Below are 115,343 nucleotides of genomic sequence, written 5' to 3'. Positions count from 1 at the left end.
AATAGTTCAAAACCTTTTCTTGTAATCGTGCTAGTCCCTCATCTGATTTTAATAGCTCTGTTTCCTTCGACTGTAGTTTTAAATATTGAACATCGAGTTGCTGCAATATTGATTCACTATAAGTAGAAGAGTTGAAATCCCGAATCGAAATTTCTGCGCCGTGTTGACGCAAACGAGCTATGTGTTGTTGGACAGTTGCAAGATGAGGCTGAACAGCTTGTTCTGAAAATTGTAAAACCAATGGGCTTTCAAGCTTACTACCAATAATGGTAAGTAGTTTTGAAATCAATTCAGGAAGTGATTTATCTTTAAGCAAGATATCAATATTCAGGTTAATAATCAGTTTAGCTTTAGGGTACTGAGTAATAAAGTTATGTAGTTGCTTACAAGCCTCAACCAAAATCCAGCGATCTAATTGAATAGAAAGTTCACTGTCTTCTCTTAATTCAGCTAAGTCATTTATGTCATACCATTGATCATCGCTAATAAAACCGCTAGTCACCTCATAGTTATGAGTTTCTTGATCGTGTTTATCGTAGATTTGCTGATATTTTAAATGAATTTCACTTCGAGCTAGCCGCTGCTTTAATTGCTGTAATAAAGAGGACGGCAAAGGAGCATCAACTTGTTCAAGGCTTAAATCAAGTGATATAGGAGATTTGACAGGCTCAGGAGCAATAATATCGATAGTTGGTGCTAACTCAATTTCTGACTTCGCTTTAGGTAGCTCTTGCTGACTTGTTTGATTGAGTAGCTTTGCAAAGCTATCTTCATTTAAAGATTCAGTTATTGGTGCATAACTTAGCTTAAATTGGATCGAGTAGTTAAGCTCATTAATCTTCAATAAATGCTCTTTTTGCAAACTTTGCAGACTAGCCAATTGGGCGTTAAGAACAGTGCTGTTTTCAGCTTGTAAAATTCCAACATATGCACCAAGTTCAATATTAAAAATCGGCATTTGCGCATGTTCTTTTAAGAAACTTATTAGCTGATTGAAATATTGTGCAGGTGTTTGCCAATCTTGTTGGAATACTCGTTCTGGGCATTGATTTAATCGAAATAAAATTAATGCGTTGGCTTGAGCAGGGTAGGACGATAGTTGTCGATTAATTTGTTGCCACGGTGTATTTACACCATAACTTTTTTCGGAAAAAAGTGTATTTGCAGGCGTTTTCAAATCCAGTTGATAGTCAATCGTTAACTGCACGGCATCTTCTTCCTGACTAGGAATAAACTCCAGTTTTAAAGCATTGTTACCTGCAATTGCTGTATGCTGACTCAGAATTTCAAAACGTGCCTGATCAAATTGGCCTAATGAAATTTTCTTAAATCTTTGTTTAAAAACATTTAAATCATTGGGTTGTAAAACATCTAATATCGGTAGACCAATAATCTCTTCTTCTTGTTTAAAACCAAAAAGGTTGAGATATTCTGTGTTTGCCTTAACATGCATCCCTTCTTGAAAAAGGGCAACTGCTTTATGGCTATTGTTGACCAATGTTTGTGTATGGGAGTGAATTGTTTCTAACTCATTTGTCAGGCGTTGTTCAGTCTGTAGTAACTGGCTATACGACAAGGTCCGAATAAGAGTGATGTAAAAATAATCTAATGGTTCTAATGGAACTACATCATAAATACCTTTTTGAATATAAGTTTGATATTGCTGAGATTGATAATCTTCAGGTTGTAATAATAAAACAGGTAAATTTGGCTGCTCAGATGCTTGAATGAGGGAGAGAGTTTGTTCAATTTTTAGGTCATAAGCACGACCAAAAATAATAGCATCCCACGGCGTATTTAACTGTTTTTCAAAACTTTTTAAATCATCAAGTAATAACGCCTGAACTTGATAATCATTCCCCAATAATAAATTTAAAATCTGGTTATAACGTAGCTGGTTGTCATCAATAATGAGTAAACGTGTTTCAGTACGTTTTAACTTTTTAGATAATAAAGAGTTTCTCACTTTAGTGCTTCCCATAAATCTTGAGTGCTAGAGTTATTACCCTTTTTCATCATGAACTGATCAAGCAGACCTTGTTGCTGCTCATTCAAAAGTTCGAAATGAAATTGAATAAAACTTTGCGTAATGAGTTGTGCTTTGAGTAGATACACTTTGATTTCTTCTGTCCCCAATCGTAAATGAATTGTTTGTTGCTCTCTAAAAATTTGAGAGCCCGGTAAAATAAGCGTATTTTGTATTTCTTCTAGATTTTGTGTTTGTAGTAATAGTGCGGGATGATAATTGCGAGTATGACGTTCCGCTTGAATATGCACTGAACAAGGGAACATGGCTTGCGACAAAATCTCTAAACCTAACTCTAGAGATTTTTCTGTCGATTGCTTAATCCAGCGAATTACACCGCCGCGCCATTGTCCATGCAAAGTTTCTTTAACTAAAATGTATTCGCCGGTTCTTAAGTTTTTCGGTGCTTCGCCAGACCATTTAATACGATACCCATTGACACTAATATCGAGAACGGTGGTTTGATAAATGGTTTTACTTTCACGACTCAAGCGTTGATAAGAGCTTGTTTGTTGTTCTTTTTTCTCTAAGTTGGATAAAACTTTAGCTTCGCTTTGTAAATTATAGTTATGGTTAAGCTGTAGCGTTTCTTCGAAGTTTTTTGCTTTCGATAGATAGAAATGGGCAGTGCTTAAACCAAAACAAATTTGGAGCTCTGCATTGTACTCATAACGTTCATGACGACGTTGAGCAGTGGTTCCTAAAATCGTTTGAACATGAAACTTTAAAGCTGGGCTTAAATAAAACTTCTCATTCTTAGAAATATATTGAGCATTTTTATGCATCGTTGCAGTGACATGCTCAAGTAAAGCTTGTGTGCCTATGAAGATGCTAGGGTTAAAGTTTGAGCTACGCTTTGTATTATAAACAGGTGGATGGTCTTTATTTGGGTCGACCACATATTTCGTTAACGCGGTATCTTTCGGCAAAATATGAATCATTCTTGCCCAGTCAAAACTACATTGAAATAATGCCTGAATTTCTGACTGACGAATCTGGTTCGTATTTAAAATATCGAGCAAAATCAACTGAGCATAAGCTTGTGTAATATTTGCTAAAGGGTGCTGTATGCCCTGAATATGGTTAATATTGATGAGATTATATTTATGTTGAACTGCGGTTTCATACAGCTGATGCGCTATTAACCATTGCCCTTTAAGAGGCTCACTATAGAGCATATGCTGCTGATATAAGAGACTTGTTAATTGTTGTAGGGCATGAAAAGTCGCTAAAGTACGCGCCGTTTGCAAATTCTTTTTTTGCTTATAGGCAAAGAGTGAAAACTTTTGATGCTGTAGTTGCTCATGACTATTTTGCGCAATATTTAAATAAATACTGGCGAAATAGCAGCGGAGCAACATCGCTAATTCAATAATATGTTCGTTACGATCTGTACTAATAACACCCTGATTAAAAAAGTTTTTCTCAAGGCTGGCGAGTACATTATTAATGGTTGGGTGAAGCGTTTGTATAAGATCGAAACGTAAAGTCTCACTACACTTTAATTCATTGAGCTCTAAAATAGCTGTGAATAATGCTTTTGACGTATCGCCGAGTTGCATAATAGAAAGGGTAGTGACCCATTCATTAAGATCTTTAATATTGGCTTCACAAAAGCTTAACCGTTCACGAGTGAGTTCGGTTTGATTGTGAAAAATGTCCGATAGTGCATTATTCATCATCACTTATTATATAACTCAAAATGTTGTAGCCCCAAAAAGCGGTGTTTTATTCTTTTCGCCCGCAATTTCCCTGACGAGTTTAGGAACCAAATACCCCGGTAGGTTCGCTAACACATCGCGATAGATCTCATCTATCTCAGATGATTCTAAATCAAAATGTTGTGCACCTTTTACTTTATCTAAAACATGTAAGTAATAAGGCATAACGCGAGCTTCAAATAAACGATAACTTAAATCAACTAAGGTCTGTGCAGAATCATTGACGCCTTTAAGCAATACTGCCTGATTAAGTACAGTAATGTGGTGGTCAGATAACTGCAACAATTTTGAACAAGTAAAGTCATCGAGTTCAGAAGCATGATTTGAGTGTACCACCAGAACTATACGCAGCCTACTGTTTTTTAATAAAGAAATCAGCTCTTGGTCGATACGGTTAGGAATAACAATTGGGACTCGTGAATGAATTCTCAGAATCTGAATTTGTTTGAGAGATGATAGGCGTTCTAACCAAAGTGCTAATTTACGGTTAGAAAGCGTAAGCGGGTCACCACCACTCAAAATAACCTCGTTAATGTTTGGGTTTGCTTCGATATAATTTTTAATATTTAGCCAATCTTCATTTTTTGGCAAATTTTCTTGATAGGGGAAATGACGACGGAAGCAATAACGGCAATGAACGGCACAAGCACCCGTCAAGGTTAATAAAAAACGTGACTTATATTTATGTAATACACCCGGTAACTGATTGGCTGCTTCTTCGCCCAATGGGTCAGTAACAAACTCAGGATGTTCTTCGAGTTCTAAATGATGAGGTAATACTTGTAGCAAAAGCGGGTCAAGCGGGTTTTTAGCGTTCATTTTTCCGACGAACGCACGAGGAACACGCAATTTAAACTTTTCAGAAGCCAGAATCGCACCCGATAATAGCTGTTCTGAGGATAACTCGAGTAGGCTTAGCAATTCCGAAGGATCAGTAATAAGGTCACTCAGTTGTGATTGCCAGTTTTGCTCTTGGTATAAATAGTTTATCATTTGACACGATTAAGATAATGCAACAACGCATTATATCGCATAGTTGACTTGTTAAGTTTGGAGTGTGCCTTTCATGGCCTATTATTCTACAAATGATTTCAAAGCAGGCCTTAAGGTTATGCTTGATGGTAACCCATGTTCAATCATGGAAAACGAATATGTAAAACCAGGTAAAGGTCAAGCGTTCAACCGTGTAAAATTACGTAACCTTAAAACCGGTAAAGTATTAGAAAAAACTTTCAAATCAGGTGACTCTTTAGAAGCAGCTGACATCGTTGAAGTTGAAATGGAATACCTATACAACGATGGTGAAATGTGGAACTTCATGGATCCTGTATCTTTTGAGCAAATCGCGGCAGACAAAATCGCAATGGGCGATGCTGCTAAATGGTTAAAAGATGATTCAAATGAAAAATGTACAATTATGTTGTTCAACGGCGTACCTTTAACAGTAAGCCCACCGAACTTCGTTGTATTGAAAATTGTTGAAACTGATCCGGGCGTACGTGGTGATACATCTGGCGGTGGCGGTAAACCAGCTAAGCTTGAAACAGGTGCGGTTGTTCGTGTTCCGTTATTTGTTCAGCAAGAAGAAAGCGTTCGTGTAGATACTCGTACAGGCGATTATTTAGAGCGTGCATAATAGTTAAAAAATAAACTATTATCGAAGGGATGATGTAAATCATCCCTTTTTTTATGCGAAAGTATAAGAGGAAAAAAATTAAAGGAGGAGTACAGTCACAAGGATTTGGTAGAGAACAGTACATAACAATATAAAAATGCTGTAGTTATTTATTGAGAGGTTAAGAATGGACACAATGCAAGCGAAATCTACGCTTCCCTCCAAGCTGGTCTGGAGCCTAGTGGCAATAATAGGTGCAATTTCTTTTGGGATGCTGGCACTCAGTCGTGGTGAACATGTCAATGCGGTTTGGCTTGTACTTGCTGCAGCATGTGTATATAGCATCGCATATCGATTTTATAGTCTATTTATTGCAACTAAAGTATTTGAATTAAACCCAAGACGTTTAACACCAGCACATCGCTTGGCCGATGGTCTGGATTATGTTCCCACCAATAAATATGTGCTTTTCGGTCACCACTTTGCTGCAATTGCAGGAGCGGGGCCATTAGTCGGACCGATTTTGGCCGCGCAAATGGGCTTTTTACCAGGAACGATCTGGTTATTGGTCGGTGTGGTTTTGGCGGGTGCGGTACAAGACTTTTTAGTTTTATTTATTTCAACACGTCGAGACGGTCGCTCACTTGGTGAAATGGCAAAACAAGAACTCGGTTCTTTTGCCGGTATTGTGGTCATGCTTGGTGCGCTTGGGGTAATGATTATTATCCTTGCGGTACTGGCATTAGTTGTGGTGAAAGCACTTGCCCATAGTCCATGGGGTGTTTTCAGTATTGCAGCAACCATTCCAATTGCATTGTTCATGGGCGTTTACATGCGTTTTATTCGCCCGGGACGTATTGCCGAAGTTTCTATTATTGGCTTCGTTTTAATGATGCTTGCCATTGTTTATGGCGGACAGGTTGCAGCAGATCCTTACTGGGGTGAATTTTTCACTTTAACAGGAACACAGCTCACATGGTGCTTAATCATTTATGGATTTATCGCATCAGTTTTACCAGTCTGGTTGTTGTTAGCACCACGTGATTATCTATCAACATTCCTTAAAATTGGTGTCATTCTTGGCTTGGCCGTTGGTATTGTGATTGCATTACCTGAATTGAAAATGCCAGCAGTGACTCATTTTATTGACGGTACTGGTCCAGTATTCTCTGGTAGTTTATTTCCATTCCTATTTATTACTATTGCCTGTGGTGCCATTTCTGGTTTCCATGCGCTTGTATCAAGTGGTACAACACCAAAACTTGTTGATAACGAAGCTGACATTCGTGTGATTGGTTATGGCGGCATGCTCATGGAATCTTTCGTCGGTATTATGGCGATGATTTGTGCAACTGTCTTAGACCCGGGTGTGTACTTTGCAATTAATGCACCAGCGGCTGTACTGGGTACAACTGTAGAATCTGCGGCAGAAGCTGTGCGTAATTTAGGCTTTGTGGTTACGCCTGAAATGCTAACCGTGTTGGCTCAAGAAGTAGGTGAAAGCTCGATTCTTTCACGTACAGGTGGTGCGCCTACCTTTGCGATTGGTATGGCACATATCATTTCGGAAATTTTTAACAGCCGCCAAATGATGGCATTCTGGTACCACTTTGCGATTTTATTCGAAGCATTATTCATTTTAACTGCTGTCGATGCGGGTACTCGTGCTTGTCGTTTCATGGTGCAAGACACTGTGGGTATCGTTATTCCTGCGGTTAAATCTTCAAGCTCATTCTTTGGTAATTTGCTAGGTACTGCTGTGGCGGTAGGTGGATGGGGCTTCTTCGTCTATCAAGGTGTGATTGATCCGTTAGGTGGTGTCAATTCACTCTGGCCTTTATTTGGTGTGGGTAACCAGATGTTGGCTTCAATGGCACTCATTTTGGGTACAGTTATTCTGTTTAAAATGAAAAAAGAAAAATATGTATGGGTAACGATTTTCCCGACAATTTTCTTGTTCATTACCTGTATGACTGCGGGCTGGCAAAAGATTTTCCACGAAAATCCAAAGATTGGTTTCTTAGCACAAGCGAATAGATTTTCAGATGCGATTGCGCGTGGTGAAATTCTTAAACCAGCAAAAACATTTGAAGAAATGCAGACGATTGTGATGTCAAACCAAATCAATGCTGCACTTTGTGGCTTCTTCATGATTGTTGCGATTGTGATGGTAATTGCTGCGATTGGTATTGTGCGCCGTGCGTTAGCAAGCCCGACATCAACTGCGCATGAAGCACCGGCTGTATATGCTGATCCGAAAGTGGTCACCCCACGAGGAGAGTAATGATGAATTTTAAATTTGCAAAAAATGGAACTGTCATTATTGCGAAAATCATCAAAATGACAGTGCTCTCGCAAAAAGAGCTATTACTTTCTCCAAAGAACTGGTCGCGTATTGCAACTTTGTGGCAGCGTTTGCAGCAAAGCTTTCGACTGATGGTTGGGGTTCCAGACTATCAAACTTATCTGGAGCACATGAAAGCTCATCATCCTGATTTAACACCAATGGATGCGACGACTTTCTACCGTCATTGTGTTGATTCGAGATATCCATCGGCAGGTGGTAATTTAAAGAAATGCCCTTGTTAAGTTGAGATTAATAGTCAGCTAAAGAAACGGTATGTGGTTAAACCATGTACCGTTTTTCTTTTTGGAAAAGGAAAAAGAGTTTGCTTAAAGTCTGCTCATTTGTATTTTTTTCGATGGCAAATCACTTGTTTTGCTTTTGAAAAATGAATATTATGCTTTCCATTCTAGGTGTATAGCTCAGTTGGTTAGAGCGCTACGTTGACATCGTAGAGGTCTCCAGTTCGAGTCTGGATATACCTACCAAGATTTAAAGTCATATAAACTCGAATAGCTTTACATGACTTAAAAGGCCCTAAACTATAATGATTTAGGGCTTTTTTTTATTGGTTTTATAAATTCATATTTTATATTAATAGCCAAATTTAGGAATATAAATAACTGTAAATATATAATTTAAAAATTAATTTTTTAAATATTTAGTGATTATTTAATTAAAATTGCACCCATAAAGGGTGGAGGATAATAAGTGCGTTATTTTAGTGCAATGTTGATAAATATATAATGACTAAAAATAAATTAATGTGACATATAATTGAAACAATTTTCAAAAATAATATATATGTTTAAATATTATTTTATATTTAAATAAATTGAACTTATTAGCTTTTTTAAGAAAAATGAGGAAAATTTATGAATTATAATGACTTGCAAATAACAGCAAAAAAAGTTGCGCAAAATGAATGCCTTCTTAATTGGTCTAGTAATAGTAATGAATATAGTTATAAACAATACAATATTCTTGTTAATAATCTTAGACATTGGCTAGGGCCTACAGCTTATCGTCTTGATTTGGGCTGTAATATATTAAAAGCAAAAAATGAGCAAGATAATAATTTAGATGATAATATTCTAAAAATTATTGAAGCTTTCGAATTAAATATTGCAGAGGAAAAGGGATTGGATGATGGCCAATCCCATGCTTATCTTTTTACTAAATCTATAAATTCTTATAGTCAAGTTGTATATAAAAAAGAACTAAAATATGGTAAAGGTTTGCAGAAAACAATGATCTTAAAAGATGAGTCTGAAAAACTTTTTAATAGTGATCTTTATATTATGTTAGGTGCTGCTCTTGCTCAGGAAATTCATGCTTTACCTCAATTAGAACTACTTGTTAAAGGTGCAGAGCAAAATAAAAGTTTATTTTCAGACGAAAAATGGGTAGATGTTTCATATTTTTATGATATTCATTTAGATGGAACTGAAGCTCGGCATGCCGAAGATTTGAATAGAACAATATGGTCAATAATTGATACTGATTCCAAAAAAGAAAAATTCATGATTGGCTTTAATAAGTTTCTTGAACTTCTCGATGAATTTTGGAGTAGTTTATACTTAGAGGTTAAGAATGCAAAATATTAGTTATGTGTTTATTAGTATATTAGGTGGATTAATTGTCCCTCTACAACTGGCAATAGTAAATGCCTTTAGAAATACGAGTGGAGCAACCCAAATACAATCTACCTTTTATCTTTATATAGGTGGAGCTATTGCTTCTCTTATCATTGCATTATTAATAGATGGCGGTATTAAACCCCCATCTTATCAAAATGCCAGTTGGTGGATGTGGATGTCTGGTTTTTTAGGTTCGCTTTACATACTTTGTATGTTTATCGCAGCACCAAAAATAGGAGCAACGAGTACTCTTCTTTGGGTTTTTTTAGGACAAATGCTTTTTGCAACAATTATTGATAGCACTGGTTTACTTGGAGTGCAAATACGAAAGTTAGATGGTTTAAAGCTATTAGGGTTAGGTTTCATTTTAATTGGTGGACTTATTATGCTTTATAATGAATATCGAAAAATATCAAACTAAAAGCCGCTTTCGCGGTTTTTTATTAGTTTATATAAACCCATATAGCCATCTCATGGCTTTAGCTTTAATAATAAAGAGTAGGAGCTAATATCCACAGACACATTCGTCTAAAGCTTCACCTTTATAAACCCCACTTAAACAATAACTATCTCATTATTTATCCTTACTTTTTAATGATCTAATTTAAAACAAATGTCATTTTGTGTGCTTGACTGCTAAAGAGCAGGGCACTATTCTTTGCCTGCTGGCCACATTGCCAGCCGGCTTTGACAGGCTGAATATTATCTCCCGCATCAGAGTTATTTCTTCTGAGGAATAGTCTTGTGTGGTAGCTACTCGTCCCTTTCCCGTAGCGGTAGGGTGATCTGACCCCATAAAGTTGGACAGTTAATTAAGCAGTTTTTATAAACTGATTTCTATATTGTACAGGGGATAATCCTTGTAGCTTCACTTTGATTCTCTCATGATTATAATAATGAATGTACTCTCGTATAGTATTCTCTAATTCATCAATTGATTGAAATTTTTCACCATGAAAGCACTCGGATTTTAATATACCAAAGAAGCTTTCTATTACAGCATTATCCAAACAATCTCCCTTACGAGACATACTTTGAATTAAACCATGTTGCTTTAATTGCTGTTGGTAATGAGCCATTTGATATTGCCAACCTTGATCTGAGTGAAGTATTGGTTTTTCATGTCGCTTGAGTTTAGCCAAAGCATGAATGAGCATATCTTTCACTAACTCATAATTGAGTTTACGTTGGATTCGGAAGGTAATAATTTCCCCATTAAATAAATCTATAATTGGAGATAGATAAAGTTTTTCACCTTTTAAATTAAATTCCGTTACGTCAGTTGCCCATTTTTGATTTGGGCGATTTGCTTTAAATTGTCGTTGTAAAACGTTATCAGCTATTGTTCCTACACAGCCACTTTTATATGAACGATATTTCAATGCTCTGATACGTGATTTGAGCCCCATCGTTTTCATAAGGCGATATACACACTTGTGGTTAATCATTATTCCTATACGTTTCAGGGCAAGAGTAATTCTACGATAGCCGTAACATCCTTTATGTGTATGATATATAGACTTAATCTGCTGTTTGAGCTCAGTATATTTATCATCAGCACGTAAAGCTTTCATGTGATAGAAATAAGTACTACGAGCGATCTTGGCAATATTAAGTAGTAGCTTTAATGGATAAGTTTGCCTTAATTCCGAAATAACTTGAACACTATCCGCAGTAGAAATTGAATTTAAGTACGTTGCTTCAGTTTTAAGGCTTTTAGCTTTTTTAAAAAGGCAACCTCTGCACGTAAAGCAGTCACTTCATCAATGAGCTCCTGCTGAGATTTATCTTTATCATCTTTTACAGGCTTGGCTATTTTAGTTTTATCTTGTTTAACCATATTGTTATAAATCCTCGTGGTACTAAACCCAGCAATCCCTTCTTTATGATACTGAGCTAGCCACCTTCTTAAAATTGACGTCCCGCTCAGATTTAACCGTCTTCTAACTTCTCTTACAGGTACCTTATCAAGAAGCATTTGTACAGCCATGATTTTAAATTCGGAAGAGTAGTAGGTTTTTTTAGTTTTAATATTTAAGCCATCTTCACCTTGTGCCTTATAATTTTCAATCCATAGCCGGACTGTTTGAAGATCTACATTAAATTCTTGTGAAAGTATTTTATATCCTTTACTTCCATCTAAATAAGCTTGAATGACTTTTAATTTTAACTCTTTTGAATGCTTTGGAACTGGCATAGGGCACACCTCATAAGTTTAAAAAGTCTAACTTATGGGGTGCAGTTCAGGACGGGAGAGGGACACCTTCGGGTGTGCTAGTTTGAGATAATACTAGTCTGTCAACCTTCTTCCGTTCTGCCACCATAATTCTATAAATGTCTGGCAGAACTCCCAATAAAAAGGAGTTGGCTTTGCACATTCATAATTTCTTGGCAGCCTTTGCCAAAAGCTATAACGACACAACTTAAAAATTTAAAGCAGCTTGATGACCTTTAGGTTTTCAGGCTTTAAGTCATTACGGCTCAAAAAACTTGCATCAACAATAAAACTTGAGATGTGCCAAGCACAGTCTTTATGGCTTTGCTATGCCTTTTTTCTCCCAAAAAGTATCTCGTTTATATACAAAAAATTTATTTTAAAGCGGTAAAACTATGCCAAATTTAGTTCTCTCAACACGTGCGATCCAAATTATTAATACATCGATTCATTTGTTTCACCATCACGGATTTCACATAGTGGGCATCGACCGAATCGTGAAAAAGTCTCACACTCCAAAAGCAACTTTTTATAACTACTTTCATTCTAAAGAGCGATTTATTGAAATCTGTTTGATCGTGCAAAAAGAGAGGCTAAAAGAAAAAGTAGTTTCAATGGTTGAGTACGATCAAAGTACAAACGGGAAGGATACACTTAAGAAACTTTATTTCTTACATAGCGATGTAGAAGGGCCGTACTATTTATTATTTAAAGCAATTTTTGAAACGAAACTGACCTATCCAAAAGCCTATATCACCGCAGTGAGATATAGAACGTGGCTCATCAATGAAATTTATAGCCAACTTAGAACACTTAAAAACGATGCAACTTTTCAGGATGCCAAATTATTTTTATATATGATCGAAGGTGCAATTATTCAGCTTTTAAGCTCGGATGAGACAACCGAGCGAGAAAAGGTGTTGGATTGTTTTTTGCGGGGTTGGTTTAATGCAAGTGCTTAAATCAATGAATTCCAATGTATAAAACAATCCTATTTATAACTATTAATAATTGACCTAATGACTTCTTGTACATCCAAAATCGCTTTGTCTTTTAGCGATGTTTTTCGACATGAAAGTACCATTGGATAGGTTGGTATCGAAATTGGACATTTTGTATAAATTAGGGCAGGTATAATTTCGGAAATTTTTCTTGCAGCGTGGGTGGGAAGGGTACAAACCGTTCCTTTTCTTTTTAATAACCATGGAATAGCAGCAAAGTGAGAAGTAGAGGCAAAAATCCGTCTGGTCTTATTTAATTTCGTTAAATGTTCGTCAACAATCCCGATTTGACCCGTATTTGAAATCAGTAAATGTTCAAAACTTAAAAACTTATCTAAGGTTAGTTCAACCGCATCTTCAGGATGAGTCACCAAACAAGAATAATCACCTAAAACCATTAATTCTCGGTACAAAGAATGGTAATAGATTCCGCCAGAGGTTACTCCAATATCAACATTATGCTTTACCAGCATTTCAGCAATGATATGTGTATAGGTCTGTTTAATTACGATTCTGTAGTGGGGAAATTTTAATTTAACCTGTTCGATAATTTCTTGTGCAAATGCAATTTCAAAATCATCAGACATACCAATCGTGATAATTCTTTGCTGTAGGTTATTGTGATTATTGGGTAGTGACAACAATGTTTCCCTAAAAATACTTAAAGCATTGCTGACTAATGGTTTCAAAGCATGCGCTTTAGTAGTGGGTGCAAGACCTCGACCAGTCCGTTGAAAAAGTGGATCTTGATAAATATCCCTAAGACGTCGTAAAGATGCACTGACCGCAGACTGAGTAATTCCTAAACGTTCCGCTGCACGCGAAGCATTCTGCTCTTCATATAGGATTTCAAAGCACTTCAAAAGATTTAAGTCGATTTGTTCGATATTAATTTCATTCATATCTGATAGTGCCTAAATCCTATTCCTTAAAGATGGTGATTATATAACAATGAATTCAGACGTAATGAACGGAACTTGTATGGAAAGTAATAGATAAGGTTCTTATTTACGTGATGCTTTATCAAAATATATCAATTTTTTGATCAAAAGTTATTGATATCATTGTTGATTTTTAACCTGGTCTAGCAAGTAGGATTGATCAGGTTTATTTGGGAAAATATGATTAAGGACTGATTCTATGACAGATTATCTTTTAAATCTAGCTTTTCGATGAGTTAAACACGCTAGACAATTGAACCCCCCGTTAAATTTAAATCTAAACACATATGAATGTTGTTTATAGGGGATTCGTTTGCCAAAAAATGCAGGGATGTGTTCAAGCACAAGCATTTTAAAGTTTCGATATAGGAATTCGACATGTTAAAAAAACTACATGTGCAGGTAATTATTGCAATTATTGCTGCCATTATTTTGGGTTTGGTCTCCCCCGAATGGGCAAAGGCAATGAAGCCATTAGGTCAAGCATTTATTGCTTTACTCAAAATGCTTTTGGCTCCTTTGATCTTTCTCACTTTGGTTCATGGTTTAACTCATATTAAAGATATGAAAAAGCTGGGCCGTTTGGGTATTAAATCACTTATTTATTTTGAAGTACTAACAACTGTAGCAATGCTCATTGGCTTTGTATTTGTCAACGTGTTGCAGCCCGGTTTAGGTCTACATGCAACCGACCTAGCCGAACCTGATGCAGCAAAAGGTTCTGCAACTCTTTCAGCGGTTGATTTCTTCTTAAATATGATTCCACATACCATCGTAGATGCTTTTGCGACTGGCAATGTACTACAAGTATTGGTGGTTTCAATTTTAGCGGGTATGGCTATTAATTTATGTTGTGGCCCGGATTCTGTGATCGTTAAAGGAATTGATGAAGCACAAACCATCTTGTTCAAGATGCTGGGCTTTATTATGAAACTTGCTCCGCTCGGTGCATTTGGCGCAATGTCGGCTGCAATTGGTAGTTATGGCGGTGAAACACTCATTTATTTAATGAAATTAATTGGTGTTTTCTATGCAGCATGCTTCTTCTTTATGGTGTTTGTCCTTGGTGCAGTGACATGGATTATTGGCCTACCTTTTCTCACCATTTTAAAAGTGATTCGCGACGAAATACTTTTGGTGTTCGGTACAGCATCGGGTGAAGTTGCCTTCCCAAAACTGATTGAAAAGCTCAAAAAAACGGGTTGTGACGAGGCTGTTGTCGGGTTCGTATTGCCTACAGGTTACAGCTTTAATTTAGATGGCACAGCTTTATATATGGCAATTGCGGTGGGCTTTATTGCACAAGCAACTGACACACCTTTGAGCTTAATCGACCAGTTGGTTTTATTAGCAATCTTAAGCTTTACCTCGAAAGGTGGAACTACTGTCGCTGGCGGCGCCTTTATTAAGTTGGCGGCGACCTTACAGTCTGTAAAAACTTTACCACTCGGTGGTTTGGGGCTGTTGTTTGGTGTTGACCGGATTATGGCAACCATCATGGCAATTACCAACATTATTGGCAACACACTTGCGGTCTATGCAGTCGCTCGTTGGGAAAATGCTTTCGATGCTGATGCCTTTGAAAAACAAACAGGTAAGAGACCTAAGCGTAGTTTGCTACGGGCTAAAGATTCTTTGGTAGAGACGCCATTAGCTTCTGATTCAAATCACTCAAGTCAAGTTTTAGATAAATCTCATTAATTATCTCAACTTCTTTATATCGAGAATAGACATGCGTTTAAAAGCGATAGACCCAGAACATTTAACTGCTGAACAACAAGTTGTATTCGATGCAATTGCAAGCGGTCCACGTAAAGGGGTGCGAGGTCCTTTAGCGATCTGGTTGCACCATCCGAAGTTAGCCAATTTGGCACAAAGTCTTGGTCAATATTGTCGCTATGACAGTTGCTTGGAACCACGTTTGAGTGAGTTAGCCATCTTACTGATGGGTAGACACTGGCTCGCTGAATATGAATGGGCTGCTCATAAACCATATGCAATTGAGGCTGGCCTAAGTACAGACGTTATTGAAGCCATTCGTTTAGGTGAGCAACCCGTATTTATTCATAAGGACGAACAATTAATTTATCAGTTTATTTGTGAACTTCACGAGACCAAAAGGGTTGCTGATCAGACTTATCAAGAAATAGAGCAACTACTTGGGATAGATACATTAATCGATTTAGTCGCGATTGCAGGCTATTACACCCTTATTTCTATGACGATTAATGTTTTCGAAGTTCCACCCCCAGCAGGTGTAACTCCTGAATTACCCACCCCAGAAGCAGGAATTTAATATGTTTGATGAAATTAATCCTCAAGGACGTTTGAAAGATAAAGTTGCAATCATTACGGGTGCCGGTTGTGTTGGTCCAGGTTGGGGAAATGGTCGTGCAGCGGCAGTACTTTTTGCAAAAGCAGGGGCAAAAATTTTTGCTGTAGATCGTTCGATTGATGCAATGCAAGAGACTTTAAATCGTATTCAAAACTTCGGTGGTGAAGTGACACCTTTTGCATGTGATGTGACTGACAGTGAGTCAGTTCAAACCATGGTTGAAGCCTGTGTAGAGAAATATGGTCGTGTCGATATTTTAGTGAATAACGTAGGTGGTTCTGCTGCTGGTGGAGCTGTTGCGTTATCAGAAGAAGCTTGGAACAAACAACTCGACTTAAATTTAAAAAGCGTATTTTTAACTTGTAAGCACACCATTCCATATATGGAGCAACAAGGCGGTGGTTCGATTGTAAATACGGCTTCAACTTCTGGAATCCGTTTTACAGGCGCTCCGCAAGTTGCCTATGCCGCAAGTAAAGCCGCGATTATTCAATTATCAAAAGTGACTGCTGTCGAATATGCCCCTAAAGGAATACGCGTAAACACTGTCTTGCCTGGTCAATTACATACCCCGATGGTTGAGGTTCGTTTAGCAGGGCAACGTACTGGCGGTGATGTCGATCAATTGCTTGAAAGTCGTTTAAAACGAATTCCCGCAGGCTTTATGGGAGATGGGCGTGATACAGCTTTTGCTGCGCTGTTTCTTGCAAGTGATGAAGCGCGTTTTGTTACTGGAACAGAAATTGTGGTCGATGGCGGAATGACTGCACGTTGTGATTAAGGTGAATTCTGAGTAACTCCAAATATGTGAGGTACATGGAATATTTGTTGAACCTAATAAGATTTGTTTAGGAAGTACTATGTCATTTAATTTGCCAAAAGGTTCATGGGATTGCCATTTTCATATATACGGGCCTTTTGATCGCTTTCCGTTACCTGAAGATGCTGCATATCATCCTGAACCAGCAACATTTAAGCAGTTGCTTGAATTACACAAAAGTTTAGGAATTGAACACGGTGTTTTTGTTCAAGCTGTTGCCTATGGTTCAGATAACTTCATCATTTTAGATGCGATTGAACAAAGTAACTTTAATTATCGAGGAGTTGCTTTAGTAGATCACGATATTACAGATGAACAACTTGTTGAATTAAAGCACGGCGGAATTTGTGGCATTCGCTTTAACATGATGGGGCATTTGCCTGGAAGCCGTGATCCGCAAGCATTACGTGGTTTGGTTGAACGAGTTGCAAAGCTCGGATTTCATATTCAGATACATGGAAAAATTGAGGATATCTTCCCAGCGATTGAAGCTTGGCAAGACATAGATGTCGATATTGTGATTGATCATATGGCACGACCTAATTTGCTTGATTCACAAGATGCAGAAAATACTTTTATCAAGTTGCAACAAGTCATGATGAATCCGAAGCGTTGGCTAAAAATTTCCGGAATTGACCGTGCAATGAATGGACAGCCTGCCAGCACTTGGGAGGCTTCACTGAATTGGGTTCAGAAGTTAATCAAACTTGCACCAAACCGAGTGGTGTGGGGAACAGATTGGCCTCATCCAAATGTAAAAGGTGAGGTTCCTCATGATGATGAGCTTTTAAAGTTTGCATTAAAAGCACTCGATACGCCTGAATTAATACAAGCCGTATTTGTCGATAATCCACGAAATTTATATTTCAGAGAAAATTAATGTTTTAAAACCAATGAAGTATTCATTGACTGAATACTTCTTTACTTAAAAGGAAGTTAAAAATGAGTTTAAAAAAACTAGTCTCAGGAATGGGCTTATCAATTGCTATGGTCGTGCCAGCACATGCAGCGCAATTAAATGTTATTGCATCTGGTTCTTTTCATGGTGCGATGGATACTCTTATTCCAATGTATGAAAAATTAACTGGAAATACGGTTCATATCGAATGGGGGCCATCTGCCGGAAAGTCTCCTGAATCATTACCAATGCGAATTAAAAACAATGAAAAAATGGACTTGGCTATCATTTTGGATGATGCACTTAAATCTAATGAATTAAGTCAAAATTTTGACTTATCTAGTCGTACTGAATTAGCAAATTCAAAAATTGGTTTGGCTGTGAGTAAAGGTACTAAAGTACCACCATTAAAAAATGAAGCAGACTTAAAGGCAGCCTTATTATCAGCCCAAAAAGTTGCCTACTCTCAAGGTTCAAGTGGTGTCTATATCCGCTCAACATTATTCAAAAGATTGAATATTGAACAGGAAATGCAAACAAAAGGTCTTGAGGTTCCAGGTAAAAAACTGGTCGGAGAAGTGTTAGCAGAACATCAGGCTGATGTGGGAATGCAACAGATTAGTGAGCTTAAGCATACTAAAGGGATTACCTTTGTTGCACCTTTACCTGAAAGTTTGCAATACGTTAGTAAGTTTTCATCAGTGATTTCTAAAAAAGCTGAACATCCTGAAATCGCAGCTCAATTTGTACAATTTTTAAAATCTAAACAAGCAGCAAGTATTTTGACCAACAGTGGTTTGGAACCAATTGGCAAGTGAGGAATCACTATGAAGAAATACTTAACTGCAATTTTATCGACATCATTGAGCCTCATGGGATGCTCAAGTCTTGATAAGGTTGAATCTAATATGGATCAAGCAAATTTAATTTCAAATTTCTCTGTTCATAAAAAGCAGATCCAACAAGGTGATGTCTCAATTGAGTTCTATGTACAAGGGAAGGGCCCCGTAATTGTATTACTGCCTTCGTTAAGCCGTGGCGCTAGAGATTTTGATGTTGTTGCAGATTATCTTGCAAAATCAGGCTTTAAGGTAATACGTCCTGAACCTAGAGGCATCAATGGCAGTACAGGGCCTTTAGAGAATTTAACTCTGCACGATTTTGCTGCTGATGTTGCTTTAGTTTTGGATGCTGAAAAAACTGGTCCAGTGGTAGTCGTTGGACATGCCTGGGGAAGTCAGCCTGCACGTATGCTTGCTGCTGATCGACCAGATCTGGTTCGCGGTATTGTCATGGCCGCTGCTTCAGCAGGTAAGTTACCTAAAGATTCAACTGAAAAACCGTATGGGCGTTTACGTGATGCAATTGATAACGCAGGGAATTATAAGCTTCCTCAAGAACAACGTATCACATATCTAAAGCAAGCTTTCTTCGCACCTATGAATGATCCACATGTGTGGTTAAACGGTTGGTATGAAAAAAACCATGCTGCTGAAGCTCATGCACGAATTGTAACGCCAATTGATGAGTATTTTTCGGGTGGGAAAACGGTTCCAATCCTTGATTTACAAGGAGAGTACGATGCCGTTGTCGTCAAAAATGTAATGAAAGAGTATTTACCTGAACGAGTTGTTGAACAGGTCATCAAAAACGCAGGTCATGCGATGGTACCAGAACAACCAGAAGCGATGGCAAATGCGATAGCCAAATTTTCCAAACAAGTATATTCAGCCAATTAGTTGACTTAAATCTGCTTATTTAATTTTTAAACCACAATCATCTAAAACATGGAGTTGATTAAGATGAATAAAACCTTAGCTATTTTATCTACAGCAATATTATTAGCCACAGCAACGGTTACGGAAGCAAAACAAACAAACGTTTCACCAGCAACGCATACGGCAGCTGCCTCTAAGGTAAGCAATGTGCCTTATGAGATGGTAAAGTATGGTGATGTCTCTATTCAAGCTTATGTACAAGGTAAGGGGCCAACCATTGTGATTATGTCGTCACTAGGACGTTCTGTACGTGACTATGATGTAGTTGCACAAGATTTAGTTAAACAAGGCTTTAGAGTGATTCGACCTGAAGTTCGTGGAATTGGTTTAAGCCGTGGTCCAATGGAAAAACTGCATATTCAAGATTATGGAAATGATGTTGCAGCAGTGATCGAACATTTTAAAGCTGGTCCTGCAATTGTAGTTGGCCATGCATGGGGCAATTTCCCAACCCGCATGGTCGCAACACAGCGTCCAGATTTGGTTAAAGGTGTGGTGTTGGCAGGTGCTTCCGCAGGTAAAGTGCCAGAGGGATATAAAGGTAAACCAATTAGTCCTGAAATTCGTGAAGCGATTGATAATGCTGGAAATGAAGAGCTTCCAGAAGCTAAGCGTATTGAATATTTAAAACGTGCATTCTTTGCACCAATGAATGATCCGCGCGTATGGCTAACTGGTTGGCACCACGAAGCACACGATGCACAAGGTTATGCGCGTAATAACACTCCTGTAGATGACTATTTTGCTGCTGGCAAAGCACCAATTTTAGATATTCAACCAGAATATGACACAGTCGCGCCTAAACCTTTAAGAGGTGTTTTAAAAGGTGCCTTAGGTGATCGAGTGACGATAGTCGAAATTAAAAATGCAGGTCATGCATTAGTTCCAGAGCAACCGAAAGCTTTAGCGGATGCCATTGGTAAATTTGCTAAACAACAATTCGCGAAAAAATCATAGTTGTTCCTTAAAGAAACGGACGTTCAGGAACGTTCGTTTCTAATCGATTTTGTGCATTACGGTTTTAAGAGACTTTTCCATATGATTGACAAAAGTAAGTCCACACTTAGCGAGGTTCTATCGCAGATTAAAGATGGCGCGACCATTCTGATTGGTGGTTTCGGTACCGCAGGACAACCCGCTGAACTCATTGATGGTCTTATTGAACTCGGTGTTAAAGGCCTGACTATTGTCAGTAACAATGCCGGTAATGGCGATTACGGTCTGGCTAAGCTACTTAAGGCTGGTTCAGTTAAAAAAGTCATCTGTTCTTTCCCACGTCAGTCAGATTCTTATGTGTTTGATGAGCTGTACCGTGCCGGAAAGGTCGAGCTTGAAGTGGTACCACAAGGTAATCTGGCATGTCGTATTCAGGCAGCTGGTATGGGCCTAGGCGCTGTGTTTACCCCAACAGGCTTTGGAACACTTTTAGCTGAAGGTAAAGAGACCCGTGAGATTGCTGGTAAAGATTACGTACTTGAGTATCCAATCAAGGCTGACTTTGCTTTGATTAAAGCTTACAAGGGCGACCGCTGGGGCAATCTGGTTTACCGTAAATCTGCACGTAATTTTGGCCCGATTATGGCGATGGCTGCTGATGTCACCATTGCTCAGGTTTCTGAAGTGGTAGAGCTAGGTGGATTAGACCCTGAGCACATCATCACCCCGGGTATTTTTGTACAGCATGTTGTACAAGTACAGCCCGCACAGTAAGCAATAAGGAGAAATAACATGAGCTACCAGAAACTCAGCCGTGACCAGATTGCACAACGTGTGGCACAAGATATTCCAGATGGTGCCTATGTGAACTTGGGTATTGGCCTACCGACCAAGATCGCGAGCTACTTACCTAACGATAAAGATATTTTTCTTCATTCTGAAAATGGTTTATTGGCTTTTGGCCCACCGCCAGCTGCTGGTGAAGAAGATCCTGAACTGATTAATGCGGGTAAAGAGTTTGTGACCATGCTTGAAGGCGGCAGCTTTTTCCACCATGGCGACTCATTTGCAATGATGCGTGGTGGTCACCTTGATATTGCTGTACTTGGCGCATTTCAGGTTGCAGCGAATGGTGACTTGGCCAACTGGCACACGGGAGCACCGGATGCGATTCCTGCGGTTGGTGGTGCGATGGATTTGGCGGTTGGGGCCAAGAAAGTATTTATCACCACAGACCATGTGACCAAACAAGGTGAGCCGAAGATTGTGGCTGAGCTAACTTATCCAGTGACGGGTAAAAAATGTGTTGACCGTATTTACACCGACCTGTGTGTGATTGACGTGACTCAAGATGGTTTAAAGGTAATTGAGAAAGTGGAAGGTCTTAGCTTTGATGAGCTACAGGCTTTAACAGGTGCAACTTTGATTGATGCGACTCAAGGGTAAGTTTAAACAGCATAGCCAATGCTACTACCGTCATTGCCTGTAAATGATAGTGGTCTTCGAAAGCCCTTTGTATAGGCAACACCTTATTTTTTAAGGATAAAAATTAACAAAAATCCTTTGTTACTCAGACACAACATCCCTGTTGTGCTGAGCAACGAGGCGACATCCATGTCGCCACCGCGAAACACTGAATGGAACTCATTGAATACGGTTCTTGCTTATTAATTTGGATTTTACCGTAATTCGCTATTGTGACAGGCGACATGGATGTCGCCCGTTGGACAGGGAGGCATGGAAGCCTCCTCTGTTCAACAAAGGTTTTTGGTTACTTTTTTAAAAAAGTGACAAGAATTAGCTATTGGCATTTGCCTCAACACGATAAGACTCTGTCATGACTACTTTTAACTTAGTAACCATGATGATCGCCAGCAAAATCTGGAAAAGTCTAACAATGTGGCAATGACAGCAACAGATTTCAAAATGGAAATGTAAGAATGAAAAATGCTTATATCATCGATGCCATCCGTACTCCATTCGGCCGTTATGCCGGTGGCCTTGCACCTGTCCGTGCCGATGACCTTGGCGCTGTGCCGATTAAAGCACTCATGCAGCGTAACCCGAATGTAGATTGGGAACAGGTCGATGATGTGATCTATGGCTGTGCCAACCAAGCCGGTGAAGATAACCGTAATGTTGGTCGTATGTCAGCACTGCTTGCAGGTTTACCATATCAAGTACCAGCAACCACCATTAACCGTTTGTGCGGTTCTTCACTCGATGCCATTGCCATTGCTGCCCGTGCCATTAAAGCAGGTGAAGCGAATTTGGTGATTGCTGGGGGTGTAGAAAGCATGAGCCGCGCACCCTATGTGATGGGTAAGTCTGACAGTGCTTTTGGCCGTAGCCAGAAGATTGAAGACACCACCATGGGATGGCGTTTCATTAACCCTAAACTTAAAGAATTGTATGGTGTAGATACCATGCCCCAGACTGCCGAAAACGTGGCTGAACAGTTTAACGTCAATCGTGCAGATCAGGACCAGTTTGCCTTGGTGAGCCAACAACGCACCGCAAGCGCGCAAGCCAAAGGCTTTTTTTCTAAAGAAATCGTGGCAGTTGAAATCCCTCAGCGTAAGGGTGATGCTGTTGTGATTGATACCGATGAACATCCACGTACATCAACTACCCTTGAAGCTTTAAGCAAACTTAAACCTGTAGTTAAAGCAGAGGGTACGGTCACTGCGGGGAATGCTTCAGGCATTAATGATGGTGCAGCAGCTCTACTAATTGCTTCTGATGAGGCAGTTCAAGCTTACAACTTAAAACCACGTGCCAAGATCATTGCCTCAACAGCAGTGGGTGTAGAACCACGTATTATGGGTTTTGCTCCGGCACCAGCGATTAAGAAATTACTTAAACAAGCCAACCTGACTTTAGATCAGATGGATGTAATTGAGCTGAATGAAGCTTTTGCTGCACAAGCTTTGGCCGTGACCCGTGATTTAGGTTTGCCAGATGATAGCAACAAGGTAAATCCAAATGGTGGTGCCATCGCTTTAGGTCATCCACTGGGTGCATCAGGTGCACGCCTCGTGACGACAGCCCTAAACCAGCTTGAACAAACAGGTGGCCGTTATGCTTTGTGTTCAATGTGTATTGGTGTAGGCCAAGGCATTACTTTGATTATTGAACGTGTTATTTAAAAGGAAAGAACTAATGCTATTTTACGTACGAAAAGATGTGATTTTACCTAGCCATTTAACTGAGCAGGAAATTGAAGATATTAAAGCAAGAGAACGTGCTTATTCTCAAGAAATTCAAAGACAAGGTAAATGTCGTCATTTATGGAGAATAACAGGGCAATATGCAAACATTAGTATTTTTGATGTTGAAAGCAATGAAGAGCTACATAATTTATTACAAGGTTTACCACTTTATCCTTACATGAAGATTGAAGTGATCCCTTTAAATAGACATCCATCTTCAGTGAGAGAAGGTGATTTTTAATAATTGAATTAAATAGTTGTTTATATAGGATCCATGTGTAACTTCAAGAATCTGTAACCTTTTTACTTTTTTTAAAGGTTACATTCTTAAAGCCTTAGTACATAAGGCTGTAACCTCTTAAATTTAGTTATTTCTTAAATTAAAGTGAGAAAATAGATATTGATATAAAGCTAAAGTAAAGATAGTAGGAATATTTGTTGTCTCATGGCTTGTATTATTATTGTTCTTTTATTTATTAAACATGCACTTATATAGTTACAAATAGGATCCTATAAATTTACTAATGGATTTCTACTTCAAAAAAACTCTTATACTCCAAAAACTTCCTACCTTTATAAATTCCACTTTAAAAATAACTTAGTCACTATTTATCCATATTTTATTAAAGCCTTCTTTGAAATAAAACAGCTTTATCCGAGAGCCTATGGCATGGCAGTTGAATATCGCAAATGGCTGCTTCGAGAACTCTTTGATCTGGTATTGAGTTTGGAAACCAACGCACTAAAACCCAGTGCCAATATGGTTTTAAACCTGATAGATGGATTGATGCTACAGACTTTAAGCTCAAAAAGTCTGGCTGAAAGAGATATGGTGTTAGAGTTGTTTTGGGGAAGAAACTGCTAAAGCAGCAACATAAAAAAAGAGTAAGCGAAATGCGTACTCTTTTCTTATGCACATCATAAATTCTTTATATCGCAATGTATAAAAATAGACCGCAAATAGCCGCAGCTAAAATGACATACATCACTTTTACTTCAAAGTGAAATAAGGCAATGAATGCTGCAATTGCAATGAATGCTGCCTCATAGTTAAAAGGATGGTTAAAGCCCTGTGGCCATAAAACATGGTAACTAAAGAACAGTGCCAAATTTAAAATCACACCAACTACGGCAGCAGTAATTGCAGTTAATGGCGCAGTAAACTTAAGCTCGTTATGTGTTGATTCGATGACAGGTGCACCTGCCAAAATAAATACAAATGAGAATAGAAAGGTAAACCAAGTAACAATAGTCGCGCCGATTGCACCCGCTAAAAACAAGTGTTCTGAACCTAATAAGGCATGGTTAAAGCCACCAAGAAAACCGACAAAAGCAACCACCATAATTAACGGGCCTGGTGTACTTTCACCAAGTGCTAAACCATCAATCATTTGTGTTGGACTTAACCATCCATAATAGTTCACAGCACCTTGATAGACATAGGGCAGTACTGCATATGCACCCCCAAAGGTAAGTAAAGCTGCTTTCGTAAAGAACCATGCCATTTGGGTATATGAATGATCCCAACCGAAATAAAGGCCGAGCCCAAGCACGGGAATAAACCACAGCAGCGCTGCGATCATCAGAATTTTAGTGAGATGTGACCATCTGAATTTTGCATGTTCGGGCGTTGGAGTGTCGTCATCAATTAAAGCAGCACCATAATCATTTTGGCTTTTGTTGTGCCCAGCATTGTTAGAAAATAACTCAGGATACTTCTTACTTGTAAAATAACCCGTGAGTCCTGCTGCCAAAACAATAAGTGGAAAGGGTAGATTTAAAACAAAGATGGCAAGGAAAGCGATAGCAGCAATTAACCACAAAAATTTATTCTTGAGTGATCGACTGCCAATTCTATACGTTGCATGAAAAACAATAGCGACTACAGCAGGTTTAACTCCATAAAACAGGCCAGCAATAACCGGAATATCACCGAATTTCACGTAGACCCATGATAGTGCGATTAAGATAAACAGCGAGGGAAGAACAAATAAAACACCCGCAACTATACCTCCAGCAGTACGGTGCATAAGCCAGCCAATATAAGTTGCTAACTGCTGTGCTTCCGGTCCAGGCAAGAGCATGCAATAGTTAAGTGCATGTAAAAAACGTTTTTCTGAAATCCAGCGCTTTTGTTCAACCAGTTCTTGATGCATAACAGCGATTTGTCCTGCTGGGCCCCCAAAGCTGATAAATCCTAATTTGAGCCAAAATAGGAATGCACGCCAAAAACTTACAGCTTCAACTGGCGAGTCCAGTGAATTTTCTTTTTCTTGTATCATGAACATTCTCTTTTTAAGTCGGCATATACGCCATCAAAGATATAATTGGTCAATTCGAATAATGTGGCTTCTGCTTGAAAGAATAAGCTGAACCTTGCTTGGAGAATACATCCTGCACGATAGCTTCGAATTTTTCAGAATGGCTCATGGGTAGTAGATAGACGCCATCACGAGCAGTTGAGTATATAACAATAATTGTTTAACTGATGTTAATCATTACTATAGCTTTTTTATATACTTATAAGAAAAAAGCTATCTACGGTGAGATAGCTTTGTATGACTCAAAATGCTCTAAGTTTGAAAATGTTGCGTCAATGAGTCTAAGAAAAGCTGAACCTTTTTTGGAATTTTTGAGCCATAAGGGGTGGTTGCATAAAAATGAAGTTCTAGTGAAAAGATGTCTTGTGAGCAATTAATAATAACGCCATCATCTTCATATTTTTTTGCTAAGAAATCGGGAATAAATAAAATACCTTTGTTTTTCCTACATAGCTCCAAAAGGATTTCTATATTATTGCAGATTAACTGAGGAGCTGAGTTAATAATTTTATTCTGTAGGTCTGATCTTGAATATAAGTATATATTATGTTTTCTTAAATCTTCTATACTTTTAGGTTTTCCATATTTTTTTAAAAATGCAGGAGTCGCATAGAAGTTTCTTTTATAGCGGTTTAGAGTGAAAGTATTTACGTCTGTAATTTCTTCTTCAAATTTTAAAATAATATCAAATTTATGTTCATTGATATCTACTGAATTTTCTGAAAATAGTAGATCAATTTCTATGTGCGGATATTGAATTAAAAAATTAGAAATAATATCTGAAAAGCATGTTTGAATAAAAACATGAGGGGCGCTAATTTTTAATATGCCCTCAGGATATTTTTGATCATATATGAAGTCATTCGCAGCTAAGTCTAATTCTTTAACAATGACTTTACAACGCTGATAAAACTTTTCCCCTGAACGAGTCAGGTCCATCTTTCTGGTATTACGTATAAATAACGATGTACTAAATAGACTTTCTAAATAAAAAATTCTTTTAGACACTTGATCTCGAGTAATACCTAAATTTCTAGAGGCATTACTGAAATTTCCACTTTCAACGACGCTAATGAAAGTATGAATACAGTCTAGTTTATCCATTAATTTTTGAAAGGCTAAGTTGGCGAGTCGCTAAACTATATTATGATTTTTTACTTAATCAATCATTGTATCTTTTGGGGATACAGTTTGTATTTAAATAGGTGTCTAGTAGTTTACGTTTATTTTTGATTTTATATATATCATCTTTAGTTTTGATTTATCTGGTGATTAATAAAACTATATAAATGATTGCTTTAAGATTAAAAATATTTTATCTAATGTTCGAAAGATAATTTAAATATTGGTTTTTATATTAAATAGATAATTTTTATTAATACTAGATTGGATGTTTTTTAAATATCGGAAATATGGAATATCAATGAGGTACACAAATGAGTTACTTGATTAATAATAATCCAGTCTGGGTAAAAAAGATTTTATCAATTTATGGCTTACTTCCACTGTTACGAGTTGCCTTAGTTTCAGCTTACTTAGTCGGTGGAATTAATAAATTAATCGGATTTCACATGGCTGTTGAGGAACAGGCAAGTTTTGGTTTGCAACCTGCTTGGCTCTGGGCTGCTACAGCTATTTTTATTGAAATTGTTGGTTCACTGCTTGTTATTTTTAATCGTTTTGTCTGGCTAGGGGCTGGAGCTTTAGGTTGTTTAACAGCAATAGCGATGCTTGTAGCTAACGATTTTTGGAATCATACAGGCCCAGCATTTTTTAGTACGTTTAATAGTTTCTTCGAACATCTTGGCCTCATCGCTGGTCTGGTTATGGTCACCATCCTTTCTAATCAACAATCAAACTAACAATAAGTTCAAGCATCTAATTCTAATAGGAGTCTTTTATGCGTAAATCATTATCAGCCTTGCTTCTAGGCACAATGCTAGTAGGCACAAATGTTGCCATTGTTCCGCAAGTTTTCGCCAAAACAACAACAAGTGTCAAAAGTGAAGCACCTGGTGTAGCTCCTCAATACGATACAACGCATGTATATGTTAACCCTGAAGATTTTGATAAATTTACTGATAGCTTGGTGGCAACATTTGGGGGCACCAAATCTAAACAGGGTGTTTTTCAGGTGACCCCAACACCAAGCCAGACCATTTCCCAGCTTGTATTGACTCCAGTAGGAACACTGTCTGTATTTGGTTTTAAAACTCCAATTCCACATCCTTTTGGCTTGGAACGAACTGGCTATTTAGTTAAAGATATGGACGCGGCCGTACAGTCAGCTAAGGCAAACGGTGCAGATGTGATTGTTGATGCATTTCCTGACCCAATCGGGCGTGATGCGGTCATCCAGTGGCCGGGCGGTGTGAATATGCAGCTGTATTGGCACACGACTAAACCAAGCTATAACAAGTTAGAAACGGTTCCAGAAAATCGTATTTATATTTCAAAACAAAGTGCAGATTCTTTCGTTAAAAAGTTCGTCAATTTCTCGCATGGTAAAGTGGTTTCAGATAATCCAAAGGCAGCTGGTGTAGAGATTGGGCGCCCAAATGAAACGTATAGACGTATTCGCGTTGAATCTGATTTCGGCAAAATGACAGTGTTGGTCACCGATGGCCATCTTCCATATCCATATGGGCATGATATGACGGGTTATGAAGTTAAAAATCTAGCTGAAACTTTAGATAAAGCGACAAAAGCGGGTGCGACAGTCTTGGTGAATGCCTATAAGTCAGATGGCCGTGAAGCAGCGATGGTACAGTTCCCAGGTGGTTATATTGCCGAAATTCATGCGGCCCTAAAATAATTTATGCACTTAATGATTGATATAACAACGCTCATATTGCTTAGGGGCAATGTGAGTGTAAAAGACCAAGTCTCTGCAATGACCGATTATTACCGTGGATAACAATATGGCCCAGCATATTTCTAATGATAGAAAATCTCGAATTAAATGCTCAGAAACTTATCTTAAAATCATTAAAATGAGTGCATTGCTAACGGGTAGCCTATTTCTCTATGAGTTTGCTCATGCGGAACAAGAAGTTTCAAATACAAATGTCTGCCCAGCGCGTCCAAAAATCTCAAACAATCGTTGGCAAGAAAATTGGGATGTTTTAAAAAATCCGTGTGTCCCAAAGAAAATAGGAGACGACTTCAAATATATACCTTTTGGCAATAATAATTATTTGTCATTGGGGGCAAATATTCGTGAGCGTTTTGAAGTCAATAATAATGCGAGATTTGGCAGTGGAAATAATCAAGCCGATCGCTATTTAATTCAAAGATTACAAGTTCATGCCGATGCTCGTATTGGCGATCATTTACAATTATTTACTCAGCTTAGTGATGCACGTGCATTTGATAAAAAGAATATTAGTAGTACCGATCAGAATAGACTCGATGTAGAGCAAGCCTTCATTGCGTGGGTGAGTCCATTCAATAATGGAACTTTTAAGTTTAGAGTAGGCCGTCAAGAGATGGCTTTTGACTTACAGCGCTTTATTTCGAATCGAGAAGGACCGAATGTTAGGCAAGCCTTTGATGGTATTTGGTCGGGTTATGAATATGGCGATTGGAGAGTTTTAGGCTATCTCACCAGACCTGTTCAGATTGAAAAAGATTCAACTTTTAATGACCATTCGAAACGAAATTTAAGTTTTAGCGGTTTTCGTGTCGATAAACAAAATGTGTGGGGCGGTGAGTTATCTGGTTATTACTCGCGTTATGAACGAGATAATGCATCTTTTACAAGTGTTAAGGGTAATGAAATTCGAGACTTATATGATGTTCGTCATATGGGCAAAAAGAATAATATTGATTGGGATATTGAGGGGATGCTTCAACATGGAAGGATTGGAGCACAATCTATTCAGGCATGGGGACTTAGTAGCATTACTGGGTACACCTTTGCTGAGCAAGCTTGGTCGCCGCGTTTAGGTGTCCAGTTTGATATTGCCACAGGCGATAAAAGTGCCAACGATAATGAACTCAATACATTTAACCAGCTCTTTGCCAACGGCTCATACTTTACTTTGGCGGGTTATAGTGGTTACAGCAATATTATTCATATAAAACCATCTCTGACACTTAAACCTTCCGATAAACTCACCCTGTTAAGTGCCCTAGGTTTTCAATGGCGTGAAACTACCAATGATGCGGTTTATTTCCAAGGTAATAACAGCATGGCAAACACAGCAGGACAAGGCTCAAGCTGGACAGGAGCATATATTCAACTAAGAGCAGATCAAAAGATAAATTCTAATTTGTCTGTGGCTGCCGAAGCGGTTCACTTTGAAGTTGGTGATACGATTAAGCGAGCAGGAGGCAAAGACTCAAATTATCTAGGTCTTGAACTTAAGTATGGCTGGTAAATCGAGAAGAGAAAAATATGAGCACAGATTTGAAGCAAACTAAAATTGGACATTATCAAAATCTAGACATTGAGCTCGTGACTTGGGATTGCACCACGGCCAAGGTTGAACTTTCCTGTGCTTGTATCTTTGAACATGAAATAAATAACGGTTCTTTTTCGGGCGGTTTGGCACATTTAGATGACGCTCTAAATGGAAGACTAAATGAAATACGGAAAAATAACTGGTTCAGCGCAAAACTGAATGATGCTCTTTTAATAAATCAAACGCCATCCACCATACAAGCTTCTAAAGTTTTATTGATAGGAATGGGTGCACCAGAAGATTTTACGTTAGAGCGAATCGAGACTGCGATAAAAACTGCTGTAAAAACAGCCCATCAATTGGAACTCAAAAGTGTAGCGTTTGCTCCTAGTATTTTAGATACGGGCCTTAATCCTCCCTCTGGTTTAAATGAACTCATGCTAAGAAGTTTAAAAGAAGAATTAGACCGACATACACAACTTTATTTGCAAAATTTAGTCAAAAAGTCTGAAATTGAAAGGTGGATATTTGATTCAGGTTTTCAAAATTATGAGGTTAAGGCTGAACAATATATAGTGTCTTTTGCCAAAATTTTTCTTCAAGATTAATACACGTTTAAAAAATAAAGTTGTTTTAGCAGAAGATTCAGATTTAATGTCTATCTATGAGGCTTCAAACCAATCATAGATAGACTTAAGACTTTTATTAAGCTGATAAAAACTTTGCGTATTTAGAAATATCGACATTCCCACCACTAATAATGATGCCTATACGTTTGCCTTTTAACTCATGTTTTAAGTTACGGGCAGCAGCAAATCCTAGACATCCTGTTGGTTCGACAACCATTTTCATTCTCTCAGCAAAGAACTTCATAGAAGTCACGAGTTCTTCGTCTGTTACAGTCAAAATGTCATCTACATTCTTTTGAATAATAGGAAAAGTTAGTTTGCCTAAATATTGAGTTTGAGCACCGTCGGCAATCGTTTGGGGCGTATCAATATGAACAATTTCTCCTTTTCTAAAGGACATTTGCCCATCATTTCCTAGGGCAGGTTCAACACCATATATTTTACAGTTAGGAGAGAGTTGACGGGCAGATAAGGCAGAGCCAGCCAATAAGCCACCGCCACCTAAACATACAAAGAGGTAATCCAACTCACCAACTTCTTCAAATAGCTCTTTTGCAGCCGTTCCTTGACCTGCAATCACATGCGGATGGTCATAAGATGGAATTAATGTAAGACCATTTTTTTCGGCAATTTCTTTTCCAATTTGCTCCCGATCTTCTGTATAACGGTCAAATTCAACAATATTACCGCCGTATTCACGTGTCGCTGCCATTTTTGCTGCAGGAGCATCTTGGGGCATGATGATAGTTGCTGGAATGCCAAGAATTTTTGAAGAAAGCGCAATCGCTTGTGCATGATTTCCCGAAGAGAAAGCAACCACACCAGCTTTTTTTTGAGCCTCATTAAATTGTAAAAGTGCATTCATTGCACCACGAAATTTGAAAGCACCAACACGCTGAAAATTTTCACATTTAAAGAATACTTCTGCTTCAAATTCATCATTAACAGTACGTGAAGTTAAAACAGGAGTTTTATTTACTAAGCCTTTTATACGTTCAGCAGCGGCTGCGACATCTTCATAAGTTGGAAGGGTTAAATCTTTCATAATTAAACCTAATTCTATTCAATGTTTTCGGATGCAAGATTTCGTATTGCTTAATGAATACACAAAATATTTATCTTGTTTAGATAAAATATATACACTTAGATAAAATGTCTAATTTTATTTTCTAATTTGATAACAGTGGAATATAAGATTATGATTTAAATTAAGTTTAAAATTAGATAAAAAGTCTAAATTACTATTGGCATACTTTACGTTAGGGTTTGAAATAGTAAGTAAGTCATGAGGAGGAAATACATTGGGCAATCGTGATAAACATTTACTCACCCAACTAGATACTATTGCGAAGGGGCTAAGTGAAACACTATCTCCGTTTTGCGAAGTTGTGGTCCATGATTTAACAAATCCTGAGCATGCGATACTCTCAATACACAATAATTTATCTGGTCGAAAAATTGGAGATCCAGCAACTGAGTTAGGGCTTGCTAGAATCATGTCTCCAGAATTTCCAAACCTTATTTCAAACTATGCAAACCAGTTTGCGGATGGACGTCCTGCAAAAAGTACTTCTATTGGCATTAAAGATGAAGAGGGTCAGTATGTGGCCGCGTTATGCATGAATATTGATTTAACCCTATTTAGAGGAATGCAAAGCGCTTTAGAACATTTTACTAAAATTGAAACTGATAACATTATTGAGAATTTAGAGCCGAATGGTACTGAAGCAATTCGAAGATATATTGATCAATTTGCATCAAAACATGCAACTACACCGCGTATGTTAAAACTTAATGAGAGAAAACAATTAATCCACGAATTAAAGAATAATGGCTTATTAGACATTAAAAAGGCTGTGGAGACGGTTGCACAACATTTGGGTATATCCAGAGCGAGTGCCTATTTGTATGTAAAGGAAACTTAAAAGTTTAATCTTATCTACCAAAAAACAACTTGTTTATTAAGTATGACTGATTTAAATAAGTAAAGAGGAACGCAACAAGCATCTCTACTGCTTGATCTAGGAGGTCATTATTTGAAGTTATTTATTGTTATATTTATTGCAATTTTTTCGAGTATTGGACTGATCTGTTTAATTGCTCTGCTTAGAAATCTAAAAAATTATTCACCATCTAGCGAGCATGATCATTCATCTTCTTCAACACATCATTTTCATGATAATAGTCCGAGTCATCATCATAGCTCTAGTTACTCAAATGACTGTTCATCGTCGTCTTCAGATTCAGGAGGATGTGATGGCGGCGGTGGCGGGGGAGATTAAAAAAGCCCTTTTATGCAAAGGGCTTTTTTATGATTTAAGGTAAATCGAACCAGATAAATTGACTGTCTTCAGTTGCGTGAATTGTCGCTTTATCTTCAAACACTAAAGCGTCGCCTGCTTTAACTTCTTGATCGCCGATACGAACTACGCCTGAAATCACGTGCACATAGTTCACTTTTTTAACCGTATCAACAGTTAACTCGTGTCCTTTTTCCAACACGGCAGATTTTACTTCTGCATTTTGGCGAATATGCATTGGTGCATTTGCATCAGGGCCTGCAATTAAATGCCATTTGTTTGGATCTTTACGCGGATCAAGATTAATTTGCTGGTAATTTGGCGCTGCATCTCTTTCATCAGGAATAATCCAGATTTGTAGTAAATGTACAGGCGTATCAGTGTTGTTGATCTCACTGTGGGCAACACCTGTGCCAGCACTCATGAGTTGCCATTCACCCGCTTTAATCTGTCCTTCATTTCCTATAGTGTCGCGATGTGAAATTGCACCATCTAGCACACAAGTTAAGATTTCCATGTTGTCATGGGAGTGCGTACCAAAACCATTATGCGCATCAATCTGGTCGTCATTAATTACACGTAGCGCGCTTACACCCATATATTTAGGGTCGTACCAACTACCAAATGAAAAGCTGTGATAAGACTCTAACCAACCCGCTTTTACATGTCCTCGATCTTCACCACGATGTAGATAAGCATTCATGATCTAATCTCCCAAATTTTTATTTATCTCTTGAGAAATATAGTAATGTTCTATTTAGGGCGAAAAAATAGGTTAACTGCAACATGTCGTTGCATAATTGATATGATCGTATAGTTTTTTTATTTATAGATGTATTTTGAATTATAAAAAAAACCTGCCATGAAGGCAGGTTTTATTCAAATGATTGTTGATCTTAATTCGCTAGATCAAGGTCATCATATTCATTCAATGTCTTACCTTGCTGAATATGTTTCTGATAATGTTGAGCACGGAGTATGTCTAGTTCTGAACTTGATACGCCATCTCTCCAATAGCCAGCAATACGCACGTCATTTTTATTAAACTGTTTGTCTTCTAGAAAAAACTGGCGTAAAGCTCTGGCTTCTTTGCGTTCGCAAGCCGCCCAAATCGTAATGTTGTCATAAGTTTTTAGCGCAAATGCTGCTTTTAAAAGAAGACCTTTTTGTGGCGTGTGTTGTTCTTTATGGAACGAATGAATTTTGACATGGTCATGACGGGGTAATTGGCTAGCAATATCTTTTTCAAAACTTTCAATAAAAATATCAGCACTTACGCCATTTTCCCATTCATTCAGTATCGAATATAACGCGGGTACAGCCGTATCGTCGGCAAACATGACCACATGTTTTTTATGTATGAAATTGGGAATGAAATGAGGGCGGGGGCCAATAAGCCCGATTTTTGTACCCACTTGAGCTGAATTAAGCCATTCCATTGCTGGGCTTAAATCTTCATGTTTAACAAAATCAATTTCGATTTGAGCGTTTACAGGATTGAAGGAACGGACCGTATAGACGCGTGAGATGGGTTGTCCCTCTGGCGGATTGCTCACAATTAACCGAATTGCCAAATTGGGAGCTTGCCAAAGCTCTGGCTGTAATGTGTTGATTTTTCCTTGAATTCTTACAATGGACGTATACGGCGTATGGATCGAGACGATAGTCATCTCAAGCTGTTCCATATCTTGTAAATGGTCTTTTTCTTTTAGTAAGTCGCCATATTCTTGTTTCGATTTTTCTGCAATTTTTGTCATACATATAACCCAAGCTTCATGATTAATATAGAGCGTAATAATTGATATAGATGTAGTCTCTCTATTCATTACGATAACCAAGTTGGCTCTAAATGTAAATAATAATCATTATTAATTATGGTTTTTAGATCATAAATATAGACCTCTAAACGATTAGACCTAAGGTTAAAAATTATCTTATTTTTTGATATTTATCATTTTTTATAAATAACTCCTTAAAAAGGGAAAATTGATATTTCTCTTAATATTAATTGTAAATGATTATCATTTGTATTATTGTGCTGGGATATCTATTATTCAAACAAACAGCGATAAAGACGACATTTTTATAACTTTGTTTTGAATATTAGGTTGGGTGGTATTGCATAAAGAATAGGGTGAGGACCAAGATAAATGCTAAAAGATTTGAGTCAAAATTTAGGGCAAACGAATGATAAAAATAACAACGTAGAAAATTTCTTAAAGCGAATTTATGAAAATATTTTTGAACAAAATTCCCATCGAACAGCACTTATTTTTGAAGACCGTAGCATTAGTTATGCTGAGGTAGGGACTCAGGTCGCCAAAGTTATGTATGCGTTAAAAATGCAAGACTTGGCAACAGGGTCCGTTGTTGCAATTTGCCTGAGAAAAAGTCCTGAGCATATTTATACCGCTTTGGCATGTGCGCTTACTGGCATCATTTGGCTACCTGTAGATATAGATTCTCCGCCATCAAGACTGAACTATTTATTGAAGAATAGTCGGGCAGATGTTGTGGTGAGTGACTCATCCATTGCAGGTGTTCAAAACCTAAATATTAATGAAATTTTATCGGCTACAACTGAGTTTGAACCGAGCTTTAATGCCGAAATTAACCGACTTCCAGCTTATTATTTATATACTTCGGGAAGTACAGGAACTCCGAAATGTGTGGTCTTAAATAATCAAGCCACAGAAAACACGCTACAACAGACGATCTCGGAATGGAGAATCACTGCCGACGATGTAATTATGGCGGTAACACCGTTTCATCATGATATGTCGGTATTTGATGTATTTGCTTCAATGGCAGTGGGTGCAACTTTAGTGGTGCCATCCTTTGAGCAAAGTAAAAATGCTGTTATCTGGGCCAATTTTGTAGATCGTTACAATGTTACGCTTTGGAGCAGTGTGCCTGCCATTGTTGATATGCTGTTCAGTGTAGCTCAAAAAGAACAACTACAGTCTTTGCGTTTAATTGCCCAAGGCGGCGACTATATCAAACCTTCACTCATTTCGAAGTTAAGAGAACAATTGCCTAACGCTCGTTTATTTTCATTAGGTGGACCTACCGAAACCACAATTTGGAGTATATGGCATGAAATTGATGAGCAAGATCAGGAAATTATTCCGTATGGAAAAGCTTTAGAAAATAACCGTTATTTTATTTTGGATGAAAATCTGAAGCCTTGCCAAATGGGCGAGGTCGGTACGATGTATATGTCCGGCCTGAATTTATCAAATGGTTATTTACTTGATGGGGAAATTTATTATAAAGATTTCGTTGATATTCAAGTGAGCGAAAATGAAACTCAAACTGCTTTTCGCATGAGTGATCAAGGATATTTTAGGGAAGATGGAAATATTATTTTTGCTGGACGTGAGGAAGGTTATTTAAAAATAAAAGGTGTGAGAATCTCTGCGGCCGAGGTTGAAAATGCTTTAACCAAGCACCCGTATATTCATAACTGTGTGATAGTAAGTTGTGTACATCCAACGACTGAAACTCAAGAGTTAGTCGCCGTTTATACTCTAGAAAATAAATACAAAACTACTCGCTTAAATAGCCCCGAATTAAAGAACTTTTTAAAAGTGCATTTGCCAAGTTCACATATTCCTTCGAAATATCTGGTCGTCGAAACCATACCTTTGACCCGAAATGGAAAAATTGATCGTAAAGCTGTGCAAGAAATCGCTCAGGGGAAAATTTATGTATCTTCTATGTTGTCTACAAACTCCTCTAAAACACAGTTATCAGTCGCTGAGGTAGGAGATTCGGTGTTATCGGTTTTCCGTGAATGCATAGCTGACAGCCAAGCTGAAAGAATGGATATTTTTTATAGAAGTGAAATATTAGCGATAGGCATTCGTCCGAAACAACTCATGAGTATTGCTCATAAACTTTCTCAGAAGCTTAATACACAAATTGATTTTTATACACTCATTAGCTGCAAAACAATTCAGGATGTAGTGAATAAAGTAGAGCAGCAAATAAAATAGAAAATTGAAATGTGCTTAAAAGCGGAGTTGAGATGTTTGCTTTTAAGCACATGATTGGTTTTAGGGCAACTAGATTTGAGCTAAGGTTGCCTTAATTTTTTCACAGATACTTTGCACTGTTACAGTCGGGAAGCGGTGGGCTTGATAAGTAATAATCATGCTTAACTGATGTTGTCCATCAATCACATTTTCCATAATTTCAAAATGCAATCCGAACATCGATTCATCACGTTCTGGCAAGATCTGACGATAGGGAAGGTCTTGTCCCTGAGGGGTTTTGAGCACGCCGTTTAAAGCGTTATTTGAATGGATATGAATAAACACATCAAATAACAGTCCTTCATCGGCGCTCATCCCTAACGCATTTTGAATATGGTTGATTGGAATATCTGCATAGGCCATCGAGGTATTAATCATTCTGCTGATATTGTGAAGCAACGATTGGAATGAATCTGAAGGGCTAAACTGTGTGCGATGCGCAACCATGGTCGTAAAGTAACCCACTGTATCAAAAAACTCAGGATCAGTTCGTCCAGAAGCAGAAGTACCAATCACAATATCTTTTAAATCACCTTGTTGCTGTAAGGCATTGGCGATAGCAGTATAGAGAACCGCGAAAATAGAAGAGCCGTGTTGTCTCGAAAATGCGAGGAGCTTGTCATGCATTTCTGGTGCAAATTTAAGTTCGAGCCATTGGACTGGAGGTTTTTCCTTTTCAGCATTTAATTCATGTTGTGAAACAGGGAGGTATAAACCTTTGGTTGCTCCTGTTAGCAGGTTAGTCCAATAATTTAGATGGTCTTGGTTAATCCCTTGCTTTTGCTGAAGTAAAGAAAAATCAAGAATAGATTGGGCAGGTGCCTTCCAGTTTGGTGCTTGAGCATTTGAGCGAGCAAGATAAGCATGCGCAAGGTCAGCCATAATCGTATTTAAAGACCATTCATCAATCACCATGTGGTGAACTAAGAATGATAGAGTTTGGCGACCTTTAGCATTTCGAATTAAACGAATTCTTAATGGAAGTTCGCGGGTTAAATCAAATTTATATGAAGCTTCACTTGCAAGCGTTGCATCGTGACTTTCGGCACTATTCCAAAACCATTTGAATTGTTTAAGTTCAGACGTAGGAATAACCTGTTGATAGGTTTGACCATTGTCGGTATTAAAAATTGTCCGTAAACCTGCATGGCGCTCAACAATATCTGTAAATGCTTGAAAGAAAATATTCTCATTAATTTCTTCAAGGAATTCTACGGCAAATGGCAAGTTATAAATTGGGCTAAAATCGAATGCAGAATAAGCTTGCCATAGGAAATCTTGAGCTAAAGTAAGCGGGGCTTTATCGACACTTTGTAAGGTGGATTTTTCAGTTTTTGCAGATTTAACGAAAGCATATTGGGCTAAATCAGCAGCAGATGGAGATTTAAAGAAATCATTAAATTGAATCTCAATTCCATGTTTATTAAGTAGATTTCCAATAATTCGTGTTGCTAAGAGTGAATGGCCGCCAAAATCAAAAAAGTCATCATGTTGGCTCATTTCTGGTTCAGCGAGAGTATTTCGGAACTCTTCTAAAATAATTTCTGAAACATAAGCTTGGTTAGGTTCTTCTGACGCTTTTGCGAAACTTGTATCTAGATGATGTGAGATATCAATTTCAGTTAGTACCAATGGCATATTATTGGTTGAATATTGTTGATATCTATTTTGTATGGCCTGAATGAAATCTGACTTTTGATAGCTTTCATCAAGAATCGGGTGTAGCGCTAAAATAAGAAAATAGTCTTGTTCAGTTTCTACGAGACTTGTAAAAAAAGGGGGATGAAATTCGGCATTCCATGATTGCGCTTTTAAGGTAGCTACCTGCTCAAATACTTGTTCTGTATTGCTCTTTTTTAATTCTAGGCAAGCTGAATAGTCATCAAATGGATATTTGTATAAATCGCCTTCGTCACTAAATGTATAACGGACATTTAAGTCAGGTGTAGTTTTAATAATGTCTTGAATTGCTTTAATCAGCAGTTGAATGTCTAAACCTTGATTAACTTTCCACAGATTAAAACGTCGATTAACTTGTTCAGGCTGCTGTAATTGCAACATCCAGATATGTTCTTCGTAATCAGTAACCGAAAGGAGAGAGGGCGATTTGGAAAATTGTTCCAACATAAATGAATCCTGGTTTATCAAATGGCTATTTTCATCAATTTTATTTCGCAAATTTTTTACATTAGATTAAATTTCATATAATTCATAATGTTATAGATTTGCTTGTTTGCAAAAATTGACCTTTTTCTAATGAGTTGATGTCCACATGAACTGTACTGATGTAACAGTAGGGTTACATTTTACCTTTAAACATACTATAATTGATTCTCATTTACATCAAGATTATTATTTGCAAGAAGATGATGCCAATTGAGAATGACGAATTTTTAAAATAGAAAATAAATAATAAGTAATTGATTAATATTTATTTAATTCGAAATTGGTTCGGCAAAAATAATTTAAAGATGAAAAAAACGATCCTTAGAATAGGGCTGTAATTTTGCCTATTCAAAAGGAACTTATTTTGTTGTCTCGATAAAATTGAGGAATTTTCATGAGAATATTCAATCATGAAAGGTTAATAAGCCCATCAAATGTTGAACAAATTTTCCCTCGCTTTGGTTTGATGGGACTAAATTTGCAATTTGCATCGGCTTTATTACGCTCAAGTGGGGCACGCCACTGATGCAATTCGGCTTATTTTTTATTTTTATCCTTTTATGTATTTGTTCGTTATTGCTCGGGGCTGAGCCAATACAGTGGTCTACCTTATTTCCTTTTTCTCATGAGAGTTGGCTCACTCTTACAGCCAGCCGTATTCCTCGTTTAATTACTATTGTGCTTACCGGTATTGGGTTGGCGGTATGTGGCGTCATCTTGCAGCATATTGTGCGTAACAAGTTTGTTGAACCGGAAACATCGGGTGGTTTAGATGCTGCCAAACTGGGAATTTTAGTGTCATTAACTTTAGTTCCGGTAACCAGCACGCTGAGCAAGATGATATTTGCGATCATTTTTTGTTTTATTGCCAGCTTAATTTATATCGCAATTATTCGCCGGATCCGTTTTAGAAATACTGTTTTAGTACCGGTTATTGGTTTGATGTACGGCAGTGTACTGAGCGCCTTAGCTGAGTTTTATGCCTATCGCTTTAATATTTTACAAAGTATGCAAGGGTGGCTTTTAGGAGATTTTTCAAAAATTGTCCAAGGCCACTATGAAGTTATTTACATTATTTTTCCGATTGTTGTCCTGACTTATCTTTTTGCACACCGCTTTACCGTGATTGGTATGGGTGAAGAGATGGCTTCTAGCTTAGGACTTAGTTATGCAGCTATAGCCGCGATTGGTTTAATACTGGTTGCCATTACAGTTTCGACCACAGTAATTACGGTTGGTGCTATTCCTTTTGTCGGGCTCGTAGTTCCCAATTTGGTCGCACTGAAATACGGAGAAAACTTAGCTAAAACCTTGCCCATTGTGGCTTTAGGTGGGGCGTCTCTATTACTGATTTGCGACATTCTTGGTCGCTCAATCATTTATCCATTTGAAGTGCCAATTGGACTTACCGCAGGTGGTGTGGGGGGAATTATTTTCCTCATCCTCATTTTGAGGGAGTTCAGATAATGCGTATTCCAAAGCTATGGATGATTTATCTGATTGTGATCTGCCTAGCAATAAGTTTTTTATTTTTAAACTCAGGGTTAGATTTTGATTACGTCATTCCTAATCGACTTCTGCGTCTTGCCACGATTGTGATAGCCGGTATTTGCGTTGCTTTTTCCTCGATTGTTTTTCAAACACTGGTCGGTAATCGTATTTTGACTCCCTCAATTATGGGCTATGAAGCGATTTATCTCTTATGGCAAGTTTTGTTGTTGTTTTTTTGGGGGACACATGGATTAAGCCAGTTAGGGGTAAATGGTAATTTCTTTATCTCAATCGTTTTAATGCTGCTTTATTCGTGGGTAATCCATAAGTGGTTATTGCCATATGGTAGAAATGATGTCTTTCTCCTGTTGCTTTTAGGGTTAGTCCTTACCATGGTCGTCGGGACGGTTACTCAATTTATTCAACTCAAAATTAATCCTGGTGAATTTTCTGTTTTCCAAGGCCTTAGCTATGCTTCTTTTAATCGCTCTCAACCAGAAACTTTATTGTATGCCAGCTTAGCCGTAGTCATTGTGCTATTCCTCGGTAGAAAAGCACTCCTTGTTCTGGACGTTCTGGTTTTAGGGCGTGAGCAAGCAATTTCATTAGGCATTCATCATCACCGCTATGTCAGTTTCTATTTAGCTCTAATCGCTATTTTGGTTGCGGTATCTACCAGCCTGATTGGCCCGACAGTATTTATGGGCGTATTTATTGCCAACATTACTTATGCACTAGCAAGAAGTTATAAGCATAAATTAACGCTGCCCATGGGTTGTGCCATCACGATTGCCATATTTATTGCTGCTCAAATTTTAGTTGAGCACGTTTTTAATTACAAAACGACCGTCAGCATTTTAGTCAATCTCGTATGTGGCATTTATTTCCTTGCGCTGACGGTTCGTACCCGAGGTGTCGCATGATTCATGTCAAGAATATCAATAAGTCATATGGAAATAAGCCAATACTGACTGACGTAAATGTTGAATTTCCTACAGGTCAGGTGACGTCACTCATTGGTCCAAATGGAGCCGGAAAATCGACTTTGCTCATGATGATGGCTCGTTTAATTGAACCGGATAAAGGCGAGATTTTTCTTAATCATCAAAATATTGCGGAAATTAAAACCGCTGTTTACGCCAAGCATGTCGCGACTTTACGTCAAGCACCTGGCTTTAATTTGCGCTTAACCGTCGAAGAGCTGGTGTCATTTGGACGCTTTCCCTATAGCCGTGGTGTTTTAACCGAGCAAGATCGTCAGGTGGTTGATGAGGCTATTGAGTTTCTTTCTTTAGAGCCGCTGCGCAAATCTTACATAGATGAAATTAGTGGTGGTCAAAGGCAGATGGCCTTTTTGGCGATGACGATCGCCCAGGAAACAGACGTACTTTTATTAGATGAACCCTTAAATAACCTTGATATGAAACATGCCGTTCAAATTATGCGCGCACTCAGGCGCTTATGTGATGAACAAGGGCGCACTGTGATTTTAGTCATTCATGACATCAATTTTGCCACGAATTACTCGGACCATATTGTCGCGCTAAAGAACGGAAAACTTCATTTCAGTGGGTTAACCGAACAAGTGATTACAGAGGCGCAATTAAATGATCTGTACGAGCTTGATTTTGAAATTACATACAGTGAGCGTGGCTGTATGTGTAATTACTTCAACTCATCTGGAGCTTGAATACATATGAACTGGAAGAAAAAGTATGGGGGAGTAGCCCTCATCATAGCGGCAGCTGTCACTCTACAAGCATGTGATCAAAAAGTTGCAGATACCACTCAAGCTTCTCAGAAGCTAGCAGAACCGATTACGGTAAAACATGAGCTTGGAACTACGGTGATAGATCATCTACCGCAACGCGTTGCCGTTCTTGATATGAATGAAGCTGACTTTCTAGATCAACTGAATGTCCCGATTATGGGAATGCCAAAAGATTATGTTCCACACTTTTTGGAAAAATATAAAAAAGATGCACAAATTCAGGATTTGGGTGCAATTGTACAGCCCAATATGGAAAGGATATATGCATTAAAACCAGACTTGATCTTGATGACGCCATTACACGTTAATCAGTATCAGGAACTGTCAAAAATTGCCCCGACCATTCACTACGATATTAACTTCAACAATAGCGAGAGTAATCATATTGGTCTGGTTGAAGACCATATGATGACCTTAGGAAAAATATTTAATAAAGAAGATTTAGCCCGCCAGAAAGTTTCTGAACTCGATGAACAGGTGAAGCAAATACAAGCGGTGACAGCCAATCGCCCAGAAAGAGCGTTAGTTGTTCTTCATAATAATGGGGCATTTAGTAATTTTGGTATTCAGTCACGCTATGGCTTTATTTTTAATGCTTTTGGGGTAAAGCCTGCAAGTGGTGTGGTGGATACAAGTCTACACGGGCAACCAATTTCGAGTGAATTCATCAAGAAAGCGGACCCCGATATTCTCTATATCGTGGACCGAACTGCTGTGATGGAACATCGCTCAAAAATTAATGCTGCCAGTGTTGAAAATCCATTATTACGTCAAACCAAAGCGTGGAAAAACGGTCGTGTCATTTTTGTCGATGCCGATGCATGGTACACCACGGCTGCAAGCCCAACTTCACTCAAAATAGTGATGGAAGATGTGAAAAAAGGCTATCAATAAATTTTTGGGCACATCACTTAATCAAATTTTACAGCATAAATTTTCACTATTTTGCTATGAATTTTAAGCAGATAGTTAATAAAAAATGAATCACAACATTAAAGGTCTTTCAATGAACAACGTTAGCGATAACCGTAATTTTAAAAGTGGGAATGATCAAAGAATTAATCACCGTTCTTTTGTATTAAATGGTATTGCATCTGCACAAATGGCCCTTCGATTAGGCTATACATTAGGCACTGTATTTGTACTATGTGCATCAAATACCTATGCTGCTGTTATTGATAATTCAACAAAAACTCTAGAACAACAACAAACTGCTCAAACAAATGTAGCAGCTTTACCAGCAATTACCGTAAAAGCTGAACAAGACGATACTTATGCGGGAGGGCAGGTTTCGTCGAAAAGCTCAGTTGGCTTTTTAGGTAATAAAACCGTTATGGAAACCCCGTTTAATACCATTGCGTATACAGATACATATATCGCCGATAAACAGGCAAAAGATATAACAAGTGTGATTGCGAAAACAGATCCATCCGTGTTCACCAATGCGGCAAGTGGTGGCTGGAGTGAAAACTATTATATTCGTGGCTTTGAGTCGAGCCCGAGTGATATGTCTATGAATGGATTGTTTGGTATAACCCCTTATTATCGAACTTCACCTGAAATGTTTGAAAAAATAAATGTACTTAAAGGTCCTTCTGCATTACTCAATGGAATGCCACCAACAGGTTCCATTGGTGGGACAGTTGATCTCACTACCAAACGTGCAACGGATGAACCATTAACACGTTTGACTACGACATATATGTCTGACTCTCAGTTTGGTGGGCATTTAGATGTTGGACGACGATTTGGTGCGGACAAGGAATTCGGTGTGCGAGCAAATGCGGTATATCGGGATGGCTCTGGACCAGTAGAAAAACAGGATTTGAAAACTGAGTTATTTTCATTAGGAATGGATTGGCATGGTGATCGTGCACGTGTTTCGACAGATCTTTACACATCCAAAGATCGAGTGGATGGCGTAACACGAGGCATCAACCTCGGAAAAGATATCGCGATTCCGAAACCGCCGAAAGCAGATACCTTACTCAATCCAGATTGGTCTTTTGTGGACATTCAAGATAAGGGCGCCATGATACGCGGTGAATATGATCTGACCAATAACGTGATGGGGTACGCAACCTATGGACAAAGTAAAACAGAATATAAATATAATGGTGCGATGTCAGCAACTGTTTTAGATAACACTGGAACCTTCCAAACAAGTATTGGTCAACTGGCATTTAATGTTGATAAAAAGTCGGCAGATGTAGGGCTGAAAGGAAAATTTAATACAGGAGCAGTAGGACATCAATGGGTAGTCAATGCGACATATTACAAACATAATCAAGATGATTATGGGGTAAGAAATGTGGCAGGAGCTGAATGGACGACTAATCTTTATGATCCAATTTGGGGGAAAGCTGTCCCTTTTAATGCACCCCTAATATCTAATTCTGAATTGCAATTAAATAGTTACGGTTTGGCAGATACCCTATCTTTTATTGAAGATCGCTTACAGTTAACTTTAGGTGTACGTTATCAAGAGGTAGAAAGTAGTAATTTATTTGTGCCGACATCGACTTTGACTAAATATAAAAAGAATGCAACGACACCAGGCGCCGCAATTCTATTTAAAGCGACAGATAAAGTTTCGATTTATGCAAACTATATCGAGGGCTTAACCAAAGGTGATGCAGCCCCCCTTACTGCGGCAAACTATCCAACAATATTTGCACCTTACAAAACAAAGCAAACAGAATTTGGGGTGAAGTTTGATCAAGGTACATTTGCGCATACCTTGTCATTGTTTGAAATCAAAAAACCAAGTGCTTACACTGATTTAGTAACTAATATATATACGTCTGGGGGAGAGCAACGTAATCGAGGGATTGAATGGAGTTTCTTTGGCTCACCAATTGAAAATGTACGTTTGATGGGCGGTGCATCTTATATTGAACCTGAAGTGACTAAAACAGCCATCCAAAGCAATGAAGGAAATATGGCCGTAGGTGTCCCTAAAACACAAGGGAAATTAGGTGTTGAATGGGATAATGAAGTTGCACAAGGCGTTTTAACTTTATCTAGCAATGCAACCGCAGTTTCGAAACAGTATATCGATCAAGAAAATACATTGCATATTCCTGGTCGTACGCTGATAGATGTCGGTGCACGATATAAAACTTCAATCTCAAATCATCCTATTACTTTTAGAGCAGACATCAATAACTTGATGAATAAAGCCTATTGGGGAATGCCTAAACTATCGAATTTAGCTTTAGGCGCACCAAGAACGTATATGCTATCTGTATCATATGACTTTTAATTTGTTGTAATCTTCAACCGAATAAAAAAACCCGCCATCGCGGGTTTTTTTATGATATTCATATTTTATTTTGGTAAACCATAATGCTGGAAAGAAGACTGTTTAGGAATTCGATATGCATTACGCCCCAGTAATTGATTAATAATGACTGAGTTTCGGGTTGCTCCGATCCCCAAGTCTGGAGAACCTACGCCTTGCTGAAAAATCTCGGCATTCTGAATGAAAATTCGACCTTGTCCCTGATCACAACGTAAAGCGGTAAAGTCTTCTTGAACAATACAATCATTTTTATCATCAACAGCTAAAATAGAACCTTTCATATTTTGGAACCATTCAGGCCAATCATGAACATAGCCTGTAGCTGCAACAAGGGCATCAGTTTCTAATTCGCAACGTTGATCGAGTTGGGTATGCAAACAGGTTAAACGCAGAGAACCCGATTCAAGTTCTTCAACCGATTCAACCTCACAGCTTGTGTATAGGCTTAAACCGGATTTTTCACCAGCCACTGAACGCTCATAAAGCACATCATATATATCACCAATGGTTGAGAAGCTAATCCCTTTATAGATCAGGCCCTGACTAGCAGCAATGTCACGACGTTTATCTCTAGGCAGGCTTTGGAAATATTGCATATAGGCAGGGGTAAAACATTCTTGCCCAAGTTTAGAATATTCCATTGGGTGAAAGCCGGCAGAACGTGTGATCCAACGAATAGATGCACCTGCTTTTACTTGTTCTGGGGTAAGTGAATTAAATAAAGCAAGTACGCATTCTGCTGCACTCTGGCCCGAACCAATAACCGTGACCTGTTTACATTGCTTGAGTTGTTCCTGAATTTTTGCAAACTCCGCAGAATGTTTTACCAAAGGATGTTTGCATGTTTCTAGCCATGTAGGAATTCGAGGTTTAGTCCCAATACCAATCGCCAGATTTTGGCTTATATATTTTTGTTTTTCGCCCGAGGCTGATTCACTTTCTATAATAAATTTATCCAGCTTGGCGTCATATTCCACATGGCTTACGTTTTCTCCAAATCGACAATCGGGTAATTGTTTTGAAGCCCAACGGCAATAATGGTCATATTCACGGCGTGGAATTAAAAAACTGTCGTAATAATAAAACTGATGCAAGCGATCATGTTGATGTAAATAATTAATATAGCCTAAGGGATGGCAAGGATTGGCCATAGTAACCAAGTCGGCAAAGAAAGGAACTTGCAATGTCGTACCTTGCAATAGCAACCCTTCATGCCATCGAAATTCTGGTTTGCGTTCTAAAAATACGCTTTTGATTTCGGGATGATGAGACAAAAGAGCAGCTAAACCTAAGTTGAATGGCCCAATACCAATTCCGGTAATATCTATTTTTTTCATGTTTATACTTTATCTGTTTCCAAAATAATGAAAGTTCAAAATACGAATTAATGTGCTGTTAGTAGTTTCTCTACATCAGCAATATTGCGACATTGAATAAGTTGAACAGGTGAGAGCTGAATCGCGTATGTTTCATTAATACGTTTTGAAACGACCTTTAAATGATGTGGACGTAGCCCGAGATGAGTAAAATGAGTTGAGTTGTCCACTTCCTTATTTGGCGTGTGGCCTATCACTTCTAAGTAAATGTCGAGTAGTTGATTTTGCTGTTTAGCATTATTTTCAAGTGGTATAGATGAATGATCGGACTCATTATTTTTAAAATATGGTCGTTTATTTTGAAGCTCACTGAAAAAATTGCTGAGATCAAAACTGAATGTTTCTGAACCAATAATTTGCTTGATTGCCAATTGCAGTGCATCCAAGAAATCTTCAATCATGTGAGATGAAAATGCTTCTTGGGCATAATCAATATCGAAAATCAAAGCGCCGTCATTTCTTGTGCTAAAGCGAATATCAATTGCAACTTGAGGTGTTTGAGTAAGGCCATCTTGTTGCTGAATAGGATGAGATTCAGATAATACAGGCCATGACAAACCATTTGTAATTACAATTGGTAATACTGGAGCAGTGCCAACTTTTTCAAATAATAGTCGAGCGAGATCAACGCCTGAAAATGAAAGATGCTGTAAACCCTCTAAAACTTCAGTTTGCAAACGGTTTGCTTGTTCAGCAAATTGATCTGAAGTTTTCCACTCAACAGCAATAAACGTAGAGCTATTAGAAAATGGTCCGGCATAGAGGGGAAGTGTAGGAACAGCAACACATAGAGATTTGTCCGTGCTCCAATGAGATAGCACTTCCAAAATAATCGCCATGATGATTGAGTTTTTAAACAGTGAATGTTTCGCTCCAATTTTAGACAACTGTTTAAATTGAGCTTTTTCTATAACCAGACTGTTACGTTGGTAACGCGAAGTCGGTAAATGCTGTAAGGGTGTTTTCCACGGAAGCGCAGGAATGTTAGATAATTTAGAAAATTTTCTTTCCCAGTAAGCCATATCTTCCTGATGAACAGATACGCTATTTTCAACTTCATTTTCTTCTATTTGCGTTTGGATATCATGTTGTTGTCCATCGAATAGCTCTAACATAAGTGAAGCTATAGATCGGCCATCTAAAATTAATGCATCAAAGCGGACAAAAATCGTTAGTAGATTATTTTTTAATAAAAAGACGGTGATATTCCAAGGCGACTGATTTAAATCAAATAGCTCATGCGTATAACTATTTTTATAGGACTCGATGTGGTGAGAAGCACGTTCAGGTTCCCATGTAGTTAGGTCTATTTCTTTTAAATTGACACTCACTTGATCGCTTACATATTGTACTAACCTGTTTTTATCAATATAGGTTCGTAAGCTGTCATGCCGCCGTACCATTTTTGCCAATCGTTGTCTTAATAAAACAATATCCATTTTGCCGTGATACTGCCTAAACTCTTGCATGGCAACACCACCTAAAGGAAGGGCTTGAGTTCGACCTAATAGATAAGCTTGCTGTAATGCATTTAATGGTTTTTGAGACGTACGATCTGACGAGGTATTTTGTGCTGAGTTTATAATTTGTGTATTAAGTTGCTCAGGATGTGCGGCAAGATTTTTAAGTAAATGAATGAAAGATTCAAATAAATTCGTGATCCATTCTTTGGGTAGAGCATCTAAACGGATGTCCCAATTAACTAAAATACCGTCATCTACATGAGCAACTTGTGCATCAAGTGCAACTTGTGGCCCTTGTGAAATGACCCAATTCATTGAGCCAAAAACACGGCGGACACGTTCGGAAAGTAAATTATCATTTTCTAAATCAAGTGCCGCTGTAAATACCACGGGAGCAATCTGTGCACTACCATGATAACGGGATAGGTCACGTAGAACGTTAACACCCGAATAATGTGAATGCTCTAATAACTCAAGCATTTGATTTGCTATTTGTTTGCAGAATGCAGCTAAGGTTGTTATTCCTTTCATATCGACATCAAGGATGACTAAATTAGCAAAATCACCAATAGTGCCTTTGACATTTTTTAAAACCGGCTCGCGCCAAAAAGTAGGAATATTTAATCGGAAGCTGTGATCTTTGGTTGTATGACCAAGCGTATAGGCAAATAGACCTAATATCAGATTGGTCACAGTAATGCGTTGTTCTCTAGCAAGTTGTTGTAATGCTTTTCGTTCTTCCGGCGATAACCACGTACTTAAACGATCACTTTTTGCTGTTTTGAATTCTTGATGAATGAAAGGTAGAGACGGAGCAGGGCTAATATGAGGCAGACGTTGTTTCCACCATAAGCGGTCTCGTTGGTTTAATTTTTTTAGGTCAGGATCTGTCCGTATTTTTTGATACCAGTCAAAAAAATTAGGCGGACGGGAGAATGATATTTCTGGGTCTTCATAAAACAAAGAAAGATCTTCCATTAAATTCAAGAAGCTGGACGGATCTATAGCAATCATATCCGTATCTACATGAAAACGAAAAATATTATTTTTAAGAACACTTATAGAAAATCTTGCAGTCTGGCCCTGACTTAGATCAAGTTTTTGATGGGTCCATTGCTCCCGTTTTTGCATGAGCATTTGCTCAATTTGATGATCGCTAAGCTTTGAAAAATCATCGACTTCTAATATCTGTTGAGCCTTCTCAGCCATGATGTTTGCGATGCCATCGGCACTCAAACTTAATCTCAAAATAGGGTGTTCTTTATAAAGTCGTTGAAGTGCTAAATGTAATTTTTGTAGATCAATAAATTGACCGTCAAATTCTGCATAGAGGTGGGCAGCAACCCCACCTAAAGTTGCGTTGCCAGAGCGACCAAACCAGCAGGCCACTTGCATCGAAGTTAATTCACACATTGAACGATAACTCGGTTGACAAATTAATCTTGTTTCAGCATCATACAAACAAATGAAAATGATTACCAGTTGCATTTGTTAATCATTTCCAATTTTGCTGTGAATATATAGCTTGTCCGTCTTAAGAGTTTTCTTTTGTCGGTATTCAAATTAAATATTTATGCCGATATGTAAGAAAATTTACAAAGAATCAATAGCTTGATAACCATTAAATTAAATTGAATATTTAGAATGTCATGAAAAAACAGTTGATTGAGTTTGTTCGCTGGACTCCAGAGAGAGAGCAACACTATCGAAATAAAGGTTATTGGATTGACCAACCTTTGACGCGCATTTTAACGGTAGGGGTTCAATCGTATCCGCATTCGCCGGCAATTATTTGTGGTGAACGTCAGTTGAGTTATATCGAGCTGGACCGGCTATCAACAAATTTAGCTTCTCGACTAGCTGAAAAAGGCTTGGGTAAGGGTGATACTGCTTTAGTACAACTTCCCAATGTTGCGGAGTTTTATATTGTCTTTTTTGCCTTGCTTAAGGCTGGTGTGGTTGTGCTCAATGCGCTATATAGCCATCGCCAATATGAACTAAATGCCTTTATTAAACAGATTCAACCTAAGCTTTTAATTGGTTCGCGTCAGCATGAAGTCTTTAGCAATAATCAATTTATTGACTCACTTCATGAAGTAGATTTAAGTCCTGAAATTATTTTGATGCTCAATCATCAAGCTACCGATTTCGGACTATTAGACTGGATTGAAACACCAGCAAAGACCTTAGTCGATTTTTCATCTACACCTGCTGATGAAGTTGCTTTCTTTCAGTTGTCAGGTGGAAGTACGGGAACACCAAAACTTATTCCACGCACGCATAATGACTATGACTATAGTGTGCGAGCCAGTGCCGAGATTTGCGGTTTAAACTCGAATACTCGGTTATTGTGTGCTCTGCCAGCTCCGCATAACTTTATGTTGAGTTCACCCGGTGCATTAGGCGTTTTACATGCAGGTGGATGTGTTGTGATGGCACCAAATCCTGAACCGCTCAATTGTTTTTCTATTATTCAAAGACATCAAGTCAATATGGCATCTTTAGTGCCGAGTGCTGTCATTATGTGGCTAGAAAAAGCCGCGCAATATAAAGATCAAATTCAGTCTTTAAAGTTGCTTCAAGTAGGTGGAGCAAGTTTCCCTGAATCTTTAGCCCGTCAAGTTCCTGAAGTTCTCAATTGTAAATTACAACAAGTATTTGGAATGGCTGAAGGCTTGGTCAATTACACCAGACTAGATGACTCCGATGAGCAAATATTTACGACACAAGGGCGTCCTATCAGTCCTGATGATGAAATCAAAATTGTAGATGAGCAGTATAGAGAAGTTCCGGCAGGTGAAATAGGAATGCTTGCGACTCGGGGGCCTTATACCTTTTGTGGTTATTACCAAAGCCCTGAACATAATTCACAGGTCTTTGACAAGGACAACTATTACTATTCGGGCGATCTCGTGCAGCGTACTTCGGATGGTAATTTACGTGTAGTAGGAAGAATTAAAGACCAGATTAACCGTGGTGGTGAAAAGATTGCTTCGGAAGAAATCGAAAAACTTATTCTTTTACATCCGGAAGTTATGCACGCAGCTTTGGTCGCAATTATCGATGAACAATTTGGTGAAAAGAGTTGTGCCTTTATTGTTTCTCGGAATCCTGAACTTAAAGCTGTTGTGCTCAGACGCCATCTCATGGAGTTGGGTATTGCACAATACAAACTTCCAGACCAGATCAAATTAATCGAAAGTTTGCCACTGACCGCAGTCGGTAAGGTGGACAAAAAGCAACTTCGCAGCATTTTAAATACATCTACAACATCTTAATAAATATTGAGCAGCATATGGCTATTGCAAAAATTTCCACTTATCTCATGCCCAAACGAGAGAGTTATCCAAAGAACAAAACAGACTGGCAGTTAGATCCTTCTCGAGCAGTTTTGTTAATTCATGATATGCAACGCTACTTTTTAAATTTTTACGATGCTGAAAGTGAATTAATTAAAACGGTTGTTAATCATTTAGTTCAACTAAGAAATTGGGCACATCAGAACAATGTTCCGGTTGTCTATACCGCACAGCCTTATGAACAACCAGCGACAGATCGCGCATTACTGAATGCGATGTGGGGACCAGGTTTGCCAGCCTCAACAATTGATCAGCAAAAAATTATTGATCAGCTTTCTCCTACTGAACATGACATTGTCTTAACGAAATGGCGTTATAGCGCGTTTAAACGTTCGGATTTGCTTGAAAGAATGCAAAACTGGAATCGTGATCAGCTCATTATTGGCGGTGTCTATGCCCATATCGGTTGTATGGTTACGGCAATAGAAGCCTTTATGAGTGACATACAACCCTTTCTTGTTGGAGATGCAGTTGCCGATTTTTCAGAAGAAGAACATCACTTAGCTTTGAAATATGTGTCTTCACGTTGCGGTCAAGTTGTGAATACCGAATCTGTAGTGGGGCAGGTGGCAACAGGCATTACACGACCTTGGCTAGAGCAAAAGGTCCAGCAGCTTATTGATGAAGAAGAATTAGACCCCGAAGAAAATCTGATTCTTTATGGATTGGACTCATTACGAATTATGCAGTTTTCTTCGGAACTTAAAGCACAGGGAATCAATATTAGTTTTGAAGAATTAGGACGCACACCCACCTTATCAAATTGGTGGTCATTGGTTGATGCACGGCAAAGGATTGCAGGGTAAAGGGTTGCCATCATAAGGCATACGACAAATCCTGGTCGCTAAATTTATACATAAAATTTATATCTTTGATAGCGACTCCTTAGACGACTTGTAATCGTCATATTAACGGAGCAAAAAATGATTTTATCGCCTGCTGATCAAGAGAGAATTGAGACATTCTGGAATTACTGTTTAAAACATCAATATTTCAATATTGGATATCCTGAATCTGCAGATTTTGATTATTCCGCTTTATTCCGTTTTTTCAAATTCTCTATTAATAATTGTGGTGATTGGAAAGACTATAGTAATTACGCATTGAATTCTTTTGATTTTGAAAAAGATGTGATGGCGTATTTTGCTGAAATTTTTCAAATTCCCTTTGAAGAAAGCTGGGGATACGTAACCAATGGTGGCACAGAAGGTAATATGTTCGGCTGCTATCTGGCGCGTGAGCTATTTCCAGATTCCACATTATATTACTCAAAAGATACGCATTATTCGGTTGGAAAAATCGCCAAATTATTGCAGATGAAATCTTGCGTGGTTGAATCATTGGATAATGGTGAAATCGACTATGATGATTTAATCCATAAAATAAAAACCAATAAAGAAAGTCACCCCATTATTTTTGCAAATATTGGCACGACCATGACTGGCGCAATTGATGATATTGAAATGATTCAAGAGCGCTTAACGCAAATCGGAATTATGCGCCGAGATTATTATATTCATGCCGATGCTGCCTTAAGTGGCATGATTTTACCTTTTGTTGATCATCCTCAAGCGTTTTCCTTTGCTCATGGTATCGACTCGATTTGTGTGTCTGGTCATAAAATGATTGGTTCACCAATTCCGTGTGGCATTGTTGTGGCCAAGCGACAAAATGTAGAGCGTATATCGGTAGATGTTGACTATATCTCTACACGTGATCAAACCATTAGTGGTTCACGCAATGGTCATACCGTCTTGCTGATGTGGGTGGCAATACGTAGCCAAACCAATTTACAAAGACGACAGAGAATTCAACATTGTCTAAAAATGGCCCAGTACGCGGTTGATCGTTTTCAGGCAGTGGGAATTCCTGCTTGGCGGAATCCGAATTCAATCACTGTGGTATTTCCATGTCCTTCTGAGCACATCTGGAAAAAGCATTATCTGGCAACTTCCGGAAATATGGCTCATTTAATTACTACGGCACATCACCGAGATACACGTCAGATTGATAGCTTAATTGACGATGTTATTTTTGATTTACAAGGTGCCTCTGAACGTACAGTTGGTTTTTAGTCATATCAACCAAGATGATTTAGACAAATCCATATTAATTTTTACAGTCTAGAAAATGATCTAAAAATATTTTGATAGGGTGGTTAGGAAGTTTTTGATGCAATTAAAGTTTTTAAAAAAATACTTTTTATATGATTTTCTTATTCATGCTTTTTTAAAGCCGAAAATGGCAATTCTTGCTGGTCAATTGAAGCGAGATTTTATTTTAAGTACCGCTTTTTCTATGAATATAAAGAGAGATAAGCATGTCTGATTTAAAGTTATCTCATCTGATGACAGACTCTTCCTTGGCACCTGCACTCAAGCCAGCATTTCCTAAATTATTTGCAGGAACGCTTGCTGCCGTATTTTCAGGTTTAGCTATTTTAACTGCCCTGTGGGGCATGATTCAGTTGATTGGTTATTTATCTTCTTATTGGGTGATCTTTTCAGCGTTTTTTTGGATAGTTGGGGCGGCATTGGCAGCACTGGCCTCATGGTTAGTGCATGACGCAGAGGCTGGATTTTCGGCACGATTACGTCGTCAAATTGCTCATCATTTAATTCGGTTACCGACCACAACCTTATCAAAACAGGGTGACCAAAACTTAAAACGACTCGTTTCAGACGATATCGCGACTTTACATCACATGGTGGCGCATTTACCGTCGGAAATTGCGATTTTTGCTGTAATCCCTTTAGTTTCTATTGTTTTATTAGTTGTGTTGGTTGGCCCGATGGCACTTTGGGTATTATTACCTGGGGCAATTGCTTCACTCTATTATTTAATTATTGTTCCCCATGTATCAAAACGGGATGGCGCTGCGCGTATGCAGGTCATGTTAGATATTATTGGTTCTGCTGATGATTATGCGCGCGGCATTCGTGATAATCGAATATATGGGCAACAATCAGGTGCTTTAACAGCCTATACTCAATCAGCACAAAATTTCACTCAAAATATGGTGTCTTGGGTGAGTAAAGTCGCAACACTCGCTGCTGTTGCCACTGCATTACTACAAGCTGTTGCAACCTTTGCCATAGCCTATCTCGTAGCTTATCAATACGACAGCATGACCTTGGCTGCAACACTTTTCTTTAGTTTGGCCATCGTGACACCTTCGCTACGTTTAGGGCATGGTCTTGATTATGTCGCTGCTGGGCGAGCTGCAGCTACTCGTTTATCTGCATTCTTAAAAGAACCGGTACTCTCATCGGGTAATCTACAACAGATTGAGCAAGATGTAACACTTGAAATAGTTAATGCAAGCTTTGCAATCGAAAATCAAAAAGTATTGGATCGATTAAGTTATGCATTTCCAAAAAATTCAATTACTGCAATTACAGGGCCAAGTGGAGTTGGCAAAACAACCTTACTGCGAGCACTTGCTGGGTTCGCTGTATTGCAAGAAGGTGTCGTTCAATTAGCAAAAACAGATATTTTGCAATTACATGAAAAACTAAGACATGAAAAGGTTTTGTTTATTCCACAAGGTGGAGATGTATTACCGACCACAGTAAGAGAAAACTTGTCCTTATCTGCCGTTAATGCAAATGATGAACAACTTGAGCAGGCATTACTCAAGGCACAACTAAAAGTAGATTTAAATGCAGATGCAACTTTACTTTCAGGCGGTGAAAAACAGCGCATAGGAATAGCGCGTGCTTTTTTATCCTCAGCTCCTATTATTTTATTAGATGAGCCAACGAGCGCACTAGACCAGACCAATGCGACAAAAATAATATTGGAATTAAGCCGCTTAGCTAAAAACCAGAATAAAACCATCGTCATGGTCACTCATGATCTTGCCTTAGCTGCGCATGCCGACAACAGGTTAGTGCTTAAAGGCCCAACTGACTCAGGGAAATCTTTATGAATACTCCTGCTAAATTAAATAAAGATCAGATTTTTTCGATGCTTCCTCGTGCGGCCAAACAAAAATTAATTATTGTTGGTATCGGATGGATCATTGTTGCAGCAATTGAAGCAATTGCATATACCGTATTGGCATTTGCTATTGTCAATCAATGGTCTCCAAGTTGGGTTCTCATCAGTGCAATTGCAGCAATATTAGTGACAGTTGTGGTCACTCGTGCTGGCTTCCTTACTGGTGTGCGTTTAGCAGGGGACCTATTTGCTGAGTTAGGCAAATCTTTAGCTCGTGCCAAGCTCTCTTGGTTTACCAATGAACAGCGTGCTCAGATTAAAACGATTGCTGGACAGGGAATTCCTGGGTTTATGAGTATCCCTGCTCATCAATTGCAAACCTTTTTACATGCGCCTTTTATGCCTTTGTTTCTAACAATAGGAATAGGCCTGCTTGCTGGAGCAGGCGTAGCATTTGTCGCTTTAGGCTTACTTTTACTCTCTTTATTTGCTCAATTCTTAGCACAACGTGCACTCATGCATATTGATAAAAAGCGTAATACTGCCGATTTAGCCGCTTCACAAGCAACGCTGGAATTGGTTGATCATGTTGAGTTATTACGCACGGCAGCTGGTCCTGAACGTGCGGTCCAAAGGCTAGAACATCGTTGGGAAGAGCAAGAAGAGACATTAGTACGGATTAATCGTGCTGCTGCATTTGCAAGTTTTATTGCAACCTTGGCAAGTGTTTTACCCATTGCAGGGATGGCAACATATCTGGTGATCGCTGGAGTCAATCATGCTGCTTTGGTATTGGCATTACTCGTCTTAATTGGACGTGCAGCAGCGCCGTTAGGTGAACTTGCTACCGCAGGGTTGCATATCAATGATTTGTTTGCTGCACTGCGCAATTTTAATCAGATCACCCATCCACCTGAGTTGCCTGAGCCATTACACCCTCAAATTCCTACTGGCCATCATATTTCGGTACAAGACGTTAGCTATGCGCCAGCAATTGAAAATATATCTCTCGACATCGCATGGGGGAGCAGAGTATGGGTTACCGGACCAAGCGGTAGTGGTAAGAGTACTTTACTTGAATTGCTTACACGGTTTGATGATCCACAAAGAGGAAAAATTACTCTGGGTGGCATAGCTCTTGATCAAATGAAATATGAAGTTTTGGTCTCGAATATCGCTTATGTCACGCAAGAACCTATTTTGTTCACAGGAACACTCGCTGAAAATATCCGTTTAGGTAAACCTGATGCAACTGATGATGAAATAGAAAAGGCTGCAAGAGATTCCGCATTAGGAGCAATGATTGACCGTAGTTCAGAAGGAATTAATCAATCGGTTGGTAAACAAGGCAGCGCATTGTCCGGTGGTGAACGTCAGCGAGTCGCAATTGCGCGAGCATTACTCAAAAATGCGCCAATTTTAATACTTGATGAAGCAACCTCTGCCTTGGATGAAGAGACTGAGCAAGAAATCGTTACAACGATACGTACTCTTTCTTCTACGGTTATTTTTGTGACACATCGTGATTCCGCCATTTGGCAACCGACTCAAACTATCAATTTAGCTTCAACTTCTGTTTAAAAAATAACGCAGAAACCTGATTTAGGCATTTTTTATGAAAGAAAAATGCTTAATATTTGGAGAATTCTTAAGTGAATAAACATCAATATAATATGTTCTGTTTACCGCCTGCGGGGAGTAGCGCGAGTATTTATCATCCATGGAAAAAGCAGATCTCTGACAATATTCGTATTATTCCTATTGAATATTCGGGTCATGGTATAAAAATAAATGAACCATTGATTGATGATCCTGATCTATTGGCTATGCAAATTGCCACTGAAATACAAGTTTACTCAGACACACCGTTCATTTTATTTGGACATAGTGTGGGAGGTGGCTTGATTTGGAAAGTACTCAATTATTTGAATGAAAAAACAATGATTGATCAGTTGAGATTAATCGTTATAAGTAGCCGACCTGAGCATCACTATATTCAACATATGCGGTACAAGCATGAGCTAACTGATAAAAAAATTATTGATGAATTGAAGCGATACAATAATTTTCCTGATGAAATTTTAAATAATCAGGATGCACTCACATTCTTTCTCAAAATCATTCGTAATGATTTCTATCTTAGTGATCAATTACTTAGCGAGAAGATTCATAAGACTGAGGTCCCGATTGTTGCATTTTATGGCAAACAAGACCCTGATATTCCTAACAAAAGAATGATGGATGCATGGCAACAACACACAGAAAAGTGGTTAGGTAGTATTGAGTTTGAAGGGGACCATTTCTACTTTCTCAATCCCGAGACCCGAATAAAGATGCTTGAAAACATTGCTGCCATCGTTGAAACATTGACTGTGAATATTGAATAAAGTGCAGACTATGAATAGGGAGAAGCAGGTAAATAGAGGGGCTAATTCATGTCTGGATGAAATAAATATTCAATATGAAAAGCTAACAGCTTTCGGGCTAGATATATATAAAGTCCAGCTCAGTGAAATCAAAGAAATATCTCAGCTTGATCATATCTATCAGGAGCTGAATATATTTCTTCCACCGAATATAAAAAGCTCACGCTTCATTCGTAAATTAGAGTTCTTGACGGGGCGCTTAGCAGCCAAATATGCATTACAAAGCCTCAATTTACAAGATTCTATTGTTCATCAAGGTAAACATGGGGAACCCCTATGGCCCGAAGGAGTGATAGGTGGGATTAGCCATGTTGGATCAAAAAAATCATGTCATGCCATCGCATATGCTAGAAATAACACGGTTAAAGAAAAAATATTTGGAATCGATATAGAGTCTCAAAAACATTATATTTTTTTTCAAAAGAAAGATGAATTTTATAATGTTTTTCTCAATAAAAACGAGCAAGCAGAAATCGAAAAGCTACAAAAAGATCAAGCATATTTATATTTGATAATATTCTCCGCTAAAGAAAGTATCATTAAAGCATTTTGTTTGAAATATAAGCAAATTGTTGATTTTAAAAATATAAGCTTTAAACAGCTAGATGGCGAGTTTCTTTATTTTTACCTTAGGCAAGAAACTTTAATCGAGATAAATCTAGAGATTAAAGTTCAATTTTTTTATACAAATAACGAGATAATTACAATTTCTTGCATTGAAAACTAAATTTATTATTGATAATAATAATCATTTGCATTAATGTGTGTTTCAGTATTTTTATACTCCTATATTTAAAAAGAAGTACTACAGAATTTGCTTGAAAAAAATCAATGTGAGAGGTGATATACAGATGATGCAGACTCAAATATCAGTAGAGCAAAATTTAGATCATATCGGTCAAAAGAAATTTTCATGTTTCTCAACGAAAAATTATTATCTTGAAGTCAACGAATTCGTTAAAACGATAAATACACCCGCAGCAAATACCGCACTATTTAATGACGAGATTGCAAAATGTTTTGAAGAAATTAAAAAGCAAGGCCATCAAAATCCAGTTTTAATTGGTGCTATACCTTTTGATATTACAAAGAAAAGTAGCTTAAATTTTTATGGCGATCATAAAAAAATAACACAAGCATCTTCTACGATTAACTCATTAAAAAATCGTAATAACATTGAGATAATTAATAAATCATTACTCATTCAACGCCAAAAATTTGAAGGTACAGTACAGTTAGCATTAGATGCTTTTGAGAAAAAGAAGGTAGAAAAAGTTGTTCTTTCTCAGGCTGTTGAATATGAGTTTAACCGTCATCAAGAGCCTGAAAATTTATTGGCTGCTTTATTAAAACAAAATCCAAATGCTTATAATTTTGTGATTCCAGTAGAACATAATAATTATATTCTAGGTGCAAGCCCAGAACTGCTTTTATCAAAACAAGGTCGTACTGTAACCAGTAATCCTTTGGCCGGTTCTAGACCAAAATCACAAATTTCTGAAAAAAATTTCGTCAGCCAACAAGAATTAAATCATTCTGAGAAAGACCAACATGAACATCGAATTGTGGTTGAGAATATTATTAGAAATTTAGCTACTCATTGTGTAGAGCTTAAGGTTTCTGAATTTCCAGATATTTTAGAAACATCAACAATGTTGCATTTATCATCAGAATTCCAAGGGGTGCTTAAAAAACAGGCACCGAATGCATTAAACCTTGCATTAGAATTACATCCAACACCAGCGGTTTGTGGCTCACCAACCAATGTTGCTAAGCAGTTTATTTTAGATCATGAAGGTTATGACCGACATTATTATACGGGGTTAGTAGGTTGGATGGATGCCGAGGGTAATGGTGAGTGGGTAGTAACGATTCGCTGTGGTCTACTCAGTGAAAATAAAATGCGCTTATATGCTGGTGCGGGGATTGTGGAAGGATCAGATGCTGAAGCTGAATGGTTAGAAACAGAAGCTAAGATGCAAACCATGCTGAATATTCTAAATACAAAAATTGCTGTGTAATTATTAAACCTTGGCAGATTTTATTTTTATAGTCAAAACAATAACTAAATATTCTACTGAGATATATTAAAAATTTAATAAAAAAGCCTGCATAAAGCAGGCTCTTTTATTTAAGAGGATTATTCTAAGAATTTAACAGTTACGCCAGAACGTACTTTATTACCTAAATCGTTAGCGTCCCAGTTCGTTAAACGGATACAACCGTGAGAAGCTGTTTTAGAAATTAAAGACGGGTTTGGTGTTCCGTGAATACCAAAAGATTTTTTACTTAAACCAATCCAGATATTACCTACAGGCGCATTTGGGCCAGGTGGTAAAGAAAGGGGTTTCAAGTTTTTACCTTGAATAAAGTTTGATGGTGAGTAGCTATACCAAGGATTACGAGCCACACCAACTACCTTGTAAGTACCGGTCGGAGAAGGCGTATCAGTACTGCCAATTGTTGCAGGAAATGACGCAATCATTTGGTTACGGCTGTTGAAGAGGTACAGTTGTTTTGCACCTTTATGCGCAATAATCAAATGAATGTCTTCTGGTAAATCATTGCGTACGTTTGGAACAATGATTTTTTCACCCGCTTTTTTGAATGTTGCTGTTGGATTGATTGTTTTTAAGAAAGCTTCATCGATATGAAACTTTTCGCCCAACATTTCGCTAACACGAGTGTAATACAAACCTTTCATTTTAGCCTGTAAAGCATAATCAGAAGGAATTGATTGTGCATATGGGCCTTTTAAATCAGCATCAGTAATGGTGTATTCAATAAATGAAGGTTTTGTTTGCTTAGCAACTAATGCATCCCAAGTTTCTTTAGTCAGTTCACCAGTAGGTGATAAACCATTCATTTGCTGGAATGAAGAGATTGCTTTTAACGTGTTTTTGCCACTCATACCGTCAATTGCACCTGGCGACGCATGTGCATTATTTAGCATGACGTGAGCACGAGCATAGACTGGAAACTGGCCCTTACCAATATTTTCATACCATTCAGCCGAATTTAAGCTATCTAATGTCCAAGAAACTGTTGGAGCTGAAGTCTTAGCAGTTGTTGAGGTTGTTTTAGCTACGGCTACTGGTGCTGAAGCGGCAATACCTGAATCGGCATTTTGGTCTTCAGTTTTTTGCAAATCTTGTAATGTTGTTGACGCTCGATTTAAGTCACTTTGTTCTTGAGCAGTAATTTGTGTCGAAGCTTGAGCTTTTACAGTTGAAGCTGCATCTACTGCTAAAGGATCAATCGGATCTTCTACAGGAGCTGATACCTTTTTAGGATTCAGGGGTTGCTCAGTTGTTGAAGCAGCAAAAGCAACATTAGCAATAATACAACTTAAACTCATAGCGAGTAATGAGCGAACAAACATGTAATTCAACCTTAAGAATTTTCATATAAGCAATAGGGGCATGATCTAATCTAAAATTGCATAAAATTACCAATAACTCATCTCTATGAGCCCAAGATTGGTAATTTAGTGGTTAAAAGAATATCAATAGACCCGATGTAACATGTTGCAAGTATTGCAGAAAACCTTGCTGCTTGCAGTAGACTTTTGTGTAAATATGCATTTTTTAGTAGATTGACGAGTTTTTTGTGTGAAATTGAAATTATAAAAATCTCTATGTTTTTGATATGATGCTGCCACATAAAGAATATAGAGATTGGTAATGACGACTTTGAAAAATGATCGTTTCCTACGAGCTTTGTTACGCGAACCTGTAGATACCACCCCGGTATGGATGATGCGTCAAGCAGGACGTTATTTGCCTGAATATCGTGAAACACGTTCAAAAGCAGGCGACTTTCTATCTCTATGTAAAAATACAGAATTTGCTTGTGAAGTAACTTTACAGCCTTTACGCCGTTACGATTTAGACGCAGCAATTTTATTTTCAGATATTTTAACAATTCCTGATGCATTAGGCTTAGGGCTTTATTTTGAAACGGGTGAAGGCCCTAAGTTTCAAAAAACTGTTCGTACTGAACAAGATGTCGCGAATTTACCCAAGCTAAATGCAAAGTCAGACCTTGATTATGTGATGAATGCAGTAAGCACAATTCGCTCTGCTTTAGGTGGCCAAGTTCCACTGATTGGTTTTTCTGGTAGTCCTTGGACATTAGCAACGTATATGGTTGAAGGTGGTTCAAGTAAAGAGTTCCGTTTTACCAAGCAGATGATGTACGCGCAACCAGAAGTTTTGCATGCTTTACTTGATCATTTAGCAGATTCAGTTATTGATTATTTAAATGCTCAAATTGATGCAGGTGCTCAGGCTATCCAGATATTTGATAGCTGGGGTGGGGCATTAGCACATCGTGAATATGTCGAATTCTCTTTAAACTACATGAATAAAATCATTGCTGGTTTGCAACGTGAGAAATATGGTCGCCGTATTCCTGTTATTGTTTTCACTAAAGGTGGCGGTCAATGGTTAGAGCCAATGATTACGACTGGTGCAGATGCATTAGGTTTAGATTGGACTACTCCACTTAATACAGCCCGTAATATTGTGTCGGGACGTGTAGCGCTACAAGGTAATCTTGACCCTGCTGTTTTATATGGCTCGGCTGCTTCAATTGAAAAAGCTGTAAAAGCAATGTTAGACGATGCTTATGCAAACGGTGAAAAAACAGGTTACGTTGCTAACTTAGGCCACGGTATTACCCAGTGGGTAGACCCTGCGCAACCAAAAATCTTTGTAGATACAGTACATGAGTATAGTGCTAAATATCTAGGATAGTTTTTTGTGCGTCATCTCACTTTACCAATTCATTTTATCGGCAAGGCTGTTTCGGCAGCCTTGTTTGGTATTCTACTTTTAATTGCTTTTGCTTTAACAGCGCCGATGGGAAGCCATGAATATATGGGTTTTTATCGTTATGATTATTTACTCATCTATGCAGTGCTGATTCAGATCTGTCTTTTATATTTAAAACTTGAATCATGGGCAGAAGCCAAAGTTATTGCTTTATTTCATATCATGGCGATGGTCATGGAAATATTTTTAACGCATCCTGCGATCGCATCATGGCAATATCCTCAGCCTGCGGTATTTAAAATTTTAACTGTGCCTTTATTTGCAGGCTTTATGTATTCGGCTGTAGGTAGTTTTTTTGCGCGATCACTCCGATTATTTAAGGTTTCTTTTGAAAAACTTCCAAGTTTTGGAACGATGCTTTTACTCGCATTTTTCTCATATATAAACTTTATGAGTAAATTTTTTGTACCTGATATTCGCTATATTTTATTTGCGATCAGTATTTTTATTTTTTGGAAGACCAAGCTTTATTTTCAGCTCAACGAGCATAAATTTAAAATCCCGATGTTGCCTGTATTATTTACCCTCGCTTTTCTAATCTGGATTGCTGAAAATATTAGTACTTTTTATAAAATCTGGCTCTATCCAAGTCAGGTAGATGCTTGGCACATGGTAGGTTGGGGTAAACTGGGGTCATGGTATTTATTATTACTTTTAAGTTTGGTTCTCGTGCTTAAAATATTAGGTCATCGAGATAATCAAGGTAACTGGAATCTAAGGTAAATTTTTTCGTTAGCACTTTTCATCATATTATTTATTTTTTAATTGCTAAATCACAGCCTTCTCGCTATCTTTAATATCGTGTAATAAGAATTACACATAACAATACATAAGAAACAATCAATAATGATTTTGGAGATATACATCTATGTTAAAAAAATTAGCTTTAGCTGCTTTGTTAGCAGCTGGTTCAAGTGTTGCTATGGCTGATAACGATGTAGGTTGTGGTGTGGGTACGCAAGTATGGGCTGGCCAAAAAGGAGTGGTGCCTAAAATTCTTGCTGCAACAACAAATGGTATTTTTACTAACCAATTACTAGGGATTACTTTTGGTACTTTAGGCTGCCGTCAAGGCGGAACAGTAACTGCGCAAGTGGTTACATTCACAAATGAAAATGCTGAAGCTTTAGCACGTGATATGGCAGTAGGCCAAGGTGAAAGCCTGAACGTACTTGCTGAGTTAATGCAAATCAAACCTCAAGACAAAGATCGTTTCTTTAAAGTTTCAAAAGCAAACTTTGGTGAAATCTATTCTGCAAATAATCAAAATACGCTTCAAGTTTTAGCATCATTACAAACAGTAATGGCTAAAGATGACGTTTTAAAAGCTTACGTATAAGTTTGAAACTGAAAACCCTGTCGTATGGCAGGGTTTTTCTTATATTTAATGATAAAAATTGATGAGCTTAATGAAGTCAGTTGTTTTAGTTTTTGCCTCTTTGGCAGTGAATATTGCTTATTCAGCAGATATAAATCCATCTATTCAAAAATATTGGTCAATTGCAGAACAACAAAATCTAGATCAAGACATTACATGGCAAAGGCTGATGTATGCCAATAAAAATCAGAAAAGTGAGGTTACTTATTCTGGCTATTTCTTATCAGAAAATGGAAAAAATAACTTAAAAGAAGAACTGAAAGCTGACATTTCAGCATTATTTATGCCTGCTCAAGATAATCAGTCGATTCGTTGTAAGTTTCCGGCACGTAGTCAATGGCTCATGCAAAAAGTCGGCATTCAAGAAAATGAATTGCCTCAAGTAAATTGTTCAGAATTTGAAAATTGGATTGGGCAGATTAAGCCTCATAAAGCGACCTTAATTTATGCGACCGATTTTATGGGCAATCCTAGCTCAATGTTTGGTCATACGTTATTGCGTTTGGACCCAAAAGATCAACAGCAGTTAAACCTTGTCTCTTACGCCGTAAACTATGCAGCAACTGTGGCAGGCAACGACAACTGGTCATATGCATGGAAAGGTTTAACGGGGCAGTATCCAGGCGAATATTCATTGATGCCTTATTATCGTAAGGTAAAAGAGTATGGTGATTTTGAAAGCCGCGATTTGTGGGAATATGAGTTAAATCTATCACCTGAAGAAACTCGGTTTTTAGTAAGCCATATTTGGGAAATGCAACATGTGAGCTTTCCTTATTATTTTGTGAGTGATAACTGTGCCTATCGATTGTTAGGGTTAGTGGATTTAGTAAAACCTGAGTCTAACTTGCAAGAGAAATTCACCTATGCATCTATTCCAATGGAAACCATTAAATCGATGCAGCAGCAGGGACTCACGAAAGCTCCTGTATATCGACCTGCTTTAGAAACCCAATTATTGTCCCAAGCTCATCAGCATGGTCCCTCACTGGCGAAGGTGGCTCATCAAATTGCGATGCTGCCTATACAGCAGTCTTCTCAGATTTTAAAATCATTTACTGAGCAGGATCAGGCTAAAATCCTCGAGATGGCTTACGATGATTTATATCTACAGTTTATTGGTCGTAAAGTTGAAGAAAGCATTGCTCAGCCGCAGTTACGTCAGCTTTTAGCACTCAGAAGTCAGATTGATTTAGATAAGCAACGTCAAGAACCAAAAAGACCAACAAAGGAGCCGACTCAAGGTCATAACGCGCGTAATCTTTCAGTGAAAGCTGGTGAGGTTCAAGGCGATAAGTTTATCGAACTTGGTCATCGGCAAGCCTATCATGATTTAATAGATCCTCAAGGAGGCTACCGTGCAGGGACCCAATTACTATTTTTAAATGGTAATGCACAGTGGCGAGATGACCATTTAAAACTAGAACGTCTTGATCTGTTAGAAGTGAACTCTTATAACCCGATTCAACCATTTAAAACACCGCTGAGTTGGGGTTTTAACTTAAGTTGGCGTCAGGAAGCCATTAATGATGGAAACTTTAGTGAAGACAAACAACACGGCGTAGCAAGCTTTAATGCTCAGGTCGGTTACAGTCTTGCAGACTATGGGCGAAAGCATATTTGCTATGGACAAGTACAAACCTATGTACAAACAGGTTCAAATCTAGATAAAGGGTGGCGCGTAGGAATGGGGCCAACTTTAGGTTGTATGAATCAATGGTTTGAGCGCTTCAACTCTGTGGTGCAAATTGAATTGCCTTATTGGCAAGATCAAAACCAATGGAATTTGAGAGTAAATACTCAGTGGCAATATGTGATTAATCGCAATAATGCTGTTCGATTGAATTGGGACTATGAACAACAAAACCAACAAGACTGGATGAAATCAAGTCTAGGATATGTTTGGTTCTTTTAAAGAATAAATGTATAAAAAAAGAGAAATGAGTTTATTCATTTCTCTTTTTTGTTTTTAGATAAGACGATTATTTCTTTATTGCATTTAATACTGCATACGCTGCCTTAATGCGTTCTTCATTTGGAATACGTTTATTGGTTAACATGACTAAACCAATATTTTCTTTTGGAATAAACACCACATAAGATCCAAAGCCATTTGTTGAGCCAGTTTTGTGGAACATCTTAACTGAAGGTTCTTTGGAAATGGCAGTCACTTTATTAGGCTTCATCACGATTTGCTCTGAATTACTGTCTAATAAAGTTTGTAAAGGCGCTGGATAAGAAAATTCTTCCCAACCCAATGCTTGATACATCGTACCGACTTGATAGAAACCTTGATGTGTTTCATTAATTGCATGTTGAATATCTTTCGGATATTTCTGTGGGTTGAGGTTGGCATTAATAAAAGTCAGCATATCTGGTAGTGTCGATTTAACGCCGTACGCAGGGGCATCTAGCGGGCCAGGGTTAACTCGGATCGGCTGATTTTCTTGATTATAGCCATATGCATAATTTTGCATTTGAGTTTTAGGTACGTTTACATAGCTATTTTTTAAATGGAGAGGTGGAAAAATTGTTTTTTCTAAGACTTGGTCAAAAGGTTTATTCATAGACAAAGCCACAACTTTTCCAAATAAGCCAATACTTGGATTTGAATATTGTCTGTATTCACCGATTGCGTTTTTAGTTTTCCAATCTTTGAAAAAAGTTAAAACTTGTTGGTCTGTTTGAACTTCATCTGGAAATTGCAAAGCAAGGTTGCCACTTGTATACGTCGCAAGTTGAAGAAGATTAACTTGGTCAATCGGTGTGTTTTTTAGTTCTTTCCAATATTTTCCGGGTGTGTCATTAAAAGAGATTTTTCCTTTTGCTTTTGCATATCCACCAGCTGTAGCGGTAAATAATTTACTGACCGAACCTAGTTCAAAAATGGTACTGCTATTTACGGCTTTTTTATCCTGAACAGATTGTAGGCCATAATATATTTCATATTTTTTATTATTTTGAATGACCCCCACGGCCATACCAGGCACATCATATTTATCTAATAAAGGCTTAAAATTTTGATCTATCAGTTTTTTAACTTCTTGTTCTTTGGGGGTGTTTCCCGCATAAATTGAGGTACTAAAAATAAAAAGAGGCGGTAAAAGTAGGCAAGAAATTTTTTTAAATCGCATGATGAACTCATAAATTATTTAAAAAGAAAGATGCGTACTTTTATAACAAAAATCACTTAATTTAATTGTTATGTTTTATAGATTAAGTGCTTTAACTAGATATAAAAAAGCCCAACGTCGTCGGGCTCTTATTTTTGCATTAAAACCAGATTAATAACTTTCTGGTACTGCGCTTAAAAATTCACGGCGTGCTTCTTTATCAGTTTTAAAATCGCCGACAAATGAAACTGTACGAGTTGTAGATTCTTGTTTACCTACACCACGCATCATCATACACATATGTGCTGAATCGATAACTACAGCAACACCACGAGCGCCAGTCACTTCAGCAACGGCTTCTGCGATTTGTTGAGTCAGATTTTCCTGAATTTGCAAACGGCGAGCAAACATCTCAGTAATACGTGCAAATTTAGATAGACCAAGAACTTTGCCTTCCGGTAAATAGGCTACATGAACACGGCCGTAGAATGGGAGGAGATGATGTTCGCAAAGCGAATAGAATTCAATATTCTTCACCAATACCATTTCATGGTTATCTGATGGGAAAACAGCATTATTGGTGACTTCTTCTAAAGTTTTACTATAGCCAGAAGTTAAATATGAAAAAGCTTTAGCCGCACGCACAGGCGTATCTTTAAGGCCGGGACGATCAAGATCTTCACCGACGGCAGTCAGGATATTTGCGTACGATTGCTGCATTGACATAAGACGTATAAGTTTACTCTATTAGACAAGCTCGGCATTGTATCAGAAACATGACCTGATGTTCATAACTCCTCGCACTATATTTATTCTGGTTTTATGCGTGCTTAATAAAAGATGAATAAATTTCATGTTTTTTATCGTTAATAGTCAAGAGTTTGAACGTCAAATGTGTATTTAATGTTGGTAGGTTCTAAATGATCGCCTAGTGGCATCATATTTGCACAGATGCAGTGTTATAGAGCATAAGGATAAAACATGTCAGAACGTCCAATCACCTTCTTTTTCCGTGGTAGCCAGCAGCAAGTTGAAAATGTAACACCCACAATGACAGTTTTACAATTTCTGCGAGAATATACCCAAACTGGTAAGACTAGGCAGACCGGCACAAAAGAGGGCTGTGCTGAGGGCGATTGTGGTGCATGTACAGTCGTGATTGGTGAGTTGGTCAATGACAGTTTGCAATTACGAAGTGTGAATGCGTGTATTCAGTTTTTACCGACTTTAGATGGTAAGGCTTTATTTACAGTAGAAGATCTTCATACATTATTGCCTAAAAAGGATGGGGCACTTCATCCGGTTCAACAGGCGATGGTCGATATGCATGGTTCACAATGCGGGTTTTGTACTCCCGGTTTTATCATGTCGTTATGGACAATGTATGAAAATGAACAACACTGTCCAAGCAAAGATCAAGTCAGTAATTATCTTTCTGGAAATTTGTGCCGCTGTACAGGCTATCGCCCTATTTTTGATGCGGCACAAAAAGCATATGACTATCCACGTATTTTATTAAAACGTCAAAAAGTAATTGAAGTATTAAAAGAGATCAAAGCATTACCTGCATTGCATTTGAATGATCATGGACAGCAATTTTTTGCACCAAAGACTTTGCAGGATTTTGCCGCTTTACGGTCACAGTTGCCGCAGGCACGTATTGTTGCTGGTAGCACAGATGTTGGTTTGTGGGTCACAAAGCAAGGCCGTAATTTAGGAGATATGCTTTATATCGGTCAGGTTGAAGAACTCAAAAAAATTGTAGTCACAGATCATGCTTTAACGATTGGGTCAAATGTAAGCTTGAGTGATGCACTCATCAAAATTTCAGATTTTTATCCTGACTTTCAAGAATTACAGCGCCGTTTTGCTTCCATGCCTATTAAAAATGCAGGAACGCTAGGTGGAAATATTGCCAATGGTTCGCCTATTGGTGACTCAATGCCAGCATTAATTACGCTAGGTACACGATTGATTTTGCGAGCAGGTGAACAGACTCGTGAAATTGCTTTGGAAAACTTTTATATAGATTATCAAAAAACAGCATTACAACTTGGTGAGTTTGTTGAGGCGATTATTGTTCCGCTTCGTGAAGGGCAGACGAGTTTTAAATTTGCCAGCTATAAAATTGCTAAACGTTTTGAGCAAGATATTTCTGCGGTATGTGCGGCCATTTCATGCGAGTTAGATCATTATGATGTCGCTCACAATGTAAGAGTTGCTTTTGGTGGCATGGCAGCTATTCCCAAACGTGCAAAATATGCAGAAGCCATATTGGAAGGCCAGCAAATTACAGCAGAATTGATCGTTCAGGCAAAAGAGGCCTTGTCGAAAGACTATCAGCCTTTAGATGATGGACGCGCTAGCTCGGCATATCGTTTACAAGTCGCAAAAAACTGTTTACAGCGGTTTTATGTAGAAAAAATCCTGTTTCAAACGATCACACGTGTGACTGACTTGATTGCTGTGGTGGAGATCTAACATGAATCAAACGATTGACTTCAGTGTTTCTAAAAAATCGGCTAAAGCAGGCGACTCGATTCCACATGAAAGTGCGCATTTACATGTGACTGGACAGGCAACTTATATTGATGATTTACCCGAGCTTGAAAATACGATGCATCTGGCAGTGGGATTTTCAAGTTGTGCCAAAGGCAAAATCAGTAAGTTTGATTTGGATGCCGTACGTCAGGCTGAGGGTGTTTATGCAGTTTTTTCGGCAAAAGATATCGAGGTTGAAAATAATTGGGGGCCGATTGTTAAAGATGACCCGATTTTTGCCGAAGAGCAGGTTGAGTTTTATGGACAAGCCTTGTTTGTGGTTGTTGCCGAGAGTTATCAGCAAGCTCGTCAGGCAGTCCGTTTAGCAAAAATTGAGTATGTACCTGAAACTCCGATTTTAACCATTCAAGATGCGATTGAAAAAGAATCGTGGGTTTTACCGCCTGTAGAATTTAGCCATGGTGAAGTTGAGCAGGCATTTCAAAACGCAGCACATCTACTATCAGGTTCTATTGAACTGGGCGGGCAAGAGCATTTCTATCTTGAAGGGCAAATTTCCTATGCGATTCCACAAGAAAATCAGAGCTTAAAAGTTTATTGCTCGACACAACATCCAACAGAAATGCAGTTACTGATTTGTCATGCATTAGGCATGAATATGCATCAGGTCAGTGTGGAAAGTCGTCGTATGGGTGGTGGTTTTGGTGGTAAAGAGTCACAGTCGGCACAGTGGGCATGCATTGCATCTTTGGCAGCACAAAAAACGGGCCGTCCGTGTAAATTACGCTTAGATCGAGATGACGACATGAGTGCTACAGGCAAACGTCACGGTTTTGCTTATGAGTGGTCTGTGGCTTTTGATGACAGTGGTGTTTTGCAAGGCTTGAAGGTTCAATTGGCTTCAAATTGCGGTTTTTCGGCTGATCTTTCTGGGCCAGTGAATGAACGTGCGATTTGTCATATTGGCAACGCTTATTATTTAAATGCGGTTGAGCTACGTAACTTACGTTGTAAAACTAATACTGTCTCCAATACGGCATACCGTGGTTTTGGTGGACCGCAAGGCATGTTTGTCATTGAAAATATTATTGATGACATTGCTCGTTATTTAGGTTGTGATCCTGTTGAAATTCGACAGCGTAATTTCTTTGCTGAGCAGCCTGGCGCCGGACGTGATCGCATGCATTATGGGGCAGAAGTTCGTGATAATGTTGCTCCTCGACTGGTGGCCGAATTATTGCAAAGTAGCGATTACGCGAAACGTAAACAGAGCATTCATGCCTTTAATCAGAGCAATAACATCATTAAGCGTGGTATTGCGTTAACCCCATTAATGTTTGGTATTTCGTTTAACGCCGTGCATTACAATCAGGCAGGTGCACTAGTCTATGTGTACATGGATGGCACTGTTGCGATTACGCACGGTGGTACAGAAATGGGACAGGGGTTATATACCAAAGTACGGCAGGTTGCTGCACATGAGTTGGGTTTACCCATCGATAGTGTTCGTTTAATTGCAACAGACACTTCTCGGGTGCCAAATACTTCGGCAACTGCAGCATCGAGTGGAGCAGATCTAAACGGTAAAGCTGTTCAAAATGCTTGTATTAAGATTCGTGAGCGTCTGGCAAAACTTGCAGCAGACATAAGTGATAGTGACGCAGAGCAAGTCCAGTTTGAAGATAGTATGGTTTCAACAGCGAATGGCCATTCATGGACATTTCCTGACTTGGTTCAACGAGCATATATGGCACGTGTGCAATTATGGGACAGTGGTTTTTATAAAACGCCAGAAATTCACTATGATCAGGTCAACCACTTAGGGCGCCCATTTTTCTATTATGCTTATGGGGCAGCGGTCAGTGAGGTCGCAATAGACACTTTAACTGGAGAAATGAAAGTATTACGTGCTGACATTTTGCATGATGTTGGACGGTCAATTAACCCTGCAATTGATATTGGACAAATTGAAGGTGGTTTTGTCCAAGGGATGGGGTGGCTCACGACAGAAGAGTTGTATTGGCAGCCTCAAGGACTGCACGCAGGACGCTTATTTACCCATGCGCCTTCAACGTACAAAATCCCGACCAGTTTTGATATTCCGCATATTTTTAATGTCAAACTGTTTGATAACCAAAATCAGGCAGATACCATCTATCGCTCCAAAGCTGTAGGTGAACCCCCATTTATGTTGGCATTATCTGTTTTCTCTGCAATTCGTCAGGCTGTACAGGCGGCTATTCCAGAAAATGCACCGCTCGTACTCAATGCTCCGGCAACTGCCGAAGAAATTTTACGTGCAATTGCGATTGGGTGGGGACAAGCTTTGGCTAACCGTCCACAAGCTAAAATGTAGAAGATTATGCAACATTTACAATGGTGGACTGATTTTGTAGCGTGGCAAGTCGATGCTCTACCTATGGTATTGGTCACAGTGGTCCGCGCTGATGGTTCAACACCACGGGAAGTTGGTGCAACAATGTTATTGCGGTTTAATTTGCAACAGCAATGGCAGCAGTCAGATACGATTGGTGGTGGGCATTTAGAGTTTCAGGCCATTGATATTGCTAAAACAATGTTAAGCGAACTGCAAACTTGTGTGAGGCGTATTGAACGCTTTAACCTCAGTGCTCGGTTGGGGCAATGTTGTGGCGGGGTGATGTGGCTATTGTTTGAAAAAATATCACCCGCTGTAACCCCGTCAGATTTATCCATGAGTTTGCAAGCATGGCGAGCTGGAAGGCATATATGGCGTACCGTCTCAAATCAGTATGCATCCACTTGGCAGATTATGGATATGGAACAACAACCAAGTTTCGAGTTTCATTCTGCCAACAGTGAGCAATGGCAATTTAGCCAGCAGATTCAACCATATGCCATGCAAGTGCTGATTTGTGGTGCGGGGCATGTGGGTGAAGCAATCGTCCGTTGTTTATTGCCTATTGGTGTTCGGGTGAAATGGATTGATCCACGTGATGATATTTTCCCATCTGATTTACTGCAACAGGTGCAATGTTTAACGACAGATACACTTGAAGCCGAGATCGAGCATTTTGACCGTTCAGGTGCAATTTTAATATTAACTCACGATCATCAATTAGATTTGCAACTGTGTTTTGCAGCCTTGAAACCTACGACAAAACCATTTACTTATGTTGGGATGATTGGCTCAAAAAGTAAAAGGGCTATTTTTGAGAAACGTATGCAAGTACGCGGTTATACTCCGGAAACATTACAACGCTTAGTTTGCCCTATTGGTATAGAAGGGATTTCATCGAAACAACCTGCAACGATTGCCATTGCAGTAGTTGCTCAATTATTGCAGGTGTTTGATGTAAAAAAATGATCCCAAAGGATCATTTTTTTTGTTCGAACTTCGGATTTTTTTCTGCTCGTTTAAGCAGTACGAGAACAGCACCTGTGCCGCCTTGATTTTCTGGAGCACTTACAAAAGCCAAAACATCGCGGTGTTGACGTAACCATCCGTTGACATAGGTTTTTAAGACCGCTTCTGGGCCTTTGCCATGCACAATTTTGATAACATTTTGATTTTCATCTTTTGCCATCTGGATAATTTGTAAAACTGCGTCACGTGCTTGCTCAATGGTACAGCCGTGTAAATCTACAGCTTCAAACCAACGCATCTTGCCTGCTTGTAAGTCTTCAAAAACTTTATGTTGCAGAGTCGCAATGCGATAGCTTAACGTTGCTTGGCTTGCGACCGGATTTAAAGCAGCTTGAGTATCTGATAACTCGGCGTGTTCGGTATCACGGCCACCTTCTGCGGCTGCACGCTTCGCTAGAGTTTGTGCGTCGACTTTTCTGGCACGAGGTGTTTTTACATCGGCAACATTACTATTGTTGATGCGTTTAACACCAGCAACAGCCTGTTGAAATAGATGTGTATCTTCCAATTCTTCAGACTCAGCCTGAGCTTTTTTAGACTCAGGCTGATTTGCGATTTTGCTTGAATGAGGATTGGAGATTTGCTTTTTAAATTGCTTCAATAACTTTTGTTGCTCTTTAGAAAGCGATGAATCTTTATTACTCATATATCTTCATTAAACCGTTTGAGGTTGTCCAAAAAGTGCAGTAAAAGCTTGATCTGGACGGGGTTGTTTCATAAAACTTTCGCCCACCAAGAAACTGTGAATATCATGCTCTTGCATCATACGCACATCATCTGGTGTCGCAATACCGCTTTCAGTAATTAATAAACGTGAGGCCGGAAGTAATTTTTTCAAACGGATAGATGTATTTAAATCCACATCAAACGTTTTTAAATTACGGTTATTCACACCTAATAAACATTGCTCAGAAAGCTTTAAAGCGCGTTCCATTTCTTCTTCGTCATGAACTTCAACCAATACATCAAGTTGATGTTCAAACGCAGTTTTTGACATTTCTTCGAGTTGCTGGTCAGACAAACAAGCAACAATTAATAAAATACAGTCCGCATGCAAAGCACGTGCTTCAACTACATTATATGGATCGATCAGAAAGTCTTTACGTAAAGCAGGTAGGGCACAATGATTACGAGCAATAGCAATATTTTCATCTGCACCCTGAAAGAAATCAACATCGGTCAGTACCGATAGACATGCTGCTCCAGCTTGTTCATATTGCTGGGCAATTTCGGCAGGATTAAAGTCTGCGCGAATGATTCCTTTTGATGGAGAGGCTTTTTTTATTTCAGCAATCACACCAGGGCGTTTATGTTTTAAAGTGTTGGCAAAGCCACGCACTGGAGTCGCAGCTTTTGCTAGTTCTTCAACATCTTGCAAATTACGTTGTTTTAAACGCGCAGCAAGTTCCTCATGTTTACGGTCAACAATTTTACCTAAAATGGTATTTTGAATATTAATCATGAGAAATCCTTAATCTGCCTGAGATTGCTTTAATGTTTTGGTAAATTCAGCCAAAACACTCATTTTTTCTAAAGCTTGTCCGCCATAGATAATATCTTGAGCGAATGTAACAGCTTGAGCATAGGTTTGAGTAATGCCTGAGACATAAATACCTGCCCCCGCATTAAGCGCAATCATATTTGCTGCTTTTTCACCAATGTCAGATTTATTTTTACCCAATGCATCTTTGATCAGCTTTAAGCTTGCTGCAGCATCTGCTACCACTAAACCATTTAAAGTTTGTGATTCAATCCCGACATCTTCTGGATTAAGCGTCCATTCGGTAATTTCACCATCTTTGAGTTCAGCAATAGCGGTAGGAGCAGCAAGGCTAATTTCATCAAGTCCATCTCTTGAATGAACCACCATGACATGTTCAGCACCAAGCTGCTTCATAACCTCGGCAATTGGACGGCAAAGTTCATCTGAAAATACACCAATCACAAAGCGTTTTACGCCGGCCGGATTCGTAAGCGGGCCGAGTAAATTGAAAATGCTACGAACACCAAGCTCACGACGTGGGCCGACAGCATATTTCATTGCTTTGTGGTGGTTTGGAGCGAATAAAAAGCCTACACCCATCTCACGAATGCAGCGCTCAGTTTGTTGCATATCTAAATCAAGGTTAATACCCGCTTGTTCAAGTAAGTCAGATGAACCTGATTTACTTGAAACGCCTCGGTTACCATGCTTTGCAATAGTTGCGCCTGCTGCTGCAATGACAAAGCTTGATGCTGTAGAGACGTTAAATAAGTTTTGCCCATCGCCACCTGTGCCGACAATATCAACTAAATGTTTGATATCGCTAACATCGATCTTGATAGCAAATTCACGCATGACACGTGCAGCAGCAGTAATTTCGTCAATACTTTCACCTTTCATGCGAAGGCCCATCATCAAAGCACCAATTTGTGCTTCGGTTGCCTCACCTTGCATGATGCTACGCATAATGTCTTCCATTTGCGGCTGAGTCAGGTGAATATTTTTTGTTATATGGTTAAGTGCTTGTTGAATATTCATAGGGATCACTTATGCATAAATATCTAAAAAGTTTTTAAAGATTTGATGGCCATGTTGACTCAAGATCGATTCAGGATGGAACTGCACACCTTCAACAGGCAATGTCTTATGTTTAACACCCATGATTTCTTCCATGGAGCCATCTGCTTCATTGGTCCAACACGTTACTTCAAGGCAATCAGGCAGTGTTTGCTGATCAATCACCAATGAATGATAACGAGTTGCTGAGAAAGGGCTAGGAAGATTACTGAAAATACCTTTATTGCTATGGTACATATCAGATAAACGTCCATGCATCACCGTTTTGGCTCTTACAATTTTTCCGCCAAAAGCTTGCCCAATACTTTGATGCCCTAAACACACGCCAAGCAAAGGAATTTTTCCGGCAAAGTGATTAATTGCAGGAATTGAAATACCTGCTTCACTTGGAGAGCAAGGACCCGGACCAATCACGAGATATTTTGGTTGCCATCGTTCAATATCCTCTAATGTGACTTGATCATTGCGAACTACTTTTACTTCCTGATTCAACTCGCCAAAATACTGGACGATGTTGTAGGTAAAAGAGTCGTAATTGTCGATCATTAGAAGCATTTTAGATTCAACTCACTAATATATAAAGGGATTTTATTTTGGGGTGATTTTGATACTCAATTTGGTACTCAATATTGAAAAAGTACCTATCTCATTGTATAAAATAAAGCCACCTCAATAGGTGGCTACTTTACCAGATTCTTTTGTGTCTGTAACGACAGATTGCACGTAGGACAATAACCAAAAACTTTTTCGCCCATCCTTGTATGGCCTTTGGTATCTGCCTTCACGAATCCGAGCGTCTAGAGTTTCAGGTTCGATATTGAGCATGTGTGCAAATTCTTCACGACCAACTCGGCGTTCTTCTTTTGACTGAGCAATACGTTCAGCTACAGCAACAATCTTTTCTAGAATGCTAGCCTCTATTTTAACTATTTGTCCCATTTACTCCTCCTTACTTTCCGCTTTTCTAAAATCAGTGCCTTCTGGATCTATCCCAAAATATTCACAAATTTCTGTAGCTTTTGTCGCACCTGGCCCATGTCTGGATACATGAACCCAATTCAAAACGTACTTTGGCTTTTTACTATTCATGAGAGCCATTAGATAAAGTTGCTCAAAATCGAGACTACTCATTCTTCACCAACCCTTTCAATCACTGTTTGGATTGCTTTCAAAGTCATGTCTTGATCAACTGGATTCATCAAAAGTGTTGTGATGTGCCAGCACTTAGTTTGATATTTTTGTGCATCTGCTTTGTGAGCTTTACAACGACGATCCAATTCTTCATTAAACAGAAGTAACTCTGCATGTTCTTGCTGAAGCTGCTCAAGTGTCATGTGCATATAGTCACTCATCCCTCAGCTCCTGATTCGCTTTCCAGCTTCATTGCACCTTCTTCTGGATACTCACTTATATAAACGTAGTAACCACTGCCGCTATGAGCTTCATCAAACCAAGCAATTGTTAATTCAGTTTCTAAAAGTTCTGGATCTTTGTTTGGTGCACCAAAGTTTGCTGCTGCATATAATTGCTCACAGGTTAAGTAAATCTTTTTCTCTGGCACCGCCTGAGCTTTGGCTTTATTCCATAACTGCCAAGCATCATTAGTTACAATATTGAAATAGCCATTCATTGTTTCACTGAATGCTAGGATGTCATTTTTACGAATAGCACTTTCACGTTTAAAAATTTCTGTAGTTTTAAATTGTGATTCAAAAGGGATACGTTCATTACCTGTCATTTAAGCCACCATCTCTGCATATTCTTCTTTAGTCCACTCAACAAACTCTTTATAAAGTTGTTGTGCTGGTTTATTTAAACGGTTGTTGTAGTCGATCGTTATGCGGCGCCAAGCGACTGGTACCGCATAATGTTTTGTTAGGAACATTGCTTGATCCATGCCTTGCCGGACTATTACGTAGCCCAGCAATTGCAAGTAGTACATAAAACCAAGCATGTGTTTTGGGCTCACTTTCTTGTACTGATCTTTCATATTAGAGGCCATCCTCTAAAAGATAGGCTGGCTCATGAGTGGCTGCATTGAGTTGACTACGGCGCTTTTTGGCCATATTCCATAAGGTTTTATGAACGTCTTGATGGCGTGAAGGAATTTCTAACTCTAATTCTTCAAGCGTTTTTAGATCTGCCGCATATTGGAGGCGGACGATTAAAGGTGATAATCCATCATCTTCTTGTTTTGTTTGCTTTAACTCTGCAAGGCGTTTGTGCATTTCATTTAATAGTGGCTTACGTTGTTCCTCCGTCCATTTAGTGGTGTAACGGATAACACTATTAACTTCTTCAGGGGTATGAAAGTTCTGGATGCTTTGAACTAATGATTCATAATTTTCAGGCATTGAAATGGTTGCCACTTCATCATTTGCTTGCGCATCTAAATCAGAAAAAACTTGTTCACTAGCTGTATCAGCAGCATCCATTTCAATAAAATCGAGTTCAATTAATCGTTCTTGCTTAGCCAGATTTATTTGGTCAATTTGCTCTTGAGTAAAGCCTTCTTTTTCAAGATTCGCACAAGTTGAATCTAGCTCTTTTTCTGACTGGCAAATACGGATTGCATCAAGCAAAATTTCAAATTGGGCATTAACATTCGGCTTAATATTAAGTTCGTTAGTAACTGGAGTTAATAGGTCTTCGGAAGCTGTGACATTAGTTTGTTCTGTAATAACAATCGCTGGCTGTTTATCTGCAGGGAAAACTTCAGAAGGTATTACTTTTGCCACTGGCTCAGCTTTTGATTTCTTGCCACGCTGTTTCTTTTTTTCATCACCTAAGCGAATAACACTTAAGTCATCATTAACTTCAAAACCTAACGCTTTGGACAGTGCTTTTAATTGAAGCTTGGCGTTTTCTGCATCACGTTGAACGAAGCCACTGTTAATAGAATCAATTAATGCGTTAGTTTTGAAATCTAAAACATAGACCGTAGGTGAATATGTACTGATTACATAAACTTCCTGACCGTCTTCATACTCATCAATAGTTAATGGCTTTGTGAATGTAATGCCAGCCAGTTCAATAGTTTCGATTTTGATGCAGAATTCAAAACCCGGTTTACCAAAAACAGAAGCGGGGAATTGATCTAAGTCAGAAAAGTCCAACATGTCTCCAATAGGACGACATAGAACAGTTTTACCGTTTTGAAGAGCTGCAAATGCTTCAGCTGCAGTTAGTAAGTTAGACATAAATAGCTCTCCTTTTAGTGATGTAACGACTGTTGTTGCTGAACTTGCTGAGGATTGTTTTTAGGTGCCCAACCCATCTGATCGGCACGTGCTTGGCATGCTCTATTGATACCCGCCTCATACGTAGTACCTTTAAACTTCTTAATCGCAGCATTTAAGATGTTGGTGTCTGGTGCATCTTTAATTGCTTTTAATGCATCTTGATATAGTTGGTCCTGAGTACGAGGCGGCTTCTGGTTACCACCCTGAGCGATTGTCTGATTATTTTGATTTGTATTTTGACCTGCTGGGGTAGAGGCATTTTGCTCTAGATAGGCATAGTCATAGTTGTATAGATATTTACTTCCATCAAAATTACCGAGGTAGACATCAGCTGCCACACCAATAGCTTTAAACGCTACACCAAGAGCATCAGTAACGGCCTTTTTATAACCTTCATCAATCGCTACTAATTTGCCCTTTTGAACTTCAACAATTGCTGAACCGCCGTTGCCGAAAAATTCCTCACCCCAAACACCATCAATCTTGGTTTTTACTGCTACTTCAGCAAAAGCCATAATGGTTCCATCTGGAGCAGTTTCAGACCATAAACGTACATGTCTATAAGTCCAGCCATGACCAACGGGACCAAAGGCCTGAGTCATAGCCATTAATCGCCATTGAGGGTTAATATCTGATTTACCTTTTAAATAACCAAACTCAATTTTTTTAAGAAAATTGGTAGGCGTTTGCTTAACTGCATTCCAGATATGTAAGTTGTCTTTTGAGTTTTCAGTTGTCATTTTTCTTATCCTCATCTAGAGCCGGTGAAGCCGCGTTTTTGCTTATATGCTTTGCGGTCATAAGTAGGGATATTTGTTTCACGCAGTTTTATAGCGAGCTGCTTTCTGCGCTGAAAATCGATTTCTTGGGTGAGTTCATTCCAAACTTTTGGATAAGAAGTTTGGAACCTGAACACATTTAAAGGCGTCTTAAATCCGTCTTTAACTTTGTAAAGAACTGAGCCATTAGCATTAGATGCGTACACTTGCCAGCCAATGCGAACAGAGTAGAGGCCCTTATCATCACGGCCTAAAAATGACTTGTAGCCGTCAGGGTGCTTTTTGAAATTAGACATCTTTAAGCCTCCACCAACTTGTTACGTTCGATGAAGCCTTTTAGAAGGCCATTGATGTTTCGGATGTCTTCAAATTCGGTGAAATCGTTATATGACTTACCATTAACATCAGTAATTTCATTTACTGTGAGTTGAGTAATTTCAACAGCAGTGAATTCAGAACCCGGAACGCCGTAACTGTCTGGATGAGCTTCAAAATCAAAGCTAACGTTTAAACGGAAACTATCTAATTTGATTACGGCAACGCCAGAATGTTTACCTGTGATTTTGGCAGTTAAGACACCGTAAGTACTTGGTTGAGTCTTAGGGGTAAATAGAGAAGGGGCTTCTTTTGCTTGGAAAGCTGGCTGCAATTGGCAAGCAACTAAAGAACCACCAGAAATTGCAAGAGCAGCCATGCTGACAAATGCAAATGAGTTGAATGAGTTAACTTTTACGTTCATAATTGATCTCGCAGTTTGCAAAGCACATCGGACCTGGGGAGGGGCGGTGTGCTTTTTTGTTGTCTGTGAGATAAATATTAGGTAAACCTAATTATTAAGTCAATAGGTATTCCTAATAAAATTAGAAATACCTAATTTTTGTGTTTTAATAGACAAAAGAAAACCCACACGGGGTGGGTTGGGTGGAGTTTGTTATGTGTTTAAATGAAGTAAAAGAATCTTTATATCAATTAAGATCATGCTTTGAAGATCTTAGGAATAAATCCATTATTCTTGAGAGATCGGATAATTATGAAAAATTAACCAGGATAAATGTTGATGCCAAAATTGAATTAATTGAGATGATTTTGAAATTCTTGGACGAATCTAATTCTTAATCATTTCAATCTGGTCTTTGTAGTTTGGATAAATGGTATCAGCAAAATAATATTCCCAACCATATTTGCAAGAGTTTAATTTTAGATACTCTTGTTTAGGAACATCATATATAGTCAACTTCATCCCATTTTCAAATTCTAATTCTAGTCGTGCTTTGTGATCATCATGAGTTTCAAGATAGCCTACAGTAACGATCTTGGATTTGTATTTGTCAGGTAAATTATCTTTAAATTTCATAGTTTCTCCTTCAGATACATTTTAAGTACTGTGTCGGGTTCACAGCTTATTAATCTTTGGTGTTATTAATTTTCTGACCTAGCTTTCCTTCTTTTACCAACTGCACGACCTGCTCATTAGTAAGCACAGGAATAAAGACTTTGTCGCCAATATCTTTAGAAAGAATCTTCACTTCTTCGGCTGTTAGCACCAAAGCTTCACCATGTTTCGCAGCATCATTGATGCGAGCAATAATCTGGTTGATTGGTAGTTTAGAGTTGTCCATAAGTCTTCCTGTGATTAATGCGAATAAGGATGTTCTTGTCTGTGCTGACTTGGCGGCACGATATCTGTAATAGCGGTAATACTTTCAACCTCGTCCATTTCAAAGAAAAATCGCTCACCACCATTCACAGAAAGCAAACTTAAAACCCCACCATTGATGCCGACAAATTCTTTAATTGTGCATCTTCCATCCTTCAAGCACACCTGAACAAACTCATTCGGCACAAGATCTGCATCAGGGTCGCATACAACATACCAGCCATTACGAATTGCTGGAAACATTGAGTCGCCAGTGCCTTTAATGCCATAGGCTCTTGGTCCTGCTGAGTGGGTTGGAACATATCCATCACCAGCATTTCCTTCATAACCCATGTCAGTAAAATAACCATCCATTCCCATCTTAGAGTACGCCTTTACAGGAACCCAACGCTTAGATGACGGGATAAATGGTTTTTCGATAATTGTTGAAAATAAAAGAGCTTCATCACTATCACTAATGTTGTATTTCTTTTTGAAGGCTTCGATATCCAGTTGTTTAAATTTATCTCTCGTGCTTGATTGAATCTCTCCTGTGCCAGATGCAAGCCAAGAAGGATTAACATTCAAAAATTTTGAAGCACGTAATAAATTTTCACCTTCCATTGTTTTGGATTTTCCAGACAGCCAATCACTCACAGAAGGAGGTTTGACTCCTACTGCACGAGCAAGTTCGACACCTTTGATCTTTTTAGGTGGCAATACTTCCATGGCATATCTAAGTCGTTCAGCAAGAGTGTTCATACAACTATCCTCACAATGTTAGGAAATCCTAACATAAATAAAATTAGGTATTCCTATTGATTTAATATAAGGAATGCCTAATAATTAAAGAAAAATTAGGAGCACGTTATGAATGACGCACAACTTATAGACAAGCTAGGTGGTGTCACAGCGGTAGCAAGACTTCTGGGGATTGCTCCGTCATCAGTTAGTGGATGGAAAGCTATTCCCCTTGATAGAAAAATCAGGCTAGCAGTTATTGCTGAAGATCTTGGTCTAACAACACGAAAAGAACTTTTCCCTGATAACTATCAAGATATTTGGATTGAACTTCGTCCCCAGACGACAAAAAGCAAAAACCTTGGATCATTAACAGCTTAGGACCTTACCCATGAGCAAAGTATCAAATGAATTGCCTGCAAGCGCTAGCAATAACGAATCGCTCATATTGCAAGCACTTAACGCTAGCAACCAAAGACAAGTAGCAGAGATGATAAATGTCGATGCGAGCATCCTTTCACGGATGAAAACAGAAAAGAAATCAAATGGTTGGACTGAGATTGAGTTTATTAGCTTTTTGTTGACAGCCATTGGTTTGAAGGTTGTGCAAGAGAGTGATGTGTATTGCTCACCTGAAATTGCAGAAGCAACGCGAGTTTATTTAGCACATGCATTCACTTCACCTGAATACATGCGGATTTTATTCAAATAAAAAACCACTACCTGCGCGAACAGGAGTGGTTAGGCATTCAAATGAGGTGGATCAAATGAACACAAACAATTTATCAGAACAACCAATCGAACTCAACTCACCAGATTTTTTAATAGGTGACGTTGTAGTGCTTACTAAAGAGTGCCGTACTTTCAAATCAAATGATTTATTTGAGGTTAAAAATAAAACTTTGACTAGGTTGTGGACTATCAAATCAGAGAATCATTTGATTCTAGTTTCTTCAAAAGAAATCCGCACAGCAACAGTTGCAGAACTTAATGCCAAACGCCGACTAACAAGCGCTGAGCAAGCATTAGCGGAGGTGTCATGAACAGCTTTACACAGCAAATCAAAGATTCTCGCCAGCAAAGTGAAATCCAATCTTTCTATGAGCCTGCATTGCGAGTACTTGGCCACCTATTTGAGGTGAAAAAGCAAAATTTACGCAACAAAGGGTATGACGAAAATAATGCGGCGGTAACCAAAGTTGAATTTTCAGAGGCTATGGCTCGTCAATTCCGCATAACGCAGTGGTTAGCACAGCAGATTGTAACTAGCTTAACCAAGGCGTATTTGGTTGATTCTTTTGGAGGCTATGTTAAGCCAAAGGATGGTGAAAAGTGAGATATGCAGTAAGAAGAAAACAGGATATTTCCGTTTCCACCACACCGCTAGAGGTGGTGATTCCACTGGAACAACCAGTAAAGATCTATTCGGCTAAAGAATTAGCAGCCATGCCACTTTCAGTTATGAATGCCGCAATTGAGGCTCAGGAAAGATTTTATCAACTTGAGGAATTAACTCATATGGGGGGGCAGGCTATAGCAGTTCGCCGTCTTATGGAGGATGGGCACAAACTAATTCAGGTGAAAGAAAAGTCTCGCATTCGCTACAAAATCAACAACGAATTTATTCCTCCAAGAATTATTCGTCAGTTGGAAATGCGCGGATTAGTGAAGCTTGGAAGGGGTAAGTAATGATTATTATCACCCCTTCAAAGCCCCTTCGAACCCCCTTCAAAGGAGATAAATAACCATGCGTGACTATGGGAAAGTCTCACCACATTTCTGGACGGGAACTACGGGAAAAAAACTTCGTCAAACACCTGAAGGCTTAATTGTCGCTATGTATTTAATGACAAGCCCTCACGCGAACATGCTTGGCTTGTATTACATACCCCTTCTATATATTGCTCATGAAACTGGCTTGGGCTTTGAAGGGGCTTCTAAGGGGCTTCAAAGAGCCTGTGAAGCGGGGTTTTGTAGCTATGACGAAGCCACGGAGACAGTCTGGGTGCACGAGATGGCACGTTTTCAAGTAGCTGAGTCATTAAAGCCAGCCGATAACCGCTGTAAGAACGTGCAAAAAGAGTATGATTCATTGCCGTCAAGCCCTTATTTATCAAGCTTTTTCGATAAATATGCACAAGCATTTTGTATGACTCAAAAGCGTGGCGAAAACGCCAAAATAGATAGCCCCTTACAAGCCCCTTCAAAGCCCCTTCGAAGCCAGGAACAGGAACAGGAGCAGGAGCAGGAGCAGGAACAAGAAAATACTCACACACAAAACGCGGTTGAAAATTTTTCAGCGGCCGAGGAGTCTTGGAAACCAAATCGTGAACTATTGCTGAATGTTCTTAGGACTTCACAAGTGGGTGCACAAGCAGAGCAGGTTTTAAAAATGCCAAATTATGAATTTCATCTTGGCAACTTCAATGCTCACTGGGAAAACAAAATTGATCTCACGGAAAACCAACGAACTCGAAAGTTTGCAACTTGGTTAATTCAGGAATTCACAAAGTCGATAAGACCTAAAAAACAAAACTCACCAATGAAAACTGCACCAGCAAGAGACGTAAACAGTGCTTGGGGTGATGCAAAACAGTATGCACCAGCCACAGATGATATCGATGTAGGGGAGATGCTATGAATGCATTGAGCAAACAATTCAAAACTGAGCTGGTACAAACTAATCAGTTTTGCCCTAAACACAATGAGTTAATGGTTTTACTAATTGGTCGTCCAGTTTGCCAAACATGTGCAAATGAAGCGTATGTGAAATCACAAATTGAACACGCACACCAAGTCAACCTCATGGTACGCGAGAAACATTTTGCCGGAGCAAAACTCCCTGAGCGCCACAAGGAAAGCGGATTTAAAAATTATATGGTGAGTATCGATCCACAGAAAGAGGCTAAAGCTGCTTGCCATAAATTTGTTCAAGATTTTAATTCAGGGAAGAAGCGCAATCTGATTATGGTTGGGCGCACAGGAACAGGAAAAACCCATCTTGCATGTGCTATTGCTCGTAACGTTTTAGACAAGCGGAGTTATGTTCGTTACGTCACCTCAGAAGACATGGCAAATGAAATTGCCACTGCATGGACAAAGCCAGATGACAATGAAGCAAATGCAATTTTTCGCTTCACGGACTGTGATTTATTGATATTGGATGAATATGGTTTGCACGACCAACACGAGAGTCGATTGCAGCTCGTTCATAAAGTTTTATATGCACGTTATGACGAAAAAAAGCCGACAGTTTTAATTTCAAACATGACGCTTGAATCTACAGAAAAGGCGCAAGGTTTGAAGGAAAACTTAGGGGACCGTTTATGGTCTCGGTTTCAACATGACGGTTTGACAGTAGTTGAATGTGACTGGGATGACTTGCGTTTTGGTGGGGCAGGATCATGACTAAATTCGAGATTTTAGCGTGGGGTTTACTCATTTCATTTTTTACAGCAGCTATTAGCGGTGCGGTGGTTTTGTGGTGGTTGGCGCGTAAAGAACATGACGAGGTGGAGCAATGAGCAGATTACAAGTAGGTGGTTTGGCTTTGATATTGGACTCCGTAGACGAAGAGATCATCGGCGAAGTTGTGGTTATTACTGGACATGATGGTTTTGCCGTTAGTCCGCATGATGGGAATTTGTATAACTACTGGAACTTTGATTTTGATGATGAATTGTGTTCATTGCCTGACTTTTGCCTCATGCCACTAGGCGATGACAAAGGGGTTGAGCTTTACGGCTTGAGAGAAGAACAAAAAGCACTTATAGGGGCTGGCCATGAGTGAAATTGATAAGTGCAGATATGCTTTTGAAAAGAAATTCGGTGTAGTCGGTACACGTTTGCCCAATGGCAATTATTCATCATGGGCACATCAAGCAAGATGGAATGGGTTTAAAGAAGCTTGGCAGATCTGTTTAGACGAGGTGAGTCAGTTGGAAGTGCGGGAAGACATTGGTTTGAAGGTGCCCCAAAGTATTCAGCTTAAATACGATGGCTTAATTGAGGCCTGTTTGAGACTTGGGGCAAAGTTTAATGATGAAGCGCGTGAATTAAGCCTTATAGGGGATTGGGAAAAGTCTCAAGTATTTAGACATTTTGCCGAAGAGTTAAACCTTCTACTTAAGAGTACAAAAACTAATGATTGAAAAAGTAATTATTTTAGGCGTAATCGCCTTAATACTCATCGGTTTTATTAAGTCTATGGCTTATTTCTTGGTGCCTACTGTAATGCTTAAGCATTCCGTTGAATACCACAATGAAAGCGCCAGAGGGAAAAAGCGCACCTTGCTTAATATCAAGAATGGCAAATTAAAAGTTGTTTTCTTAAGGGTGATCGCTTTGGTTGTTTTTGTATTTTTTGCTTTAGCTCTAAAAGTTTTAATTAAGTTTCTGTAGTGGGGCTAAGTAATGACATCGATGAGCCTTGCCGATTACAAACGTCTTTATGCAAAACGAAGTAGCAAAACTAAGCGCCGTGCTTCAGTAAAAAAAGAACGAGTTGTAAGTGAAGGCGAGGCAACGCTTGTACAACATTTAAAAACACACAAGATCAGTTTTGAGCAGGAATACAAATTCCACCCGAAACGAAAGTGGCGGACGGATTTTTTACTTACGGGTACAAAGATTTTAGTTGAGGTTGAAGGCGGGATCTGGAGCGGAGGCCGTCACACAAGAGGCAAGGGCTATTTAGGGGATATGGAGAAATACAACTCCGCAGCAATGATGGGTTTTACAGTTTTACGGTTCAGCACAGAGCAAGTTAAGTCCGGTATGGCATTAAAGCAAATTGAATTATTAATTAAGGGTAAATAGGAAGGCGATTATGTTAGTTGAAAAGTTTGATTTTATTGAGTTACTTCGCCTTGCTATTGCTCAAGGCAAAGCAGAAGGTAAGAAAATTTCAAAAGATGTAGTTTTAGGTGAATTAGCGCTGTTATCACCAGCTGCAAAGCTTTGGGCCACAGTACTGGTTGAGAAGGTTGATTTTGAACGTATTGCAATAATTACCCCGGCACAAAAACAAACTGAAACTTTTTACAGTAAGTATGATTTTAATTTTCAAACCGAGCGCCGTATTGAAGATATACCGGGTAAAGTCGAGTTTGTTCGTGGTGAGATTAAATCCGGTGATTTTTTCCGTGCGCGAAATAAATTAGCGGTAAAGATTCATGAAGAAATGGTAAAGAAAAAATTTACCCCTACTAATGCCCAAGGTGATCTTACTAATCTTGCAAAAGGAATTGCTGAGGTTGTTTTACGTGGCCATGTTTTTGTTAAAGCAATGTGTAGCTCGTGTCAGGGGATTGGCAAAATCGAATTGTTTAATTCAATGGGCTATCCTGACGGATCTAAATTTTGTGAAAAGTGCAATGGTACAGGTAAAAGGCCATACACTTTGAATGAGAAAATGAAACTAGCGGGAATTAGTGCCACTAAAACAGCGTATATTAAAAGCTATCAGAAGTTTGAGTTATTTGGAGAATCTATTGTTGCAGAATGGGAAAATGAAATTAGATCGCGTATTTCTCGTTCATTTCGTTTTGAACTTCCTGATACTCAAGAAACTTGTGCTTGACAGTTGGGTATACACTTGAGTATAAAGATTTCTAAAATGGGCGAAATGTAAAGTAATCGCCAGAAAGATTTTAAAAGCTCGCCAAATGGTGAGCTTTTTTGTATTGAATGAATTATGAAATTTTATGCTTAGGCCTTATAATTTTCTAAATAAAATTAAACAGGAATAAGAAATGGGTAATCTGCCTAAATTCTATCAAGTTGGTACATGTCATTATAATCTTGATCAAATTGTCAAAATAGAATCAAGTATAGACCTTAGCTCCGTATTAGTTAATTTCTCGGATGGTTCTGAAGTAGAGTTTCCGTTCGATAGTGAAGATGAATACAATCAATTTATCCATTTAATAAGAAGTATAAATTTTTCTTCAGATTTAAATTTTTAATTTGCCGAGCGTATTACGGCGCATGAAGCCCTGCCAAATACTAGTTATTGGCGGGGCTTTTTCTTTTTGGAGTATGTATGACTGAATTTCAAAAAATTACGCATGAGATTAGACAGCTCCAAATAGAGCTAAATCACACAGGCAGTTGCACAACCAAAGGCCTAACAGAAGAAGAGATCGCTCACTTAGATGAGCGATTTTTTTTAGCCATAGCAAAGCAAAATAAATTAATTGCACGACTCAACAATAAACCAGAAGGCTTCTTATAAGAGGCTATTGGTATGGACGATAAAGAGTATTTTTGGCTAACTCGGAAAAAAGAACCTAAAACCAAGCCTAAATCCAGACCGCTACCTAAAGCTACTCAAAAGTACTTAGAGGCAGAGGAAGAATTTACTGAAGCTTTAGACAATCTGGAAATTAAGTACGAAAAGAAATTCCAGTTTAAGTCTACTAAGCATTGGCGTTTTGATTTTCATTTAATTGAACATCACATATTAGTTGAAATTGCTGGTGGCCCTTGGTCTGGTGGTCGAAAGGGTAAGCTAAAAAACAAAGCTTGGAGTCTTGATCGTTACGATGTGGCTGAAGAGATGGGTTACACAGTAATTCGCATAGAGGCAGCACCAAGATTTAAGATTAATGAATCTGGTCCATTACAGATCCAAGCTCATTTCGCTAGCCAATGGCTTAAAAATTTAAAGAGGCAAATTTTTAATGGATCAGATCAGACCATTCCCACCAACTGACTTTATTGACCAAGCTGAAGAAGAGGAAGCAATTCGTTTAATACCGGCTCCAGACCTAAAGAAATGGGTTATCGCTAATTATTTAACGATTGGTGGACCTCTTCATAACCCGGATCATGACCATATAGCTGAGCTACTTCACGACAATGAAGAGTTTTTAGCATTTGCTTGGGCGTCTTCTGCATATAAAAGCAAGCAGGCTATGGTTTTAGGGCAATGTGAAAAAGTAATGTTTAATGTTGGTGGCTGGCGTAAAGCTCGCCAAGAGCAACAAATGCGTGACTGGTTTGGCGCAGTTCCAACTTATTTAATTACTGTCGATGCCTCTTTCTGTGAGCGTGCTAATGATACTGAATTTTGTTATTTGCTTGAACATGAGCTGTATCACATTGGCGTTATGAAAGATGAAGATGGTGAAATCATCTATAGCGATAATACAGGCTTACCTAAGCATTATCTTGCTGGTCACGATGTTGAAGAGTTTATTGGTGTTGTTAAACGTTATGGCCCAAGCAAAAATGTTAAGCGGCTTATTGAAGTCGCCAAGAGTCCGCCGTTTGTTTCGGATCTAGATATTTCAAGATGCTGCGGAAACTGTGTAATCAATTGAGCCTAATGGCTCTTTTTTTTGCCCATTTTGTTATACGTAGTTATACGATGAGGAAGTTATGGCGACACTAAAAGAGCCTGTGAAAATCTTTATAGTTCAGTCTCTTGCTTGTCGTGATACACCTCAAGAAGTGGCTGAACTCGTAAAACAAGAGTTTGGCGTTGATATAGATCGTGTTCAAGTTGCAACTTATGACCCTACAAAGGTTGCTGGTAAGAACTTAAGCAAAAAGTATGTCGAACTATTTGAAAAAACCAGAGATGAGTTTGATAAAGGCTTAATTGATATTCCAATTGCTAATAAGTACTACCGATTGAAGCAATACCAAAGACAACTTGAGAAGACTAGAAACGTCAAAACAGCCTTAAAAATTCTTGAGCAAGCCGCTAAAGACATTGGTGGTCAATTTACTAATCGCCAAGAAATTACAGGCAAAGACGGCGGACCAGTCCAAACAGTTAATTCAGAAATTCCAGTTCCAATGGAAGATTACTTAAAAGCGCGGAGGGAAGTCTTAGATGAGTACTGATGCGGCTCGGGATAAAGCCATCCGGATCGAGGCGCAAGAAGATTTATATTTCTTCACAAGGTACATGTTTAAGGAGCGCCGTGGTTATAAATGGATGCAAAATTGGCACCACTTAGAAATCTGCGAAGCTTTAATGAAAGTTTATCGCGGAGAGATAAAGCGGTTAATTATTAACGTTCCACCACGATATTCTAAAACTGAAATTGCTGTAATTAATTTCATGGCTTGGTGTTTTGGTAAGAAGCCTGACTGTGAGTTTATTCATATCAGTTACTCGGCAATGCTTGCCGCAAATAATGCCTTCCAAATACGAACCCTTGTGCAAGAAGAGGCGTATAGAAAAGTCTTTCCCGAGCTTACATTGCGTGATGATAGTAAGGCTAAAGACTTCTGGAGAACTTCCCAAGGTGGTGTCTGCTATGCGACTGGTACAGGCGGCACGATTACCGGTTTTGGTGCAGGAAAACTTCGTAAAGGCTTTGGCGGCTGCATTATTATTGATGACCCGCACAAAGCACATGAAGCTTCATCAAAAACTATTCGAGAAGGGGTAATTGATTGGTTTCAGAACACACTCGAATCGCGTACTAACTCGCCAGATACGCCGATCATTGTGATTATGCAGCGACTTCATGAAGATGATTTAGCTGGATGGTTGCTAGGTGATAGAAAAGACGGCGTTCCTGTAGCTGGTGGTAACGGTGAAGTGTGGGAGCATCTATGTCTTTCAGCTATTCAGGAAGACGGATCCGCACTGTGGCCAGCAAAACACAATATCCAAAAATTGAGGCTAATGGAGCAAGCAGCACCATATGTATTTGCCGGGCAGTACCGACAAATGCCATCACCGCCAGCAGGCGGTTTTTTTAAGCCCGACAATATTCAAATTGTTGATGCTTTGCCTGCAGATGTATTGAAACAAGTTAGGGCTTGGGACTTTGGGGCAACCGAAAATGAAGGCGACTTTACAGTAGGTGTGCGAGAAGCTCTAGGCGCAGATGGTTTTACTTACATTGTCGATGTAACTAGAGGACAGCTTGGACCTGACAATGTGAATAAGCGCTTAGAACAAACAGCAAAAATAGATGGGAAAAAAGTTTCTGTGCGTCTACCACAAGATCCCGGTCAAGCTGGTAAATCGCAAGCTAGTTCATTTGTGAAGCTTCTTGCGGGTTATAGCGTGATAGCTAAGCCAATTTCAGGTGACAAGCTTACACGTGCACAACCATTTGCGGCCCAAGTTAACGTAGGAAATGTACGAATGCTCAAAGGTGAATGGAATAAGGATTTTATTGATGAGCTTCGTCATTTTCCTAATGGCACACATGACGACCAAGTGGATGCAGCTTCAGATGCGTTTAATGAATTACATGAAGGATTTGAAACCTTCTTCGCTGATATGGGATTTGCACGATGAGTGATGTAACTTTTCAACATCCTGAATATGTTAAAAACTTGCCATACTGGCAAAAACTTGATGATGTTTGTGAAGGTGAAGATGCAGTTAAGGCTAAAGGTGAAAAATATTTGCCGATGCCAAATGCACATGATAAGTCACCTGCAAATAAAAGCGCTTATGAGGCTTATCTTACCCGTGCAGTCTTTTATGAAGTAACAGGGACTACATCAAATAGTTTAGTTGGTGCAGCTTTTGCAACAGATCCAAGTTTTAAATTTCCTCCCGAGCTTGCTCATTTAGAACGTAATGCGAATGGAGCAGGCATTAGTGCTTATCAATTGGCTCAAAATGGAATTCGCCACTTATTGAAGCATTATCGTTGTGCTTTATATGTTGATTATCCTGATGTGCCACCAGCTCGTAATCTAGCGGAATTTAAAGCACAAAAAGCCTATCCGATGATTCATTTACTAAATGCCCTTGATGTAGTGAATTGGGATTCAGTAATGATCGATAACCAGAAAAAGCTTTGCTTAGTGGTTATACGTGAATTTAAGTCTGAACGAGGTGCTGATGGCTTTAGTAAAACCGAACAAGAGCAATATCGTGTACTTCGTTTAGAGCAAGAGGGTAATGGGGAATATATTTATTCCGTTCAGGTGTATACAAAGGGTGAAAAGGGTAACTGGGTTGGCGGAGATAAGAAGTTTCCAACAGATTACAACGGGAATTTCTGGACCTATATACCTTTTACATTTGTAGGTGCAATTGATAATTCAGAAGAGATTAAGAAGCCGCCATTACTTCCTTTGGCCAATCTCAATTTAGCCCATTATCGTGACAGTGCGGACTTTCAAGAGTCCGTTTTTTATATGGGGCAACCTCAATACTTTGCGAAGGGTGTTACATGGGAATGGTACGACCAAGCCAAAAAACGTGGCATCTACATTGGTGCGAAAGTACTTTTGCCTTTACCTGAAAATGGTGGATTAGGAATTGTTCAAGCCGACCCTAATACTCTTGCCCGGGAAGCGATGAAAGATAAGTGGGAAAAAATGAAGGAGATGGGGGCGCGTTTAATTGAGAAGGGTACAGCGGGTAAAAAGACTGCTACGGAAGCGAATAGCGATGACGCTGTTCAACATTCAGTTCTTTCGCTCTGTGTAGTCAATATGAATGAAGCCTTGTCAGCAGCATTACGATGGGCAGCAAAGTTTGTAATGCCTAATGTGGGTGTTCTAACTAAAGATGATTTGATGTTCGAAATCAGTCAAGAATTTAACAAACAGGGTTATTTAGCTGAGTTAGCTCGACAGTTATTTGAAGCAGCTCTACAAGGCCGATCTTCATTTAAATCATGGTGGGAATACAACCAAACAGGTATGTTCCCTAAACAAAAATATGAAGAAGAGCTTCAGAATGTTGAAGCAGAGCAAGATGGGACTTTAAATCAAAAGGTAGAGTGAGATGGCAACAGATATCAAAAAACTATTTGAAGCACTCACTCAGCACCAGGCCTATCTTTATCGTGCTTCATCAAAAACGGTAAATGAGTTATTGGCTTTATTCAATGATGATACGAGCAAGATGCTATCTAAGCTTCGGGATTTATTGGATGAGCTTAATGAGTCGGAGAAAGTTGCTTTAGCTGGTGGTAAATATACAACTTCAAATTTAAGGGAAATTAGGGATTTGATTGCCCAATGGTTTGCCAGTGTTAATTTAGCATTACCTGAAGCTTTTGCCGTTTCTGCTACGGCGCTGGCTGTTTATGAGGCCAATTACGTAGCTAAGCTCTATGGAGCAAAAATTAATAAGCCTGATGGGGAAAAACTATTCTTATCCGCTAAAAAAGTTCCGTTGGCAGGTGGCGCTCTTGTCGATGATCTGCTTTCAAGAATTGCTGAAAGTGCCCGTCAAAAGGTTGAGTATGCAATTCGAGATGGTATTAATTCAGGCAAAACTAACCAAGAAATTGTTCAGCGTATTCGAGGGAGCAAACGGCTTAACTATGAAGATGGGATCTTAAATGGTACCAAAACTGATATTGAGCGAACGGTAAGAACTGTGCGAAGTCATGTAGCTAATCAAGCCTATCTAAATAGCTTCAACCAAATTGGCTTTGAATATGTCCGATTTGTTAGTGTTTTAGATGGACGAACTTCTAAGCTTTGCGCTTCATTAGATGGTTCAGTGTGGGAAATAAATGATCCGGCAAAGCGAGTGCCGCCGTTACATCCTAACTGTCGCAGTATCTTGGTTCCGGTCGAGAAGGACGGTCAACTTGTTGGCGAACGGCCATTTGTAATGGACGAACGTAGAGTTAAAGACATCCCCAAAGAAGAGCGAAGCCAGTTAATAGGACAGTTAGATGCCAATACCACTTTTAAAGAATTCTTTAAAAAGACAGATGATTTCTTTCAAAAAGAGTGGCTAGGGCCGAAGCGTTACAAGCTCTATAAGGAAGGAAAATTTGATTTTGAAAAGTTCTTTGATCCTGAAGGCCGTTTCTATAGCTTAGATGATTTGAGAAAGTTGGATGAAAAAGCTTTTAAAAAGTTGGGTCTGTAATTTTTCTTATGTTATATTTTTTAAAACATCAGAATTTATACAATATGAAAACAATAGCTTTTGTATGTCTAACCCTAATTTCCATCACTTGTTTAGCTGAACCAAGTCAAAAATATCTTAAAGAATATGATCGATTGTCTGAAGCTTTGGAGTCAGCAATGGCAAATGCATATTCTTTTGATCCTGCAACTGGTCAAGTAAAACAGGCTACTCAAGGTTTAGAAGCTAAAAATAATTTATGTAGAGCTGCCCAGGCGAAACTAAACCTCACCACGTTTTTAAAAGACAATTTAGAGGAATCTAAAGAGCTTTATAAATCTATTGATGGTGCAGAGACTCTAGATAAAAATTATCTTAGTGGACAACAGCAGGAACAACAAAATCTCGTTTCAAATTTGAAAAAAGACCTTGTTGGAACTGGATTTAACTGTGAGTAATTATTGCCGATTACAGGTAATTCTAAACTCACTTAAGACACAATTTTCACCTATATAAGCGCCCAAATGGCGCTTTTGTCATTTATGGAGTTTGGCTTATGAGTGAATCAAAAGTTAGACATTTGGTACTTAAAAGAGTTTCAGATAAATCTTCTCATCTTGCTCTTTGTGACGAGGAAACAGGTATTCCATTAGCTGGATTAACCGCTGTAAAAATGAATTGTAGTGTTTTTGAGGGTCCAGCGACTATCACGGCAACATTTGATGTAGGTGGTCCTCAAGGCATCCGCTTAGTTGGTGATGAACCTAGATCAGAGGTTTGGAATAAAAAGTAAACGTAGCTAAAGGTACTACAAATGCCTGAAAAGCAAATCAATATGTCAGATGCTCAATATATTCTGAGCACAAAATGAATTCTGGTGCCATTTCTTCAAATTAAGGTTTCAAGCCATGGCAATTTATGGTTTTACTTTTGAAAGATTAAAAGCAATTGCACTCATCAAATAGAACTTAATTTTTAACCATAGCACCTTCGGGTGCTTTTTTGCGAGAAGAAAATGCCAAGCCCTATTATCCAATATTTCCAATATGAACATTTACCTGAACATTTGCAGCAAGTTAGTAAGCCAATTGGTGATTTAGCTCGGCAAATGGATGAGCAACTTCCTGACGGGCCTGAAAAATCCACAGGATTAAGAAAGCTACTTGAAGCAAAAGATGCATTTGTACGCCAAGCTTTAAGTAAATAATCATTTATAGAAATGAAGCGTCCTAAAGGGCGCTTTTTTATTGCCTGCCGGAAGCGGATGCTAACGGCGAATCCGGGCGGATGCCCATTTGTGTATATAGGTTGGATGACCAATGAAACTTAAAACAGTAACGATCGACGGTAAAGTTTATGCGGAAGTAGACGGCGATAAGCCGATCTATATTCATGATGACGGCAAAGAAATGCCACATGATGCACCACACTCGGTAGCAACAATTGCACGCTTAAACAATGAAGCTAAAACACATCGTGAAGCGAAAGAAGCAGCAGAAAAAGCCTTAAAGGCTTTTGAAGGGATCGATGATCCTGTGGCAGCTAAGAAAGCAATTCAGACAATCCAAAATCTCGACGATAAAAAGCTGGTGGATGCCGGTGAAGTTGAGAAAGTGAAAGCTGAAGCTATCAAAGCAGTTGAAGAAAAATATGCTCCGATTGTTGAGCAACGTGATGCTCTTGAGGCCTCATTGCATAAAGAGCTTATCGGCGGTGGTTTTGCTCGTTCTAAGTACATTCAAGACAATATTGCAGTACCTGTGGATATGGTGCAAGCGACCTTTGGTCATCACTTCAAAATCGAAGAGGGCAAGGTGGTTGCATATGATCCGAACGGCGAAAAAATTTATTCGCGTGTCCGTCCGGGTGAACTTGCAAATGTTGATGAAGCTTTAGAGTCATTGGTTGGTGGATACCAGCATAAAGACTTAATTCTTAAAGGTGGTAAAGGAACTGGTGGCGGTTTTCAAGGTGGGGGCAAAGGTGGAGCGCCTGCAGGAATGAAACGCAGTGAAATGTCTGTTTCTCAGAAAGCTGACTACATCAAAGAACATGGCAATGATGCCTTCCTAAAACTGCCGAACTAATCATTAAAAATTTGGAGATAAGTCGTTATGACTACAACAGTTAACTCAGACATGATCATCTACAACCAATTGGCACAAACTGCTTATTTAGAGCGTTTGCAAGACAATTTGAATGTATTTAACCAAGCCTCTAATGGTGCAATTGTTTATCGTAATGAGATCATTGAAGGTGATTTCAACAAAGAAGCATTCTACAAAGTGGGCGGTAGCATTAAACATCGTGATGTGAATTCAACCGCCAAAGTAGTGCCTGAGAAAATTGGTTCTGGTGAATCTGTAGGTGTAAAAGTCCCATATAAATATGGCCCTTATGCTTCCACTGAAGAGGCATTCAAACGCCGTGCACGTACACCTGAAGAATTTGCAATGATTCTTGGTTATGATTTAGCAGATGCATTGGTTGCAGGACGTTTACAGTACAGTTTAGCCTCATTAAAAGCAGCTATTTCTAGCAACCCAGATATGGTTGCCAAAGGCAGTATTGCGGTAGATGGCCGTAAAGCACTAACACGTGGTATGCGTAAGTTTGGTGATAAGTTTGGTCGTATTAGTTTGTGGGTGATGAACTCAGATACTTATTTCGATATTGTCGATGATGCAATCACCAAGCAAATTTATGGAGAATCTGAAATCGTTATCTATGGTGGTTTACCAGGTACCTTAGGTAAGCCGGTATTGGTTACAGATGCTGTAGGTGATGATGATGCATTTGGTTTGCAAATGGGTGCGGTTACTGTTACAGAATCACAAGTACCTGGCTTCCGAGCTTATGACATCAATGATGAAGAAAACTTAGGCATTGGAATGCGTGCTGAAGGCGCGTTCAACTTAGATATTCTTGGTTATAGCTGGGATACATCAAAAGGCGAAAACCCTGACCTTACTTTACTTGGTTCAAGTGCCAACTGGAAAAAACATGCTACTAGCAACAAAATGACAGCAGGCACATTGCTTGACTTGTCTGGCACAACAACTGGTTAACTCATAAACATCTCACTATAAGAGGGCTATTAAGCCCTCTTTTTACATTAAAGAGAAATGCATCATGAAGCTAATCTATACACGTATTGCGGCAGCAGCCGCATTAGAAGTAGGGACTATTGCAAACCCTGAATATTATGAATATCCAAATCGAAGTGCTGAAGAGGTAATCATTTACGGTGATTACCCGAAAATTCAAAATGATTATGAAGCTTTGAATATTCCAGTTGAAGTTCGCAAATTGGAAGAACCTGCAAAAACAACTTTGGCCACAGTAAATGTCGCGGTTGGAATTACTCCAGAGCTGCAAAAAGTCATTGATCAAGCAAAAGCTGACTGTGAAAAGGTTATTGAAGAAAACGGGCAACTTAAACAGAAAATCGAAATCTTGGAACAAGCTAATGGTGATAGTTCAGAGTTAATTTCTGAAAACACACGTTTAAAAGATGCAGTACTCCAAGCTGACAATGCTACTAAAGCGGCTGAAGGAAAAGTGGTAAGCATTCAAGCAGAATTTGATGCTTTTAAAAATGATGTTGCTGCTATGCAAGCGCGTATAGCTGAATTGGATGCTGGAAAGGCAGCAGAAAATCCAGCAACGGATACGGCGACAAATGATTTTGAAAATTGGTCAAATGATCAATTAAAAGAGTTTTTGGCCAGTAAAGATATTGGCTACAAACCATCTGCAACCAAAGCAGAACTCCTTAAATTAATCCCGAAGGAATAATGAAATGAGCTTTATTACTGTAGATGACGCAAATTCAATTTTGGGCAGCGATTTTGCACCAGACAGTGATAAAGCTCGTCTGGTTCAACTTGCAAATGTTTGGATGAAAAACAAAATAGGTTTTGTGCCAGATCCAATTGATCCACTTCTTAAAGATGCTGCATGTGAAATTATCAAAGGAATTCTGGCCAAAGTAATTTATAACGGCAAAGAGCAGCAATTGAAGCGTAAGAAGGTCAAAGCTGATTCTGTTGAGTCGGAAAAAGAATACCAAGACGGATCAGAAGCAATATCTAGTTTTGAACAGATAGCAATTGACTTTATTGATTCACTTGATTTGAAAGATCCAAATGCAAGTTTTAATGGCTTTGGCATACCACTTTACAGGGCGTGATATGGGCTTAAGAGACGAGATTCAGGCAGATATTGCTGAAGCATTTAATGATGATTTAGCGGACGCCGTTCATACCTTTACATGTGAGCGGATCTCAAAAACTAATTGGGATCCTAAAACTGAAACTTCTATTGAGGTTAAAGAAAACTATTCTGGCCGTGGCGTTCTGTTTGGCTCATACAGTCAATATGAGATCCAGATACTTGGAGTACTGGCCACAGATAAAAAGGCTACAGTGCTGCAGAATGAAGTAACCATGGTGCCGAAAATAGATGATGAATGGCTAACAGCCTTAGGTACTTTTCGTGTCAAACACATTCAACAGGATCCCGCTGCAACTATTTGGAAATGTCAGTTGAGAAAGGTTTAAATACTTGATCTAATATCCCTCTGAGCAGGGGGATATTATGAGTAGAGTCGAAAAAATATATGAAAATATAAAAGCCAATAATGACCATCTTCAGGATGAAGTTCATTTATTTTTCCATTTAGTTATGAATAGTGATTTTGAAGAAATTACCGAATCAAGATTTACTTCAGTTTTCCTAATAAAAATGTTCTATGCATTCTTTAGGGGGGCTAATATAGATATGATCTTAAGTGAAATGAGGAACTTAGAAAATCCAGATATAAATTACAAAAGAATGAAACCACCTACTCTGTTTAAATATATGCCATTGAAGGGTTTGTGGCATAAACACTTTGAACAAATCGGGTTAAGTTCAATGTCTTTAAATATTAAGAGTCAGATCAATTCAAACCCCAATTTTTATAAGGATTTTATAGATATTTATAATGATCCCAATTTAACTTTAAATGAAAAAGTTTCAAAGTTGGCTTACTTAAGCTCTAGTAAGCAATATCTGGATCGTATAGAAAACGGAAAACTAACAGGTGAATGGATTATTTATCATATACACAATCATAAAAATTATTATCTTAATATTGGAAAACATAATGATGGTGATTCCGTTCTGGCAGAGGAAATTAGAGCAATAGCATTATTAGAGTTTCCACAATTTAGAGGCGAAATACCACTTTTTGAATAATTCAAAGCCCACTTCGGTGGGTTTTTTATTGGAGCAAAAATGACTTGGACTGCACTTGAAGTTTATGACAGCGTTCAGGTGATACCTGAAAATGATTTAAAACACCATTCAACATTTCATTGCAAATGCCATCCCAAATATGAGGATGGCATTTTTATTCATAACTCATTTGATGGTAGAGAAGCGACTGAAACGCCTTTACCGAGTTAACAGGTTAAACCATGGTTAATTCTGATTATGTTCCTGAATGGTATATATCGCCATTCCAACATGTGCAGTACACGCTTGCTCGAAATCAACTACACATGGATTTGTTATTTGAAGATATGGATAAAGCCGATCAATTTTTGGATATGGGAGCAGATGCACAGGTTAGTACTTTTTCTGATGGTGCATATGCGATTGTCCAGATCGGTGATACTGAAGATAAAGATCAAATTCAAGTTTATGGATTGCTTTTACATGAAGCCGTTCATATCTGGCAAATAGTAAAACGGAGAATGGGTGAGCGCGATCCGAGTGTTGAGTTTGAAGCGTATTCGATACAAGCGATCGCTCAAGACCTTTTTGAAATGTTCGAAGCAAGTGAGGTTAAAAAACATGGGGTGGAAGGGAGCAAGGCCGAGCAGCTTTAGTTTTGAAGTTGAGAAACAGGCAGATGAGCATGTAAAAAAAATCACCATGGATGCTGTGCAATCCTTGGTTAATCTAAGTCCTGTTGATACTGGAGCTTATCGGGCATCGCATATTGTTTCTATTGGATCTGGTGATTACGGTGTGCGAGAGCCTTCTACAAATGCGGTGCAAGATGCCGCGATTCAAGCTGTTAAGTTTAAGTTAGGGAGTTTGATCTATATTCAAAACAATCAGCCATATGCTGAGCGTTTAGAAAACGGTTGGTCCGATCAAGCACCGCAGGGCATTTATAGCACAACGTTTACTTATATTACTCAAAAGTACGGTGGCTAAAATGGCAATGACTTTAGAGCAAGCTAGACAAGCTATCGTGGACCGAATGATGAGTTTTACAGGGATTTCTCAAGATAGAATCCAGTATCCAAATGCACCAGGTTTTACGGTACCAACAAAAGGTGTGTGGTGTCGTTTAACCATTACGGGAGGACCAAGTTTTATTGCTGGACTAGGAAATAAGCCGTGTACACGCCGTACTGGGAATATCTTAATTCAATGTTTTGCCCGTCCTAATACTGGAGACAGGGAAATAACAGAACTTAGTGATGCATTGCTGGCACATTTTGAATATTTCTCAGTCGAACATTTAGAATGTTTGAATGGACAATCAATTTATTCCGGTCAAGATGCTGACTTTGTTCAATATAATATTACGATCGGATACAGAGTGAATTGATATGTCTTGCATGCTTACATTAGAAGAAATTGAAATTAAAAAACAAGAGCTTGAACGACACTTGGCAGATGTAATGGCTAAGGAGCTAAGTAAATGGCAGTTGTCTAATAAATTATGTATTTCTGATGTAAAAATTCGCCTCGCTAATGTTAATAGCATAAATGGACCAAATTTAAATATTGTTACTGGAGTAAGTGTTGATTTGGATGATTGATATTAAGTTTTAAAGAAGTTACCGCCTGAGGGCGGTTTTTTATGTTCCTAATTTAGTAACCACCTTTCGAGGTGGTTTTTTTATGCCTATAAGGAGTAAAAGCCATGTCGAGTGGTGCACGTCAGATAACACAAATCGCGAAGGAAACCACTGTTGGTACCACACCATCACCCTTCGTACGTACGACCTTTGAATTTACTGAAAATGGCCTTGATGCGACAGTAACAAAGGAAGACTCTAACTCAATCACAAGTGGCCGTATTGCACGTTCATCAATGATTACCGGTGCAGAGTATGCCGGGGAATTAAAATGTGAAGCGAAGTACAGTTCATTAGTTCAAGACTTAATGGCTGCAGCTGCTTTTAATAATTGGTCGTCAAATGTATTAACTTTTGGTGGCACACTTCGTCAAACATTTTCTGTTTTACGTGGCTTTGAAGATGTTAATGACTACCATGTTTTCCGTGGGTGTCATGTAAACACTTTTGGAATTGATATTCCTGAAGCTGGCTTAATTACAATGACTTTCGGCCTTATGGCTCTTGGTCGTACAAACTTTTCTTCAGCACCGGCTGGAACAATTACAGCGGCAGATAACAATCCTAAAATGTCGAATGTCTCTGTAGGTGACATTTTAATTGACGGCGTTTCTCAAGCTGGGATTTCATGCTTGACCGCTTTTACATTTAATTGGGATAACACAATGCAGCTACAACGCTGTTTAGGTGGTGGTATTGATGCACGTGCAATCCTAGAAATGCTTGCAACAGGTACAGGTTCATTTACCGCAGCTTGGTCACGCAATACATCCGATATGTATGAAAAGCAATTCACTAACAAAACGATTTCATTAAAAGTTCCAATCACTGATACAGATGGGAATAAATATGAAATTTTTATTCCTAAAGCTGAAATTACAGCTCCATTACCTAGTGGTGGTAATTCAGATCTTTTAAATGCTTCATTCGAATATAAAGTCGTAGAAGTAGCACCAACAATTACTCGTACACCAGCAGCAGTTCCTGCGCCTTAAATATTAATCTGATAGCAGCCTTAGGGCTGCTTTTTTTGGAGTTTAAAATGGCTTTAAAAGTAAGCATTCAGACCAGTAAAACAGTTAGCAAATGGCGGGAGTATGTTGATGGCGATGGCAATGTTTTAGCTGAATTTAAGATACGAGGTATCGCATATAAACCATATCAAGTAGCTCTTGAACGAGCAAATAACCAAATCACATCTAAAGGTTATGACGTAAGTAAAGCTAGTAAAGATGACAAGCTCTATCATGAATTGCTTCTTGAAGCTGCAGCCTGCCATTTAATTGAGGACTGGAAAGGCGTAGTTTTTGAAGAAGTAACCGAAAACCAAGAATTGATTGTGTATGAACCAGAATATTCGCAGGAAAATGCAATTAAATTGTTGAATCTAGGTGATCTTGGCGTAGCAATCTGGTTGTTTGTGAGACAAGAAGCAGAAAACATCCAAAAAGAAGCAGATTCTTATAAGGATGAAGTGGTGGGAAAGTCCTCAAGCTCTACAACTGGTCAAAGTTCAACTCAGAGCAAGAAGCGAGTGACTACAACCAGAAGCAAACGGCAATCGCCCAAGCCTTAAATTTGAAGAAGCCAGAAGAATTCCAGAAGCCTGAATATTCATTTACCTCACATGCAATATTAACGGCATATAACATCATTTCACGCTCAAGACGTTATGAGCAAGGTATTCCTCTAGCCTTAGATATTTCATCTATATCTGCATATTGTGATCATTATGAACTACCAGTCGACAGAGATATTTTTAACGACTGCATATTCGCTATGGATAATATTTTTCTTGATGATTCGCATAAAAAAATGAAGCATTCTACCAAAAAATAACCCTAGAGGTATTTACTGAAAACAACCCTAGGGTTATAATTATCTCATCAAGTTAATAAGGGGACGGTGTGAAAAGTCTGGATTTAATCAAAATGATTGAAGCAGACGGTTGGTATGAGGTTAGGGTTTCAGGAAGTCATCATCACTTCAAGCACCCAAACAAAAGGGGATTAGTTACCATCCCACATCCTAAAAAGGATTTACCAAGCGGAACTGTTAAAAGCATTTTGAAGCAAGCGGGTCTAAATTGACCCGCTTCAATCAGACTCATATAGTCCTATTTCGCAGTACGATTTTGTACATGAGGTGAGTGCAATGTTGTATCCAATTGCTATTGAGAGAGGTATCGACACTGAAGCCTTTGGTGTCACCGTTCCAGATATTCCAGGATGTTTTAGCGCAGGCGATACATTAGGCGAAGCTATCGAGAACGTTAAAGAGGCAATTTCTGGCCACTTAGAAATTCTTGCTGAAGATGGAGAAGAAATTCCATTAGCATCGGATGTCAGTAAGTTTATTGACCAAGAAGATTATAGAGGTATGATCTGGGCAGTTACTGAAGTTGATGTCAGCCGTTATTTAGGTAAGCCGGAAAAAATCAATGTAACTTTACCTAGCCGTTTAATTCGGAAGATTGATGATAACGTAGGTAAAGATAAAAGATTTAAAACTCGATCAGCATTTTTGGCCGCTGGTGCTGAAAAGCTATTACATGCTTAATGTAGTGAAGCCACTCAATCGAGTGGCTTTTTAATATCTAAAAAATATATAATAGAAACAATTAATTATAAGATTTAAGAATATGTTAGCAAAACTTTTATATACATTGGGGTGCTCTATTTTATTAGTGGTTTTAATTAGCTGCACTAAACAAGTTGAAATACAACCACTCCCTCCTTCAGTTGAAGAGGAATATCTAAATTCAAAACAAGAAATAGATAAGATGCTTGATGCATTAAATAATCATGATGTACCAAATGATGAGAAGCGAGAGATATTGTGTAAGACATATCCTGAAGTCTACAAAAATCACTATATGCCAGCACTACTTAAGCTTTCTCCACATCAATATTCAGAAGAAGTGCTTTTGAGAGATTTTGAGGCTGTGATTAAGTTTTATAAACAAGCTTGGTCTATTAAATGTATCTAATGACTAAATATTAAGAAATTTGAAGGGTAGTTTTTAATTCTTTGAACTGTTAAATTTTACCCATTAATTTTGGTGGATATTTTCATGAGAAAAATATTATTAATAATTTTAAGCTTAATAGTTTCTACTCAAATTCTTGCAAAAGACAAGTATGATCCTGAATGTAAGGTTAGTGGCTTTGATAATAGGACTACATGTAGCGTTAAAGAATATGGTGTTTACGTATATGATAAGCCAACAGTTTTAAGTTCAGTTGCATTTGGTGGGGTGTGGACAAGCGCAGATCCGGAAAATATTGGATTAACATTTAGCCTTGGCGACATATCTTCTTTAATTGAAAGTATTTCCTTTAATGTAGATGGTGAAATTCAGAATTTTAAAGTTTCAGTTGATTCAACTAAAACAGTGCATATGGGTGGATCATTATGGAAATCTGTCAGCGTAGTAGTTTTGCCGAAGTCTTACATAGATAAAATTCTAAATACTAAAAATGTAAAATTCAGAATTGTTACAGTTTCTAAAGGTTATCGAGAAGGTTCATTTTATTCTGAGAAAGGACAAGCAAGTGAACCAGTTAAAACTTTAACTGCTTTGATGAAAAAGATTAAGGAATAAGGTGCTTTCGGGATTATATTTCCTAAAGCATTAAAAGTTTAGTTATTTAAAAACCCACTCATTGAGTGGGTTTTTTGTTGCCTGGAGAAAAGTGGTATGGCACAAGAATCTCGTTTAGTAATTGTCATAGATTCAAAAAATGCTGAACGTAATGCACGAAATCTAGGCAATGAGCTCGATAGCATAGAACGTAAAGGGGAGTTCGCTTCTAAGTCCATGGACGGTTTGTCAGTAGCAACGCGGTCACTTGCAGGTTATATGGCTGGGTTAGTTACGGCGGGTGAAGCTGTTTCAAAAATGGATGCTTATACTGGCCTTCAAAACCGTCTAAAGCTTGTTACCAAAAATCAAACTGAACTAAATAAAGCAACTGAAGATACTTTCAATATTGCTCAAAAAACTTATTCAGCTTGGGATTCAGTTTTACAGGTTTACCAGCGCTTTAGTGACAATGCTAAAACGTTGAATTTGACTATGGATGACACCGCTCGCTTAACTGAAACTGTCTCCAAAGCAGTAGCGATTAGTGGTGCCAGTGCTCAAGCTGCAGATGCTGCTTTAGTACAGTTTGGACAAGCTTTAGCAAGTGGTACTTTGCGTGGCGAAGAATTAAATTCTGTCATGGAGCAAACACCAGCTTTAGCAAAAGCAATTGCGCAGGGTATGGGTATTACTGTTGGTGAATTGCGTTCCGTTGCGGCTGAAGGGAAAATTACTTCACAAGAAATTGTTAAAGCACTTAAAAATGTTCAGAATGATGTTGATGCATTATTTGCTAAAACAGATGTCACTATTGGGCAGTCATTGACCCTTCTGAATAATCAAATTACAAAATTTGTAGGTGAGGCAGGCAAAGGATCTGGAGCAGCACAAACTTTAGCTGGTGGCATTCAGTTACTTGGCAATAATTTAAATGTCATCATTGATGGTGCAATAGTTGTTGGAATTGGCTTAATAACAAAGTCTATCTTAACTAAAACAGTCGCCGTTCAAGCTAGTATCGTTGCATCTGCTCAACAAAGAGCAGCCAATTTTGCAGAGGCACAATCTCAAGTACAGTTGCTCGGTGTAGAAGCAATGCGAGCAAGACAATCCGCTGCATTAACTCTCACAGAGGTAGGTTTGGCTCGAGCAGAATATAATGCAGCATTGAGTGCAAATGCACGTGCAGCAGCGATCCAAAGACTAACCGCTGCTGAAGTTGCCCATAATATTGCTGTAAAAGAAGCAACCATTGCGACAACAGCTTATTCGGTAGCTCAATCTCGATTAACTACAGTAGCCACTTTAGGTAGTAGAGCTTTAGGTCTAGTGGGTGGACCGATAGGTGCAATTACACTTGGAATTACGGCTTTGGCGGCTGGCTATATGTATTTCCAAGATAAGGCTGCAAAAGCTACCCAGAAACTTGAAGAACAGGCAAAAGTTGCTGAAAGAACAGATGAAGCTTTAAAAAAATTATCTGGCAATGATAAGGCAAAAGCCGTTAATGATTTAACTACAGCGTTCAAGGCTCAAAATGAAGCACTACAAAAATCCTCATTCGCGGTTGGTGCAGCTTTAATTGATATCGAAAACTATGCACGAGGAAATAAAGAGGTTGAAAAGATTTCACAAGATGCAAGAACTGGAACAATCAGTTATTCGGAAGCCATTGAACGTTTAAATAAAATTAAACTGCCTACCGATCTGTATGAAAATCTTAAAAAGCAAGCTGCCCAATATGATGAAAACTCATCTAAAGCAAGTTTGTCTGCAGAAAAGCTCAAAATATTCGGTGTTGAAGTTAGTCTTGCTGGCAATAAGGCACAAAATGCAGCAGTACAAGTAAAGAGTAATACGGATGAGCTACATGGTAATGCTAACGCAGCCGATCGTGCAGCTAAAGCGCAAAAAGGTTATTTCGAAAGTCTTCGTTCAGAAGTACTTAAATCGAATGAAGAGCTGGCGTTATTAAATCTTGGCTACAGTGAAGAAACTGTTAAAAAGATTATTGAACTTCAAAAGGCAAAACAAGCCGTTGCTCCTCCAGGTACTACTGCAATTGTAACCAAAGAGGAGATGGATTTAGTTGCACAAGCTCAAAAGGCCCTCGATGTACTGAAAGACAAAAAGGATGAGCTAACTGCTGCTGAGCGAAAACATACGAGTGAACTTGAGAAACAACAAAAAGTTTTACAAGTGAATGAGAAAGTTAAAGCTAATGCGGCTAAATATAATTTTGCCGATATTGAAGCTAAATATAACTTGCCAGCTGGCACCTTATCTGCAATCCATATGATTGAGTCACGTGGTAATGCCAGAGCTTACAACAAGTCTACAGGCGCAACAGGTGGGTTCCAGTTTCTAGAGGGTACAGCAAAGCAATATGGAGTAAAAGACCGTTATGACTTAGCTCAGTCTGCTGAAGGTGCAGGTAAGTACATGTCGTACCTTTTAAAACTTTTCAAGGGAGATTTAGAAAAAGCTGTCAGAGCCTACCACGCAGGCGAAGGCAATGTCCAAAAGGGTAAAGGTATTGGTAAAAATAATAACCAGTACTGGAAAGATTACCAAGGCTATATGGCAGGCGTTAATGGTTATACAGCGGGAGATATATCTTCGAAAGATTTTGATAAATTACTTCAGGACAACACCAAGCTAGCTGAAGAACAAGCTAAGTTACGTCTTCAGCTTGAAAATGAAGTTGCCAATCAAGTTACTAAGATCCGAAATGATCTTGCTAAAAAACTTGAAGATGTTGATAAAGCTAATTTTAGTCCTGAGCGTAAAGAGCAAATTAAGACTGAGCTACGAGCTCGTGCAGATAATGATATTGCAATTGCAGAGCAAGCCACAAAGTCTAAGCTAGATTCTTACCGTGACTTTTTAAAAACAGAAGAACAGCTTTTAACAGACAGTTTTGCAAAACGTCAGTTTGAAGCTGCTCATGATCTAGAATTAACAAAGGAACAAAGAAAAGCGGCAGTAGATTTACTTGCAAAACAACTGCAACAAGAATTAGCACTAATTCAGATAGCACGAGAGCAGCGTTTATTTCAGGCCAGACAGTTCTTGTATTCAGAAGTTGATGCCATTAAGGAAAGGTATCGTATTGAACGGGAACAGATTGCATTAACTACTAAGGATGAGGAAGAGCGACGGGAACGTCTATCTTTATCTAAGGCGCAAGAACGTCTAGAGATTCTAGATAAGGCTTTTCAATCTAGTAAAAATTGGGATCAGACTAAAGCCGATATGACTGGTAATAGTCAGCAATACCAATTAAACCAAACGCGCATTGATCGGAGGGCTCAATCTCTAAATTTAGCAAATAATCAAAAAGCTGCACTCGATATTCAAGCTGAAGACCCAAATGCAAACTTAGAAGAGATTGCAGCAAAAAGGGAGCAAATTTGGGCTGAGCATACAGAGCGTATGAAGGTAATTGAATCAACTTATCAAAACGACTCGTTGAATCTACAGTTATCACAAGCTCAAGCGGTGACTGGGGCATTTACAGGAATGTTTGGTGCAATTCTAGGAGAATCATCAACGGCTTATAAAACTTTGTTTGCAACTCAAAAGGCCTTTGCTTTAGCTCAAGCTGGTATGAATGTTTGGAAAGCTGCATCTGATGCATATGCAAATGCCCAAGGTACCGTTTGGAACAAATTGGCTGAGGCTGCAATAGCAACCGCTAAATCAAGTAGCTTTATTACATTAATCCAAGCTGCAACTCCGCAAGGATTTGCAGACGGTGGTTATACAGGTAATGGACTTAAACACACTCCAGCAGGGATTGTGCATAAAGGTGAGGTTGTTTGGTCGCAAGAAGATATCAAACGCTGGGGTGGTGTTAGCGTTGTTGAAAGCATGCGTACTAGCTCTCCAGGAGGTTATGTTTCTAACAATACAACTGACGTTATAGCAACACGACGTGAGGCACGTCAGTTTGATGCGATTAATTCTGGAAGAATTGAGAAGTCTCAACCCACTGTTACTATTATCAATCAGACTTCAGAGAAAGTGGATGCAACATCTGAATGGGATGGGAAGGAGTTAACAGTCATTTTAAAAGAGTATCAAAAACAAAATGAGGCAATGGTAGACTCGAAGATTGAAAAACGATTCATGATGTCTAAGCGCCAAGGTTGGTAAAACGTTAGATCAGAATAGTGATAAGTGGATAATCTCGTTATCTAACGAAATCTCCGTAAATGTTATCCATTAAAAAGGCAATTAAGAGAAGGTAAAAATGAGTAATTCAGATGATATTGCGCTAGGTAATTTTCATATACAAAATGCAGTAAATTTTAGCACTATTAAATTCTTGGTTCAGAAAGGTGTTATTGATTTGGGTGAATTTCAAGATTTTATGAAAGATCAAGAATTTACTTTTCGAAAAGCATTAAACCCTGAAGTGACTCAAAAATTTTCGCAGCAAATATCAGAAGCTTTCCAATACGCAGCCCTGAATGTAGTTGATGAGGATTAACTCACCAAGAACAAAGGCAGGGTGGTTTATTACCAAAGTAGTGCTCGAACATATTTCCACTTTTGTGTTAATTACAATATAGGTTTATTAATCTGGTCATACTTCAATTATGACCTTCAAAAGCTCGCTTAATGCGGGCTTTTTTTGTGAGAAAAATTTATGAGTGGTCTTAAATTTACATTTGAATGTGACCTTGATGGTAACAATCAAACCCAACGCTTTAATACATTATCAACAAAATTTGGTGATGGTTATGAGCAAACTACTTCTGTTGGTATAAACAATAAATCGGGTGAGTGGTCATATCAAAGAACTGCATACAAAGCTGAAATCATGCAGATAAAAGCATTCTTTGATCAACACAAAGGTGCTGATTCTTTCCTTTGGCAATCGCCTTTAGATGGTGAAGTTCGAGTTAAAACAGGTGAATATCAGCCTCGCCAAATTGGCGGTGACACTTGGCAAATTTCTACGACATTCACTCAGGTCTTTTACCCTTAACTTTAAATCTCTTCAAAGCCCCTATTTAGGGGCTTTTTTTATGCGAGTAAGAAAATGACGATTCAAACTGTTAATCTAGGTACGGCACCGACTGGCGCAGGTGGCGACACATTCCGCTCTACTGGCGCAAAAATAAATGAAAACTTTACGAATAACAACCATGCAGCTAGTCGTTATGTAGGTACTGCTACAGGCAATGTGATGGAGGTTGGCGCTTTTGGAGTTGGAAAGTCAATTCTATTAGGTAGTCAAAAATTATCAACATTGAGGGGAAATGGTAATGCCTTTTATTGGCAAAATAATGGTAATAATATTTCAAGTGCTGGAGACTATCCTGACAACAATTCTCAGGCAATTATTAATTTAGATATTAACGATTCAACTGATGCTTGTGCGCAATTAAGCATAACGCATAACTCCGATTTTTATGTCAGGTCTGTAAACTGGAATGTAAATACGTTTCAGCCGTGGCGTAAAATCTTATCATCAAAAAATACAACTGTGGATGCAAATGGTTTCATCAAGTCAGCATCTCCCGTTGTTAAACTATTTGCAGATAAAATTGAACCTAACGATGAAGCTGCTGAGCAACCCCTCTCTTTTGAGAAATTAGGCATTGGTCATTACCTTGTTAAAGGATCATCCGGTTTTGCAACGGAAGGTTGGTATATCGAAACGCCAAAAGATGCTAACGGGAACATTCTTTTTGCTGTGATTTATCAGCAATTAGAAAATAAAGATATTGAAATCAAAACTTTTAAAAAGAAGTTTGATGTTGAGTCTGCTTCAATTATTGCTGATTTGGATAATCCAGTTGATATTTCAACGGGCCGCTGGATCGATATTCGCTTGCAAGAAATTCCTAAACCAGTACCCGAAATGCCAGTGGTGACAGAAAATGACCCTGAATAGTGATTTCCAGAAGCTGTATGTAGATGGATTAATCCATTTGTATGAACTAGATGCCAGCTCACTTGGAGCTGGCATTTTACGTTTCCACGGGCATATAGCTTTTCAAGATTGGGAAAAAATTTACTCATCGATCGGATCTGAAGGATTGATCGGGGCAGACTCTGGAAGCATTGGAAAGATTTTTGACACCGGTGATCAGAAAGTATGGAACCGCAATATTATCTGGCAGGGTCAAGTTTTTGAGCCTATGGCTTTGGAAGTATCTGGGCTTGAAATGCGTTCAGATGGTAAAGCTTCAGCGCCAACTTTAAGCATGGCGAACAATATTAACGGCATTCAAAATGCTGTGTCTGCTTACTGTTTGCAGTTTAAAGACTTTGCTGGGGCTAAGCTTAAAGTCATTACGACACTTGCTAAATACCTTGATGCTGAAAACTTCACTTCAGGTAACCCAACGGCATCGAATGAATCAAAAGAGCAAATCTGGTATATCGAGCAAAAGACATCTGAAAATGCACAACAAGTGACTTTCGAGCTGTCCAATCCAATCGATTTTGAGGGTTTGAAAATCCCAGTTCGCCAAATAACTTCACTTTGTCATTGGTGCATGGTCGGGAAGTACCGGGGCGAGGAATGTGGTTACACAGGTGTAGCAATGTTCACTGATAAAGATGAGCCAACTGATAATCCGGCACTTGATCGATGTGGTGGGCGCCTGCGGTCTTGCCGCTTGCGGTTCGGTGAGAATAAGCCATTGCCTTTCGGTGGTTTTCCGGCTTCAAGTTTATTGTGAGGTCTTATGAAACTTACAGCGAAACTAAAAAAAGCAATCATGGCGCATGCTGATGAATGCTATCCGCTTGAATGCTGTGGTGTGATTGTTGATAAGCAATATATCGCTTGTCGCAATATTTCTAAAAACTCTGATCAATTCGAAATCCATCCAGAAGATTTAGCTATAGCAGAAGACCAGGGCGAGATATTAGCGTATGTGCATTCACACCCTGACGGAACTACAAGAGCCTCAGAACTAGACTTAATTCAGATTGAGTTACATCAAAAGCCGTGGGTAATTTGTTCATATCCGGATCTGGATTTTCAAGTTTATGAACCTTGTGGTTATCGTGCTCCATTGGTCGGAAGAAACTATATTCACCATTATCAGGATTGTTATGCATTGGTTCGTGATTTTTATGACCGCGAACTTGGTATTAAATTGCCAGACTTTGAACGAAAAGATGGCTGGTGGGAAGACAAAGATCATCCGTCACTTTACCTTGAGAATTATGAAAAAGCAGGTTTCTTTGAAGTTGATAAACCAGAATATGGCGATATGTTGGTTTGTCGGGTTGGACGTACCGAGCATCCTAATCATGCGGTAGTCTGGCTAGGAGATAATGGAGTTTTAAAATCTGAACAAACTGAAACTTGTATCGGATCTACTCTAATTTTACATCATCCATATAACAGAAAGTCAGTACGCGAAATTTATGGCCAACAGTGGAAAGATCGCACGGTAAAAATCTTGAGGCATAGAGATGTTAAAAACAATTAAGTTGTACGGCATCTTGGGGCAAAAATTCGGTCGTGAATTTAAGCTTGATGTTGCAAATACACGTGAAGCCATGCGTGCATTATCAGTTCAGATCGCTGGCTTTGAGCATTTTATGTTGCATGCACATGAGCAGGGCCTACGCTTTGCCGTGTTTTTAAAAAGAAAGAACTCAAGTAATAAACGAGGCAAGAAACGCCCAGCCATTTACGATCATGAAACTAAGCGCCTAATCACTGGTGACAATATCGGTGAAGAGCAGCTAGACATGAATACTGAAGCAGACACTATTCATATCGTCCCGCGTGTAGTTGGTGCAGGCGGTAATGGAATATTACAGACTGTATTGGGTGCTGTGATGGTCGTGGTGGGGGTTTTAGTAACTGTAGGCACATTGGGCGGTGGAGCACCACTCGGTGCTGCATTGATTGGCTCAGGTATTGGAATGATGCTTGGTGGAGTGGCCATGATGCTCATGCCAAAAATTGATAATACTCAAGACCAAAACCAAGATGGCAACCGTGCCAACAAAGGCTTTGGCGGAGCCGTAACAACGGTTGCACAAGGTAATCCTGTTCCAATTCTTTATGGTCAACGGGAAATCGGCGGCTTCATTGTGAGCGCAGGTCAATATCCTGAAGATCAGATGTAGATTTTAATTATTTAATAGGCGCTTAAAGCGCCTTTTTTATTGCGTGAGATTTCTTATGAATGCAGTAGTAGGCGCAAAAAAAGGCAGTAAAAAACAACGACAACCTGTCATTTCACCAGATTCTGCACAATCTAAAACCTTTATCAAGGTTCTATATGGCTTGGCTGAAGGCAAGATTGAAGGATTAGCTAATGGGCTTCAGTCAATTTATTTAGAAGAAACTCCACTTCAGAATGCAGATGGAAGCCTTAACTTTGAAAATGTAAAAGTTGATTTTAGAAATGGTACTAATGATCAGGAATACATTGAAGGTTTTCCTGCAGTAGAAAATGAAACTGCTATCGATGTGGAGCTGAAGTCTGAAACACCGTGGGTCCGCGCTTTTAGTAATCTTGATCTTGACGCAGTTCGTCTGCGCTTAAAATGGGGACCTTTACGTACTCAGAATGCTACAAATGGTGACGTATCTGGCGTAACAATCGAATACGCAATTGATTTACAGATTGATGGTGGTGTCTGGACTGAAGTACTAAAAACCAAAATTTCAGATAAAACATCTGCAAATTATGAACGTGCTCATCGGATTGATTTACCTCGAGCTGACTCAGGTTGGCTAATTCGAGTTCGCAGACTTACTCCGAACTCAACTTCAGAGTATGTCAGCGACAAGATGTATATTGCAGCTGTAACAGAAGTGATCGATGCGAAATTACGCTATCCAAATACAGCATTATTGGGTCTTCAGTATGATGCTGAGACTTTTGGAAACGTTGCTAAAGTTGCAATGGATGCGAAGGGGAGAATCCTAAAAGTCCCTACAAATTATAATCCGGTTACACGTCAGTATGTTGGAATGTGGGACGGTACTTTCAAAGAGGCATATTCTAATAACCCGGCTTGGATATATTACGATATATGCACAGTAGACCGTTATGCTTTGGGTGACCGCTTAACCCCGCTAATGGTTGATAAGTGGTCTTTATATCGTTTAGCACAATACTGTGACCAAATGGTGCCGGATGGGTTGGGCGGTCAAGAACCACGCTTTACTTGTAACGTTTATCTTCAGAGTGCCGAAGGTGCCTTTGAAATTTTAACTAAGTTAGCAGGTGTATTCCGTGCCATCACATTTTGGGATGGCAATAGCATTATTTGTGATGCGGATATTCCTCAAGATACTTACTTCACTTATACCCGGGCTAATGTTATTGATGGCAATTTTGAATATGCAGGTACTCGTGCTCGAGACAGGCACAATGTTGTAAAAATTGCATGGGATAACCCGGCTAATCACTACAAAACCGAATATGAGTTTGTTCGCGATGAGAAAGCAATTGCTGAAGCGGGCCAAGTTCGTATTCTTGAGCTTGACGCATGGGGATGCACTTCGCGAGGACAAGCGCAGCGAGCAGGCTGGTGGGCATTAAAGTCTGAGCAACTTGAAACACGTACTGTGTCTTTCAAGGTTGGTCTGGACGGTTATATACCATTGCCGGGGAAAGTGATTGAAGTTGCTGATCCTTTATTTGCAGGTCGTGCAAATGGTGGTCGTGTATCAGCTATTTCAGCAGATCGTAAAAGCATTACGCTTGACCGTGATGATGTGGTCGCAGTTGCCGGTGACAGGCTGATTATTAATGGCGAGGATGGCAAAGCTCAAACTCGAATTGTTCAATCGATCTCGGGTCGAGTGGTTACTGTTACTCATGAGTTTGATGCTATTGCCGCTCAAAATGTATGGGTTATAGATGCCCAAGATTTAGCAACAATGAAGTTTCGAGTGATTTCTATTACCCAAGATGAGCATCATCAATTTTCAGTGACTGCACTTCAATATAACCCAGCCAAATTTGATGCCATTGATAAGGGTGCTTATTTTGATGAGGTTCCGATTTCGATTGTGAACCCAACAATTCAGGATCCTGTAACTGATGTCGTTGTTACTGGTGAAAGCCGAGTTGATCAGGGCATCAACGTGGCTACCATGATAGTATCTTGGACGCAGGCAAAAGGAGCCGTTAAATATCAAGTTGAGTGGCGTAAAGATGACGGTAGTTGGATTAAGCTTCCAGTAACCGGCAATAACTCAGTCGAAGTACCTGGTATTTATGCAGGTCAATATCAAGCACGAGTAACAGCGATTTCAGCATTTGAAATAGCTTCTTTACCAGTTTATTCAACTTTGACTGAACTCTCTGGAAAGCAAGGCTTGCCGCCGAAACCCGCTTTTATTCAAGCTACAGGAATTTTATTCGGTATAAAACTTAATTGGGGCTTTCCATCAACTGGTGCGCTTGATACGGCTTATACTGAA

The 115,343-nt window shown here is 38.8% G+C and carries 125 protein-coding genes, 1 tRNA gene and 2 pseudogenes (1 of these 128 running past the window's edge); 95 read left to right on the top strand and 33 right to left on the bottom strand.

Annotated features, from left to right (window positions below; translation table 11 throughout):
- The 3 genes in view from RFW85_RS04110 to epmB are tightly spaced (at most 15 nt apart) and all read right to left on the bottom strand, a layout consistent with a single transcriptional unit that may run on beyond the window.
- A protein-coding gene (locus tag RFW85_RS04110) for an EAL domain-containing protein (protein WP_170249437.1) crosses the window boundary here: on the bottom strand, window positions 1–1,966 show its 5' portion. It extends 146 nt beyond the left edge of the window; only the first 1,966 of its 2,112 coding nucleotides appear in the window; it begins with the start codon at window positions 1,964–1,966; its stop codon lies beyond the left edge, outside the window.
- Entirely contained in the window at window positions 1,963–3,708 is a 1,746-nt protein-coding gene (locus RFW85_RS04105; protein ID WP_086265394.1) for a GTPase, read from the bottom strand. Before RFW85_RS04105 ends, RFW85_RS04110 begins: the two co-directional genes overlap by 4 nt.
- 15 nt (window positions 3,709–3,723) lie before the next feature.
- Window positions 3,724–4,740, bottom strand: a complete 1,017-nt coding sequence (epmB, locus tag RFW85_RS04100) for an EF-P beta-lysylation protein EpmB (protein ID WP_086265393.1) — start codon at window positions 4,738–4,740, stop codon at window positions 3,724–3,726.
- A 73-nt stretch (window positions 4,741–4,813) separates the two neighbouring features.
- Here epmB and efp point away from each other — a divergent pair, with 73 nt between their 5' ends.
- The 6 genes from efp (at window position 4,814) to RFW85_RS04070 (ending at window position 9,767) form a co-directional block, all read left to right on the top strand.
- Window positions 4,814–5,383, top strand: a complete 570-nt coding sequence (gene efp, locus RFW85_RS04095; protein ID WP_002118666.1) for an elongation factor P — start codon at window positions 4,814–4,816, stop codon at window positions 5,381–5,383.
- A 166-nt stretch (window positions 5,384–5,549) separates the two neighbouring features.
- Window positions 5,550–7,646, top strand: coding sequence for a carbon starvation CstA family protein (locus RFW85_RS04090; RefSeq protein WP_216076580.1), 2,097 nt, complete (start codon window positions 5,550–5,552; stop codon window positions 7,644–7,646).
- A complete protein-coding gene (locus tag RFW85_RS04085) occupies window positions 7,646–7,951 on the top strand; it encodes a YbdD/YjiX family protein (RefSeq protein ID WP_000980869.1) in 306 nt (101 codons plus the stop codon). Before RFW85_RS04090 ends, RFW85_RS04085 begins: the two co-directional genes overlap by 1 nt.
- 166 nt (window positions 7,952–8,117) lie before the next feature.
- Window positions 8,118–8,194 (top strand) — tRNA-Val (locus RFW85_RS04080).
- 387 nt (window positions 8,195–8,581) lie between these two features.
- The gene (locus RFW85_RS04075) at window positions 8,582–9,313 is read left to right on the top strand and encodes a DUF3865 domain-containing protein (protein WP_170249435.1); all 732 of its coding nucleotides are present in this window, start codon (window positions 8,582–8,584) and stop codon (window positions 9,311–9,313) included.
- Window positions 9,300–9,767, top strand: coding sequence for a DMT family transporter (locus tag RFW85_RS04070; RefSeq protein ID WP_062849977.1), 468 nt, complete (start codon window positions 9,300–9,302; stop codon window positions 9,765–9,767). The genes RFW85_RS04075 and RFW85_RS04070 overlap by 14 nt, the downstream gene beginning before the upstream one ends.
- A 391-nt stretch (window positions 9,768–10,158) precedes the next feature.
- Here the strand turns inward: RFW85_RS04070 and RFW85_RS20035 are convergent.
- Window positions 10,159–11,543 (bottom strand): IS3 family transposase gene (locus RFW85_RS20035; protein WP_372551860.1). Its coding sequence is split into 2 segments (ribosomal slippage): window positions 10,159–11,075 and window positions 11,075–11,543, totalling 1,386 coding nucleotides; the frame shifts between segments, so codons are not numbered across the junction.
- Between the two features lie 413 nt (window positions 11,544–11,956).
- Here RFW85_RS20035 and RFW85_RS04055 point away from each other — a divergent pair.
- Window positions 11,957–12,523, top strand: a complete 567-nt coding sequence (locus RFW85_RS04055; protein WP_170249767.1) for a TetR/AcrR family transcriptional regulator — start codon at window positions 11,957–11,959, stop codon at window positions 12,521–12,523.
- Window positions 12,524–12,552: 29 nt separating this feature from the next.
- Here the strand turns inward: RFW85_RS04055 and RFW85_RS04050 are convergent, their stop codons facing one another.
- A complete protein-coding gene (locus RFW85_RS04050; protein WP_170249768.1) occupies window positions 12,553–13,464 on the bottom strand; it encodes a LysR family transcriptional regulator in 912 nt (303 codons plus the stop codon).
- 417 nt (window positions 13,465–13,881) lie between these two features.
- On the opposite strand from RFW85_RS04050, the gene RFW85_RS04045 reads away from it, so the two are divergent.
- From RFW85_RS04045 to RFW85_RS03990, 12 genes and pseudogenes are all read left to right on the top strand, one after another.
- On the top strand, window positions 13,882–15,204 hold the full coding sequence (locus RFW85_RS04045; RefSeq protein WP_170249769.1) for a cation:dicarboxylate symporter family transporter: 1,323 nt from the start codon (window positions 13,882–13,884) through the stop codon (window positions 15,202–15,204).
- 31 nt (window positions 15,205–15,235) lie between these two features.
- Complete coding sequence (locus RFW85_RS04040; RefSeq protein WP_170249770.1) at window positions 15,236–15,799, top strand: carboxymuconolactone decarboxylase family protein; 564 nt, start codon at window positions 15,236–15,238, stop codon at window positions 15,797–15,799.
- A 1-nt stretch (window position 15,800) separates the two neighbouring features.
- Window positions 15,801–16,619 (top strand): SDR family NAD(P)-dependent oxidoreductase, encoded by an 819-nt coding sequence (locus tag RFW85_RS04035; RefSeq protein ID WP_170249771.1) that lies wholly within the window; start codon window positions 15,801–15,803, stop codon window positions 16,617–16,619.
- A 79-nt stretch (window positions 16,620–16,698) separates the two neighbouring features.
- The gene (locus RFW85_RS04030; RefSeq protein WP_170249772.1) at window positions 16,699–17,538 is read left to right on the top strand and encodes an amidohydrolase; all 840 of its coding nucleotides are present in this window, start codon (window positions 16,699–16,701) and stop codon (window positions 17,536–17,538) included.
- A gap of 62 nt (window positions 17,539–17,600) precedes the next feature.
- Window positions 17,601–18,374, top strand: coding sequence for a substrate-binding domain-containing protein (locus RFW85_RS04025; protein WP_086264951.1), 774 nt, complete (start codon window positions 17,601–17,603; stop codon window positions 18,372–18,374).
- Between the two features lie 9 nt (window positions 18,375–18,383).
- Window positions 18,384–19,295, top strand: coding sequence for an alpha/beta fold hydrolase (locus RFW85_RS04020; protein ID WP_235823114.1), 912 nt, complete (start codon window positions 18,384–18,386; stop codon window positions 19,293–19,295).
- 63 nt (window positions 19,296–19,358) lie between these two features.
- On the top strand, window positions 19,359–20,291 hold the full coding sequence (locus tag RFW85_RS04015) for an alpha/beta fold hydrolase (RefSeq protein ID WP_086264950.1): 933 nt from the start codon (window positions 19,359–19,361) through the stop codon (window positions 20,289–20,291).
- A gap of 81 nt (window positions 20,292–20,372) precedes the next feature.
- A complete protein-coding gene (locus tag RFW85_RS04010) occupies window positions 20,373–21,044 on the top strand; it encodes a 3-oxoacid CoA-transferase subunit A (RefSeq protein ID WP_170249773.1) in 672 nt (223 codons plus the stop codon).
- 18 nt (window positions 21,045–21,062) lie between these two features.
- Window positions 21,063–21,716 (top strand): 3-oxoacid CoA-transferase subunit B, encoded by a 654-nt coding sequence (locus tag RFW85_RS04005; RefSeq protein ID WP_170249774.1) that lies wholly within the window; start codon window positions 21,063–21,065, stop codon window positions 21,714–21,716.
- Window positions 21,717–22,210: 494 nt separating this feature from the next.
- Window positions 22,211–23,419, top strand: a complete 1,209-nt coding sequence (gene pcaF / locus RFW85_RS04000; protein WP_170249775.1) for a 3-oxoadipyl-CoA thiolase — start codon at window positions 22,211–22,213, stop codon at window positions 23,417–23,419.
- Between the two features lie 13 nt (window positions 23,420–23,432).
- Window positions 23,433–23,723, top strand: a complete 291-nt coding sequence (gene catC / locus RFW85_RS03995) for a muconolactone Delta-isomerase (protein WP_086265785.1) — start codon at window positions 23,433–23,435, stop codon at window positions 23,721–23,723.
- Window positions 23,724–24,107: 384 nt separating this feature from the next.
- A pseudogene (locus tag RFW85_RS03990) lies at window positions 24,108–24,347 on the top strand (TetR family transcriptional regulator); the annotation flags it as partial.
- Window positions 24,348–24,411: 64 nt separating this feature from the next.
- Here the strand turns inward: RFW85_RS03990 and chrA are convergent.
- From chrA to RFW85_RS03975, 3 genes and pseudogenes are all read right to left on the bottom strand, one after another.
- Entirely contained in the window at window positions 24,412–25,764 is a 1,353-nt protein-coding gene (gene chrA / locus RFW85_RS03985; protein ID WP_170248718.1) for a chromate efflux transporter, read from the bottom strand.
- Window positions 25,765–25,840: 76 nt separating this feature from the next.
- Window positions 25,841–25,936 (bottom strand): annotated as a pseudogene (locus tag RFW85_RS03980) (chromate resistance protein); the annotation flags it as partial.
- A 119-nt stretch (window positions 25,937–26,055) separates the two neighbouring features.
- The gene (locus tag RFW85_RS03975) at window positions 26,056–26,907 is read right to left on the bottom strand and encodes a LysR family transcriptional regulator (protein ID WP_309171162.1); all 852 of its coding nucleotides are present in this window, start codon (window positions 26,905–26,907) and stop codon (window positions 26,056–26,058) included.
- 332 nt (window positions 26,908–27,239) lie between these two features.
- Between RFW85_RS03975 and RFW85_RS03970 the strand changes: the two genes are divergently transcribed.
- From RFW85_RS03970 to RFW85_RS03955, 4 genes are all read left to right on the top strand, one after another.
- Window positions 27,240–27,665, top strand: a complete 426-nt coding sequence (locus tag RFW85_RS03970; RefSeq protein WP_086265788.1) for a DoxX family protein — start codon at window positions 27,240–27,242, stop codon at window positions 27,663–27,665.
- A 38-nt stretch (window positions 27,666–27,703) separates the two neighbouring features.
- Window positions 27,704–28,618 (top strand): glyoxalase, encoded by a 915-nt coding sequence (locus RFW85_RS03965; RefSeq protein WP_170248716.1) that lies wholly within the window; start codon window positions 27,704–27,706, stop codon window positions 28,616–28,618.
- A gap of 106 nt (window positions 28,619–28,724) precedes the next feature.
- Window positions 28,725–30,185, top strand: a complete 1,461-nt coding sequence (locus RFW85_RS03960; protein ID WP_170248715.1) for an alginate export family protein — start codon at window positions 28,725–28,727, stop codon at window positions 30,183–30,185.
- Between the two features lie 17 nt (window positions 30,186–30,202).
- The gene (locus tag RFW85_RS03955) at window positions 30,203–30,817 is read left to right on the top strand and encodes a M17 family peptidase N-terminal domain-containing protein (RefSeq protein WP_170248714.1); all 615 of its coding nucleotides are present in this window, start codon (window positions 30,203–30,205) and stop codon (window positions 30,815–30,817) included.
- Between the two features lie 97 nt (window positions 30,818–30,914).
- Here the strand turns inward: RFW85_RS03955 and RFW85_RS03950 are convergent, their stop codons facing one another.
- Window positions 30,915–31,883: a threo-3-hydroxy-L-aspartate ammonia-lyase gene (locus tag RFW85_RS03950; RefSeq protein WP_170248713.1), complete on the bottom strand. Its 969-nt coding sequence runs from the start codon at window positions 31,881–31,883 to the stop codon at window positions 30,915–30,917.
- Window positions 31,884–32,139: 256 nt separating this feature from the next.
- On the opposite strand from RFW85_RS03950, the gene RFW85_RS03945 reads away from it, so the two are divergent.
- Both RFW85_RS03945 and RFW85_RS20030 read left to right on the top strand, forming a co-directional pair.
- The gene (locus tag RFW85_RS03945) at window positions 32,140–32,763 is read left to right on the top strand and encodes a transcriptional regulator (RefSeq protein ID WP_046812566.1); all 624 of its coding nucleotides are present in this window, start codon (window positions 32,140–32,142) and stop codon (window positions 32,761–32,763) included.
- 111 nt (window positions 32,764–32,874) lie between these two features.
- Window positions 32,875–33,120 carry a hypothetical protein gene (locus RFW85_RS20030; protein WP_375143860.1) on the top strand — a complete coding sequence of 82 codons (246 nt, stop codon included), beginning with the start codon at window positions 32,875–32,877 and terminating at the stop codon, window positions 33,118–33,120.
- 34 nt (window positions 33,121–33,154) lie between these two features.
- On the opposite strand, the gene RFW85_RS03935 is transcribed toward RFW85_RS20030, so the two are convergent.
- Window positions 33,155–33,841, bottom strand: a complete 687-nt coding sequence (locus RFW85_RS03935) for a pirin-like bicupin family protein (protein WP_170248712.1) — start codon at window positions 33,839–33,841, stop codon at window positions 33,155–33,157.
- 193 nt (window positions 33,842–34,034) lie between these two features.
- A complete protein-coding gene (locus tag RFW85_RS03930) occupies window positions 34,035–34,895 on the bottom strand; it encodes a siderophore-interacting protein (protein ID WP_170248711.1) in 861 nt (286 codons plus the stop codon).
- A 393-nt stretch (window positions 34,896–35,288) separates the two neighbouring features.
- Between RFW85_RS03930 and RFW85_RS03925 the strand changes: the two genes are divergently transcribed.
- Complete coding sequence (locus tag RFW85_RS03925) at window positions 35,289–37,136, top strand: AMP-binding protein (RefSeq protein WP_170248710.1); 1,848 nt, start codon at window positions 35,289–35,291, stop codon at window positions 37,134–37,136.
- A 69-nt stretch (window positions 37,137–37,205) separates the two neighbouring features.
- Here RFW85_RS03925 and basB read toward each other — a convergent pair whose 3' ends face one another.
- A complete protein-coding gene (basB, locus tag RFW85_RS03920; protein ID WP_170248725.1) occupies window positions 37,206–39,236 on the bottom strand; it encodes an acinetobactin non-ribosomal peptide synthetase subunit BasB in 2,031 nt (676 codons plus the stop codon).
- 630 nt (window positions 39,237–39,866) lie between these two features.
- Between basB and bauD the strand changes: the two genes are divergently transcribed.
- The 5 genes from bauD (at window position 39,867) to bauA (ending at window position 45,868) form a co-directional block, all read left to right on the top strand.
- Window positions 39,867–40,808 (top strand): ferric acinetobactin ABC transporter permease subunit BauD, encoded by a 942-nt coding sequence (gene bauD, locus RFW85_RS03915; protein ID WP_216076552.1) that lies wholly within the window; start codon window positions 39,867–39,869, stop codon window positions 40,806–40,808.
- Entirely contained in the window at window positions 40,808–41,755 is a 948-nt protein-coding gene (gene bauC, locus RFW85_RS03910; RefSeq protein WP_170248709.1) for a ferric acinetobactin ABC transporter permease subunit BauC, read from the top strand. The genes bauD and bauC overlap by 1 nt, the downstream gene beginning before the upstream one ends.
- A complete protein-coding gene (gene bauE, locus RFW85_RS03905; RefSeq protein ID WP_170248708.1) occupies window positions 41,752–42,522 on the top strand; it encodes a ferric acinetobactin ABC transporter ATP-binding protein BauE in 771 nt (256 codons plus the stop codon). Before bauC ends, bauE begins: the two co-directional genes overlap by 4 nt.
- 6 nt (window positions 42,523–42,528) lie before the next feature.
- Window positions 42,529–43,497, top strand: a complete 969-nt coding sequence (gene bauB / locus RFW85_RS03900) for a siderophore-binding periplasmic lipoprotein BauB (RefSeq protein WP_170248707.1) — start codon at window positions 42,529–42,531, stop codon at window positions 43,495–43,497.
- A gap of 85 nt (window positions 43,498–43,582) precedes the next feature.
- Window positions 43,583–45,868 (top strand): TonB-dependent siderophore receptor BauA, encoded by a 2,286-nt coding sequence (gene bauA / locus RFW85_RS03895; RefSeq protein ID WP_170248706.1) that lies wholly within the window; start codon window positions 43,583–43,585, stop codon window positions 45,866–45,868.
- A gap of 65 nt (window positions 45,869–45,933) precedes the next feature.
- Here the strand turns inward: bauA and basC are convergent, their stop codons facing one another.
- Both basC and basD read right to left on the bottom strand, forming a co-directional pair.
- Complete coding sequence (gene basC / locus RFW85_RS03890; protein WP_021511016.1) at window positions 45,934–47,244, bottom strand: putative histamine N-monooxygenase; 1,311 nt, start codon at window positions 47,242–47,244, stop codon at window positions 45,934–45,936.
- 47 nt (window positions 47,245–47,291) lie between these two features.
- Window positions 47,292–50,234 (bottom strand): acinetobactin non-ribosomal peptide synthetase subunit BasD, encoded by a 2,943-nt coding sequence (gene basD, locus RFW85_RS03885; protein WP_216076551.1) that lies wholly within the window; start codon window positions 50,232–50,234, stop codon window positions 47,292–47,294.
- A 161-nt stretch (window positions 50,235–50,395) separates the two neighbouring features.
- Here basD and basE point away from each other — a divergent pair, with 161 nt between their 5' ends.
- The 9 genes from basE to basJ all read left to right on the top strand — a co-directional run bounded on the left by basE (window position 50,396) and on the right by basJ (window position 60,494).
- On the top strand, window positions 50,396–52,024 hold the full coding sequence (gene basE, locus RFW85_RS03880) for a (2,3-dihydroxybenzoyl)adenylate synthase BasE (RefSeq protein ID WP_170248705.1): 1,629 nt from the start codon (window positions 50,396–50,398) through the stop codon (window positions 52,022–52,024).
- A 17-nt stretch (window positions 52,025–52,041) separates the two neighbouring features.
- Window positions 52,042–52,911, top strand: coding sequence for an acinetobactin biosynthesis bifunctional isochorismatase/aryl carrier protein BasF (gene basF, locus RFW85_RS03875; RefSeq protein ID WP_170248704.1), 870 nt, complete (start codon window positions 52,042–52,044; stop codon window positions 52,909–52,911).
- A gap of 117 nt (window positions 52,912–53,028) precedes the next feature.
- A complete protein-coding gene (basG, locus tag RFW85_RS03870; RefSeq protein WP_309171161.1) occupies window positions 53,029–54,180 on the top strand; it encodes an acinetobactin biosynthesis histidine decarboxylase BasG in 1,152 nt (383 codons plus the stop codon).
- Between the two features lie 97 nt (window positions 54,181–54,277).
- On the top strand, window positions 54,278–54,433 hold the full coding sequence (locus RFW85_RS03865; protein ID WP_002058914.1) for a hypothetical protein: 156 nt from the start codon (window positions 54,278–54,280) through the stop codon (window positions 54,431–54,433).
- Window positions 54,426–56,036: an acinetobactin export ABC transporter permease/ATP-binding subunit BarA gene (gene barA / locus RFW85_RS03860; protein ID WP_216076550.1), complete on the top strand. Its 1,611-nt coding sequence runs from the start codon at window positions 54,426–54,428 to the stop codon at window positions 56,034–56,036. The genes RFW85_RS03865 and barA overlap by 8 nt, the downstream gene beginning before the upstream one ends.
- Entirely contained in the window at window positions 56,033–57,628 is a 1,596-nt protein-coding gene (gene barB / locus RFW85_RS03855) for an acinetobactin export ABC transporter permease/ATP-binding subunit BarB (protein ID WP_170248702.1), read from the top strand. The genes barA and barB overlap by 4 nt, the downstream gene beginning before the upstream one ends.
- 71 nt (window positions 57,629–57,699) lie before the next feature.
- A complete protein-coding gene (basH, locus tag RFW85_RS03850; RefSeq protein WP_170248701.1) occupies window positions 57,700–58,434 on the top strand; it encodes an acinetobactin biosynthesis thioesterase BasH in 735 nt (244 codons plus the stop codon).
- Between the two features lie 10 nt (window positions 58,435–58,444).
- A complete protein-coding gene (locus tag RFW85_RS03845; protein WP_170248700.1) occupies window positions 58,445–59,200 on the top strand; it encodes a 4'-phosphopantetheinyl transferase in 756 nt (251 codons plus the stop codon).
- 124 nt (window positions 59,201–59,324) lie between these two features.
- Complete coding sequence (basJ, locus tag RFW85_RS03840; RefSeq protein ID WP_170248699.1) at window positions 59,325–60,494, top strand: acinetobactin biosynthesis isochorismate synthase BasJ; 1,170 nt, start codon at window positions 59,325–59,327, stop codon at window positions 60,492–60,494.
- Between the two features lie 119 nt (window positions 60,495–60,613).
- Here basJ and RFW85_RS03835 read toward each other — a convergent pair whose 3' ends face one another.
- A complete protein-coding gene (locus tag RFW85_RS03835; RefSeq protein ID WP_170248698.1) occupies window positions 60,614–61,855 on the bottom strand; it encodes a L,D-transpeptidase in 1,242 nt (413 codons plus the stop codon).
- 301 nt (window positions 61,856–62,156) lie between these two features.
- Between RFW85_RS03835 and hemE the strand changes: the two genes are divergently transcribed.
- From hemE to RFW85_RS03815, 4 genes are all read left to right on the top strand, one after another.
- A complete protein-coding gene (gene hemE / locus RFW85_RS03830) occupies window positions 62,157–63,230 on the top strand; it encodes a uroporphyrinogen decarboxylase (protein WP_170248697.1) in 1,074 nt (357 codons plus the stop codon).
- 6 nt (window positions 63,231–63,236) lie between these two features.
- Window positions 63,237–64,031: a DUF817 domain-containing protein gene (locus RFW85_RS03825; protein WP_170248696.1), complete on the top strand. Its 795-nt coding sequence runs from the start codon at window positions 63,237–63,239 to the stop codon at window positions 64,029–64,031.
- Between the two features lie 145 nt (window positions 64,032–64,176).
- A complete protein-coding gene (locus RFW85_RS03820; RefSeq protein ID WP_002118800.1) occupies window positions 64,177–64,647 on the top strand; it encodes a DUF3015 family protein in 471 nt (156 codons plus the stop codon).
- A gap of 61 nt (window positions 64,648–64,708) precedes the next feature.
- Window positions 64,709–66,601 carry a DUF4105 domain-containing protein gene (locus RFW85_RS03815; RefSeq protein WP_170248695.1) on the top strand — a complete coding sequence of 631 codons (1,893 nt, stop codon included), beginning with the start codon at window positions 64,709–64,711 and terminating at the stop codon, window positions 66,599–66,601.
- A 67-nt stretch (window positions 66,602–66,668) separates the two neighbouring features.
- On the opposite strand, the gene RFW85_RS03810 is transcribed toward RFW85_RS03815, so the two are convergent.
- Together RFW85_RS03810 and folE are read right to left on the bottom strand one after the other, a co-directional pair.
- Window positions 66,669–67,820, bottom strand: coding sequence for an extended-spectrum class C beta-lactamase ADC-265 (locus RFW85_RS03810; protein WP_086265799.1), 1,152 nt, complete (start codon window positions 67,818–67,820; stop codon window positions 66,669–66,671).
- Between the two features lie 150 nt (window positions 67,821–67,970).
- The gene (gene folE / locus RFW85_RS03805; RefSeq protein ID WP_002118643.1) at window positions 67,971–68,519 is read right to left on the bottom strand and encodes a GTP cyclohydrolase I FolE; all 549 of its coding nucleotides are present in this window, start codon (window positions 68,517–68,519) and stop codon (window positions 67,971–67,973) included.
- A gap of 261 nt (window positions 68,520–68,780) precedes the next feature.
- Between folE and xdhA the strand changes: the two genes are divergently transcribed.
- The 3 genes from xdhA to xdhC are packed head-to-tail and all read left to right on the top strand — an operon-like array spanning window position 68,781 to window position 73,647.
- Window positions 68,781–70,280, top strand: coding sequence for a xanthine dehydrogenase small subunit (gene xdhA / locus RFW85_RS03800; protein WP_170248694.1), 1,500 nt, complete (start codon window positions 68,781–68,783; stop codon window positions 70,278–70,280).
- A gap of 1 nt (window position 70,281) precedes the next feature.
- Window positions 70,282–72,657: a xanthine dehydrogenase molybdopterin binding subunit gene (gene xdhB, locus RFW85_RS03795; protein WP_170248693.1), complete on the top strand. Its 2,376-nt coding sequence runs from the start codon at window positions 70,282–70,284 to the stop codon at window positions 72,655–72,657.
- 6 nt (window positions 72,658–72,663) lie between these two features.
- Window positions 72,664–73,647, top strand: a complete 984-nt coding sequence (gene xdhC / locus RFW85_RS03790; RefSeq protein ID WP_170248692.1) for a xanthine dehydrogenase accessory protein XdhC — start codon at window positions 72,664–72,666, stop codon at window positions 73,645–73,647.
- Window positions 73,648–73,657: 10 nt separating this feature from the next.
- Here the strand turns inward: xdhC and RFW85_RS03785 are convergent, their stop codons facing one another.
- From RFW85_RS03785 to RFW85_RS03710, 16 genes are all read right to left on the bottom strand, one after another.
- Entirely contained in the window at window positions 73,658–74,353 is a 696-nt protein-coding gene (locus tag RFW85_RS03785; RefSeq protein WP_170248691.1) for a Smr/MutS family protein, read from the bottom strand.
- A gap of 9 nt (window positions 74,354–74,362) precedes the next feature.
- Entirely contained in the window at window positions 74,363–75,169 is an 807-nt protein-coding gene (trpC, locus tag RFW85_RS03780; RefSeq protein WP_170248690.1) for an indole-3-glycerol phosphate synthase TrpC, read from the bottom strand.
- Between the two features lie 9 nt (window positions 75,170–75,178).
- Window positions 75,179–76,228 carry an anthranilate phosphoribosyltransferase gene (gene trpD / locus RFW85_RS03775; RefSeq protein WP_086265805.1) on the bottom strand — a complete coding sequence of 350 codons (1,050 nt, stop codon included), beginning with the start codon at window positions 76,226–76,228 and terminating at the stop codon, window positions 75,179–75,181.
- A gap of 9 nt (window positions 76,229–76,237) precedes the next feature.
- Window positions 76,238–76,822: an aminodeoxychorismate/anthranilate synthase component II gene (locus tag RFW85_RS03770; RefSeq protein ID WP_000925676.1), complete on the bottom strand. Its 585-nt coding sequence runs from the start codon at window positions 76,820–76,822 to the stop codon at window positions 76,238–76,240.
- A 114-nt stretch (window positions 76,823–76,936) separates the two neighbouring features.
- Window positions 76,937–77,206, bottom strand: a complete 270-nt coding sequence (locus RFW85_RS03765) for a hypothetical protein (protein ID WP_000529848.1) — start codon at window positions 77,204–77,206, stop codon at window positions 76,937–76,939.
- Window positions 77,207–77,398 (bottom strand): hypothetical protein, encoded by a 192-nt coding sequence (locus RFW85_RS03760; protein ID WP_000096319.1) that lies wholly within the window; start codon window positions 77,396–77,398, stop codon window positions 77,207–77,209. It abuts the gene before it with no gap.
- On the bottom strand, window positions 77,395–77,619 hold the full coding sequence (locus RFW85_RS03755; protein ID WP_001286975.1) for a hypothetical protein: 225 nt from the start codon (window positions 77,617–77,619) through the stop codon (window positions 77,395–77,397). The genes RFW85_RS03760 and RFW85_RS03755 overlap by 4 nt, the downstream gene beginning before the upstream one ends.
- Window positions 77,616–78,005: a hypothetical protein gene (locus tag RFW85_RS03750; protein WP_069031746.1), complete on the bottom strand. Its 390-nt coding sequence runs from the start codon at window positions 78,003–78,005 to the stop codon at window positions 77,616–77,618. Before RFW85_RS03750 ends, RFW85_RS03755 begins: the two co-directional genes overlap by 4 nt.
- Entirely contained in the window at window positions 78,006–78,257 is a 252-nt protein-coding gene (locus RFW85_RS03745; protein ID WP_000654840.1) for a hypothetical protein, read from the bottom strand. It abuts the gene before it with no gap.
- Between the two features lies 1 nt (window position 78,258).
- Entirely contained in the window at window positions 78,259–79,467 is a 1,209-nt protein-coding gene (locus RFW85_RS03740) for a hypothetical protein (protein WP_069031745.1), read from the bottom strand.
- 14 nt (window positions 79,468–79,481) lie between these two features.
- Entirely contained in the window at window positions 79,482–80,249 is a 768-nt protein-coding gene (locus tag RFW85_RS03735; protein WP_000206152.1) for a hypothetical protein, read from the bottom strand.
- A gap of 11 nt (window positions 80,250–80,260) precedes the next feature.
- Window positions 80,261–80,584, bottom strand: a complete 324-nt coding sequence (locus tag RFW85_RS03730; RefSeq protein ID WP_031974081.1) for a hypothetical protein — start codon at window positions 80,582–80,584, stop codon at window positions 80,261–80,263.
- A 2-nt stretch (window positions 80,585–80,586) separates the two neighbouring features.
- Complete coding sequence (locus RFW85_RS03725; protein WP_032068940.1) at window positions 80,587–81,027, bottom strand: hypothetical protein; 441 nt, start codon at window positions 81,025–81,027, stop codon at window positions 80,587–80,589.
- Between the two features lie 366 nt (window positions 81,028–81,393).
- A complete protein-coding gene (locus RFW85_RS03720) occupies window positions 81,394–81,642 on the bottom strand; it encodes a hypothetical protein (protein ID WP_032068936.1) in 249 nt (82 codons plus the stop codon).
- 49 nt (window positions 81,643–81,691) lie between these two features.
- Window positions 81,692–81,907, bottom strand: a complete 216-nt coding sequence (locus RFW85_RS03715) for a hypothetical protein (RefSeq protein ID WP_000370477.1) — start codon at window positions 81,905–81,907, stop codon at window positions 81,692–81,694.
- Between the two features lie 14 nt (window positions 81,908–81,921).
- Window positions 81,922–82,686 carry a LexA family transcriptional regulator gene (locus RFW85_RS03710; protein WP_002053115.1) on the bottom strand — a complete coding sequence of 255 codons (765 nt, stop codon included), beginning with the start codon at window positions 82,684–82,686 and terminating at the stop codon, window positions 81,922–81,924.
- Window positions 82,687–82,794: 108 nt separating this feature from the next.
- Between RFW85_RS03710 and RFW85_RS03705 the strand changes: the two genes are divergently transcribed.
- The 48 genes from RFW85_RS03705 to RFW85_RS03470 form a co-directional block, all read left to right on the top strand.
- On the top strand, window positions 82,795–83,046 hold the full coding sequence (locus RFW85_RS03705; RefSeq protein WP_000996060.1) for a Cro/CI family transcriptional regulator: 252 nt from the start codon (window positions 82,795–82,797) through the stop codon (window positions 83,044–83,046).
- 10 nt (window positions 83,047–83,056) lie between these two features.
- Window positions 83,057–83,377, top strand: a complete 321-nt coding sequence (locus RFW85_RS03700; protein ID WP_000049332.1) for a hypothetical protein — start codon at window positions 83,057–83,059, stop codon at window positions 83,375–83,377.
- A 55-nt stretch (window positions 83,378–83,432) separates the two neighbouring features.
- Window positions 83,433–83,708 carry a hypothetical protein gene (locus RFW85_RS03695; protein ID WP_032023375.1) on the top strand — a complete coding sequence of 92 codons (276 nt, stop codon included), beginning with the start codon at window positions 83,433–83,435 and terminating at the stop codon, window positions 83,706–83,708.
- On the top strand, window positions 83,705–84,001 hold the full coding sequence (locus tag RFW85_RS03690; protein ID WP_068600424.1) for a hypothetical protein: 297 nt from the start codon (window positions 83,705–83,707) through the stop codon (window positions 83,999–84,001). The genes RFW85_RS03695 and RFW85_RS03690 overlap by 4 nt, the downstream gene beginning before the upstream one ends.
- The gene (locus RFW85_RS03685) at window positions 83,998–84,354 is read left to right on the top strand and encodes a hypothetical protein (protein ID WP_001268069.1); all 357 of its coding nucleotides are present in this window, start codon (window positions 83,998–84,000) and stop codon (window positions 84,352–84,354) included. The genes RFW85_RS03690 and RFW85_RS03685 overlap by 4 nt, the downstream gene beginning before the upstream one ends.
- 58 nt (window positions 84,355–84,412) lie before the next feature.
- On the top strand, window positions 84,413–85,306 hold the full coding sequence (locus RFW85_RS03680) for a hypothetical protein (protein WP_032059778.1): 894 nt from the start codon (window positions 84,413–84,415) through the stop codon (window positions 85,304–85,306).
- Window positions 85,303–86,073 (top strand): ATP-binding protein, encoded by a 771-nt coding sequence (locus tag RFW85_RS03675; protein WP_002053037.1) that lies wholly within the window; start codon window positions 85,303–85,305, stop codon window positions 86,071–86,073. Before RFW85_RS03680 ends, RFW85_RS03675 begins: the two co-directional genes overlap by 4 nt.
- The gene (locus tag RFW85_RS03670) at window positions 86,070–86,189 is read left to right on the top strand and encodes a putative phage replication protein (RefSeq protein WP_309171160.1); all 120 of its coding nucleotides are present in this window, start codon (window positions 86,070–86,072) and stop codon (window positions 86,187–86,189) included. Before RFW85_RS03675 ends, RFW85_RS03670 begins: the two co-directional genes overlap by 4 nt.
- Window positions 86,186–86,455 carry a hypothetical protein gene (locus tag RFW85_RS03665; RefSeq protein WP_044424664.1) on the top strand — a complete coding sequence of 90 codons (270 nt, stop codon included), beginning with the start codon at window positions 86,186–86,188 and terminating at the stop codon, window positions 86,453–86,455. Before RFW85_RS03670 ends, RFW85_RS03665 begins: the two co-directional genes overlap by 4 nt.
- Entirely contained in the window at window positions 86,448–86,816 is a 369-nt protein-coding gene (locus RFW85_RS03660) for a hypothetical protein (protein WP_044424663.1), read from the top strand. The genes RFW85_RS03665 and RFW85_RS03660 overlap by 8 nt, the downstream gene beginning before the upstream one ends.
- A complete protein-coding gene (locus tag RFW85_RS03655) occupies window positions 86,809–87,066 on the top strand; it encodes a hypothetical protein (protein WP_044424662.1) in 258 nt (85 codons plus the stop codon). Before RFW85_RS03660 ends, RFW85_RS03655 begins: the two co-directional genes overlap by 8 nt.
- 12 nt (window positions 87,067–87,078) lie before the next feature.
- Window positions 87,079–87,483, top strand: a complete 405-nt coding sequence (locus RFW85_RS03650; RefSeq protein ID WP_309171159.1) for a DUF559 domain-containing protein — start codon at window positions 87,079–87,081, stop codon at window positions 87,481–87,483.
- 10 nt (window positions 87,484–87,493) lie between these two features.
- The gene (locus RFW85_RS03645; protein WP_309171158.1) at window positions 87,494–88,246 is read left to right on the top strand and encodes a hypothetical protein; all 753 of its coding nucleotides are present in this window, start codon (window positions 87,494–87,496) and stop codon (window positions 88,244–88,246) included.
- 462 nt (window positions 88,247–88,708) lie between these two features.
- On the top strand, window positions 88,709–88,900 hold the full coding sequence (locus RFW85_RS03640; RefSeq protein ID WP_000134358.1) for a hypothetical protein: 192 nt from the start codon (window positions 88,709–88,711) through the stop codon (window positions 88,898–88,900).
- A 12-nt stretch (window positions 88,901–88,912) separates the two neighbouring features.
- The gene (locus RFW85_RS03635) at window positions 88,913–89,380 is read left to right on the top strand and encodes a hypothetical protein (RefSeq protein ID WP_309171157.1); all 468 of its coding nucleotides are present in this window, start codon (window positions 88,913–88,915) and stop codon (window positions 89,378–89,380) included.
- Window positions 89,349–89,990 carry a putative metallopeptidase gene (locus RFW85_RS03630; protein WP_309171156.1) on the top strand — a complete coding sequence of 214 codons (642 nt, stop codon included), beginning with the start codon at window positions 89,349–89,351 and terminating at the stop codon, window positions 89,988–89,990. Before RFW85_RS03635 ends, RFW85_RS03630 begins: the two co-directional genes overlap by 32 nt.
- A gap of 58 nt (window positions 89,991–90,048) precedes the next feature.
- Window positions 90,049–90,519, top strand: coding sequence for a DUF2280 domain-containing protein (locus RFW85_RS03625; RefSeq protein ID WP_000212566.1), 471 nt, complete (start codon window positions 90,049–90,051; stop codon window positions 90,517–90,519).
- Complete coding sequence (gene terL / locus RFW85_RS03620) at window positions 90,509–91,936, top strand: phage terminase large subunit (RefSeq protein WP_309171155.1); 1,428 nt, start codon at window positions 90,509–90,511, stop codon at window positions 91,934–91,936. The genes RFW85_RS03625 and terL overlap by 11 nt, the downstream gene beginning before the upstream one ends.
- A complete protein-coding gene (locus RFW85_RS03615; protein WP_230258728.1) occupies window positions 91,933–93,384 on the top strand; it encodes a DUF4055 domain-containing protein in 1,452 nt (483 codons plus the stop codon). The genes terL and RFW85_RS03615 overlap by 4 nt, the downstream gene beginning before the upstream one ends.
- A 1-nt stretch (window position 93,385) precedes the next feature.
- Window positions 93,386–94,489, top strand: a complete 1,104-nt coding sequence (locus tag RFW85_RS03610) for a minor capsid protein (protein WP_033855665.1) — start codon at window positions 93,386–93,388, stop codon at window positions 94,487–94,489.
- A gap of 8 nt (window positions 94,490–94,497) precedes the next feature.
- Window positions 94,498–94,926 (top strand): hypothetical protein, encoded by a 429-nt coding sequence (locus RFW85_RS03605; RefSeq protein ID WP_000965231.1) that lies wholly within the window; start codon window positions 94,498–94,500, stop codon window positions 94,924–94,926.
- Window positions 94,927–95,024: 98 nt separating this feature from the next.
- The gene (locus RFW85_RS03600; protein WP_000004365.1) at window positions 95,025–95,261 is read left to right on the top strand and encodes a hypothetical protein; all 237 of its coding nucleotides are present in this window, start codon (window positions 95,025–95,027) and stop codon (window positions 95,259–95,261) included.
- Between the two features lie 222 nt (window positions 95,262–95,483).
- Window positions 95,484–95,675: a hypothetical protein gene (locus RFW85_RS03595; RefSeq protein WP_001139861.1), complete on the top strand. Its 192-nt coding sequence runs from the start codon at window positions 95,484–95,486 to the stop codon at window positions 95,673–95,675.
- 112 nt (window positions 95,676–95,787) lie between these two features.
- Window positions 95,788–96,555 (top strand): DUF6651 domain-containing protein, encoded by a 768-nt coding sequence (locus RFW85_RS03590; protein ID WP_230258729.1) that lies wholly within the window; start codon window positions 95,788–95,790, stop codon window positions 96,553–96,555.
- A gap of 27 nt (window positions 96,556–96,582) precedes the next feature.
- Window positions 96,583–97,536, top strand: a complete 954-nt coding sequence (locus RFW85_RS03585) for a major capsid protein (RefSeq protein WP_000214194.1) — start codon at window positions 96,583–96,585, stop codon at window positions 97,534–97,536.
- 64 nt (window positions 97,537–97,600) lie between these two features.
- Entirely contained in the window at window positions 97,601–98,266 is a 666-nt protein-coding gene (locus RFW85_RS03580; protein ID WP_057046532.1) for an Ish1 domain-containing protein, read from the top strand.
- A gap of 4 nt (window positions 98,267–98,270) precedes the next feature.
- A complete protein-coding gene (locus RFW85_RS03575) occupies window positions 98,271–98,660 on the top strand; it encodes a hypothetical protein (protein ID WP_057046531.1) in 390 nt (129 codons plus the stop codon).
- A gap of 1 nt (window position 98,661) precedes the next feature.
- On the top strand, window positions 98,662–99,030 hold the full coding sequence (locus RFW85_RS03570) for a glutamate 5-kinase (RefSeq protein WP_270902000.1): 369 nt from the start codon (window positions 98,662–98,664) through the stop codon (window positions 99,028–99,030).
- Between the two features lie 37 nt (window positions 99,031–99,067).
- Window positions 99,068–99,709, top strand: a complete 642-nt coding sequence (locus RFW85_RS03565) for a hypothetical protein (protein WP_005119784.1) — start codon at window positions 99,068–99,070, stop codon at window positions 99,707–99,709.
- Window positions 99,710–99,748: 39 nt separating this feature from the next.
- Window positions 99,749–99,919, top strand: coding sequence for a hypothetical protein (locus RFW85_RS03560; RefSeq protein WP_005119785.1), 171 nt, complete (start codon window positions 99,749–99,751; stop codon window positions 99,917–99,919).
- Between the two features lie 11 nt (window positions 99,920–99,930).
- On the top strand, window positions 99,931–100,344 hold the full coding sequence (locus RFW85_RS03555; protein ID WP_030423715.1) for a hypothetical protein: 414 nt from the start codon (window positions 99,931–99,933) through the stop codon (window positions 100,342–100,344).
- Window positions 100,310–100,678, top strand: coding sequence for a hypothetical protein (locus tag RFW85_RS03550; protein ID WP_030423714.1), 369 nt, complete (start codon window positions 100,310–100,312; stop codon window positions 100,676–100,678). Before RFW85_RS03555 ends, RFW85_RS03550 begins: the two co-directional genes overlap by 35 nt.
- A gap of 1 nt (window position 100,679) precedes the next feature.
- A complete protein-coding gene (locus RFW85_RS03545; RefSeq protein WP_030423713.1) occupies window positions 100,680–101,078 on the top strand; it encodes a phage tail terminator-like protein in 399 nt (132 codons plus the stop codon).
- Between the two features lies 1 nt (window position 101,079).
- Window positions 101,080–101,292, top strand: a complete 213-nt coding sequence (locus tag RFW85_RS03540) for a hypothetical protein (RefSeq protein ID WP_030423712.1) — start codon at window positions 101,080–101,082, stop codon at window positions 101,290–101,292.
- Between the two features lie 104 nt (window positions 101,293–101,396).
- Window positions 101,397–102,326, top strand: a complete 930-nt coding sequence (locus tag RFW85_RS03535; RefSeq protein ID WP_000094301.1) for a phage tail tube protein — start codon at window positions 101,397–101,399, stop codon at window positions 102,324–102,326.
- A 47-nt stretch (window positions 102,327–102,373) separates the two neighbouring features.
- Window positions 102,374–102,907, top strand: a complete 534-nt coding sequence (locus tag RFW85_RS03530) for a hypothetical protein (RefSeq protein ID WP_001185621.1) — start codon at window positions 102,374–102,376, stop codon at window positions 102,905–102,907.
- A gap of 331 nt (window positions 102,908–103,238) precedes the next feature.
- Window positions 103,239–103,421 carry a type II toxin-antitoxin system HicA family toxin gene (locus RFW85_RS03525; RefSeq protein WP_023188274.1) on the top strand — a complete coding sequence of 61 codons (183 nt, stop codon included), beginning with the start codon at window positions 103,239–103,241 and terminating at the stop codon, window positions 103,419–103,421.
- A 64-nt stretch (window positions 103,422–103,485) separates the two neighbouring features.
- Window positions 103,486–103,890 (top strand): type II toxin-antitoxin system HicB family antitoxin, encoded by a 405-nt coding sequence (locus RFW85_RS03520; RefSeq protein ID WP_023188275.1) that lies wholly within the window; start codon window positions 103,486–103,488, stop codon window positions 103,888–103,890.
- Window positions 103,891–103,972: 82 nt separating this feature from the next.
- Window positions 103,973–104,320 carry a hypothetical protein gene (locus RFW85_RS03515; RefSeq protein ID WP_309171154.1) on the top strand — a complete coding sequence of 116 codons (348 nt, stop codon included), beginning with the start codon at window positions 103,973–103,975 and terminating at the stop codon, window positions 104,318–104,320.
- Window positions 104,321–104,404: 84 nt separating this feature from the next.
- Window positions 104,405–104,935, top strand: a complete 531-nt coding sequence (locus tag RFW85_RS03510; protein WP_023188277.1) for a hypothetical protein — start codon at window positions 104,405–104,407, stop codon at window positions 104,933–104,935.
- Window positions 104,936–105,031: 96 nt separating this feature from the next.
- Window positions 105,032–109,075: a tape measure protein gene (locus tag RFW85_RS03505; RefSeq protein WP_309171153.1), complete on the top strand. Its 4,044-nt coding sequence runs from the start codon at window positions 105,032–105,034 to the stop codon at window positions 109,073–109,075.
- 97 nt (window positions 109,076–109,172) lie between these two features.
- Complete coding sequence (locus tag RFW85_RS03500; protein WP_309171152.1) at window positions 109,173–109,412, top strand: hypothetical protein; 240 nt, start codon at window positions 109,173–109,175, stop codon at window positions 109,410–109,412.
- 159 nt (window positions 109,413–109,571) lie between these two features.
- Window positions 109,572–109,913 carry a phage tail protein gene (locus RFW85_RS03495; protein ID WP_032031541.1) on the top strand — a complete coding sequence of 114 codons (342 nt, stop codon included), beginning with the start codon at window positions 109,572–109,574 and terminating at the stop codon, window positions 109,911–109,913.
- 54 nt (window positions 109,914–109,967) lie between these two features.
- Window positions 109,968–110,825 carry a pyocin knob domain-containing protein gene (locus RFW85_RS03490; protein WP_309171151.1) on the top strand — a complete coding sequence of 286 codons (858 nt, stop codon included), beginning with the start codon at window positions 109,968–109,970 and terminating at the stop codon, window positions 110,823–110,825.
- Window positions 110,812–111,618 (top strand): phage minor tail protein L, encoded by an 807-nt coding sequence (locus RFW85_RS03485; RefSeq protein ID WP_309171150.1) that lies wholly within the window; start codon window positions 110,812–110,814, stop codon window positions 111,616–111,618. Before RFW85_RS03490 ends, RFW85_RS03485 begins: the two co-directional genes overlap by 14 nt.
- A gap of 6 nt (window positions 111,619–111,624) precedes the next feature.
- Window positions 111,625–112,380, top strand: coding sequence for a Mov34/MPN/PAD-1 family protein (locus tag RFW85_RS03480; RefSeq protein ID WP_309171149.1), 756 nt, complete (start codon window positions 111,625–111,627; stop codon window positions 112,378–112,380).
- The gene (locus RFW85_RS03475; protein ID WP_309171148.1) at window positions 112,364–113,029 is read left to right on the top strand and encodes a tail assembly protein; all 666 of its coding nucleotides are present in this window, start codon (window positions 112,364–112,366) and stop codon (window positions 113,027–113,029) included. Before RFW85_RS03480 ends, RFW85_RS03475 begins: the two co-directional genes overlap by 17 nt.
- Window positions 113,030–113,084: 55 nt before the next feature.
- Window positions 113,085–115,343 (top strand): phage tail protein (locus tag RFW85_RS03470; protein WP_309171147.1); only part of this gene is annotated, 2,259 nt, incomplete at its 3' end.

Source organism: Acinetobacter sp. 12966, from assembly GCF_031196995.1.
GTDB lineage: Bacteria > Pseudomonadota > Gammaproteobacteria > Pseudomonadales > Moraxellaceae > Acinetobacter > Acinetobacter geminorum.
This window is presented reverse-complemented; position numbering and strand designations above follow the sequence as displayed.

Coding starts and splice junctions, on each gene's coding strand:
- RFW85_RS03625 (WP_000212566.1), top strand. CDS start 90,049: ATGGCGACACTAAAAGAGCCTGTGAAAATCTTTATAGTTCAGTCTCTT.
- RFW85_RS03575 (WP_057046531.1), top strand. CDS start 98,271: ATGAGCTTTATTACTGTAGATGACGCAAATTCAATTTTGGGCAGCGAT.
- RFW85_RS04075 (WP_170249435.1), top strand. CDS start 8,582: ATGAATTATAATGACTTGCAAATAACAGCAAAAAAAGTTGCGCAAAAT.
- terL (WP_309171155.1), top strand. CDS start 90,509: ATGAGTACTGATGCGGCTCGGGATAAAGCCATCCGGATCGAGGCGCAA.
- chrA (WP_170248718.1), bottom strand. CDS start 25,764: ATGATACAAGAAAAAGAAAATTCACTGGACTCGCCAGTTGAAGCTGTA.
- RFW85_RS03785 (WP_170248691.1), bottom strand. CDS start 74,353: ATGAGTAATAAAGATTCATCGCTTTCTAAAGAGCAACAAAAGTTATTG.
- RFW85_RS04085 (WP_000980869.1), top strand. CDS start 7,646: ATGATGAATTTTAAATTTGCAAAAAATGGAACTGTCATTATTGCGAAA.
- bauC (WP_170248709.1), top strand. CDS start 40,808: ATGCGTATTCCAAAGCTATGGATGATTTATCTGATTGTGATCTGCCTA.
- basB (WP_170248725.1), bottom strand. CDS start 39,236: ATGTTGCAATTACAGCAGCCTGAACAAGTTAATCGACGTTTTAATCTG.
- pcaF (WP_170249775.1), top strand. CDS start 22,211: ATGAAAAATGCTTATATCATCGATGCCATCCGTACTCCATTCGGCCGT.
- RFW85_RS03690 (WP_068600424.1), top strand. CDS start 83,705: ATGAACAGCTTTACACAGCAAATCAAAGATTCTCGCCAGCAAAGTGAA.
- RFW85_RS04020 (WP_235823114.1), top strand. CDS start 18,384: ATGAAGAAATACTTAACTGCAATTTTATCGACATCATTGAGCCTCATG.
- RFW85_RS03720 (WP_032068936.1), bottom strand. CDS start 81,642: ATGAAATTTAAAGATAATTTACCTGACAAATACAAATCCAAGATCGTT.
- xdhC (WP_170248692.1), top strand. CDS start 72,664: ATGCAACATTTACAATGGTGGACTGATTTTGTAGCGTGGCAAGTCGAT.
- RFW85_RS03535 (WP_000094301.1), top strand. CDS start 101,397: ATGTCGAGTGGTGCACGTCAGATAACACAAATCGCGAAGGAAACCACT.
- bauE (WP_170248708.1), top strand. CDS start 41,752: ATGATTCATGTCAAGAATATCAATAAGTCATATGGAAATAAGCCAATA.
- RFW85_RS03760 (WP_000096319.1), bottom strand. CDS start 77,398: ATGAGTAGTCTCGATTTTGAGCAACTTTATCTAATGGCTCTCATGAAT.
- hemE (WP_170248697.1), top strand. CDS start 62,157: ATGACGACTTTGAAAAATGATCGTTTCCTACGAGCTTTGTTACGCGAA.
- RFW85_RS04050 (WP_170249768.1), bottom strand. CDS start 13,464: ATGAATGAAATTAATATCGAACAAATCGACTTAAATCTTTTGAAGTGC.
- RFW85_RS03570 (WP_270902000.1), top strand. CDS start 98,662: ATGGGCTTAAGAGACGAGATTCAGGCAGATATTGCTGAAGCATTTAAT.
- RFW85_RS03610 (WP_033855665.1), top strand. CDS start 93,386: ATGGCAACAGATATCAAAAAACTATTTGAAGCACTCACTCAGCACCAG.
- barA (WP_216076550.1), top strand. CDS start 54,426: ATGTCTGATTTAAAGTTATCTCATCTGATGACAGACTCTTCCTTGGCA.
- RFW85_RS03540 (WP_030423712.1), top strand. CDS start 101,080: ATGTCTTGCATGCTTACATTAGAAGAAATTGAAATTAAAAAACAAGAG.
- RFW85_RS03560 (WP_005119785.1), top strand. CDS start 99,749: ATGACTTGGACTGCACTTGAAGTTTATGACAGCGTTCAGGTGATACCT.
- xdhB (WP_170248693.1), top strand. CDS start 70,282: ATGAATCAAACGATTGACTTCAGTGTTTCTAAAAAATCGGCTAAAGCA.
- RFW85_RS04030 (WP_170249772.1), top strand. CDS start 16,699: ATGTCATTTAATTTGCCAAAAGGTTCATGGGATTGCCATTTTCATATA.
- RFW85_RS04010 (WP_170249773.1), top strand. CDS start 20,373: ATGATTGACAAAAGTAAGTCCACACTTAGCGAGGTTCTATCGCAGATT.
- RFW85_RS04040 (WP_170249770.1), top strand. CDS start 15,236: ATGCGTTTAAAAGCGATAGACCCAGAACATTTAACTGCTGAACAACAA.
- RFW85_RS03510 (WP_023188277.1), top strand. CDS start 104,405: ATGAGAAAAATATTATTAATAATTTTAAGCTTAATAGTTTCTACTCAA.
- epmB (WP_086265393.1), bottom strand. CDS start 4,740: ATGATAAACTATTTATACCAAGAGCAAAACTGGCAATCACAACTGAGT.
- RFW85_RS03645 (WP_309171158.1), top strand. CDS start 87,494: ATGTTAGTTGAAAAGTTTGATTTTATTGAGTTACTTCGCCTTGCTATT.
- RFW85_RS03740 (WP_069031745.1), bottom strand. CDS start 79,467: ATGTCTAACTTACTAACTGCAGCTGAAGCATTTGCAGCTCTTCAAAAC.
- trpD (WP_086265805.1), bottom strand. CDS start 76,228: ATGAATATTCAACAAGCACTTAACCATATAACAAAAAATATTCACCTG.
- barB (WP_170248702.1), top strand. CDS start 56,033: ATGAATACTCCTGCTAAATTAAATAAAGATCAGATTTTTTCGATGCTT.
- RFW85_RS03725 (WP_032068940.1), bottom strand. CDS start 81,027: ATGAACGTAAAAGTTAACTCATTCAACTCATTTGCATTTGTCAGCATG.
- RFW85_RS03965 (WP_170248716.1), top strand. CDS start 27,704: ATGCGTAAATCATTATCAGCCTTGCTTCTAGGCACAATGCTAGTAGGC.
- RFW85_RS03955 (WP_170248714.1), top strand. CDS start 30,203: ATGAGCACAGATTTGAAGCAAACTAAAATTGGACATTATCAAAATCTA.
- RFW85_RS03865 (WP_002058914.1), top strand. CDS start 54,278: ATGCAATTAAAGTTTTTAAAAAAATACTTTTTATATGATTTTCTTATT.
- RFW85_RS03545 (WP_030423713.1), top strand. CDS start 100,680: ATGGCAATGACTTTAGAGCAAGCTAGACAAGCTATCGTGGACCGAATG.
- RFW85_RS03655 (WP_044424662.1), top strand. CDS start 86,809: ATGATTGAAAAAGTAATTATTTTAGGCGTAATCGCCTTAATACTCATC.
- basE (WP_170248705.1), top strand. CDS start 50,396: ATGAAAAAACAGTTGATTGAGTTTGTTCGCTGGACTCCAGAGAGAGAG.
- xdhA (WP_170248694.1), top strand. CDS start 68,781: ATGTCAGAACGTCCAATCACCTTCTTTTTCCGTGGTAGCCAGCAGCAA.
- RFW85_RS03755 (WP_001286975.1), bottom strand. CDS start 77,619: ATGAGTGACTATATGCACATGACACTTGAGCAGCTTCAGCAAGAACAT.
- RFW85_RS03765 (WP_000529848.1), bottom strand. CDS start 77,206: ATGGGACAAATAGTTAAAATAGAGGCTAGCATTCTAGAAAAGATTGTT.
- RFW85_RS03835 (WP_170248698.1), bottom strand. CDS start 61,855: ATGTTTGTTCGCTCATTACTCGCTATGAGTTTAAGTTGTATTATTGCT.
- RFW85_RS03845 (WP_170248700.1), top strand. CDS start 58,445: ATGAATAGGGAGAAGCAGGTAAATAGAGGGGCTAATTCATGTCTGGAT.
- RFW85_RS03650 (WP_309171159.1), top strand. CDS start 87,079: ATGACATCGATGAGCCTTGCCGATTACAAACGTCTTTATGCAAAACGA.
- RFW85_RS04045 (WP_170249769.1), top strand. CDS start 13,882: ATGTTAAAAAAACTACATGTGCAGGTAATTATTGCAATTATTGCTGCC.
- bauD (WP_216076552.1), top strand. CDS start 39,867: ATGCAATTCGGCTTATTTTTTATTTTTATCCTTTTATGTATTTGTTCG.
- RFW85_RS03935 (WP_170248712.1), bottom strand. CDS start 33,841: ATGAATGCTTATCTACATCGTGGTGAAGATCGAGGACATGTAAAAGCG.
- RFW85_RS03680 (WP_032059778.1), top strand. CDS start 84,413: ATGCGTGACTATGGGAAAGTCTCACCACATTTCTGGACGGGAACTACG.
- RFW85_RS03590 (WP_230258729.1), top strand. CDS start 95,788: ATGAAACTTAAAACAGTAACGATCGACGGTAAAGTTTATGCGGAAGTA.
- RFW85_RS03520 (WP_023188275.1), top strand. CDS start 103,486: ATGTTGTATCCAATTGCTATTGAGAGAGGTATCGACACTGAAGCCTTT.
- RFW85_RS03925 (WP_170248710.1), top strand. CDS start 35,289: ATGCTAAAAGATTTGAGTCAAAATTTAGGGCAAACGAATGATAAAAAT.
- RFW85_RS03950 (WP_170248713.1), bottom strand. CDS start 31,883: ATGAAAGATTTAACCCTTCCAACTTATGAAGATGTCGCAGCCGCTGCT.
- RFW85_RS04025 (WP_086264951.1), top strand. CDS start 17,601: ATGAGTTTAAAAAAACTAGTCTCAGGAATGGGCTTATCAATTGCTATG.
- RFW85_RS04005 (WP_170249774.1), top strand. CDS start 21,063: ATGAGCTACCAGAAACTCAGCCGTGACCAGATTGCACAACGTGTGGCA.
- RFW85_RS03810 (WP_086265799.1), bottom strand. CDS start 67,820: ATGCGATTTAAAAAAATTTCTTGCCTACTTTTACCGCCTCTTTTTATT.
- RFW85_RS03475 (WP_309171148.1), top strand. CDS start 112,364: ATGTTAAAAACAATTAAGTTGTACGGCATCTTGGGGCAAAAATTCGGT.
- RFW85_RS03490 (WP_309171151.1), top strand. CDS start 109,968: ATGACGATTCAAACTGTTAATCTAGGTACGGCACCGACTGGCGCAGGT.
- RFW85_RS03550 (WP_030423714.1), top strand. CDS start 100,310: ATGGGGTGGAAGGGAGCAAGGCCGAGCAGCTTTAGTTTTGAAGTTGAG.
- RFW85_RS03500 (WP_309171152.1), top strand. CDS start 109,173: ATGAGTAATTCAGATGATATTGCGCTAGGTAATTTTCATATACAAAAT.
- RFW85_RS03930 (WP_170248711.1), bottom strand. CDS start 34,895: ATGACAAAAATTGCAGAAAAATCGAAACAAGAATATGGCGACTTACTA.
- RFW85_RS03635 (WP_309171157.1), top strand. CDS start 88,913: ATGGACGATAAAGAGTATTTTTGGCTAACTCGGAAAAAAGAACCTAAA.
- RFW85_RS04015 (WP_086264950.1), top strand. CDS start 19,359: ATGAATAAAACCTTAGCTATTTTATCTACAGCAATATTATTAGCCACA.
- RFW85_RS03665 (WP_044424664.1), top strand. CDS start 86,186: ATGAGCAGATTACAAGTAGGTGGTTTGGCTTTGATATTGGACTCCGTA.
- basC (WP_021511016.1), bottom strand. CDS start 47,244: ATGAAAAAAATAGATATTACCGGAATTGGTATTGGGCCATTCAACTTA.
- catC (WP_086265785.1), top strand. CDS start 23,433: ATGCTATTTTACGTACGAAAAGATGTGATTTTACCTAGCCATTTAACT.
- trpC (WP_170248690.1), bottom strand. CDS start 75,169: ATGATTAATATTCAAAATACCATTTTAGGTAAAATTGTTGACCGTAAA.
- basJ (WP_170248699.1), top strand. CDS start 59,325: ATGATGCAGACTCAAATATCAGTAGAGCAAAATTTAGATCATATCGGT.
- RFW85_RS03820 (WP_002118800.1), top strand. CDS start 64,177: ATGTTAAAAAAATTAGCTTTAGCTGCTTTGTTAGCAGCTGGTTCAAGT.
- bauB (WP_170248707.1), top strand. CDS start 42,529: ATGAACTGGAAGAAAAAGTATGGGGGAGTAGCCCTCATCATAGCGGCA.
- RFW85_RS04055 (WP_170249767.1), top strand. CDS start 11,957: ATGCCAAATTTAGTTCTCTCAACACGTGCGATCCAAATTATTAATACA.
- RFW85_RS03750 (WP_069031746.1), bottom strand. CDS start 78,005: ATGACAGGTAATGAACGTATCCCTTTTGAATCACAATTTAAAACTACA.
- basF (WP_170248704.1), top strand. CDS start 52,042: ATGGCTATTGCAAAAATTTCCACTTATCTCATGCCCAAACGAGAGAGT.
- RFW85_RS03815 (WP_170248695.1), top strand. CDS start 64,709: ATGAGCTTAATGAAGTCAGTTGTTTTAGTTTTTGCCTCTTTGGCAGTG.
- RFW85_RS03565 (WP_005119784.1), top strand. CDS start 99,068: ATGAGTAGAGTCGAAAAAATATATGAAAATATAAAAGCCAATAATGAC.
- RFW85_RS03505 (WP_309171153.1), top strand. CDS start 105,032: ATGGCACAAGAATCTCGTTTAGTAATTGTCATAGATTCAAAAAATGCT.
- RFW85_RS03730 (WP_031974081.1), bottom strand. CDS start 80,584: ATGTCTAATTTCAAAAAGCACCCTGACGGCTACAAGTCATTTTTAGGC.
- RFW85_RS03695 (WP_032023375.1), top strand. CDS start 83,433: ATGAACACAAACAATTTATCAGAACAACCAATCGAACTCAACTCACCA.
- RFW85_RS03745 (WP_000654840.1), bottom strand. CDS start 78,257: ATGAAAGATCAGTACAAGAAAGTGAGCCCAAAACACATGCTTGGTTTT.
- folE (WP_002118643.1), bottom strand. CDS start 68,519: ATGCAGCAATCGTACGCAAATATCCTGACTGCCGTCGGTGAAGATCTT.
- RFW85_RS03615 (WP_230258728.1), top strand. CDS start 91,933: ATGAGTGATGTAACTTTTCAACATCCTGAATATGTTAAAAACTTGCCA.
- basG (WP_309171161.1), top strand. CDS start 53,029: ATGATTTTATCGCCTGCTGATCAAGAGAGAATTGAGACATTCTGGAAT.
- RFW85_RS03515 (WP_309171154.1), top strand. CDS start 103,973: ATGTTAGCAAAACTTTTATATACATTGGGGTGCTCTATTTTATTAGTG.
- RFW85_RS03700 (WP_000049332.1), top strand. CDS start 83,057: ATGAGCAAAGTATCAAATGAATTGCCTGCAAGCGCTAGCAATAACGAA.
- RFW85_RS04035 (WP_170249771.1), top strand. CDS start 15,801: ATGTTTGATGAAATTAATCCTCAAGGACGTTTGAAAGATAAAGTTGCA.
- RFW85_RS03480 (WP_309171149.1), top strand. CDS start 111,625: ATGAAACTTACAGCGAAACTAAAAAAAGCAATCATGGCGCATGCTGAT.
- RFW85_RS03530 (WP_001185621.1), top strand. CDS start 102,374: ATGGCTTTAAAAGTAAGCATTCAGACCAGTAAAACAGTTAGCAAATGG.
- RFW85_RS03675 (WP_002053037.1), top strand. CDS start 85,303: ATGAATGCATTGAGCAAACAATTCAAAACTGAGCTGGTACAAACTAAT.
- RFW85_RS04090 (WP_216076580.1), top strand. CDS start 5,550: ATGGACACAATGCAAGCGAAATCTACGCTTCCCTCCAAGCTGGTCTGG.
- RFW85_RS03595 (WP_001139861.1), top strand. CDS start 95,484: ATGCCAAGCCCTATTATCCAATATTTCCAATATGAACATTTACCTGAA.
- RFW85_RS03485 (WP_309171150.1), top strand. CDS start 110,812: ATGACCCTGAATAGTGATTTCCAGAAGCTGTATGTAGATGGATTAATC.
- RFW85_RS03960 (WP_170248715.1), top strand. CDS start 28,725: ATGGCCCAGCATATTTCTAATGATAGAAAATCTCGAATTAAATGCTCA.
- RFW85_RS03600 (WP_000004365.1), top strand. CDS start 95,025: ATGAGTGAATCAAAAGTTAGACATTTGGTACTTAAAAGAGTTTCAGAT.
- RFW85_RS03735 (WP_000206152.1), bottom strand. CDS start 80,249: ATGACAACTGAAAACTCAAAAGACAACTTACATATCTGGAATGCAGTT.
- RFW85_RS03710 (WP_002053115.1), bottom strand. CDS start 82,686: ATGAACACTCTTGCTGAACGACTTAGATATGCCATGGAAGTATTGCCA.
- RFW85_RS03970 (WP_086265788.1), top strand. CDS start 27,240: ATGAGTTACTTGATTAATAATAATCCAGTCTGGGTAAAAAAGATTTTA.
- RFW85_RS03585 (WP_000214194.1), top strand. CDS start 96,583: ATGACTACAACAGTTAACTCAGACATGATCATCTACAACCAATTGGCA.
- RFW85_RS04070 (WP_062849977.1), top strand. CDS start 9,300: ATGCAAAATATTAGTTATGTGTTTATTAGTATATTAGGTGGATTAATT.
- RFW85_RS03975 (WP_309171162.1), bottom strand. CDS start 26,907: ATGGATAAACTAGACTGTATTCATACTTTCATTAGCGTCGTTGAAAGT.
- RFW85_RS03640 (WP_000134358.1), top strand. CDS start 88,709: ATGACTGAATTTCAAAAAATTACGCATGAGATTAGACAGCTCCAAATA.
- RFW85_RS03770 (WP_000925676.1), bottom strand. CDS start 76,822: ATGCTTCTAATGATCGACAATTACGACTCTTTTACCTACAACATCGTC.
- RFW85_RS04105 (WP_086265394.1), bottom strand. CDS start 3,708: ATGATGAATAATGCACTATCGGACATTTTTCACAATCAAACCGAACTC.
- basD (WP_216076551.1), bottom strand. CDS start 50,234: ATGCAACTGGTAATCATTTTCATTTGTTTGTATGATGCTGAAACAAGA.
- RFW85_RS03555 (WP_030423715.1), top strand. CDS start 99,931: ATGGTTAATTCTGATTATGTTCCTGAATGGTATATATCGCCATTCCAA.
- RFW85_RS03580 (WP_057046532.1), top strand. CDS start 97,601: ATGAAGCTAATCTATACACGTATTGCGGCAGCAGCCGCATTAGAAGTA.
- bauA (WP_170248706.1), top strand. CDS start 43,583: ATGAATCACAACATTAAAGGTCTTTCAATGAACAACGTTAGCGATAAC.
- RFW85_RS03715 (WP_000370477.1), bottom strand. CDS start 81,907: ATGGACAACTCTAAACTACCAATCAACCAGATTATTGCTCGCATCAAT.
- efp (WP_002118666.1), top strand. CDS start 4,814: ATGGCCTATTATTCTACAAATGATTTCAAAGCAGGCCTTAAGGTTATG.
- RFW85_RS03670 (WP_309171160.1), top strand. CDS start 86,070: ATGACTAAATTCGAGATTTTAGCGTGGGGTTTACTCATTTCATTTTTT.
- RFW85_RS03705 (WP_000996060.1), top strand. CDS start 82,795: ATGAATGACGCACAACTTATAGACAAGCTAGGTGGTGTCACAGCGGTA.
- RFW85_RS03630 (WP_309171156.1), top strand. CDS start 89,349: ATGGATCAGATCAGACCATTCCCACCAACTGACTTTATTGACCAAGCT.
- RFW85_RS03605 (WP_000965231.1), top strand. CDS start 94,498: ATGTTATATTTTTTAAAACATCAGAATTTATACAATATGAAAACAATA.
- RFW85_RS03495 (WP_032031541.1), top strand. CDS start 109,572: ATGAGTGGTCTTAAATTTACATTTGAATGTGACCTTGATGGTAACAAT.
- RFW85_RS03660 (WP_044424663.1), top strand. CDS start 86,448: ATGAGTGAAATTGATAAGTGCAGATATGCTTTTGAAAAGAAATTCGGT.